Raw genomic sequence first — 112392 nt, forward strand, 5'->3', positions numbered from 1 at the left:
GCCAAAGGAAAATCATTGTCGGAAGTCATACAAAAAAACAGTTAGGGAAACGAGGTTATTCTAAAGGAGACATAGTAGCAGCTATTTTTAGCGGTTCAATCGTTGAACGCCAAGGGACTAACAAAGTGGTAATAGCCGGCAGGGATAAAGACGACAACCCTATAGTAATAGTTATTGCTAAACTATCCACACAGGATTATAAGATGGTCACTGTGATGCCTCCTATTGACCATAATCGGTTCCAGGAATGTGTTTAACAATCAACAAATTTTGAATTTACATTAAGAGGGTTAATGGGGTAAAAAAGATTTTAAGAAGGGCTGATGAATGAATGAAACTTATGAGGCAAACGAGAATTAAAGGCTGGTTTGAGTATTATAGGACTCCTTGTGTAATATGCGGCAGCACCGGCGGTTGTATGACTCATGAAGATGGTTCAGTCGTCGCATGTATCCGAGTAGAAAGTGATAAGTTTTTCTCAAAAAACTCCGCTTTGCCGAGCTATCTGCATTACCTAAAGGAAGACGAAAGAAAAAAAATCGGTAAACATGAGGTTGAAGCTTTACATCCAGGAAACCCCAAAAAAGATTCTTCATCTTTGAGTAGCGTTTATACAGCTTTACTCGATTGTCTGGAGCTTGATGAAGAGCATTACAGTCACCTAATCTCAAGTTCTAGACAGCTTATGGATGAGCAGGTGATGATTAGACAGTATAAGAGTTTTCCGGATAAACCCTGGGAAACTGTAAGACTATTAGAAGATGAATTAGGTATTGAGGACTTTACTGGTATCCCTGGTTTTTATTTGAAAGATAATAAATATTGGACGATAGCCGGTTCTAAAGGAATATTATTACCTTTTAGGAATCACTTTAATGAAATTGTGGGCTTTCAATATAGGATTGATAACCCGCCTAATATCGTTGAAGTAAAGGTAAATAGACCTGGTTTAAAAGCTAGGGTTAAAGAGCAACCCAACTTAGTTCAAGTAACCTTTGAGGGAGAAATAATCCTTGAGCAAGAAATGGTATTGGGCAAGAAATGGACAACTATCGTTCATGAAGGAGACATTAAAGGGTGGGTTCGTGTTGTAAAAGGTAACCGTTATTTTTGGTTAAGTTCAGCAAATAAACCCCAAGGTACTGGCTCGGGTGATCCTGCCCCGATTCATATAGCTGTACCTTCTTCCCAACTAAAATCCTGGAAGCCTGGGAACCTACTCAAAGCCAGAACTGTTTGGCTGTCTGAAGGTCCTTTAAAATGTGATATTGCAGCTGATTCAATAGAAAAGCTTTATGATCCGCTTGAAATAGACGATATCGGTAAAACCTTTTTGGCCCTTCCAGGAGTAGGAGCGTGGCGCTTAGCTATTCCAATAATGAAAGAAATGGGAGTGGAAAAAGTAAATATTTGCTTTGATGCAGATGCTGTTTCCAATCCTCACGTTAAGAAGCATTTAATGGAATGTGCAAAGGAATTAAAGCAGCAAGGCTTCAATGCAAACCTTATTATTTGGAATGAGGATGAAGGGAAGGGAATAGACGACTTATTTCTCGGAAAGCGAATTCCTCATATCAAAAAACTATTTTAATAATTTTTGTTGTATGAAAAAAAGTCCTTTACCAAATAAAAAAGTCCTTTACTGAACAAAAATTTATAAATAATTTTAATTAACTGTTATTGATTCCCCTGAGAATATTTCTTGGGGGAATTTTACTTTCTCTCAATATTCTTCCTCATTAATACTTGATTACCCTTGATTTAAATAGCAGCTTTAATCTTTGATCTTATAATTAGCAAATTTTAGATAAAACTATTGACCGTAAAACCTTATTCATTTAAGATATATACATACATATTAATAGCTAACGGGACAGCCCCGAAGAATTAATAAGACAGTACTCTTTAAGAGTATTTGTTCTTATTAGTCTCTTCGGGGCTTTTTTTGTTGCTCTGAAGGAGGTGAGTTCATGAAAAAGTTCTCAGTCAAAAACATTCTTCCCTTTCTTGTTATGACCGCGGTTTTCGCTTTTGTCTTTGTCGTTTTTTCTCCAGAAGAAGCAGCGGCAGCCTGGAAGAAAGCAGGAATCACACCTCAAGGTGATTTGAAGAACAGTAAAATTTACACCGACTTGGCGAACATTGTTTACATGGTAACAGCAGTAGGTGGTTTCTGGGTAATACTTTGCTTAATCTTTGCCGGTATGAAACTTTCCGCTGCACAAGGTGGAAACCCACAAGCCCGTACACAAGGTTTCGTAGGTATTCTAATGGCCGGACTTGGAGTATTTATTATCGTAAAAGCACAGACCATCGCGGGATGGTTTGCAGGATTTGGTGCTTAATTAGCTCAAATACAGTAAAATTTCAGCCCCTCTAAATTAATTTGTTAGAGGGGTGAATTTATAAAGAGGGTGTTTTTTTGAGAAGAGAGACAGTTCCTATTGATATGGCATCTGAGCAAAAAACGATTCTCGGTTTTATATCGAGACGACAGCTGATCTACATCATTGTAGGTGGTGCTATCATCTATGCTTTGGTTCCAATCGTTTTCGGTTTGTTTCCTAATTTTATTGCTGGTGCAATTGCTGGTATTATTACCGCTTTACCTATTGCGTTTTTAGTATTTATGTTTGGTTTTTGGCGAAAAAACAAGCTTCACTTAAATTATGATTATTACTTTTTGATTAAACTCGGATATAAAAATCAGATTGGAATTTGGCGAAAGGGCAGTAAACCTAAAGACTGGATGGTGAATAAGTAAAATGAAAGATCTCCTATTGATGGGCGTTTTTTCCCTCGTTATGTGGGTTTTTTATAGATTGATGTTAAAAGAACCGATACTCCCCTGGAAAGAGAAAACCTCCACTGATTTTGCAGTATCTAATGTGAAAAGGAAGTCCAAAAAGAAGAAACACGAAGTGGGCATTGAGCAAGAGCCCCAACTCTTTGAAGAACTTTTTGAAGAGGTTAAAGACATTTCCAACCACATGATTCGATTCAATGACAATTCTTTTACTCTTATTGGTGAAGTTGAGCCAGTCAACTATTTTTTAAAAAGTCAGGATGAACAAGAAGCAATAGATACGGTTTTTGAAAGCTGGCTGGCATCAATCAATTACCAGGTACAGTATTATTTCCAAAATAGGTTTATTGATATATCAGAACCAATTGAAAATATGAGGAAAAGCATGAGGGATTCAGAAGATTTAAATGAAGCTGCTTTAAGCTTTGGGGAATCCATGATTAGAGACCTTGTAAACTGGCAAACTCAAGCTCCCCGATATGAAACAAAAAGATACTTAGTATTCACACATAAAATCAATGCCCATGATATCTCAGCTGATTCACCAGAGGAATTGGATGAAAAGGTTATAGAGAAAGCCTTTGCTGAATTAATGAGACGTTTAAACGCTGCTAAATCGCAATTCCGAAAAGCGGAAATGAACGTCACTCTGCTACCAACAGAAGGTATATATGAATTGCTTTATCACACATTTAATCGTAGGAAAGCTGTAAAGCATAGATTTAAAGACATTATCGAACAAGAAAAGAATGCCTTGTATGCAACAGCAGACCAATCTGATGAACGAATAGAAGCAGTAAAGGAGGCAATTGAGGAAAATGAAAGCATTGAAGAAGCTCAAAAAGAAAGAGCAAGTTAAGAAAGAATCTTCTAAAAATAAAAAGAGCCCGGCTGTTGAAGAAGATCCTGAATACCAAATGGATACCAAAGCTAGAATGTGGGATATCATAGCCCCCGAGGGAATAAAAATCAATAGCGAGGATTTCGGTATTATAAAACAATCGCTTGGGACAAAAACCTATTTTCGTCCTATCTATATCCCTCGGGATGGTTACCCCAGGAAAATGCAGACAAATTGGATCTATAATATGACCTCTAGCGGGGAAATAGATGTTCTAGTCGATGTACATAAAGTTGGCAAATCAGATGCAATCCGCACACTGCAAAGACAAATAACTATGCTTCAGTCCAACCTTTCGTTCCAGACAAAACGAGGCAATATTGACCAAGTTAATGATTTGGAATCAAAAATTCGTGATACGGACCAACTTATGTCTGAAATCCAATTTAGTGAAAATGATATGTACAATGTTAGCACACTTGCAACTTTGTATGCCCAAAGCGAAAAGGAACTGGACCGGTATAGTGAGCAGCTGGAAGATGAAATGAGCAGTTCTTTCTTCTCTCTTGTGTCTACATGGGGAAGGGTGAAAAAAGGTTTTAAAAGTGTCCTTCCTTTTGGTAAAAACGTGATTCATGATTCTCTAAGGAACATTGATCGTAGAGCCCTTTCTACTTTTTCTCCATTTATTAGCGGCAGTGGAAGATACATGGGGGGAGTGCCGCTAGGATTGAATAAGATTACGGGTCAATTGGAATTCATTAATAGTTTTGGAAATTCTGATTACCGCCCTGAAAATTATAACATGTTTGTAGTAGGTACTTCGGGAAGCGGAAAGTCAGTTACTTTAAAACTATTAATTGCTCGTGAACTTACAGGGGCAAATATCTATTCAAGATTAATCGATCCAGAGGGGGAATTTGTAAGAATTACAAAACGACTTGGCGGTATAAATCTAAATATCAGTGAGGAAGAGGACATTTGCATTAACCCTCTAGCCATTAACTTTACAGATATACCGCTCGATGAACACGATGAAGAATTAGAACTGTTGGAAGATACCGATGAGCGGGAGATAGTCGATAAGGAAGGAAAAAAATTCATTCGTTTTGTCCCATTAAGAGAGAAAATGAATGACATATTGGATTTCTTCGATATTATCTGTCGGGGGAAAAATGCTGAAGATCGTGGCCTTGATGTATTTGAACGGAATTATCTTGAGGATGCTATTCAGTTTATTTTCAAAGAAAAGCTAGGCTTAACATCACATCCTGATTCATTATTCAGCAATGAAGTTGTTAAAGTCGATAACCAGCTAATTCAATCTAGGGTTAGAAAGCCAGAGCCTACTATATCAGACGTATATGAGTATCTAATTACAAACTTTGAAACTGAACACAAGGCTTTAAGGCTTATTGCGGCCATTCGCCCTTTCTTAAAAGATGGTTCAAAACCAATCTTTGACGGTCAAACAAATTTGGGCAAAGGAGTAACTCAATCACTCCATAATGCTAGGTTAGTAAATTTTAATATTAGTCAAATGGAAGAAGGTTTCCTTCGTCCTATTGCCTACCATGTAATTCTAAATTACTTGTGGGAGCATTTTGTTAAAAATCTTGATAACGCTACTAAAAAGAAATTTGTTTATGCAGATGAGGCGTGGACATTAATCGACTCCGATCAAACTGTTAGTTTCCTAGAAAAAATGGCTCGCCGTTCCCGAAAGAGGAATGCGGGATTAAGACTAGCTTCTCAGGATTTTGTGCGTTTTGTTACTAATGACAAAGCTCGCGGTATTCTTCAAAATACACATTCCTATTTATTCCTAAAGCAAAGTAAGCTGGATCTTAAAGCTATTCAAGAGAATTTTGATTTAAGCGCAGGAGAAATAGATGTTCTATTTGGTAACCCGGATAGAGGAGAAGGTATTTTACGAATTGGAAAAAGTTCAGTTTGGCTCCAGACGAATCCAAGTGAAGAAGAATTCTTCTTTATCGAATCCAACCAGGCGGTTTATGAAGAAAAATTAAAACGTAAACAGCTTCTCCATCAAAGATGAGAACAAGGGGGTGTAGTTAATTGAATGACAAAATTGTTTCTGTATTTGAAGCTTTAATAGCCAAGGTACTCGGTTGGTTCATTGGACCATTTAAAGACTTAGATACATTCGTAGATTTAATTTACGGGAACATTAAGGATGCTAAATATTACGGTATTTTCACCGAAGCTCAGTTTGGTGTGATTGCACAGGGAATGGCTGTAATGCAATCCCTTTCAGTTGGAATTATTCTTATTTCCATCGTTATGGCAGGGATGAGAATAGCTTCGTCAGGGATAAACCCTTCTAACCGGACGTATTCTTTGGAATATTTCAAAGACTTTATAATTGTCGCACTCCTGTTTTTCAATCTAAGTACCATTTTCGAATTAATTTTTACGGTTAACTCAATGTTCGTATCATCGTTTTCCAGTGCCAAGAACATTATAGATGCAGACATAGCTAAGCAAGCAGAGGCTTTCAGTGCACAAGGAGTACTTGGCGGATTAGTAATTGGCTTATGTTTACTTGGTCTTTGGATTTGGGCTAACTTCTATTACATGATGCGAACACTTACGCTGATGATTTTAACAATTATGAGTCCATTAGCAGTTGCTCTGTATCTAATTCCACAAACCAAAGGCATTACAGCTGGATTATTCAAAGAATATACCGGAACTGTTTTTGTACAATCGGTTCACGCTGCACTCTATTGGGTGATCTCATCATTGGCCGGGGCAGAAAATGCTAGTATCGGAAGTATCATAATGTACATGATTTTTATTCCTGTTTCAGAGTCCGTCCGTTCATTGTTAGGGCTCGGGGGACAAATGAATGACCGTTTATCCAAGACGGCCGCAATGTTTGGTGGAGCGGCTTTAATGGGCGTATATGGCTCTATGAAAGGCGCATTAAGCGGACAGTCAGTAGCACAATCATTAAGAGGTGCTGCTGGTCAAGCGACGAAGGGGCTTAAAGGAGGACAAGGTGGAGAAGAAGGCGAAGCAAAAGGACTTCTTTCTGCTGCCGGGACTGATATTGGCTCAACATCTAGAGCTGAAAGAATGCTTAAAGCAGGAGAAATCACCTCGAAAATGGGCAAAGCTGTTTTTGGTGCCGCAGGTGCTTTTGTAGGTTCGCCTATGGGTCCTATGGGTGCTATTGCCGGTTCAACAGCAGGATTTGCAACCGGTGGGGTAGTCGGCGGGGTAGCGGGTCGTGCAGGAATGGCGGGTGCAGAGGCAGTTGGCAACAGACTAAAAGCAGCCGGACTAGCGGGCTCTAAAAAGGCAAAAGGTATTTGGAATGCGGAATCTCAGGCTGATGACAAATTAGCAAATACCCTGGCTGATGAAGAAACCACAAAATGGGCAAGTGCAAATAAAGATGAATTTATGAAGGATGTCAAAGAACGGTTCCCTGACATTACAGAAGCAGCTAAAAACCAGATGTGGGATAAAGAAGTTGCTTCTAAGCATGGGGAGTTTCTAAAGAAAGCTAAAGGTACGGTTGGTCAAATAAAATCTACTAGCGGTCAACATGCCCGGGCCTCAGAATTGGTTGATTCGACAGTAAACAACCTTACAAACGACTGGGCAAATAAAAATAAAGACTCTTTTATGAAAGAGTATGATGCTAACAATCCACTACCGGCTAATCCGTCTGAAGGGGATATTCTAAAACATAATCAAAACAAGCAGGCTGCGTGGAATCAAACAGTTGCTAATAAGAAGGATGCCATAAGTTCTATTGCGTCCGGAGCCGCTTCGAAATTAGGTTTAAATACTCCTTCCGATTTGTCATTTATAAACAAAGATGACTTTGCAAAGGAAGTAGGCAGTCAGGTTGGTTCAGTTGTTGGTATGGGTGCAAGAGAAGGTCAAATGGCTGTTAAAGGGGCAACTAGCGGTGTTAAGACCGCTTCATTATATTCCGGAAAATCAGTGAATACGGATCTTCTTACTCACCAATTGGCTTCTGCTAAAACAAACAGTGCTAAAGATGGTTTTATCAAGGATAGAACGGCCAACCATAATTTATCAGAGCAGCAAGCGGAACAAGAATGGAAGGAAACGAAAGCACCAGAATTATTTAAGAAGAATTATAGCGAATTAGCGGCATCTCCATCGGATGGTGGTATTCCTAAACATATTCCTCTGGATCATAAGATTGCCGGCAATTCTGTAGTAAAAGGAGTTCGTGCAGCTGTAGGAGCTGGAGCTCATGGTCTATATGCTGCTTCAGGAGTAGGTGAAGTAAACAAATTTGTCAGTGATACAAAGCTTGGTCATGGCTTAAAATCTTTTGTAGTTGGTAGAAGAGAGGCTTGGAATAATCGAGATATGAACCAAAGCATAGTAACAGCGGGAGTTGAATCTTTAGGGGCCGGATTTAGTGCCGGTGTAGAAGGATTTAAGGGTCACGTTGCTGATAACGTCATAGGAAAGCAAGCAGGGTTTAAAAATGCCGTTGCTTACACTGCGGGTATTGCCGGTGGAGTTAGAGGATATCAAGCGGGAGCTACTTATGCTGCCGGTAATACTCAAAATACTAAAGCCTTTGGTTTAAAAGGTTTAAATCCATACAACAATGCGGTGAATAACCAAATTGCTGAGATTTCAGAGATTCAGCAAATGGTAGAAACCGTACCAGGACCGGATGGAAAACCAATGATTTCTTCTGGTGCCATCCGTATGGTTACTTCTGCTCAACAAACAGTTTTGCAGGTGAGGGACAAGTCAGGACAAATCCAGACGGTTTCTCGAATTGGTTCCGGAGATTCTAGTTTAAAGAAGGGAGAAACACTGTTCCAAGACGTTTCAATTCAAGATGGACAATTCGCCCCAGTCTCCAATGTTTATTCTGAAGATAGTGGTGGGGGCCGTATTCAGTCCAATCGAACTATCAATGTTAACCCTAATAAGATTGTAGCTAATCGAAATTCAACAAAAAATCCAAGAAGGGTTCAAGAAGTTCAAAGCTATAACCAATTGGTGGATAGTGGACAATATTATTTAAACGATGCCATGAATGAAATGTCTGATATTCAAATGGTAGTAGATCGAAACAGAAGTTACTTGGTTGGTTCAAAGGAAGGTAAACAATATCGGATTTCACCTTATGGGCCGGGTGATGCAAGGCTTCCACAAGGGGATGAAAAGGTAAGAGTATGCGAAGTCAGAAATCGCCAATTGGTAGTTTCCCCTACTGATGATTACACTAGCTCCTTACAACCTAAAGACTTGGTTCCAATGGTACAGCCAAATAAGCGTAGTATTCAGAGAAGGCAGAATGAACAAGCTCGGAATAATTCATTGACTGAATCGTTGAGGTGATATAGACATGTTACCTCTCCAACAACAGAATAATGACAATGACAAATCTGCACTTAGGAAAATAGCTGAACAAAAGGCAAAAAAGCAAGGTGGAAAGCTAGCCAGAAAGCTAGTGAAAAAAGGAGCCAAGCTAGCAGCCAGATTATCTAAAATCCTAGCAAAAAAATTCATTATGGCATTAACCAAGCTTTTAGTTTGGCTTGTCGGTACTGTAGGGCTTCCCGTTATAGGGATTGCCCTCGGTATTCTAGTAGCTATCATCTTAATATCTTTAGCCTGGGCATTCCTTTTTGGGACAGGTGAGGGGCTAACCGGTGAGGATAAAAAAACCCATGAGTACATCGTTCAACAAGCTAATAGTACGGTAAATATGAACAGTTCGATAGAAAGGCCATATCGTGTACCGGAAAAATTAATAGCGGCTACCATCCAGCTTGAAGTATTTTCAAAGAATGATGACATAAAAAAAGTTATCAGTACTATGGCAAACAAATTAAAGCCTTCATTTGATTATGGGAGTTATGATGAGTGGAAAGAAAAACAGGTAACAGTTTGTGAGGATGGTAAATGTAAGGCAGGAAATGTTGTTCGAACAAAAAACATGGTTTCTAAATTAGATTTTGTTGAGTACTGGAATGGTTCAACTATTTTTACCTATACTCCACATGTATCTGATTGGGTTACCAAAACTGTAATTACTTATAAAACGATTCAGGTACCCGTACAAAAAATAGTCGTTATAGATGAAGAAGTTACAACTAAAAGGGAAATTTGCGAGCAAGTTCTTGTTCCAGGAGAACCCCGAATTATATGGATAAATGAAGATATTTTTCGTGTAATTCCAGGGATAGATACTTATAAGGAAGTATGTCGAACTGTTACTGAAAAATCAACCGTACCAAAAAAAGTGCCCACAACTGTTTGGGAAGAACAAAAAATTGAGATCAAGACGATTACAAAAACTCGTCATCAATATTTTACTTCTCAAAAAACACAAAACACTGACTACTCCAAACTGGATGCGATTCTAAATTCGTATTCATTAAGCATCAACGATAAAAAGTTGGTGGAAGCTAATTATTTATTCCTTGGTGGAACTATTAACTATACTGAATGGCTTCAGACAACAGGGGGAGGTTTTGTAGTTGGTGGTGGATTTTTTGACGGAAACATTATCCCTGGCGGGGGGGTTCCTCCACAATTTATGCCTTATTATCGCTCTGCAGAAAAGAAATACGGAGTAGATTGGTATGTCTTAGCGGCTATCCATTTTGTAGAGACCGGCTTTTCTACCCATCCTACAATGATTTCTTCAGCTGGAGCTGTAGGACACGTGCAATTTATGCCTGCAACGTGGGTAGGATGGAAATATAACATCGGGGGAGGGCTTGTATCTCCAAGTACTGACATAACAAGCATTCCGGTAATTGCAGCCGGTAGAGGTTATGGAAGGGATGCTAACGGTGATGGAAAAGCTGATCCATGGGATATAGAAGATGCAATTCATACCGCAGCATACTATTTGGCCAGTAATAAATATTCAAGTGATCCCCGCGGTGCAATTTGGCATTATAACCATGCTGAATGGTATGTAAATAAGGTTCTTTCTAATGCAGATAGATTCAAGAACGCGGCTGTTTACGAAGGTGGAGGGGATATCCCTCAATTAAAGCCAGGAAGCTTTATGAGGCCAGCTGTAGGGCCCGTTTCTTCCCCTTACGGATATAGGTGGGGCAGTATGCACTATGGTATTGATATTGCTTCAGGCGGTAAATCAAACGTACCAATTGTGGCAGCTGCTGATGGAGTTGTTCATCGCTCCTATTATTCTACCAGTTATGGAAACGTAGTTTATATTAAGCATAAAATTGGCGGAAAAGACTATGAAACTATATACGCTCATATGACAAACAGAGCTGTAGCAGCAGGAGCACAGGTTAAACAGGGGCAATTCCTCGGTTATATGGGAACAACCGGTAAATCAACAGGAGTCCATTTGCATTTTGAGATCCATTCCCCAAGTTGGAATGCCGCAAAATCAGCCGCTATTAATCCCGCGTTATTAGTACAGTTTTAACTAAAAAAATTAAGCGTAAAGTGAAAGATTGGGCGTAATAGTCAAAAAAACATCCGTACTAATTGAATAAAAACAGAGGGGGATGTCCCCCTCTAAATTATAGGAGGGTACAATGAAAAAATATATATTTCTATCCTTACTCCTTTGTTTTACACTCGTAATGACAGGTTGCTCATCTAAAGGAAAAACCGCTTCCGGAAAACTAAAGGTGACTGAGGAAAATAAGTCTTATCTTGATATTTATGAAAAGTCGCTTCAAGGGTACGTACTGGAAATGAATGCAATCCTAAAGACATTCAATAACTCTGTGGATGGACTATATACCCAACAATACAGCAGGGAGCAATTCAAAACCGCAATTAAAGGAACCATTGAAAAGTCGAATGCCTTAGTTACAGAAATAGAATCTGTGGACGTAAAGCCTGAGCTTTTTGAGGCTAATCAAAGTCTTATCGCTATGGTAAACCGTTCTCACCAGTTGTTGTTAAATGCCATTGATATGGCTAATAAAGAAGATACTGATATAGATAAAGACTATCTGCGTAGCGAATATATGGATATAAAAATTCAACAGGCTGAAATCGCTAACCAATGGAAGATACTTAGAGAGGAATTAGAGATTGCCGAGCAAGGAGCAAATCAATAATGAGCACTCGAATGTTTTTAGCCGGGGCTGTCATCATAGTATTGGTGATGGTTGGCTATATAGTATTCGGTCCGGAATTGGGAAAGCAGGAACTGGCAATAGCGGAAACCAAACAAGAAGTGTTAAATGAAATAAAGAGTTCCAAAGATTATGCTGAAAAGACTGCCGGCTGGATGGGCATTGAAGGTGCGGAGACGGATATAGGTTACTTCAATCCTCCAGAGGAAAAGGAATCAAAGGATGCTAGACTCGATGTTCTCAAGTACTTTATAACCGGTTTACTTGCTAATGATATGGATATTTTTTTATCTAGCTTCAATCCTGAAACAATATCAAAAGATTTATTTCAAAGTGAAATTAGCGATAAAACAGAAGTAGCTAAGGAAATGATGAACCGGATCTCCAGAAATGGCCAAATTACAGATGTAAATTATAGAGTGGAAAAAGGTTCATTAAAAACAAATGAAAGGAATAAGCTTTCCGTTACATTCACATATTCAGACAAGAAAAAAGCCAAAATAAAACTCGATATCATTCCTTTTAGTGATGCTCACCATGATGATAAAGAAAGTATCTTTGTAATCACAACATCAACCTGGGATTTGATAAAAGATATTGAAAAAAGCACCAACTAAAAGTTGAGTGCTTTTTTACTATATATTGAGCCGATTTGCGAATTAGCTTTCCTCGTATTCTCTTTTTATTTGTTTTTCCATTCTCAACATTTCCGCTTCTTTCGCTTCTTCAATGAGCCAATTAATTCGTTCTTTCCAATCACCAAATTTCTCGTTATTACTTGCGTTAGCAATGTCTTTAATAATTGCATCAAGTTTGTGCATTCAGGCAATCTCCTTTGATCCTATAATTTTGTAATTCCGCAAACCAAGAATACTGTTAAATGCTTAATAGCTTACATATTTAGACGGACATATTGCTTAGCCTTTCTCCAGGAACCAAAGCAATTAAAAAATGTTGAGCTTGTTGGTAATTTGTTTTCGGAGGCATACTTATCCCAAGAAGACATACTTGATGATAAAAATATTTCTTCATGTTTTAAGGCGATCTGTAATAAATCTTTTTGAGTAAATTTAATTTTCTTCCTCTTTCCAACTATCTTTAATATTTCGTCATAACTAAAGTGTTTCTTTATTGTTTTATAGGTAGGAAGCTGATTTTCCTTAGCGTAAATATCCCACTGCTGTCTATTTATATACTGAGCTGCATGTTCTTTTAATATTTTTTTAATTTGTTCCTCGCTATATAAATCTCTTTTTCTTTTTTCATTTCCAATGCCTATATAATTCTTTACATCAGTCCACTTACCGAAAGCCTTTATAAAAGTCGCAGAAGCTGGCAGACCATTTTCTTTAGAATACTTATCCCAGGTTCTTTTATTTACCATGTGCTTTTTATGAGTAGTTGCAATTTCTTTTAGTTCATCTAAAGAATAAGAAGATTTCTGTCCTGATAATCCAAAAGCTTTTTTAGTGTCATTCCAGGAACCAAAAATATAAATTAGATTAGAAGAAGAGGGGAGGTTATGCTGACTAGCATAAGCATCCCACTCCCTTACTGTTGTAAGTTTATCCTTATGTTGTTGGATAAGTCCTTTCATTTCGTACAATTCATTTAACTCCCTCTAATTAACATGATAGGTTTTAGAATCCCACATCATTTTCACAATATCTTCATTGGAGGCATCCATTGTCTTTATTGCACTTACCCCTTTATCAAATTCCTCTTTTTCAATAGAGTTGGAAATAGTTCTTGATATTTTTTCCTTCCTCTTAAAATAAGAATCGATTTCCTGATTCATATAGACTTTATAGGCTTTAGATTGAGCAATCCACTTAAACATTGCATTTATTTCTTCGCTTTTTGGCTTTAGAAAATAAGCAATCCGATCACTAGAAATATCAATCTTAGTCCTTTCAGAAGCCAAAAAGTCAGTTTCAAGTTTCTCATTAAATCCTTGGTGCTCATAGTAAACATTAATTAGAGGTGATTTATCAATACTGTGATTTTTTTTACTATTGCTGTCTATTTTCAACTTAATGGCAGGATGGGTTATCCAGTAGCGGGGTCTTGGAAGAATTGCAAATACTTCCTGTTCTTTAGTTACCGCTACTAAAAAGTGATAATCACCTAAAGTAGGAAGTCGATTTAGCCAGTTCTTTGCCTCATCGTAGGTTAGCAATTCGCTAGATTCCTTAACTATTTCTAATACAGGCCTTTTACTCTCTAGCGCTAATCTTTTTCTCTCTTCCCTTACAGCCTTCGGAGTCCTGAAATGGTCAAAGAAGAAATAAATCATAAAGAATGGAGCGGTAATAACTGTTAAGATTGTTAATGCAATTTTAAATATAATTTCGTTAGAAAAAATCATGGCACATACTATGACAACTACAAGTAAGACAAAAATAATGACAGCTAAAAGAATACTAGCCTTAAAAGCTATCATAAAAAGGGCATATCCGGTTAAATAACCTTCTCCCTCATAAATAAGCCCATGTTTGTCTAAAAAACCTACTAGTCCAATTGCTTCTAAAACCGGCAAAATATTATGCCATTGAAAAACGATCCCCAGAGCAATTACTATTCCTAACAATCCGGCAAGCCCAGTTTGTCTACCTCTATGATATTGCAACACTCCATTAGCAATGCTTAGAATTGTATTCATTAATTTCACCGCCGTTTTTATAATGTTAATACCAAATACTACACTAATCTATAGTATCATTATATTACCTTCTGTTGGTAAAGTCAACAGATTTTGGATAATAAAACCTAGCTAAAACCCTCTTATTTCAAGGTTTTGGGCGCTTTTCCACTAACCCTCTAAGGCTGTACTCTAGGGATTTTGGTAGCATGATATAGAGGTGGTATTATGTTCGTTTCTCCTATGCTTCTACACAAATTCACCCCGCCATTTAGCGATTTCCCATGGGAAGAGGATCAATATATTTCAGAACTGAAATTGGATGGAATACGGATATTGGTTTCCAAATTTGATGACAAGATAAAAGTCTATACTCGACACCATAACGAGGTCACTTCTATTTTTCCAGAATTACAGTCATTAAAAATTCCAAATGGAACTATTGTGGATGGGGAAATTGTGGTAACGGATGATTCAGGGAAACCAGTATTCGAGGAAGTTATGAGTCGCTTCCTAGCAGGCAAGAACGGCCATCAGAGGGTGCAATACTGTATATTCGATATAATCTACTATAAAGGTCAGAAAATCACTTCTAAGCCGCTTGTTGAGAGGAAAGAGATATTAGAGTCCATCATCATTCCAAATGACACTGTAACCCTTGTCCAGTGGTCGTATGGTAGCGGAGAGGTTCTCTATAACTTAACGAAGGAACAGGGTCTAGAGGGAGTAGTATTTAAACGGGTTAACTCAATATACAAGATTAACAAGAGAAGTCATGACTGGTTGAAGGCTGTCCATTATTCATTTGCAGTGGTCCATGTTATGGGCTTGCGTAAGGATAAATTCGGCTTGTTATTGGGATTAAAGGACAATGGTAAACTTCGCCCAGCTGGGGTTATGGAATTTATGACACCGTCTGCCAGGAAACAGTTTTATCTCATGCAAAAGGATCTAGTCGTAAATGAAAACAATAAATTCATTTATCTTGAACCGAAAATAAAACTATTCGTTAAATTTCGCAATTTCACAAAGGATGGAAAATTACGCATTCCTTCATTTGTAGAATTTGTCTCTTAGGCTTATCTATCATGGGATAAGCCTTTTTCAATATCAACTATATTTTTCACATCCAATCAATAGGGTATACTTTAATGGAATATCTTTAGAAAGGTAGCTGCTAAGATGGTGGATTTATTACCCGAGGAAGATAAAGACATAGCCTTTAACTATATAATCATGAATTTGCTTATTTTAGCACTCGATAGAGATATTGAGGCTATTAGAAACTCAAAACTTAAACTTAAAGAGCAGCATGTTCTTTTAATGGAGAGGGTAAGGGATCTGGCTATTAAAGATTCCTCAAAAATAAAAAAAGAAACATTTAGAAGGGGAATTAAGGTTTTTGATAAAGAAATTGTAAATGAGGATTTTGTGAGATATCCATATACCATCCGGGGATATGAATCGGAATTCAGGTGTTTGGTATATGCTTTAAAAACACATACGTTAAAAAAACTAAATTACTATTATAATTTAGTTGTGCCTAACCAGGATAGGACATAGCCCCCTATCCTTTCTTTTTGTTAAAATAAGTGTACGGTACACTTTTAGGAGGGGTGATGGTGGCGATTAACGGTACGGATAGTAAAAGTATTATTATAATGGATGCCCTTAATACAGGCGTAAAGGTGAAGGAAGTTCCTAAGCTGTATGGAATATCCCTTGATCAAGCTAAAAGGTTATCGCGTCTTTTAAACCTGTTTAATCAGTCATTGGGGAAGATTAGCCTGGAAGCCCATGAAAAGCTAAAACAATTAGGCACCAAAGCTTTAGTCCTTTACCCACTAACGAAACAAAAAGACTGGGATGGACTTAATGATATTCTCTATTCCATTTCTCCCAACATCACGAGAGATGAACTCACACTCCTTGTACCCGCTTTAATGCAAAAAAGAGAAACCATTCAATCATTTGAAAAAGAAGTTGACCGTAATTTAGCTTACTTAGAAAAAAAGAATGAAATGCTATTACAGCAGCAGGAAGAATTAGACTTTCTCCAATCAAAAATTCAGAAACAGGTACAATTCCTTCAAAAATACGACAAACTAGTTAGGCTCTTCTTGTTAGAACATTTGGGGCTAACAAAAGATGGTCAGTTGTGTTTATCAAAAAGACTCGATTATAGATGGCAAAAAAACCTACAACGAAAGGAAATCATCGTATTTAATAAACCCCCTCATGATTACTACCCACATAATTTTGATTGGATGGAAAAACATCAAGATTCCGCTTATACCTATTTAGTTAAGAATTTAGATGCCATGGCAGAGGAACTTCCTTATAGATGGAAAAGAGGATGGGATTGCGCCTGGAATTATGAAAAAGAAAGGAAGAGAGCTCAAAATACCGATTTTGTTTATTGGGATATTCCCGAAGATCCTTCATATAAAAATGTACAGGAATTAGCAAAAGATTTAAAAGGAGAAATTAATCAAGTCATAGAATCAATAATGGAGATAGAATCAGAAAAACAGGCAATTAAATTAGAAATTGAGGCACTCCGAAAAGAAACACCGAAAACGTTTTTAGACAAAGTTGCAGTTTCGAATAAATTATCCGAACGAGAATTAAAACGTCATGGCCAATTACAAGATATAGCTCTTAAATGGCTTTATAATAAGGGGTTTGCTGCCGTTCCGGAATTTACTTTAGATAATGGGAAACGAATAGATGTGCTCGGTTATAATGAAGATGGCCATGTAATTGCGATTGAAGTAAAAGCTTCCAGGAATGATTATATTTCCGATCACAAGTGGGCTGACTACCTAAAATATTGTGATGAATTCTATTTTCTTTTAGATAATCCTATATGGTTTAGAAATAGTGGGGCCGGCTTACTTAAATTAAAAGGAAAAGGCTTGGTTATAGAAAATCCATGTACACTCGATTGTAAAGCAGAACAAAAAGAGAAACTAATTTATGAAGCAGCGCGACGCTTATCCAGAACGCTTATATTCGGTTAATAGTAAAATTCTCTAAACTAGGGGGAAAATAATATGTTGGATGGATACAGCTTTCATAAGGGCAGAATAGTCAGTGATGGTAAAGACGTATCAATTTTTCAACTAAATAAGCAAGAAGTGACAAGTCTACAATTTGATAGGCTGTTAAAGGAAATTAAAAGTGTTGAAAATAATTCGACTAAAGGCTTTTCTTCAATTGCTTTAACTATAGATGGATACAATGATGTGGTAGAAGAATTATATGAGCTTCCTCATGTAAGAAGATACTTTAATCGGTTAATAAAAAAATTACCCCATTTCCTTTACTATGTGAACCCTTTTACCCGAATGCCTCCGCAAATAATAGGCGCTTTATCAGATTATACGAAAGTCGCATTCGGGGTCCTAGAAACTCCAGCTGCCGTCTTGAAAAGGGATGGGAATTTAGACAACGTAGGAAAACATTCTGTTAGTTTCAGTTTACCTCCAGATATTGGCTATAAAATGATTGATGCTATAGTTGCTCATGCAGATAAGGTTGAATTTAAGGATAAAGATAATGAATTGCCAATTTTATTAAGATTAATTGAACAATCAATTCCTAAGAAGGATCACCGTTGAACACCTAATTTAGTGCATAAAAAACAGCCGGACTTAACGGCTATTTTTTATGATGTAGTTTTTATCCTTTTTGGTTGATTTGGTTGATTCATCCAGGATTTCATCTTATTTAGATTCGCTTGTGTAGGATTTAGTATTTTCCCATTTTCATATCTCGAAAGGGTAGTATGAGCAATACCGATTTCCTTAGCGGCAGCCGCTAATTTCAGATTCCGACTTACTCTCACCTTTCTTATATTTTCAGGGGTTACTTCTAATATTGTCTCTGAAGTGGAGGCTACTTCGCTCTCAGTCATATTTTTAAGAAGTGCGGCAAAGTTCATTTCGTCATATTGCTGAGATTCCATTTCAAGAACCAATTGGTTTTCTCGTGCCGATTCCGTAATATCGTCGGGAGGAATAATTTGCACCTTATTTAATAACCACACTTCTTCAAACCAACGTTTGTTTTTTTCAATGATGCTTTCATCAAATCCTAAATAAAGCCATTCCCTTATTACACCATCCTGCTGAAGTGTATCCAGGATATTTTCAAATTGATCTCTTACTCTGGAACCATAGCGGGTATTTTCTTCAATCCCCATAACATTAAGAAGCCCTTTATCTCCACCAATGCTATAAGGCCTTAAATAGTCCGCTCCTTTTTGTCGTATCCTCCATTGCCATGAAAGATACCTTGCCAACCGTTTATGAAACTTTTGTTTAACTGGATTATATTGAAGAGTTTTTAGAGCCAATAATCCGCTACTCTTCTTAGATCCGTATAAAAAGTTAGCTAGCAGTTCACCAGGCTTTATTTTACACTCATATATCCCTACTGGCTTTGAATCCCTATAGGCTACTGTGATGCTATCAAGAATGAAGAGGGGGTTAAATTGAACCTGCTCCAATTCATCAATTTCATTGTTCTCTACATCAACAAATTTTAGATTATCTCGCTCAATCCGAATCCAAATGGTCGTTAGGGCAGCTAGCCGCTTCATAATATCATCACGTTCTTTTTTTCGGTAGCTAGTCTGATAACCGGATAATTCTTTTCGTCCCTGGACCTGCCTTAAATTCAGGGCATCATCAGTGTGGAAGTTAATCATTTGATCTTTGTGACTTGCCTGTTTCATCCAAAGGATTGAAATAATATCGAATATGTCCGCGGTTAAATCATCCATTGAGGTAATGGCCTGTGCCGTAAGGTTTTTCCACTGCTGAATTTCCTCTGAAGATAATAAGTGAGGGGTATTCCCATCATCCCGAACTTGAGCAGTAGCTTGAACTGTTTTCTCTTGAATTTTGGCCGTAGGATATTCGGTTTGAACCACAAAGTCATTCTTACTGATTGTTTCCCTTAATTTATGGTACAGAAGGGCAGAACCTGACTCTATAAAGCTCTGATTAAGCAACTCTGTAACAAGTTCTTGATTATGGCTAATAGGTGCAGATTGATTACGCTCAAATTGTATGTAAGGTATCACAAAATCCCGGATTTCATTTTTATAAGAGTAGATCCAACTATCAATATCCTGCCAGTTTAAATTTTGCTCATTTGAAATTTTATCCAATATAACAAGAAATGCCTTTAATGATTGTGAAGGTTGAAATGTATTTTCGCTTTTCTCTTGTTTGAGTTTTTTTATATCTGCTTTCCATGCTGCAGAAAGGCCAGGATAATCAGGGAAAGTATTGGTTGCATATTCTTGAAACTTTTTATGTATCTCATTCAATTCAGACAACGCTAATTACCCTCCTTTTATATCTATCAATATAGTTAAGATTAAACAAATAACCGGTAAAGTCAATCTATCTAAAATGCACAAATTAAGCTCTTTCCTACAGTTTTTGACGCTTCGTTTCACAACAAAAGATTAGAAACCCGCTATAAAAGCAACTCTTTAATGCACAAAATTAGAAAGCATGACGTTTGCTCTCACAATGATGCACAAAAATTATTTTTGTGCATTTATTCATAGCTTTATGACGCTTGCTTTCACAATCATGCACAAATATTACTGGTGTTGTGCACAACTTTATAAGTTTTTAGTCCGGTTGTTCTACAGTAAAATGCTAAAAGTTTGTGCACAAAATAAAGATTATGACGTTAGCACTCACAGCAATGCACAAAAAGAGAAATTATGGAAAATATTTGCACGTTTTCAACTAAACTTTGACGTTTGCTTTCACAAGTATGCACAAAAGAGAACCGTTTCGACAAGAAACTTGTATTTTTGACGTTTCCTCTCACAGTAAGATGCACAGCTTTTTGTGCATTTTTTTTCAATCACTCTATATTCATATTTAAATTCCAGTAATATCAAGGTTTTTGAGATGCACAAAGAATTGGCCTTTGACGTTACCCCTCACGATGCCTTATTTTTTTGACGGTTGCTGTCACATTAAAAAGAAAAAGGTTTTTCTAAACCCTTATGGGACAAGGGATTGAGGGGATGCACAAGAGGGGAGAACTCTTTAATTAAGAAACTGATTTCACCAAAAACAAATTTGCTATAATCCAATTTAATATTACTAGGTGGGAAAGGGGGGTGCTCTATGTCTAAAGTTAAAATTGATGGTTTTCGTATGCATCAGGGTATTCTAAAAGAGTTTCACTTCATGCGGGATCAAAGCTTTGAGCGCCCGCCTGCTTCCGCGTACGTTGTTTATCTAACAATGCTTAAACAGATTGATGAGGAAAAGAACCCTAGAGGAATGTTAAAGGAATACAACCTTGCTTATTGGAGCAAAATTTTAAACATACCTTATTCTTCTTTATATTCCGGTAAACGCTATTTGGAAAAGCATAAGTTTGTGTCTGAAGAAATACATAACGATCTACCTGTACTTGTTTTAAAAGATGTGGAGAAATATAACAACCCGGGGTCTGTTGAGTCTGGAAAACTCAACTACCTGTTAATTCCCCATGCCCTTTTTAACACCAATATCCTTGCTGAAATGGTCCGGACTTCTAACCCAGAGGGGATAGAGCTTATTTTATCGTTACTTAACCAATTTCGCACCTCTATGTCTAAAAAGGATTCTTTCGAGTTGCACAAATTAAGACAAGCCAGGAATATGGCCACTCTAAAAAAACAACTCAATAAGAATGCAAAAAAGACTCGAGAGATTTTAAGCCTTCTTGGACCATTATTTAATATTGAATATGAAGGGGTAGAATTGCGCGGCAAACAAATTTGGGTAAGAAAAGTCTGGATCACGTTAAGGGAAGAATGTGTGAAGGAACAAAATGCAGAGGAATTTGAAATAGCTCATCTTACAGCTTCACTTTCTCATGAACTTAGTTACTTCCTTGATGGGCAAAAACTTAATTACAAACCAAGAGATTTAATAGATATCATGTTTTCCTTTAAGCAGGAAGTATATAACATTTTAAGCCCATTAAAAAACAAAGAGGAATTTAAAGTTAACAGTTTTATAAAAGACTATTTTATTTATTGTATAGATGAAATAGGTACATACATACACAAACAGAGGAAAGAACAAAAAACTTTTAGAATACATTCGCTGGGCGGTTTATTCAGGATGGTATTTAGAAACAATCTTTCCTCCCAGCTGCACAAACTCCCTTATGAATTAATACATGAGATTAAGGTAGATCATTTCCTAAGGACCGGCGATTTACCTAAATTCGCAAAATTTCATATTTAATTGCCCTGCTTTAAAAATACCGTTTCGGCAGGGCTCTTTCCCGTTCCATAAAATTCTGTAAATAACATTTTCAAGTGACAAAAGGACATAGGCAGCCCCTGTGTCCTCTTTTGTCGCATTTTAATTTTCGAATGTATTCCTGTGAATATGTGATTATTTCTATTGGGTATTAGTTAATATTAGGATTGTCTAATTATCTCCTTGTGTGTAATTGAATAAATCATTTGATTACTTCTTAATTTGTTATTGGTATGAAAAGCTAGCTGTAGTGGGGAAGGTCAAAGTCAACGGGGAGTAAGGGAGAAACCCAATTAAAAAATTCAGCTTATTTATTTTGTTTTTTTATTTTCCCTGGCTTTCTTTTAATTGTATATGGATGTTTTATATATTTATGTATTTATATCTTAAAAAAAGGACCTTCAAATTATGAAGGTTCGAAAAAAAATTATTTTACTTTTACACTAACGACTTTAAAGCCGGCTTTTTTTGCTTTCTTCGCAGCTGCTTTAATTAGTTTCAAATCTGCTGATTTATCTTTCTTGCTGTTCCTCAATTACCTCACCCTCACTCTAAATGAATTGTATCTTCAGTATTCTCAGTTTAGCTTAGAAATATACCAAAATAGGTTCTAAAACCCCTCTCCTTACTCTATACATCTATTAAGAATGGAAAAGTGGAAAAGTGGCCCTGTGATAAAAGCAAAAAAGAAGGGATGGGGGAGAGAGTGGGGTATATCAATCCGCTATTTAATGATTCAAGAATAGAAAAATCAAAACTGGCTGAAACACCAAAACCTAAAATAAAATCAAACAATAATAAGCGGGTTACACGAAAGGATAAAACTCATAATATTAAATTCCCGGTTTCCGATCTAACTCAAATGAAATTAAAATCACTCTGCAAACAGGCTGCTCGTATTTATCGAATCGAGGGGAAGCAACCTCTGAGCCAAACAAAGTTCAATACATTGCTTCTCCGATATGGGCTCTTAAATAATGATATATTGACCTGGAATCGTCCGTATCAGGATTCTAAAGTCTATATGCATACAAACCTCCTAGAAACGGAATACGCTGAAATAGGAGGCCCACATGGGCTTACAGTTAGGAAGAATATCTCTGACAGGAAAGTTGTTTATCATATCATGAATTCTGTCCTAAATTGGCTGGAAAGGGGAGGGAACCTTGAAAAAATCATATAGCAAATGGAACCTTCTTCAAGAGCAATTGGCGGGTTTTGTCGATAACAGAGGTTTACTTAAATTTTTAATGACTAATCGGAAATATGTAACTGTAAAAATCCCATATTATGATTATATTAGGGGGAAAGTTTTCATTGAGGATCTTCGCGATAACTTTAAAGATGAAGTGCCGATACAATTTGATTTTAGCCTTTTGTTGTACATGCTATATGATGACTTCTTAAATCAAATCAAGCGGGGGGCAAAAAACCAACAGATTGCCGATTATTTAATTGCCGGCACAAAATCTTATTTTCAAAAGAAGAAAAAAAAGAAACGAGTAATGAAACCAATTTCTAAAACCCTAATTGAATTCGAGACTATCGAGGAAGAGGAATATGATGAAGAAGAAGGCCAGACGGCCTTCCTGGATCTCCGTATGAAGGAATCAGAGATATTAAGAGCGGAAGTATTGATCCATGATTTACAGCCCTATTTTAAGGGGCAAATAGAAGTTTCAATTGAAGATGTGATAACGATTGTTTACCTGGACTTCATACAGAATATTAAAAAGGAAGGAAATTCGATAAAAGTTCAGCAGTCCATAATTGCTCACTTAAAACGCTTTTAACCAACTATTCATGATATAAGCATCCGCGTGATGCTTTTTTATTGGATATCAATTATGTAACCAAGTTTAATTTCCATCCACTCGTGAAACTTGTCAACGATTTTGATACTTTTTTTATATGGGTCCATGTAATGGATATGGCCAACAATTAATTCGTATCGCTGATTATTGTAGTGTGTAATAGATACTTCGGCATTTAACTCCATAGCTTCACATATTTTATTATCCAAAAATTCTAGGTGCTGCTCATCCAGTTCTGGATTAGGAATAAACTCTTGTTCATCTATAATTTTTTTAATGTTGTTGTTTAACTCTGGTAAAAAGGAAGCAGGCAGAAATTTTATAATACCCCGATCCTTAATTGTCATGATTCACTCACTCCTATTTATAGAACATTCGTTCTTATATTAACCCTTAATAATCTAAATTAACAAGGAAAAATATGAGAATATTAAGAGCTATTCCTTTACTTGCCTGGAAATTGGCTTTAACAATATTTTTCTCGAAAATTCAATAAATATTATGGTTAACCCTGGTTAACTTGGTTAACCTATTGGTATAATAACAATAAATGGTTAACCGAAAAGGAGGGGTTATATGTCAAATAAAACGTTTGGTGTCAAAGTTACCGAGGATTTATATAATAAAGTCCAAGCGAAGATTGATAACTCTGGAGTTACAGCAAAAGAATGGTTTGAAAAAGCGGTTGCTTTAATGGAAGTCCAAGAATTAAAAGAAGGTTCGCCTGATTATAAGCAGGATTTGTCCGAATTAGAAATTCACACCACACGAATATATGAATTGGTAGCTAATATGATTCAACGTGCCAATTACCTAAAGGATGATGCTGTACGGGCATTGACTGAAAAACTGGAAAGCCAGGAATCGACCATATTAAATCTTCAAACCATTGAGAAGGAGGTACGGCAGAAATTATCTGATTTCGAGTCAGTATCGGAACAAAAGGAAAAGGAAAAGAATGAGCTAATCGAGCAGATGCAAGGATTGCGTTCAATTAATTCTAATAATCAGGATTTAATAGGGGAATATAAAGAAAAAATTGATACTTTATCTACCTTAGTCAATCAATATAAAGGATATGCCACTGAAAATGCCGAAATAAAAGAACGCTTTGCCGCTGAAAAGGAATCTATGAGCGTTGAATTTCAGCAGAAAGAACGACGACTGGTGTCTTCTGTAGACGAATTAAAAGCGACTGTACGGGATCAACAGGAACAAATTGAAAAACTGGAACAAAATAATGAATCTTTGAAGGTAGAGCTTGAAAACCGAATAGCTCAATTAACCAATCAAAAAGATTTGGAAAAAGAGCGGGCTATACTTGAAGTAGAACGTAAATATCAAGATAAGTTGCAAGAGATTCATGAACAATACAATGAAAAGCTTGCCCGCCTATATGAAAAATTTGAAACTAAAGAAACTGGGAACAAGTTCAATAAGCCAAATAGCAAAAAAGGTGAAGCGTAATGCTCACCTTTTTTATGTCTTTAAACTGAATCTTCAAGGCAAGGGAAAAGGCTCGCTTAACCTCTGTATTATTAGAGAAAAAGAGAGAGCATCAAGACTAATATATTTACTGTAAAGGGCGTTTAATTATGAGCCAATTAACATTGATGTTCTATTTCTCCTAAAACTCATCCATAAGTTGTTTCACTGTTCTCCTGCCGGCCTCTTAATCTTCAACTTCTCTGCTCATTCCCCAAAAAAAGGATACTAAACAAACGCCTAAGCGCTGTTCAGTGCCCTTCGGTTCTTGGTTAGGCTCTAATTCCTTTTAAAATTGGTATCTCATTTTAATCTTATCTTCTAATTGTTTTTCTAAATGTTCTTTATTGTAAGTAGATATAATTTCTCTGATTTTTACTGGGAAAAGATTATTAATATCACTATTAAACTTTTCTCCATCTCTAGGAGATTTATTACCTTTTACTATTATTTCTCCATTTTCTTCTTCTACCTTTATAACTAATGGTTGGGATAATCCCGTTGTTCGCTTAACTTGTCCCCCTTCAATATAAACTTCTTCTATTAATATCCAAACATAAATTTCATTTTGATTTTTATTACTTCCTAAGACATCGAATACACTGATGATTTTCCCATTTTTAAGCCTAGGATTAAAAAAGTTTAATTCTAAATATGAGTTAATATTTTCTCTGTCTTTATCTGATAAAGAATAAGGTTCACCTTGGTTTTTACTACATCCAGTAAATAATAACAATATGATTAAAAATGGAATGTATTTATTCATAATTCTCCTTCCTGTTTTTCCAATTTTAGTACATTTTATCATAAATTTCTGCCTTGGTAATTACATTTTTTGTCGAATGAAAAACCTACTTTTTCTCTCAAATATAGTATATATTGGAAATTAAAGGAGGGTTATGGGGTTTTTTGGTATTAATCACAAAATTATGGTTGTGATATTAAGATATTAAAAGGGGAATGATGTCGATGCGAAATTTTACCATTTATTTTTTATCTATTATTTTGTTATTAACTTCTTTTACATTAATGCCTTCTAAAGAAGTGAAAGCGGAGATAAATATTAAAAAAAATCCATATATTCAAGCTTATTATACAGAAAATGCAATTTCAGAAACCAAAAATTCCACTTCATATTCTTTATTTAGCGAATCTGAAGAACTCGTTGATCCTGTTATAGAAGAAAAAATTATCTTAGAAACCTTGGAATATTACTATCAAGAAGATATTAAAGTAGCTGATTTGCTTTATAACATTACATCCGACGAAAACATTAGGGATAAAGTTTTATCTACAGAAAGACAAGACAAAATAGAGATAATGAATTTGATAAAAGATATTTATCCAACAATCGAAGGAGACAGCGAAAAAGAGTTACTTTACGGATACTTAGACAGATATGTTATAGGACCTGAAAATACAGAAGAAAATATACAGGAATTCATAGACCAAATTACAGAAAGAGATAATGATGGAGAGTTTAGTATTGCTTCAACATCTACTTATAATGGTACCGGAGCAGGTAACTGGGCATATAACAATTATAATAAATACAGTACTAACTATCCAAGATTCACAGGAAGTTTTGGAACCGATTGTACAAACTTTGTATCCCAAGCAATGCATGTAGGTGGAGGTAAACCTAAAGCAGGAAATTGGACAATATCTAAGAAAAACTCTACTTATTGGGTAATTAATAGTGCTGCTGAATTAAACTATAGTTGGAAATTAACTGATCCAAGCCCGTGGATTAGTGTAAAAACATTTCGTTCTTATTGGAACCCAAAATCTAAAGTACACTCTTTTAGTACTGATTATTATAGAGCAAATCACAAATCTATTTATTCTAGGAATATATTAAAAGGTGATGTAGTTATCTTGCACAAGGGGGTTGCGGGTTTTGTAACTACACCTACTCATCTAATGATTATTTCTGCGTACGATTCCTACAATAAAGACTTTCTTTTAGCAGGCCATTCTAGGGAAAGGCAAGCTTACCAGTTGTTAAATGCAATAAGTGCATATTCATATGTTGAAATTCTTGAAATACCATAATAATATTTAAACTAATTACTGCTATTCAATTAGCTCTTTACCTTTGATTTCTTTACCAAACATAATATCTTAATTAATCCTTACTCAACTACTTTTTAAATGCAGAAGGATTGGCTTTATAGTGAAGTCAAGGGAAGAAGCGGTTGAATTCCGGAACCGCAAGACACGGGGAAGGTCAGATTGAATTGCTACAAGTATTTTAGGTACCGTAAAAAAAGCCTGTCCCTTCCCGAACTTAGTCGAATATTCTCGACCAAATTCGCGTAGACAGGCTTTTTTATATGACGGCCGACTGTTCCTTCTTGAATCAAGCAGTTCAGATGCCAGGTTTGCCTTTTCCCGGCTTGTGTTTATATATAGTAATGAGACTTCTGGTGAAGTATGGCCGAGGAATTAAGCTTATGATCTTCAACAATTGCGCCCGTTAATGAAACTCTTGTGGGAAAAAGAATTATCTAGCGTTTAAAGAATTAATGCAAACAATATAACAGGCAAAATCGCCAAACCGTTTTCGATCCTTCTCTACAATCCCTAGTTCATCTATCCAATCGGAGTCCCACCCCTGATTTTTCATATACCTTGCTAGTATTTTCAAGGTTGCCATGAAGTCATTATGTTGAATAGTCCTCGATGAATCAACATCTCTTCTTTCTTCAGTTGTTTGAACGCTCCAGTTAGCACGTGTACTTGCATAACTATTAGCTGACTTAACAACGTCTTCTAAGAGATCTTGAAAAACATCATCTTTTTGTTTTACATATTGTACAACTCTCAAGTGTAAGGCGGCAGCTTCTTGGAAGGTCAATCTATCTTTCACTTCTAAATAGTTTGTATAAGTTAACATATTGCTACCTCGCTTGACTTCATTCAGTCACTCCATTTTTTTATTAAAGTCATTCATCATATTTTCCCCACGTTTTTCGATACAAAAATTAACATGTTCCAAAAATCGAATTATATCAAATTCATCTTTGGGCAAAAGATGTATATTAGAAGCTAAATGATTTTCCCAATATGGAATGATTTCGTACTCTGTATCTACATAACAGCTGAGATAATATGTGTTAACAAAATCCCTCCATTCCCCGATAGGCTCTAAAGAACCACCTTGAAGTAACTTCAACCCCCAATCCCAGTAATCATAGTGTTTACGTCCAGCATTAAATCCTTTCGGCACAGTAACAATGTTTCCAATTGTATGAGTTAATACTGCAAACCTTTGTAATTCTTCTAAATTATGAACTTTAGAAAAGAACTCAAAGTTTATAGTTAGGAACTCTACCCATTTCATTCCCTTATGAACTTTTAGGAAAGGAAAATGATTTTTATAATACGTTAAATATTTTTCATGAATTACCTCATACTCTTCAGAGACAAATGGAGCATATCTGATATTTGGAGTTGGATTTTCTTCTTCATAGATTGGAATTGTTAACGGAGATACATCTCCCTTTTTAACTGTTCCATTAGGCATAAATATTTTAGGATACATTATTTGTAAATAACATTTATAAGTTATGAAAAAAGAATTAGCTATGTCTTTATAATCTGAATTTAAATTAGGAAACAATGTTCTAAATACGTTCTCAATTAATTGATAATTTTCAATATGTCCTCGTTTGAAATTTTTGTAATTAAAATAGTCATCGCTTTTATCACGATAATTTTTATCATCCCTTGCCAATAAAAAATTCTTAATTGGATTTCCATCATCGATGTAATTACTTCCGAGTAGTATCTTTTTTAAATCATAGTTTGCTGTTAAATTTTCCATTTTAATTCCGCCTTTTCGTTATTTTCCGACTATAAATTCGGTCCTTTTTTTCTATATCTTCAACGAAAATAAGTTCCCCGTCATTCACAAGACCTTCCAACGCAAAGCAAACTTTCACATATTCCTTGGGTTTATTGGTAGAAAATCTTTCTTTAGATATTTTCCCGCTTTTAATTAATTTTTCGCAAATATCCATTACGCTGATTTGTTCTTCATTTATTAATTCCAGTATGTCTAGCTGAATAGAGGAAAGGGGAGAGGGGGAAGCAGCAACTATTTGTTTTTCATCAGCAAATAAATCATCGAATGTTAATTGGCTCATTGTTCAACTCCATATAATTTTTCAAGTAATTCAGTAAATCTTCTTCCATAATTAACAGAAAAGGAAGCTATTGGTCTTGACGCTCTCTCCGTTTATCTAATAACTCGGAGGCTAATCTAGCTTTCTCCCGACTCGTATTGATGTAAAGCAACGCGACTTCCGGTGAACTGTGGCCAAGCTGCGACATGATCAATGGCAGATCTCCATTTGTTTGCTCAGCTAAGTTAGTTGCATACGTGTGTCTTAACTTATGCGGGGACATTCGCTTGTCAAAAGCTTTTGTAAGGTTATATATAATGTCCGTTATGGCACGATTGGTAAGCGGCTGCGCCTTGCCTTTATAGAGCTTAACAAAAACAAATTCATTTACTCCATCACCAGCTTTATATCTTTCCTGTCTGACTTCCAGGTAAGCTTTGAGATCTTCAAGACTTGAAGGAGTTACTGAAACAGTATCCTTTTTATTTCCTTTCCGAATAACGCTGATTTCTTGTCCTGTAAAATCGATATCCTTTAAACGTAAGTTGGATAGTTCGTTGACCCGGATACCGGAGCCCAAAAATAGGGATGCTATACTAATATTTCTCTCCATATCTCTTACGAAATATGTTTTTGCCTTAGGGGAAAGGGAGTGAATATGTTCAGTTTTTATATAATCTATAAAATCCAGGTCTCTATCATTTACAAAGATATTTCCAGTGATTTTTTTTGAACGTTCATTTAAAGTTTCAGTCACTTTGGTAACTTCAATTTTCCCCATAACATTTCGGTGGAAATAGGGTTCATTATTCTTTAATTCAGCTTCTACAGTCAAATATTTAAACAAAGAGCGGAGGGAGGATTTATGACGGTTTACAGTCTTAGGATCAATCTGTTTGGTTATGTCCTCATTAGTGGAAACTTTATATTTTTTCCGGCCGATAAATTTAAAATAATTCCTAGCATGTTCTAAAGATAAGTTTTCTAGAGTTTGAGTTGAAACATTCTTAATATGATCAACATCAGCAATACCTTCAGAAATAAGCCAGTTTAAAAATTCGCGATAGTCTCGTACATAGTTAAAAAGGGTGAGCGGGGAGCGGATATCTTGTTTAGCATCTACATAGCTTACTATGTAGTCAGGCATTTCCTTTAATAACCGCTCTAATCTCTTTTCGTAGTATTCATGCTGTTTTGATAGAGCCATATTGCACCTCGCAATTCAAAAAATACAAAGCGAATCATGTTGGGTGGGTTTCTATGATAATACCAGAACAATTGTTCGTATAATTCAATTTTTACGAATTATAGATGATTTTCATTTCGTTTTGCCTTTCGTTGAAGGAAATCAGAGTAGTAAACCAATGTAAGACTTGCCAAGATTAAGGACATACACAAAATAAATTGATCCAAACTTGATGTTTCATTAACAAGGAATAATTTGTACTTAATGGTTTCTACTTTATCCTTGTTTTCAATTGAATAATTACTTAAAGCGGTATTTATCAATTCTATCTCATCTTGATTGATAGTCTTATTATTGTTAAACTCAACACTATTTGATGCACTTGAAAATGTTACAAATGCAATTAGAACGAGTAGTCCTCCGTAAAGACTCCTGAGAAACCAATGTTTATTCTTATCCAATGCCAAAGGGACCATAGTTCCGGCTGCTGCAATGATAAATCCTATAATAACTAGATATTTATATATATTTAGTTTTTCTATCCAATGGAAAAGAAAAACATATATTAAAGTCGCAAGAGCTCCAATGGCTAGTAAAAATATAAAGATCAGGAACCCTTTTACTAATTTCGGGTTTTTTTCAACAGTAATCTCTTTTAAAGTGGTAAAACAAAGATAAAAAAATACTATTATTGCACCTACCATTAATGCTATTCCTTCATTTGAAAAAATAAAATAACCTAATGCTGTACAGGCAATAAACAATCCTAAAATTCCTAAAATAAATGGAAAAAAAGAAAATTGTAGTTTGATTTTCATAATAATTCTCCCCAGATCATTAAGGCATAAATTTATTAATAGAGTTAAACAAAATTCTATTTAAACACCGCTTTTTAAAATAAGACGTCCTATTTCAAATATTGCCGCAAACTCAACAGAAGTTACTTTATCTAAAATTTTCTTATCTTGTATTCTCCTGAAATATTTACCATCAGTATAAATTTCATCATATACAAGTGATAGGTCTAGCTCATCTGTAATATTCATAGGTGCTTCATTATTAATAATATTCATTACTGTTGAATGGTTACCATTCGTTACGTATCCAATATTCAAAGGGTAAATATGGACAACCCTATGATTTAATGGGTCAACTTCCCACTTAGATCCAACCTTTTCTCCTACATTTTCAAACGCGTCACACAGACGATTTAAATGCCAAGGGAAAGAGAATATTAACGAATTAGATGGATTAATAGTTGTCCTGGTTAGTCTATTAGAATAGTTAATGAGTCTTCCGGTACTGTCATCTTTCATAAATCGGTAGTTCTCATTACTATTTTTTAAAAAAAGGTGTTCAAAAGCAAAAGCACTGTCGCGTGACAAGGGTGTACCTTTAATGCATTTATTAATTACATCGAATTGATAGGGCTTTCCTAAAGCATATACTAAATCATATATCCTTGAAGGTGAGTCACTCTTCAATAGACTATTTGCAACAAACATTATAGACTGGAAGTTTTCAAAATTATTATTATTTAAATTTTTGCCCTTTTTCCTTAGAAAGTTAATCATTTCTATACTTCTCCTCCAAGATCACTTATAAAATTTAATAATCTTTGTTATTCTCCATGTGAATTCTCTTCAAAAAGTGCATTTTAAATGTAAAACCAATATATCTACATATCAATCAAATATGGTAGGAAACCAAATACACCGTACAAACAAAGAAATGTTATGGCTGAATACAATGCTGGTTTGGCGTAATGAGGCTTGTTGTCTTTCCATAGAAAATAAATCATAAAACCAATAGGAAACAGTAGAAAAGAGATAATAATTATATTTCTTTTATTTCTCCTTGTCTTCCTAATTCGTCTCACATTAGACTCAGCACAATTTCCACATATCGGTGTCCTGTGAGAGTTCATATAAGGTCTACCACAACTCATACATCGGCGATGTCCATCCCTTACAAATTCACTCATTCAATGGCCCTCCTTAAATTTTTGTCCAGTAGATAAGTACTTAAAAGTGGTAACCTTTTTTGTTTAATAATTGATTATTAAATGAAATCTAACAGTCCAATAACATAAAATACTAGACCAACGAGTACAATTTCTATAAGTCGAATTCCCTCGTTTTTTCTTCTAAAGTGTTCATGGACAAAATAATAAATAAAGGAAAACCAAATATAAATAACATTTTTATCATCAACGTATTTTCTCCTTTTAAATAATTCCTTTATATGAATATTATACCAAATGGTAGTTTCATTAACAATTCGTAAAATAAGTATTATACGAATAGTTATCCGTTTTTTATCTTATACTTTCCACTGATTAAAATCCTGTTTTCATGCCCTAAAGACAGTCTTGAATGAAGTTAGGGTTTGATATATTTCCAAATGCTCTCCAACCTATAAAAATTTTAAAAAGGCATTACAAAAAGGCCTCCCATGAAAATGGGAAGCCACTATTACGAATAACATACTTGAATTCATGGACTTTGCTACGTAATTTAATTAAAAGGGGAAATGGGACTGTCAAAAGAATAGCGGGAATGATAGTCACCCTCCCCTAAAGAGGAATATAATCTATTTTACATGAAAATTTTTTTCTAAATCTTCAAGTGCCTCTTGAAAGGATGTTTTTGCTGCAACTGTACTTTCTTTGATTAAAGCTTTTTTTATCTCTTCTTGAATTGCTATTACATTTCCTTCATCAGCAATATCAACTAAACTATTAGCTGCTGCACAACGTACTCGATAAGATTTACATTTTAATAACCCAATAATTTTGGATAAGTAATCGGTTTCTGATAAATTATATAGACCTATATAAATAGCAAGGCGACTTAAGTTTCTTTTTTCTGTTTTTAGCTTTTCTTTAAGTACAGGGATTAATTTTTTTGTCTCCTATTTTTCCTAAAGCTTCTGCGACATAGGCTCGCACAACTTCATCTTTATCAGATAAGGAATCAATATGATAAGGGATAGATTTTTTGAATTTTATTCTCCCCAAAACCTCTGCTGCAGTTATTCTTACTAAACTATCTGTATCATTTAACTTTTCAATTACAGTAGTACCCACATCTTCTCCATCAAAATACGCTAGCTGTTCAACAGCCTCCATTCTTACTTCGCTATTTTATTATAAGTTAACTTCATTAACGTGTTTTTAGCTTTGTTTTCTGAAGGATACAAAGATAACAATTTTATTGCCTCTAATTCTACAAATAAATCTTGTTCCTTAGTATTACATAAAACTTTTTCTAATTTATCGATTTCTTGAGTTTTACCTATTTTTTCCTCAGAGTTCATATAATCATCCCCTAGGGAGTAGGTATCTCTAAGGCAGAGACACCATACTCTGTATCTTAATTAAATGACGCTCACTTTTCCAATATAATTATTGATTTCTTTTCTGTATATTTCTAGCTTTCCTTTGCTTTTCTTCTTTAATATAACGTTTCCCCTCTTTAGCAGACAAACTTTTATCTTTTGCTCGTTTACTTATTTCTGCCGGAGACAAATGGGATAGTCCTATATCCCTATGATTTTGTTTGCCTCCCTTAGAAAATAAGCTCTTACCCTTTGGATAATTGTAGAAACTGTTCTAAATCCACCTACCCCAGCTACAGCTACATACTGGAGTTCCCATCTTTTTACTGTCAATTTTGATTTTGTTTTATACATAATAGGACGGTACTTTTTACGTCCACATTCACATATGGCTCTTTCACCGTCAGGGCCAAAATAATTTGAAAGATTATTATTAGCATATGAATCCCATTTTGGATCTGGATATCATCACTATCCCAGGGATTCGGATCTAGTGTCAGGAACACCCCATGCTTCGGCTGGTAGTAACGGGCAATCAGATAATAAAGCCCTGTCTCATGGTCATACTGATAACCCGCATACCGGTAATGGTTGTCTCTCACCCCTTCCACCTCTTAGCATTACCCCAGCTGTCGTATTCATAGCTGGCAACTTTCTGTCCGGACTGGTTGGTTAGTGCGATAACATCCCCGTGTGAATTGGTATGGAAATAATACTTTCCAGTGCCATTATTCACTGGAAGGAGCTGACCGCTTTCAGAATAGGTGTAAGAACGGACCATATTCCTATTGGTATCAGTTTCGTACAATACGTTCAGGCTGTCGCCGTCATAATGGCAATTGGTGATCTTCCCGTTGACATTCTTTTGAATCCACCTGCCATCCTCATCATACTTGTAGGTCGCAAAAGGGCTCGATTGGCCTTTCTTCGTTATTGATACAAGTTGATCGGCTGCGTTCCATCCATAGGCATATTCTCCATCAGAAACACGGATTCCGTTCAGGTCATAGTCAATGGATTCATTTCCGAATTTCTTTAGTTGGTTGGCTAAATTGTATTCAGCATTGCCTGTAGACTTCTGCCTGCTCCCGTAATTGTGACAGTTTCTCTGTTCCGATGGCTAAGTAAACAGATGTAAAAGCTACGACACCCTTGCCTTTAGTTTTTACCCTATTTCAATAAGTTCCTCTCGCTCTATTATTTTCACTTTATTGCTTTCTGCTAGTTTCTTTGCATTCTTAGTTAGAAAACTATTTGTAACACCCACCCTTCAATTGCTTTATAGTGATTATGCTTTAATCCCAACATTAGAATTGTATCTTTTTGCTTGAATTACTATTTTCTTACTATCCTTTTGTAGAATAAGATCTGCACCATAGTCTGCTGTTTTACTGGTCATCTGCACAGAATATCACATCGATTTATAAACTTGCGAAAGGTACCTTTCGAATTGTTCCCCAGTCATTTTATCAACTGCTAGGATTCCAGAATCTTTTAGTCGTTCATTCCTTTTACAATTAATTGCTCTTAAAATGAGTAAATATGTACATAGTATAAGTGCCCCTACAAATATGGATACACCTACTGCTATATAGCCAGAACCAGTAGATTGATAAATAGGATTCCAAACAAAGTAAAGAATACCTACTATTAATAATCCTTCCCAACTTACTTGCTCTTTCTTTTTTCGTCTTTTTGCCAATGTATTTTACCTCTATAATTATCATATTATTATTTTATTATTGCATTTTCCTAACATAAATAGTAATTTAGACATAATGTCCCTTTTAAAATAAAAAAGGCACATTAATCCTTCTGAATCAATGCACCAGTTTTAATTTTATTTGGAGAGTAATATCCGATTTTCTAGTTTCAGGGTACCTATTTAAAATATTTGCTACTCTAGTTGTTAAATGCTTATCGTCTCCCATCTGAACTGCTTTCCAAAGAGCATCTGCTTTTTTCTTTTTCTCTGCTTCCTTTTCTGGTCTTCCGGATTACTTTCTTCCTCCATTAATTCCTTTTCAATTTGTTCAAGAACATTCAATTCATCTTCTGACAATTAAATCCCCTCCTCAATGAGTCAATTTACAATATTCACCAAGTACTCACATTATTCCTTCTTAATGTCATAAAATGCTCCGAAATTTGCAAAAAAATTAATTCCTGTTCTTTTTCCCATTTCCAATAAATTTTTGCCCGATACTCCGATGATACACTTTAATCTTCTCTCTTAATCCCCTTAGTGGTTTCTATCAAATTTTTTAAAAAAGAGCTGCTTAATGCGGCTAAAGGGTTCTGTTTTGGAGGAGAAAACTATAAATAACACTGTGATTTACATATTAAATCTCAGCAAAAAAGGCAGCTATTTCGCTGCCTTGGTGCTTACCCCCATAAGTTAGAGTTTAAACGCAGTTGATTGGCTGGACTGAATTCTGTATTCGAAGGGACTCAATCCGGCCAGTTTTGCTTTTGAACGTTCATTGTTATACCAGTAAATATATTCTTCAATCCCTCATACGTTGAACCTTTTAGCTTGGATAAAAGTTCCTGCCAAAGGCCTATACTATAATAAAATTCTCATATTTCCCATTTAATCGAATAGCAACAGCCTCATGTAAGATATTATTCCTATTGAAATCTGGTACCTAACAATATAATAATGTCTAATTTGATGCAAATCTAATGATAAAAATTTTAAAATACTCATTTACTATTTTGAAATTTTCCGATTAAAAATATTTTGACCAGTAACCCATGCTAAAGCAGAAGCAAAAGAAATAACTAATGCTCGAATAATCCCACTAGAATTTATATCATTAGGTTTAAAAACTAATCCAAAAATAATTATTAGTATAAATATACTAAAAAAATTAATTAGAACTCTTCTTATATTTTGTTTCAAAGTTACTTCATCCCTTTACATATGGTTCCACTTTATTCTTAACCGTAATTTCTAAGTAATTGTTCTAAAACTTCCTATTCATGCCTGATAAAATCAGGATAACAGCTGTTTTGACTATTTACATTATATCACCAGGCGGGTATTCCAAATAGTAATAGGATTACTGCTTTTAAAACAAATTCCACAAACGTTTTTCATCTTTGAAAGTACCAAATTAAATCAGCACCTGATCTTGCCAATGGAGATGTAACCACCTCCTATGTCAGGTTATTGTGCCACAATGGGCAAAAGTGAGTACATGCCGGATCGGGGTTTGAAAAATCCAAAATTTAGGGCCACAATAAAATTGACTATATAGGAACAAAAGGTTACATTTCTGCAGGCATCTACTTTTTGGGGAAAGGGTTTGGGTAATATTTTCATTCCACAAATGGTCATTCCTGTTTTACAGGAACATACAACCAACCCCCTATTTCAACAATAACTCACAAGTCTTTACATTACGATATTTGGAAGGCTCAAGTTATATAATTCGTTTTCAACGTAAGTAGTGGAAACAAAATTTGTTTGATAAATTATGAGAATAAAGGTTTTATTTAGTGTGACCAAGCAATGCAAATGAAAGTTGGCTGGTAAAAATGAATATAAAATAACCCGCCTTTATCACGTATTCAGGGTTAGTATACTTAAGTTGACATTACTCAAAATCATCATATACTTAACAGTAATTAAAGAGTATAAATATAAGTACCCATCGCCTTACTATACATTCTTTCCTTTGAACTGGTGGGTTAGCACGTTCTAGTGTATTTGTACGGCAATGGGTATAAATGAAAATTTAGCACTAATAGTCTATTCTTTAGTAAGATTTAATAGCCATTATTGTACACTTAATAGTTAAGGTATCCGTTATTTCTACGTTTATCTCTTGAGTCCAATTGGTCAAAAAGTTTACCACCCGGATCCGCAGCCCACATTAACACATTAAATAAAACATTTGTAGCACCTGCTACATAACTAGCAATTGTGGCAGATACACCTTTAGCTAAAAGCTGTCTTTTCAGGCTATTCGAAAAAATAATCCTTGCTCTTGCAGCTGTATATTTTTTTGCTAAACTTCTTAAATAGAGAGATAGTCCCCCAAGTCCCCCGCCTATAATTGCAATTATTCCCCAGTTAATACCGTTAGCTACAAACCATTTAGCATTCCACCAGTGGTTTCCCCAAACTTGTTTTGAGTGAAGTCCATCAGGGTCAATGTTCATTAGGGGATTATTATTCGCATAGACATATGCATTCTGAGTTATAGGTTCATCTAATCTTCCTTTAAAAGGATCTCGTGATAAAAACCTTGCCGTCCCAGGGTCATAGTAACGTGCCTGCAAATAGTAAAGATTGGTCTCCCTATCATAATAGTAACCTGCATATCCAATAGATTGATTTTCAACCACAGCTTGCTCCGTTATTTGGAGGACATTCCCCCATGGGTCGTAGCTATAGCTCGCAACCTCGAGCCCCGCTTCATCAATGACTCTAACGACATCGCCCCTATAGTTAGTGATATAGAAAAACGTTTGGCCCTGTGAATTAGTGACAGTTTTCGGCTTCCCGTCAATCCATGTGAACGCCCAGACGGTATTATTGCCCTTATCGGTAATCCTAATCAGGTCACTGCCGTCATAATGGTAGGAATAGGTGACACCCCCTACCATCTTGGTCTTCCTCAGTCCGTCCGGGTGATAGGTGTAGCTGGCGATTGTGCCGCCGGCAAGGTCCTTCACCGAAACTAGCCGGCCTTCCTTGTCCCACTCGTATTGGTACTTGTCATCCTTCTTTATGTTTCCGGTGTAATCGTAGTCAAAGCCCTCGATTTCGTTTGCCGCATTGAAGGTCAGTGACTTTCCGTTCGGGTTAAGCAGGTTCCCTGCCGGGTCGTATTGATAGCTTACCGTCTTGCCGCTGCTTGTCCACGATTCCAGCCGGTTCGCGAAGTCGTAGGTGAACGACTTTATCTGGTTGCCTTCTGTATAAGCAGAAAGGTTTCCGTCTATATCATAAGCGTACTTCATATTTAATTCCGAAGTACCCAGAAGCTGTTGGGAGTCAAGCCGGCCCAGTTCGTCAAATGACTGATAAAGCCCTGTTGAAAGCTGGACCCCAGTTTTCATGAATCGTTCCTGGACAGACAGCCCTTTTTCACTGTAGTTCATCTGTATCCCGGCACCGGTTGAAGTGGTGAGGGAGGACAGACGCTGCTGGGTGTCATAGGTGAAGGAAGTAGTCATCGCCTTCCCGCTCCATGTTTCCGTAATCGCAGTCCTTAGCCCCTGCGCCGGTTTCGTCGTGTCATTTTCGTAGGTCGATCCGACTTCATAGCCACCCGGTTCAGCCGTAGAAGTCATCCGGTTGTTGTCATCGTACCCGAATTGATACTTTTGCCCATTGGATACGATGGAAGTCATGTTCCCTGCGCCGTCGTATCCATATGAATTGACAGGCCGTCCGTCCATCTTCATTTCCTCAAGCTGGTTCTTTGAGTTGTAAAAGAATTCCTGTCTGGAATGGACGGAGTCCGATTTTCCTTTTTCCACCGCTTTCAAATTGCCGTTGTTATGGTACTCATAGCGGATGAATTTTCCGAGTGGATCCGTTTCCCTTTCCAACTGATTGATAGCATTATAGGTAAAGGAAGTAACATTCCCCCTTGCGTCGGTCCTCTTCTCAAGGTTGCCCTGCCTGTCATACAGATATCTTGTTGTGATGTCGCTTTTCCCGGCTGGGGCGACTTGCGTGACTGAAGTAAGTCTGTTCAGGAAATCATATCCGAATGAGGTGCGGTTTCCTTTAGGGCTGCCGATTGCAGTCTGGTTGCCATTCGCATCATTGTCGAAGCTGGCAGTTTGGTTCAGGGCATTGGTTTCCGTCTTCACGAAATTGCCATCCGGTGTATAGCCTGTGGAAGAGCTAGAGGCTCTTTCCTCCAGTTTAATGTTATCAAAGAACACTGTTCCTGACTGGTTGTTGAAGTTCGCATAAAGCTTTACCTGCGAGAAATCCTTGGCCGCACGGAAGGTCTTCTTTGCGAACTGCCATTCGCCAGGCATGTTTCTGTCGAATGGGACTGTGAATTTGCCTTCTGTCCCGTCACTGTAAACAAAGGTTGCCTGAAGCGAGAAGTCTCCTGTCTGGTTTGGCGCAATTGCTTTTGCCCACCCAGAAATCGTTATAGGGTTGCCGCCTTTACCATTGGCCTGCACAAGCTGGCCGATATAGCGGCTTGTAGTTGCGGATCCAGTCAGCCTAGCCGATGCCGTTCCAGCCAATTTGTCCACCGTAGACTTTCCATCTCCTGTACCAAGTGCGTTAAGTGTCCACTTATCAAGCGTCGTTCCGCTTCCTGTCTCCATCCCTTCATTCTCGTTCGAGACATATTCCCCTGCATCCGCACTTCGGTAGAGCTGTATGCCATCGTAATAGGCTGAACCTGCCCCGTTGAAACTGAGAAGCACTTGGACATATGCAGTATTCTTCGGTGCTGTAAATGTATTGGTCACGGCGCTCCAGTCCTTCGTCCCCTTTAAGGCGTGTGTGGCGTAGGAAATGGCGTTCCCTGAAGCGTCCTTGATGAACTGGTCTGCGGAGTCCTTGAAATAAACGACGATTTGTGCCCCGATACCAGTCAGGTTCTCAGTCTTGATAAAGCCGGAAACTGTGAATGGCTCTTCAGACTGGATTACCGGTATCGCGATGTTCTGGAAATAGTAGCGATAGGATTCTGTTCCTGTCACCGTGATTTTCCCAGACCGGCTGCCGTATTTGTAAATTGTCGCCGCCGTGTATCCACCCCCTGCCCTCATGCCCCAATTTAGCGGAAGGGCGTTCGCATCATAGGCTTCGAAACTCCTGTTCGGAACCAAGTTCACTGCCGGTGATGTTGAAGTGGTTGATGAAAGAGTATTCCCATACTTGTCGTAGGTGAAAAAGTCCGTATTCCCCGCCTGGTCGGTCGAGAATATGAGGTTACTCTTGCCATCGAAATGGTTTTCAGTTATTTTGGTGCCATTGATAGCCGTATCCATTAAATTCGATTTGTCATCAAATTCATGATCCACCGTCGACTGGTCAGGATACGTCTGGTGGTCGACATTCCCTTTCGCATCATAGTTGGTGGTTGTTGTTGGGCCTGTGGCACTACCATCCTTTGATGGCTCAATTACTTTAACGATTTCGTTGTTCTTCCACTCATATTTGGTCGTGGAAGGATTGCCTCCTTCATAATCCTCGATGATCTCCACGACATTAGCTGTCCCGAGCTCGAGATTTCCATCGTTCCTGTAATAGGTCTTATGGCCATTGGCATCCTTGAATACCGTCTCATATGGGCCTGGGTATTGAAGTTCCGAATAGATATTCTCTGAGCGGGGATCAGTGATTTTTGTAACCCTGACCTCGCTGTCATAAGCAATCTGCCCTTTGTTGCCTCTTCCGTCCGTGACGGAAATTATCTGATGTCCTGTATCATATGCAAACGAAATCTTCTTTTGTTCAGTTCGGTTTGCCGCATAGGTGATGGAAGTCAGCCTGTGTACAGGGTTACTATATTCATAGTTTAGCCTGGTTTCTGTTCCTTTGAAGTCTGTAATTTTTTCAAGGAGCATTGTGCCAGAATTATAGGAAAGGTTAAGGTCCCTGCCAGTAGTCTCTGTGCCGTATCGCTCGCTTATTTTTGTGATCCGGCCAGACGTCCCGTCAAAAGTGTAAAGGACGGTATTGCCTTTTTCATCGACGATCTTTGTATTCCTGCCCAGGGAATCGAAATGATAGACGGTCTCATCCGGGTGCTTGATCGTGTAACCGCCGTTTGCAGTGCTGTTAAGTTCGAAATAGGTGCCTTCTGGTGCAGAATAGGCTGTCCCGGTGTCATGCTGTTGCTTGTTGAAATGGAAGCGGGTTCCATTGTCATCAATATATTCAATGATGGATTTGTCGACATTCGGGATGAGCTTTCTTGACGCATTGAGTATCCAGCGATATCCGAACGCATCGTCGTAGCCGCTCCTGCTGTTGTACACGAGTTTTAGGTTGAAGGCATCGGTCCTTCCCGGCAGGTTTAGGACAGGTATATCATAGACCATGTTTCCGTTCATGACATTCACGACCGCAGAACCTTCCCCATTGAACAAGTCCGGAGTATATTGCCAGTAATCGGTAATACCTAAAAGGATTCTAGGCCGGTATGTGATGACGAGTTTCGGCTTTCCGTAAGGCGACGAGTCGGTGCTGCTCCATTCTGCCGATCGGAACTTTTTCACGCCATTCGTTTCCTGTGTGTTCGCATACTTCAGAACGACTCCGTAATTTGGGAACGTGTTGTCATACCAGCCCTTGACGAGATCACTGACCGGGAAGTATTTATAACCTTTCCCCGTTCCCATTGTAATGGTTGCCGAGGCTGGCGAATGAAAGGACGGCTGGGTGGACCATTTGACTGCAAACACGTCCCATGGGCTTGTGACGCGGTAGAGGGATACCGGTGTGTCCTCACTGGATGAGTACTGATAAACGCCTAGGCTCGCCTGTGCAATCCTTGCATTCGGGATGTTCGGCAATTCCCACTTTGCATATGTCCTGGTTTTGCCCATTGCCCCGTCTGTCCCGACGGAAAGGTAATCAAGGATAGAATAATTCGTATTGCTGTTGGTGCTGGATACAAGGGTGTCCTGTGCCTGGAAGACATCAATCCACGGATCAATGACGACTGGATAAACGCGCTCCTTGCTTGTCAGATACGCTTCATCGGCCGAAACCGTCAACAGGAAACCATCATTGACAGGTTCGATCTCCTGAGAAACTGCCAGAGAGATTTCGGCTGCCTCTGTTGAATCATACATATACGGACGTTGGATAAGGAACAGGAATTCACCCGTCTTTTCATCCCTGAACTCGATGGAGCCCATTTCCGTCTTGAAAGCCTTCATCCCAGCTGCCTTCAAATGGAACTTGAAAACGTTCTTCCCCCGATAGGAATCAAGAATGATATTCTCCTTGACTTTTGACCCCTCAACCGAATAGTCGAAGGTCACTCCAGGGTAAATTCCCTTGTACTTGACTTTTTTTTCCTTTTCAATTACCGGGGCGATATCCTCGCCTTCTGTATGGACTTTTGGTGTTATCGGTTCATTGTCGATAGCTTCAACCTGTACCGAATGCCCGCCAATCTCGTAGTTAAATAGGGTTATATTCTATTTGTTCTTGGGTATCTTTGGAAACTTCACCTTGAAATTGTTTGCCCTGTTTTCATACTCACCCTGAAAATTTTCTTCAAGCGTGTTATTAATATCCTCCCATTTACCATTTTCCTTGTAATGAATGGGATCCAGGAAGACCTCGGATACATAGGATCCATCCTTGTTTTGAAAGACCTTTGCTTTCTCAGTGCGGAGCGAAGGAATTTCCTTTATATCAGTGGATTGAGTCTCATCATTAACCTTAGACTGAACATTAGGAGCTGAACCGGTCTCTTCTGCTGATACATGTATAGTCTGCCAAGGAATTGAAGTGAAAATAAGCAGGAAGGATAGAAAAACACTAATAAGTTTATAAATTCTAATCTTTGTTTGCATAAATGCTCTCCTCTTTAGTTTTTTCTTTTTCATAGAAGTCAAACTATCTTATTTTTGCGAGTCACCTCAAATCAGAACTTTGGTTTTTTTTCCATTCCAGTAGATTATAGTATCAATACATATAAATGGAAATGCGGAAAGAATTTCCATTTATAATACAGGGAATGAAAACTCTGTTTATCCTAGGTTTCACAAGCGTTTCAAATATTTGACAGTTTTGTTACACTGTTCATTAACAGTTATAATGCTTGCACCCTTTGGTTAAGCCACCGAGCTCTGGGACAATTTTTGAGGACTCATTTAAAACAAATTGCATTTATGATCTTTCATGAATGTTTAAGCTTTCGCCGAGAATATCTACAAGTACTTCTAATAGATTTTTATCACCAGTTCTTGCCTATTCTTTTTTCCGACATTAGCAATGCATACTGCATACCAGGTTCTTTCATTGAGTCAATTGCTTCGGGTGCTTTTTGTTAAAGCTTATTAAAAATGTGGCTACTACACGTTCTAACTGATGCAATAGAACATAATCATAAGACTATAACAATAAGAGGTTCTGAAGAAAACGAGGTTAAGTACTTCAAAAAAATTAACTCTTGCTGACGAAGTATTAAATGGAGAGTTAGACTTCGTGGACAATGAAGAAAGCTACCAAAAAATAAAATATTTGCCTGGAACGAATAAAGATAAAGGATCGAAGAAAACGGAAAAGTAATGGAATTAGAAACCAGGTATTCGGATACCTTCTCGTGATGGTCATAGTGTAACTTCCAAAAGTTCTTTTGCCTTTTGAGGTTTTAGGCGTTAATCCTTCTTAAACATAATTATGAAATAATAAAAAAACGTCCAATCCCCTATGTACCAAGGGTTAGACGTTTTTACAACCAATTTATTAAAAGTATTATACGAATAGTTAAACCCTCTTTTAACCTCCCCCATCCACTTCGCTCTATTTCTCTGCAAGCTTATTTCTCTTTTAAGGATTCTACCCTAATTTCCCCTCCCTTATTTTATTTGAAATTATCCATACTTTTTGTTTTAGACTGCAATCAACTAGACAAGGCAAACTTTATATATACTGCTTACATCATGTCCAAGTCCTTTCTATTCTACAAAGAAAAGTTAACATCGTTCTTGTCTTTGTTGTCCGGTTTTTAATTTTATATCATTTAACATAAATACCTGCAATAAGGCTTGCATTTTTAAAAACAGGTTTCATAAAAAAAGACATAGGTGTGGCAACCCATGTCTAATTATTGTTGAAAAAAATTTTAATTAACTACTTACCGTAAATGAAGTAGTATATTTTTCAATAAACTTTTGTGGGGTAAAGTCAAAATAATTAATCAATCGGTTAACTTGATTAAGATCTTGGATTGTATTCCCATTGGTTAATGCTTTTGCAAACTCAAAAATATGAGCTTTTAACAAGTTTAGTTTTTCCGTTGTAATTATTCTTATCATTTGATGCGGCGAGGATGCATGTTCAAAAATGTTACTTGGATGAACCAATATTGGAATTTGAATACATGAATTATCATATTCATTTGTAAACCAATTTATAGATCCGTTTAATTGATTACAGTCCTTTTTATTTATTTTTTCGGTAATTGCGCCATTTTTACATTCAATAACAAAGAAATTTAAATTTCCTACAGCCCAAAGGACATCAGGTCCTTTATTAAAATCAAATTCAGGTCTCTGAGCATTAAAACCAAGATAAAAAGCAAGGTCTTTCATTGCTTTCTCAAAAGCTGGGGCTGTTTCGGGTTGAAAAACCAGCTTTTCAACTATACTCTTTAAGCTTAGAATAAATTTATTTGGGTTATTAAAAACATCGTTATAAAAACCTTTTAAATTTTGTGCTTGACTATGAAATAGATTTGTAATTTTTTCATATTGAATTCCTTCTATTGGGCTAAGAATTTGGCGATTTAATTCTCTAGCCGAGGTTAAAATCTGTTGTGACTGTACTTTATCAAAGAAATAATAATATTCAGCCAAGTGTTGTTTTAATAAACCCTTTACTTTATTGTCACCCGTTGTATTTATTGCTTCTTGTATTAAGCTCGCTGATTTTTGGAATTGCCGGTTTAAAGCTTGGTTAAATGCTGCTCTTTCTTTTACAACTATTTCTGAAATACTATTATCAGGATTATATTTTACTTGTGCAAGAGCTCCTTTACTGGCTTTAACCCAATCTTTATCCCTTGTTAATGAATAATGGATTAAATCCGTAAGGTTGTCTAATTCAAAACCGTGAGCAATCACCTGTTTTGATAACTGTTGTGAGATGTGAAGTTGAGTATTTGTTGCCGGAGTAAATTTTCTAATGGCATCTTTTACATATAATTCATTAACTAATGAGTTGCCCATTAAGAAAACTACACAATAATCATCTCTAGACCTTACCCCCCTACCCATTCCTTGTTCAATCTTTTGAATTTTATTTTGTAAAACCATTTGACTTCCTTGTAATGCGCCCTCTTCAAATTTTTCAATTTTTCTTCGTACATCGGGTAATCCATCAATAATTAAAATTCTACATGCATTACCTGGTAAGTCTATTCCATCATATTTATTTACCAGGACCACTAGTCCAACGTGCTTGCTCTTAAGTTCTTCTACCCCTTCGTACAGTGAGTCTGAGCGTAGGATTCGATCAGCTATATCTTCCCAGTATTTTGCTCTATAATTTGAAGGAACAATGACTACAGTATTATATTGTGTAGAAATTTCCTTTATATAGTTTTTAAAGCTATCATTATCAATAGTGGAATTTAATTCTTGTGGGACTAATATCATTCTGTCTCCAATATCGTTAGAACTGTCGGGCGTAATGGAACTTTTTATTGCATCAGACGGAACATCAAAGTGAGATACTAAAATACTATCATCAGAGAGCGTAGCACTCATAAATACCCTTCTATTCGCTTCCATAAAACTCGGGAAAGCATCAATAATATTATATTTAGGTGAAATTTCTATAAAATCCGAACCAAAGACACAATTACATAATTCAAGATGTTCTTTGATTAATGGCCATACGAAAAAAAGTGATTCATAATCGCGATCCTTTTCCTTTTGTGTCAGAAAATGCTTATAATATTCAAATAGTAAACCACGTATTGCTGGTATATTGTCATTCCAGTGCCAATATGGAACAAGCATATTGGCATTTGGATCTCCATTTTCTAATTCTAATAGCTTAGTACTTGATTGACTATCCAATCCTTGCTTTAAAATATTTAACATTTTCGAAAATAGATCAGAAGTAACTGGAATTTTAAGAGTAAATTGTTCTTCTGTTGTATCTAAACATGCATGAACATCATCTATTACAATACTTCCAATCTCAATTTGTATTTCGCCTACTCCAAACTTTGAATGACCGTTGATAAGTTTATAAATACTAGTTATCAGGATGCAATTACCTCTTCTGAAATTTGGATCTTGGGGATTATCGGTCGTTTCAATTCCTAATTCGCGTGCTTCCCTTAATGCTTGTCTTACTAAATACGGATCTGGAAGTACATAAACTGCTGGACCTTTATTCTCGTTTAGACAGCTTTTTAATATAAGTAAAGCTACTACAGTTTTACCACTTCCGGTATTCATTTTAATTACTAAATTTTTATCGTCCTTATTTTTAAACCATTTATTCCAAACTTCAGTCTGTACATCTCTTGGATAAGCAAACTTTTCATCATTTTTTTCGGGCAGCGCAGAAAATATTTCTCTAGGATGTAATAAGGTATCAACAGAGTTATTACCTGAAAGTTTTTCAAAATCTATCTTCATTTGAATACCTCCTTTTTGGTATATTTTAGCACGATTCTTCAATATATTCTCTTTTTTGTAAAATATTGAATATATTTCATGAATAATGTTAATAATATATATTATTTTTTAGATGGTGATTATTTAGCATTTTCTCTAACTTTTAAGCTGGCAGGCATACAATTGTAAAAAAATATGTAATATGGTTGATTGAAGAAAAATAACCATTTTTTTAAAAGGCCATTCAACAGAAATATATAAGAATCTAAAGGAAAAACCCACTAGTAAAATTCTTAACTAGTGGGTAAGACTATTATTCGTATTTCTTTTCCGGGTTTCTATAGATTTTCGATGTAACTAATGAAATGTTAGTAACTTTCCCTCGTTTTTTAAAGGTACTACCTTCTTTGATTATTAACTCCTTATATTTTCTGGTTTCTTTTTGAAGAGGTAATGTTACAGGGTTGCTCATTAAGCTTTTAAAATTTCCAAGTTCTTTATTGGAAGGATTGTCTTGAGCATATAGGGATTTAAATATTTCTATATGGCCTTCGGGAGTATCAATAAGATGTATTTTTCCTCTTTCGGTTAATAATTCTAAAGTAACTCTTTTGAACCTGTTTGCAACTCTTACTGTCGGCAATGGGTAGACTAAAACTTGTTTATAATTTACTCTAAGTTCAAGTTCCTTTTTAATTTCTTTTTCTTTTATATCAAAATATGCATTACTTTCATTTTGACTCTTTGTTCCGGCTAATTGAACAAACCTTCTAATGCAATCAGACCCAACCTTAAGTTTTCTTTCTGTGTTTTGATTTTTAATTTGCCAATTTTCAACATAGTTTCTGTGATTGCAGAGTTCACAATTATCTACAAAATCTTCTGATTCTTTTGGAATGTAACTTTCTAACTCCCACTCTAGTTTAGCTTCCTCAAAAGTTTCATTTAAACTATTTGCTATTAAGGTTTTTTTAACTAAAGGGCCAGGAATTGTTGTTAATTCTAGTTGAGGCTTCTCTTGTAGAACAGACTTTTGATCAATCTGCCTCAAATAAAATACCTCCGTGTGTTTTTTTACTAACAACTTCATTTTACCAATTCATTGGTATACTAGCAATTAATTACGAACAAACGTTTTGAATATTCCTCAATAAGTTATTACCTACGTACCTAAATATAGAGGTATTCCAGTGTTAGGTTTGGATAAAAGAAGTCATTTATATTCTTATATGGTAGTTCACTAAGGAAATTAAATGATACTATCCTTTCTAGTCCTATAATTAAACAAAAAAGAAGAGCGATGCTAAAGCTCCCCTAGATTAATTCTTTTGCTTATTTAATTTTTCTAAGAGATCTTTCCAGTTAGAAGGAAAACCGATATGGGCAAAATCAATATCTTCCTCATATTCAGATATAAGGGCGTCTAAATCGGTAATAAATCTGATTCCTTCCGTTTTAGTTAACAAACGTTCTGTTAAGTAGATAGCAGCGTAAATATGTCGGTTGCTAAATTGTCTGGCATCCTCTTTAAATAGTCGCGGTTTAAAAGTGAGATGCTTATTATATAGGCGGCCATAGTGAGCACAAACATTACGGACATTCGATAAGGTTTGTAGCCAACTTTCCATATAAAGATAAGGGACGTTGTAATAAATTTTTGCTATGTGTTTTTTTAAATCCTCGTTTAAATTCCGATAAAACTTAGATAGAAATCCAAATGAAGTTACCTCGATGGCAGCCCATATAGGAAACACTCCGTCATACTTTTTAAAGTGGTGCTCTACAAATAACTCACCTTTACGGCTTTTTGATATTAATGAATCAAGTTCTATTAAAGAATCTTGATGAAATTTTTCGTTAAGAAAATTTTCTTTATCCCGGTACCCAATAGGACCTAGTTTATGGGCTAATTCATAGGATATATGTGTTCTAAACGCTATTTCAATAGTTTCCAAAGCTCCTAACAGCAATAACCGAAGTCTCCTGTCAAACTCATATAGGGACACCATTTTATTAAAAGAAGCTCCAGCTACATATTCATCCTTAATAAGACGATCTTTAAAAGAGAGGCCATAAGCAGATAAACGATAATAATTAACCCGCTGTAATATTTTTTCTGCGTAGTCTGAATCTTCGATATGGAGCTTTCTACTTTCAAACAACTTTACTTGTTCTTTAAACGTAGTAGGTGGTTTGATTTTAGGTTTATCTTTATCCAGAGCCAATTTTCATTATCTCCTTGAATAAAAAAATGACCCACCTTGGTCCGCATTGTTAAGAGGCGTGGTGGGTTCTGTTACTATAATATTATTTGAAATAACCACAAAAGTCAACGAAATGGCTATTATTGTGATTATTTGATTTTCCCAAGTTTTATATATACTTTTTCCTTCCTGCCTCTAAATGCTTGCTAATGGATTTAACAATAGGATAGGTCTAATTTCTACAATCATCCTAAAGTATAGTAAATGCTTATAATTTTAACCAATCCCTATTTCCTTTTAATCCCTATTGGTTTTTGTTACTTAGCTATTTTTCTCTAATTATTCCTGACCATCTTTTTGTTAAAAATGTAGTGCCTTCGAATAACCAGGATCAACCGGCACAACTACATTCGTAAGAGATGATACAGGAAAAGAGATGGATATTTCTTCAGCCGCTGGAAAGCTTTATCCTGTTTGATTTTAGATTTATCTTCATCGATAGCCAATTTTCATTATCCTTGAATAAAACAAAATGCCCCAACTTGGTACGCATTGTCAAGAGGCGTGGTGGGTTCTGTTACAATTATTTTAGTTTAATTAACCAATAAGAGTCAATGGAATGGCTTTATGCATCATTTCGTTTTCCCCAATCTTCCTAAGTAAGGTATTTGAACAATTTGTCTTACGAGATAAAAAAATTACTTTGAATAGTAAATTTAATTTCCAAGGAGAGATTACAGTGGCTTCAGAACATGGAGGAGACAAATTAAGAAAGTTACGGAAAGAATTGAAGCTAACCCAAGTCCAGGTGGCTAGGATAATTGGAATAAGTTCGATTAGAATCCGTAGGCTTGAGAAAGGCTTCCGTGGAAATCTTGATCGGATAGCAATACACCGGCTAGCCAATTTTTATGATATTGATGAAGTGGAATTATTAATTGAACTACTATCAAAACATGATGAGCCAGATTAAGAACCACGAACGCCGCTAAATCTATGGGAAAATTTTGCTTTTCCGATTAATCTCGGTTTTGCCTGGTTCATACAACAAATAAAAAACGCATAATACTTGCATCTATTACATGATTATAGTGTAACTACCAAAAGGACTTTTGCCTTTTTAGGTATTTAAATCTTATAATAAGTGTTAATCCTTCTTAAACTTAATTATGAAATAATAAAAAAACGTCCAATCCCATATGTACCAATGGTTTAGACGTTTTTACAACCAATTTATTAAAGCGTTAATTAGTATTATACGAATAATACAGGGGAAACTCTTCAGCTATTCCTATCTGTAATTCAGATTAATTTTTGATTTGCCGGGGTTTATAGAGAATAAACGAATAATTAAAATTAGACTCTCTTTAGAATCACCAACTTTAATAAAAATACAAAAAACAGCTTTAAGGGTATCAAATAAGATACAAAAAATGTATCTGTATCATCAACTCAAAAAGCTGCTTTATTATTCAATATGTTAATAATTATGGTAAAGTAAAATTGACAGAAGCAAAAAGATTGTAGATTAATATTAACTATTTTCTTTTTGAGAAATAATACCTTCCTCTAACTCACCAATAAACCAAATCTCATTTTCAAAGTATCCATCTTCATCATCAATAATTTCTTTAACTCCTCTTATTTTAATGTCTTTTGGAATATCTACTCCCAATTCTCTAATCAGATTTCTATTATTAGATAAAGGGGTCCAATTATAATATTTATTATCTCTTTGAAAAAACTCCTTGTAATAAGATTCTCCCTTAAATATAATAATTTGGGAGTTCCATAAACTCGGTAGTTGTATTGCCGCAATAACTCTTAAAAAATCATTAGAATGCGGTTTTTTTTCAATTAAATGAATTGTACGATCTATTAATGTTTGAACACAAAGTCTTTTTATTCCTAAAGGTAGTTTACTTGAATTAATAAAAGCTTGGCTAACTGGTAAATGTAAACACCAGTGATTATTATTATAAAATTCAGTTGGAAACTCTTCGGTTAAATGAATGATTTGGTCAATCATATTTTTTGTCTTTCTTTTTTGTCCTCTAATTTTTTTTTTCATACTTTCTCCTTTATATTGTAAATTTCTCCGTTATATTTAGATAACAAAAATTAAACTTTTTGGGTTCCATAGTAACTCTTTTTTTGCATTGAAAATTATTTATTTTTGTATTTAAGGACTCTTCCTCTAGAATGTAAAATATTCACTTATAGTTCCAGGAGGCAACAATTAAGTGTATTATTATTAATCCTGAAGAGTACGACTTTTCACGGGTGGTTTATACATTTTTCCTGTTTTTGGATCCATTGAACCCAAATGAACTCTATTTTTATTAAAAACCTCAATATCATTATGCCTATTATCCCAAGAGTAGTATTTTTTATTTTTCCCTTTGCCGCTCGTTTTATAATTTCGTCCTTTTACAGGCGTTAATTTCCTCCAGATAGGACTTTGCTGTTTCGTCACGTTTGTGACTCTACCAGAACCACCTCTTCCACCACTACTGTTACTCCCTCCAATATCTATTCTTGTACTAGGTCTGTTTGGAGCTTTCCCAGTAGTATCAACTAATGTTATAGGGTTACTTTCAGCATAACTATAACCATTCTGTGAAAGGGAATTATTCTTATCGCCAGGGTAAGGATCCTTTGAAAGGAAGTTTCCATTTAGCGGGTCATAGTATCGCGCTTTCAGGTAGTACTGTTTAGTCTCCTGGTCGTAATAGTAACTTGCATAACGGATAGGATTTTCCTTTGCAATTGTTCCAGTTTCACTCAATATATTCCCGTAAGCATCGTACGAATATGATCCTATTTCAGAACCCATAGTATTAACGATGGATGTCACATCCCCACGGAGGTTCGTCCAGAAGTAATAAGTTTTGGTCTGCCAGTTCCCTGCCTGGTCCTTATCCTTTATCACCATTCCGACAGCTTTTCCGCTCTCATCCCAGTGGTAATGCCGGTATCTTTGAACCTGGCCATTTTCTTTCGTGACCTCGAGTGACAGGTTGGCATCCTCTCCCTCGTAATAGTATTCATACGTTTTGGTACCGACAATTTTCTTCGTCCGGAGCCCTTCCTCATCGTACTCGTATTTGGCGACCTCGGTATTATTCAGAGAAGTGGTCCTCTTTTGGACACCCACATCATTGTACTCGTATTTGAATCTGTCATCCTGCTTAAGATTCCCATCCAAATCATAGGAGAAGTTTGTTCCGTTTTTTGTGATTATTTGGTTGCCATCATTGTACGTTAAGGTAGTTGCTTCTCCATTATGAACAGTTTTCAGCCTATTACCAACCTTATCATATTGGTATTCGTTCAAGGTGCCATCCGGCAGGGTTTCCGTCCGCAATTGGTTGTTGGCATCATAGGTGTAGATGCTCTTCCCACTCCTGTCCGTAACCTTCAGGATATTTCCGGACTTGTCATATTCATAAGAAATGGAAAGCGATGGTGTCGTATCCATTCCTCTCAGGTACTGGATGGAGGTTAGATTGTTGCTTGGATCATAGGTATATGCGCTCCTGAACAGACCGTTATGGAAACTGACATCTGCTTTGTTTTGCTTCAAGTCATACGAATTATGCATGCGGATAAACGGATTCGAAGTCGGGCCTACAGTAACCCCTTCCACTTTTCCTTCGGGGGTGTAGGTCCTGCTTTGGTACAGCATGAAAGCCTGTACTGTATCATTGTAGGTAAGTGTTCCATTTTTCAACCGATCCATCTCGTCATAACCGTAGGTGGTGGAGTAATTCGGTCCTTGTGTATATTTCTCTACCAGGTTGTTTGTTGTATAACTATAAGTCTTTTGTACTAATATGGTATTGGTTAATAGATCTTTAAAGCTCCTGTTCAACAGCTGTCCAGCGTTGTCATAGGTATTCACCCAATGAAGCGTGGCTTGCCCTGCGCTGTTTTTGACCGTGACATTGGCTACCTGGTCTACTTCATCATACACAACATTTTTACTGATTCCCGACTGAAGCTGGGTCTTTTGTAGGTTCCCGTTTATATCATAGACTTTCAATGTTTTTATTGATTGGGTGCTGCTTATCGGGAATAAGGATTCCACCAACTGGTCGTTTCCATCGTATTTATAAGACTTCACCTTTCCATTGGGATTTGTAAGGGAGGTCATGTTCCCGTTGGCATCATAGACGTATGAGGTCTTGTTGCCATTCCCGTCTGTCACAGAGGTTTTTAAATCAGGATTCAATAAATCGAACGTATAGCTGGTCGTCCGACCTTCCCCATCCGATTCGCTGATCACCTGTCCGTAATCGTTGTAAACAGTTCTTGTCGTGACCCCTTTTGTGTCCGTTTTGGTGATCATTTTATTTGCCTCGTCATAGCTGGTCATTGTATAGGTGTTATTTGGATAGGTGACCTTCGTTTCGCGTCCATATGAGTCAGATTCATATTTTGTGATTTCCTGTCCAGTCTGGCTGCTAATCAGCTTGTAGTCATTATAGACATTAACCGTCTTGACTCCATTAGGGTCCATCCTTTCGATGACCTGGTTTTTGTCGTCATATGCATACGAGGTGATTTTCCCCTCTTTATCAGTAGCTTTAATCAAATTGCCATTCTGGTCAAATTGATTGGTTTCCGTCTTACCGTTTTCATCCGTAACTGTCAGGACGTTGTAGTTAGCATCATAGGTTGTCTTGCTTGTGGTTCCATCCTGGTTAATCACATCGGTCACCGCAAAGGTGTTTTTGGCTGAATCCCTTTTATAGGTAGTCGTTTTCCCCTGGGTGTCGCTAACTTTATAGGAGTTCGCCGATATATCGAACGTATAGGTAGTTTCAATTGAATCCTTCCCGTCCGCCTGCGGTGTCAGGATGGACAGCCGGTTATTTTCATAACTGAATGTATTGGTATTGCCCTTCCCATCTGTAAAGGCAGTCATGTATCCGTACACACTATCATAGTCGTAGGAATTTGTTATGGTCTTGGCCGTTCCACTTGCTTTGACAATAGTAGCAATCAGCTGTTTCTTTTTATTATATTCATACTCCACCCAGCGGTCCTTGAAGATGGTTTTGGTTAACATACCTTCCAAATTATACGTTAAGGTTATGCTATTTCTTATGGTTCCTGAAGAATCCACTTCAGAAATTTCTCTTAGTCTGGTGCTTAAATTTGTATAACGAAATAGGATTAAATTATTATAAGGATCCTGATATGAATATAAACGGTACCTAGTAGAACTCAATGGAACTTCTTCAAAAAACTTAATATTACCGTGCCCATCAGTTAGTGAAAAGCCTTTAGTTCCATTTACCGTTTCTTTTTTTAAGATAAAGTATTTTCCCTTAGGAGAAATAAAGCTGGCTGTTGTCGGATTAAATAAAAACTCATGCGCTGTGCCATCTTCGTCTAAGTAATAAATGTCCTGCAACTCTGTCGATTTTTTATGAAGAGATTCGTTCCCTTGAAACGTCCAACCCTTACCTAATGCAGATGATTGAGTGGATTTTGAATTGTAAAATCTAGTTAAACTAAAACCCTGCTTTCCTCTAGTAAATAAAGAATGATCAGTTACTTGAAGATTCATATTACCTGTAGTCACATTTACAGATCCTGTTAAATTCCCCATGGAATGAGTGTGGTATGTGAAGTAATCCTCGATACCCGAAATTAAATCGTCTGAAGAAACACTCGGATTGACATGTTCGCCAGTTCCCGGTGGAAGAGTGCATCCGCCGGGATCAGGATCTATTGGATCTGTTTTATTAATGGTTTGCGTACAAGTAAGAGCAGCTGTATAACCTGGTTCTAGTAATGGGATCAATAAGGTTATAGCACAAAACACAATAAAGCTTTTAAAGACTAGACTATTAGTAACCCTTTTTTTGAACTTTGACATTAAATAAATTCCCATGAAACATTCACCCACCTTTTTAAAATAAATGCAAAAATAAGTGTTGTGCGTTTACCATTTACCTCCTTGATTGGTTTATAATAGTACTTCTTCCTGTTGTCCATAAATCCTTTTTGATCTAAAAAAATTGTGCGAAATATACAGAGGAATCTAGCAGTATAAGGAATTAACATAGAGGAAGATGCCAAAACGCATATATGAGATTAAGTTTATTCCTCATTCCCGTTTTTGACGATTTATTTTGCCGGGGAGTTCGGGAAAAAAAGGCGAGGCTGCTGCTTCTCGCAGGTTTTTTCAGTAGCCGCCAACTTGCTGGGCGGTTATTGTGCGGACCGGTTTGGACGGAAACGGATGATGGTCTTATCTGCAGCCGGACAAGGACTGTCGTTTTTCATCCTCGGAATCGCTCAGTAACCTTGGCTCGACTCGCCTGTGCTTGGTTTTGCCTGTTTCACGCTTGCGGGCGTATTCGGTTCATTTATTTGGCCTGCAAGCCAGGCGATGGTTGCCGACCTCGTGCCTGAAAAAGACCGAAGCGATGTTTTCGCCGTCTTTTATACATCGATTAATATTTCCGTTATTGTCGGACCGATTCTTGGGGCTATTATCCGTTCGAGGTTTGGATTGTATCAGGGTTTATCGGCCTGCTGCTCTCTTTCATTCTCGCAAAATGGACACGGGAGACGCTCCCGGTACAAATGTCAATATCGACAGGCTCGGGCAGCAAATGGTATCATGCCTTGAAAAGTCACTTCAACGATTATGGCGTCATTATAATTCCTAAGCCAAAGCCTAAAAAGCCCACACATTAAAGGAACTTTTAAAATTTCCCATAAATTCATTAACATATTATCCCTCACCTCCTAAAATAGATTCTTTTTTTGCGGTTAGACAACAAAAAAAGCGCCCTGGGGTGAACTTTGTTTATACTAAGCATTCTCTAATACAAAATTAGTAGAAACCTAGTATGAAAAGTTCGCCCAAAGGCGCCAATGTTTATTGAATAACCCGCTAACCTTAGTTAAGGTTGCATAGAAAAAAGAAATTAAGAAAAAATATACTTTAATTATAATATACATTTCCTTAATTTTAATTATATTCCATGCTATTTATAGCAATTACTCTCTTTACTCGGTTATTAAACTTTTCCTTCCAGTAGCCCTTTGTCATATCTGCAATAGCGACACCGGTTGAACTCTGAGATCCTATGAATTTACCATCTCCAATATAAATTCCTACATGGCCATCCTTTTTATAGGTATCAAAAAATACTAGATCACCCGGCTGCAGGTCATTTACATTGGTCGTCTCCCCTAGATTCTTTAGAGTTTCGGTACTGACAGAAGTGAGTTCACCTAATTTTACTCCTACTTCCGAATAGGCCCAATGAACAAAGCTAGAGCAATCAAACCTTCCAAGGTTAATGTCTGTATGGTTCCTACCGCCGCCAAATACATATACTGAATTATTAATCCAACGATTTCCTACAGTAACCACATTTTTTGCAGAGCCGGCAAACATTTCAATAGGTCCATCTGAGCCTGTGCCATTTTTATAGGTCTCCGCATAAGCAATCACTTTATTTACATACCAATCAGCATGGTTATAATGCCAAATTGCCTTTCTATGATCCTTGGAGAACCCATGAGCAGAAAGGTACTTAGCCGCGGCCGCAATGCTGTCAGCAAGGCTCCAGGGGTCTGCTATGCCGTCCAGGTCTGCGTCTACTCCATATCCTTTCCCAGCCTTAATTACATGCAAGTCAGTAATATCTAAATCGAAGGCTACTAAGCCGCCTACCGTTTCATATTTGCTCCCAACCCAGGTACTTGGCATAAACTGCATATGACCGACAGCTCCAACGGAAGAAACCATTTTTGAATGAGTGGAAAAGTTAGTCTCGATCTTATGAATTGCGGCTAAATAATACCAAGGGACTCCATACTCCATTTCGGCTTTAATATAATGTTTCATAAACTGATCCGGAACCTTACCAGGTACAATCGTTTCCACCATATCATTAAAATAATGAGGAATTGTATCTGGTTTTAATTTTAGTGTCCCCTCTTTACTAGCTTTTTCATATTCGATGGCTTTTTCAATTGCAGACTTTTGGTTAGTGAGCATTTCGGTTTCCTCAATTAAGGAGTCTTTCTGTTCGGCTGCCTCCGCTTCCTTATTTTCCAACTCTTTTAGTAGAGAAGATTTTTGGCTGAGTTGGTCCGATAAGTGTTCTTCCATACCTACTAAATCTAACTGAACCGTTTTTGCTTGCTTTTGGAGGTCAATTAACCGCTCTTCTTCGGCTAATAGTGTTCCTAACTCCTGTGCCTGGGCTAATAAGTTAAATGACAGCTTGTATGAGCTTTCCGGTTCTTTTGGTAACACACGAAGATCCGCAAATTCAATTAGGCTATTTGTTTTTATTCCTAATTTTTCTTTTTGATGATTAATGGACTGGCTAAGTACTTGTATTTCTTCCATTAAAATTTTGAATGAAGCTTCGGTTTCACGCAAAACGACCTCGTTATCTTGAATAGCATTTTTTAATTTTTCTATGTGTCCTTTCAGTATCAACTTTTCATTTTGCAGCTGATTAATTTTGTTATCCATTTTATTGATTTGAAGTTCAATGTGCTTTTTTTGTTGTTCTATTTTCTCGGTTGCTTTGTTTGTTTCAGCTTCAGCTGGTGTAGCACTAGTAATTCCTGTGCCAACTAACGAAACGGCTAATGTTAATTTAGCTATCTTCATTTGCAATCCCCCTAACTTTTCAAGTGACACTATAAGTCTCCTTTCTCTAAGGCAAATAAATAATCAGACCTAATACAAAAAAACAGGAAATGATAAAAAAGAAAATCGTAATTAATGTATGAAGGTATTTATTTTCCATATTAGTAACCCTGCTACTATGCAATCACATAGTTTTTATGGCCAACGACAGTCCTGTTTGTTTCATAATCTAAAAGATTCTTTGTTTCCTCTGGAATTTGTACCAGGACGCTGTTTTCATTCACTTTAAAAACTACTCCCTTATGAATCTCTCCTTTTCTCATAAACTGTATGGTTTCTCCCATCTTAGCTTTTCGATTTCTAGCCAATTTTTTGCCTCCGTTTCAAAAATAAAAAGAGCCCCACAAATACAGAGTGATGATTTCACTCTACACTGTGGGGCTCTCCCATTCCGGTAAATTTGATTATATATATTCTAACATATTATAGAAAAAAGTAGAGGAAATAAAAATAAAACTCTGTAATTTAAATGGTTAGATTAACTTAACAAAAAAAAAAGGCTAACCACAAAGTGATTAGCTTAAGAAACGCTAGATTACTGGGTTAATACTATATGCCGTTTTAACTAAGGAGTCAATTACTTCATCAGGTATATCATATACAATTAAATATTTCCCATTTCTATCAAGTGGTTTTTCAAAATTTGAATTTGAGATATATTTTTCTATATATTTGCTACTCAGTAATAAGACTATTCTACTATCGAGTTCTTGGTGTTCTATTTTAAGAAATTCCTTCCAGCTATAGCTCTTAAGATTCAATATCCTTTTGTTCGAATACGTTTTATGGGGATCTCTTATAAATCCAACTATTTTACTTATATCTGTAAAAGCATCACAACATTTATTGTTATCCCCTAAAGTCAAAATATAAGGTGGTTCAATAAAAACTAGCCGATGAGATATTAAATATCCTCGCATATCTTTAATAACCACTATGTCATTTTCTTTATAGTCTTTTTTAGCCTCTATAAATACTGTATCTCCATGGTAGAAGGTATCTTCCATTGAGATTCCTTGAATAGTGAACTTGACTTTACGATTAGAGTTCACTGCCTTACTTATAAAATTAATATCCATTTATCACATCACTACTCTCGAAATTCTCCTCAACAATATCTTGTTCAATCATTTGATTAATAAAATCTTCTATGTCATTTTCTATTTTATAATCATGATCCAAAGAAAAAACTTCTCTTACCTTATCAATTATTCTTTTAGTATCAACATTTGATTTATCAGTTAAAAATCTAAATATACACATGGAGACGTTATCATTCAGTAGAAATGTTTCTCCAGATTTACTTAAAATATATATGGCATTTCCGCGGTCATCTACAAAACTTTCTTTTTTAATAGATATATTCATTCTTTTTCAACTCCTTATCTCTATTAAAAAATAACCACATAGATTCTAAAAGCAATTCCTTATTAATGTCGCATTCTGTATGATCTACTCCGTCTAAATTTGATGTGAGTTCATATTGTAATCCTCTGCATCCACCTGCACATAGATATTTAAATGTGCAATCTTTACACTTTTTCAGATTATCAACTCTACTATTTCTCGCCTTATTAAAAGCTGCCGAATTTGTAATAATATCCTTAATGGGTTGTTCCCTTACATTCCCAGCTTTAAGTTTAGGGGTGTGCAATAACTTACAAAGATATACATCACCGACCAAATCTATAGAAAATTCACCGATTCCAAAACCGCAATGTTGATTAATAATAAATGGTTGAATTTGAGTTTCATTTCTAGACATTCTGTTCCTCGTTGAGTCTAATTCTATTTGTAGCCGGTCACTAACTTGAAGTGCAAAGTCTTGTTTTTCCTTGCCTCTTCCCATCTCACCAAAAGGAACGACATTAAGTCTAATGTTATTTTCATCCGTAAAAACTCTGAGTTTATCAATAGCGTCTTTATTATTTAATGTCACCGTCTGATTTATTTTTATACTTGCCCCTGCCTCCAATAATAAATCTATAGCCGTTTTTGCATTGTTCCAGGAATTTTTACCTCTGTTTTTATCATGTTCTTCTTCATCTAATGAATCAAGACTAATCGTTATTAAATTGCAAAGGTTAGCAAGCTTTTCCGCTATTTCCCTTGTTCTGATAAAAGAGCCATTAGAAATAATGTTAGCCTTTAATCCAATATTTTTAGCATGGGTTAGAAGTGTAAATAAGTCTTTCCGTAAAGAAACCTCCCCACCAGTAAATACTATTGTTTCAATACCTATATCTTTCAATTCCGAAATTGTCTTTAATGTTTCATCAGTTTTCATTTCATTTGGAAGCTTTCTAGCTGGACCAGCTTCTGCATAGCAATATATACAGTTGATATTACAATTGTATGTAGCAACAAAGTAAACAACTTTGGGAATATTAACCTGAGACATGGAAGGGATTTCATTTTCTGTTTGTGCTAACTTATATAATTTTATTAGGTTTTCAATTTTTTTAGTTTCTGGGCTAAAGCCTGGAAGTCCATTAATAATATTTTCTTTAACAAATTCAATTTGATCCTCATCTACAACTATCCAACTATTAAGTATAAAATTATGTACAATAAACTGATTTTTTCTAGTGTAAGCTACTACAGAATCACTAATTCTTTCCAACTTTGCACCCCTTTTCATTGAATAATTGATTCCATAAAAGGGAAATAAGCTAGATATCTTGCTTATTTCCCTTTATTCTTTAAACTATAAAACGTTTACCACCCGCCACCAATTAAAACCCCGCATCCACAGGCAGTTCTTATATAGCTACTTACTTTTTTCATGACTGGTTTTTGATAGATCATTTTTATGTCCCCCATCCAACAAGGATGCCGCAAGCACATGCAGATAATGCTTTATTGTTAATAATTTTAAGAACTGGTTTTTGATATAACATATAATTACCTCCCGGTTTTAAGAAATTAAGGCTTAGGTGCCCCAACTTCATTAGCATTAACCCAGGGAAAACCAAACTTATCCATGCACTATAAACTTGTTGGCTAGCTTTACCAAGTAAGGTAATCCCAAAGTTCATGGAATCGAAATACTTTACTATTTGGAGCTCCTTAGGTCTAAAGGGACCTTGTAATTAGGGGGGGACCAACCTGTTTGCACTTATTCAAAAGATGCTATAGATATGTATAAGACTAAATGAACAAATTGGTCCTTTCCGGTAGGGCACAAGTAAAACCGCCCCACAAAGTGCATTTTAAAACTAGTTCTCCCACCTAATTAACTATTAACCTGCTCCTCCACCTACCAAGAAACCACAAGCGCAGTCTGACAATACTACTTGCTGTACAATCTTTAGTTCAGGTTTTTTATATTCCCGCATCTTTACACCTCCTTAAATATTACTTTGCTAATTCCATTACCAGATCCTGAACCAACTAACCAACCGCATAGACAAGCTGACATTACAGATTGTTTTACATTTACCAATTGGGGTTTTTTGTATTTCATGGTTTCCAACACCTCCCTTCTTTAACTAAATAATACAATATTTAGATTTTTTCACCTTATTCCAATTGTTACAATTTTAGGAACTTTACCTTTTTTTGAAATATAATTATTTTTCTCGATTACTAACTAATCTTTTCCTTTACATATGAAATTGTATGAAATAAAATGAAAATAGATGAAAGTTGTGGAGAGAAATATATTGGAGGTATTATTTATGAATAATTTATATACAGTAGACGAAGTGGCTATAATGACAGGTCTTACCAGGAGAACAATACAAAATTATTTAAAGGATGGGAAGTTGAAAGGAAGAAAAATCGGTGTTCAATGGAGATTTACTGAAGAAAATATCCAAGCGTTATTCAACAATCAAGATTTTCAAGCTGAAGTAACAAATTCTAATAATAAAATGGTTCTAGAATTTCTAAATTCAAAAGAGCGTCTGGAAACCGAAATTTGCTCTGTCATTGATTATCCTTGCTTAGACAAAAACCAGATTGATAAGTTAACTCAACAGATAATTAAATTTGTAAATACACATCAGTTAAAGGGAAATATAAAGTTTTCCTATCAGTATATAAAAGAGCATAATATTGCTCGCTTTATTATCACTGGAAAAATCCAGTACATAAATCAAGTTTTGCAAATGGTTAATTAGAGAGGGATGTCAGAAATATCTGAAGGACAAGGGCACGTTTTAGACAAACAATCATAAGGGGGCTTATACGATGAATAGGAATATATCATTAATTACACTCAATCAATTTTTAACGAATACTGCTGACAGTATTTTTCAAATTGTTCTTTTTTGGTACGTATATCACCAAACAGGTTCAGCTCTTTCAGCGTCCCTCGTTACTGCGATTAGTTTTACCATACAAATCTTCTTATCCCCTCTTATTGGTGTTCTTTCAGATAGATACAACCCTCTTACAACTATGCAAGTGTCTTTTGGTATATTGGGATTAGTTGGAGTTATTTTTGCACCTGTGTATTTCTATTTAAAGTCTTTAATCGTTATCTATATTTACTTTGCAGTAATTATCCATACTTGCTGCATGATGCTTGAAGGATCGTCTAAAAATCGGCTCATACCATTATTCGTGGGTGAAGAAAATGTTGTAAAGACTAATGGATATATTTCTTCATCTGGAAATCTTGCTTCATTAATTGGAAATAGTCTAGGCGGAGGCATTCTAGCAGTAATATCTTTTGCAGGGGTAATGTTAATCCATTCTGGCTTATATTTCTTGGCAGCAGTAATATTGTTGTTTTTGATAAAGGTTAAATCATCACAGGAAAAAAGCGAAATATTAGTAACAGAACTAAAAGCAGAAACTAAAAAGTCAGATGTAAAGCTAAAAAAACCAAAATTTTTTCAAGAAATGTTAGACGGCTTCAAATTATTAAAAAGCAATCGGCCATTACTAAAATTAGTTATTTTATCGACTGTTTTAAACATCGCTATGCTTAACGCCTCACTATTAGTTGTATTAGTTAGTGATCAATATCATGGTACATCAACAATATATGGTTTATTTAACATGTTTGGCATAATAAGCTCCATAGTTATTGGTTTAATTATTGGTAAATTAACAACTAAATTCAAAACTCCCACTTTGTTTGCAGTGGGTTTGGCAATCAGCGGGGTTGCAACGGTTTTAATGGGAGTAACAAATATTATTGCAATAGGGATCTTACTAAATATGCTAGTGCTTGCTTCAGGGGCGATACTCCGAATTACCTTTAATTCATTTATGATGATTTGTGTAGAGGATAAATTTCGAGGGAGGATGATGTCTCTTGCAATTGCAATTTCTGCAATTATTGTACCTGCAGTATCTCTCTTAGGAGGGTATTTGAGTGATAAATTTGGCGTGGGAATTGTTTACATCTTGTCCGGAAGTTGGATATTTATCTGGACTTTATTTCCTCTAATTGATAAAGATATTCGAGAAATTAATCTTGGAATAAAACAAAAACGTGGTGAATTTGCTAAGTCTATATAAATTTCATCAGTAAAAGAAAGAAGTTATCTGATGCTTCAGTATCAAAGGAAGATAAGTCTTTTAAAACGGTTTTTAGTAGTTTTTTTGAGGGGTTAAAATAAAAAGCTAACCACTAAAAAAGTGATTAGCTTTTTATACAATTAAAACAAACTTAATTGTTCTTCACTATTATTTTGAATAGAGGATTCCAACTTTTTATTTACTTCTTTATTGGTAATATTTATTTTAGAATGATTAATTTGGTAGCATCTACAGCGTTCCTTCTTACCAGGTTCTGTTTCAATAAATACACACTCTAACTTTCCGTAATTGCATTCTTTAAATGCGCTGCAGCAAGAGAATTCATGTGCCATCTTCAAGCTCTCCTTTCATTAAAATGATGTAAATGATAGTTGTTTTTCCTCTGTGGAACTTTCTAGTCCAAGAAGGAATTTTACGTTTTGAATGATAATGTCGGTCACTGACATATCATCAGGCGCCTTGGTCCTTCTGCCATCCTCGTATTTTCGGGCATTTAAATACGCTGTAGAATCAGTTGAAAAAAACGGATATTCTTTCAGTAATTCATCAGCCATACCCAAGCTGTGAAAGTTTTGTTCCGGATGCTTACCGAACACTTTATCCAATATTGAACGGATAAACGGTTTTCGGCTGCTCAGATAGGGAACAAGCCCTCCTATAGCGATAAGTTCATGTTCTTCCATAACAAGCCTGTCCAATTCATCTAATGAATCAGTGAATTGCCATACCGGATATATCGTTGCTCCAGGAGTTAACTCTTTTAATTTGAGGTAATTTTCTTTTGTTTTCTTTGGATCACCCACTACATCTAACGGAAGAAAGCCTAAAATGCGATTATTTTCTTTGTTTTCGTTAATAAACCGGGCATATCCCTCAAGAGTAAACTCCTCCATTAACTTTGCAGAAAATAAGCATTGTTGCTGTACAACATTAGATTTCTTTTGCTTTATCTTCTCATTGAAAAAACTAAATGCCCCGCTATCAATAATGGCATATAAATCATGCCTGTTTAGCATGTTCAATGCTTTTGACGATTCCAATATTGATTTGTAATTTAAAAGCACACGTTTAAGCCCTAATGGTTTAAGTACTTTTGCGACTAGTTCAGGCGATCTTTCCAGGCCGGAGGCAAAAAACAAAGTGCCAAGCAAGGAAATACGAAACTCACCAAATTTTAGAGTCTGCAATTTGGATAAATGCCTGAATATATAGTTCAAAATTCCGAATAATGCGGAACTGAACTCGGTATAGGCTTCCATTTCTTTTCTTACAGCTGTACGTTTAAAGTACATGTAACTAATCGCCTTTCTGATAGCAGTCCTTGCTAATCTAAAGGGTTTCTCTCCTTTGTAGGATTTCAGATAAAGACAATCCTTATCGTAGGAAACAAGGGTATTTACCGCCCCTTTTGCTGTACGGAAAAAGCCTTTCTTACTTAATTCCCGCCTGAATTTTCGCTCTATAACCCTTGCATCAAGGTCATACTGTTTGTACATAAGATTACCTCCGTTTATTAAAGAGAGCCCATTCGCAAGTGAATGAGCCCCATTAATCGAATTTGTTAAAGTTTATCCTGCAGAAACAGGAATACCCTGTAGAAACCTAAAACCGTAAAGGCTAGGCTTACTACCGCACCAATTACTGAACGAATTACTTTGATAACAAAAATCAAAGCAATAACACCAATCACGATCAACCACAAAGAAGGTAGTTGAAGCAAATTTGTCAGCAACTCCATGTTAATCCCCCTAATCAATTTAGCTAATTTGTTTAACCCATCGTTTTTTAGGACCGGTAGGCGCTTTATCAACCCGTTTTCTTGATTGGCTTGACCATGAACCACCGTCACTAATACCGCTTAAATAGAAGCCACTAGCTCTCAATGAAACTCCTGTTTCTTCTTCAAGTGTGTAAGAAATGATTTTGGTATATCCCATTGCCTTGGCTGCCTGGTAAACAGCTGAAACTAGTTTAGAAACCCCGTTTTTATAGATGCTAGATTTTATACAGCAGCGCGTTATTTCTAAGGTGAATCCATCATCTAAATGTCTGTTTACTGGATTGCCGGCCATGATAACTCCGACAAGGGTATCTCCATCACTTAAAGCTACGGAAAATCGATGTCCCTGCGGAGCAACGTGGTGACGATGATGCTCATTAATAAATTGGCAAGCCTCTCTAAAGGTAATGGGCACCGGCATCAGCTTTAAGGGTTTAGGCTGTTCTATGAACAACGTATCCAAAGGAGTATCCCTTTGATACCAATCCAGAAAAGAGTCAATTTGAACCAATGCATGTTGTTTGGCAATTTCTTTTGTCAATGCACTGTCCCAAACGATTTCATACCCATCATCCAGTAATTCTCCTAAAGCTCCATTACCTAATTCTTCGTCGCTTAAGATGACAAATCTATTAGTAGAAACCTTATAGAAAATCCAATAAAATGGTTTTGTTTTATACAAGCCCAATTCCTCCTAAACAACAGGGGAAAGCCATAAAAAGCTTTCCCTTTGATGTAGTCTATTGTTTGCTATAACCCCATACATGGGCATAGGAAATGGTGAATTCCATAATACCTTCGTCTATATCAAAAGTATTCTTGGCAATTGCAGTTACCTTTCCACAATACTCATGTTCTCGAGTGTTTACGCTGATTTCATCCCCAACAGAAATTTCTTGTTTAAAAGCCACAATACCTAGTTCGTTCATTTCATCCAACTCCTTTTATTTATTAAATGGACTCAAAACTGGCTAGATTATAAAGGCCAGCTGATTGTTAGCATTTTCCTCGACTGGAACAGCGGTACGTCTATCGACTAATTTCCTTACTTGCTGTTTCATTAATGTATAAGCCACCTCAATACCAATTGCCTTAACCACGTTACAATCGACGGACTGCCCAATTAATCGCGTCCGTTGATTCTCAGAAATAGATTCCGGAAAGGAAAAGGTCTCTGGTACATCAAGGAATTTGGCCAATTCATCTGAGCGGAATAATCTCCAACGATGACACATAGATCGAACGATAAGGACCTCTTAATAACAATTACTGACTCGCCCACAAGGATATCGATTTTCTCTTTGGCTCGAAACAACATTGCTAAATCGCCATTAGAGTAGTCTATTAAAGGTCGATATTTATTCCAGGATGGCCGTTTCCGTTTTGCTACTTTATAATCCGAGTCATCCGCTTTCTTAATGACTAAGGCTTGCTGTGTCCTGGTATAGCTGATTGGTTCCCCTACGATAAATCCCCCTACTTCCAAAACTGCCGGTTCAAGGAAGATTCTTGGATTTCCATTCCGTTCAGAAGTCCTTAAATTGCGGATTAATTTTACATTCTCCACTTTTATTCCTCCGATTAAATAGAAAGGCAGAATCAAATAAGTACGATTCTGCCTTCTTAAAGTTTTTTAGTTTTACATTATTCGATAGAAAACAATCCCTAAAGAGCTAAGGCAAATTGGTTGTTCTCCTGTTCGATAATGTTTTCCTCTGAAATCTCTGTAGGGCCGTAATCAACAAAGCAGCCACAACCGCCTTCATCGTGCTTCAAGTCGAATTGGTCGTCTTTGTCATAGTTGAACCCTTTCCATCCACTCAAATCTCTACCGAATTTAGCCAAAGGATAAGCGGCTCCCTTTCGCTTCATAAAGGAATACTGGTTAATCACCAGGTCAGTAGGTATATGCACCTTTGGTTTGCTGGAACGCCCATAGAAATAGTCCCTGTAGGAATTATCCAACTGCTTATGCCATAAGGCCTTAACCTCATTGTCAAGCCCATCTACTTCTAAGTTCTTAATGTAGTGGTATTCTGACACATAGAGTTTAATATAATGCTCTTGCTCGACTAGCTTATTAAAGACTGCCGGCATTTCCTTCCTCAGTCGCTTAAAATGAGCCATTCCCGCTTTCACACAACATCCATTACAATTGTTATGGCTAAATCCCATATCGTATAGAACGGGCTGCCTGATTGAGTATTTATCGAGGACAAGGTTGTTATCAATGAATAGGTCAATAAGCGGAAATTCCACTTTAAAACCCTTTTTGCCCCTCTTGCTCCAATTGTGTTGGATCGGCCCAGCTCTATGCGATTCCATAAAACCTATGCCAAAGTATAATGTCGCATTTGTTATGAAATCATTATCCCGTAAGTATTCTTTATTTCTCCAAACTTCGATGTTTGGCCGCTTACCCTTTTTAAGATAATCTTCAGCAACCTTAATCTTAAGGTATTTAGAGCAATTACCAATCCGGCTATTAAAGACAACCTTTTGCTCAAACATAAGCTCTATAGGGTTTAATCCCATGCTATGAGTTAAGAGCGGCAGCTGTAACTTATCGGAAGCTTCATGGATAAATCGGTAAAGGTCCTCATTCTCCCACCGAGTATCTGTAAAGTAGAGTAAGATATTGTCCTCTGGATATTTTGTTTTTACATAATCAGCAACGGAAAAGCTAGATAGCCCTCCGCTGAAGAAAATAATATGGTTTCTCATCTATAAAGTACCCCTCTATTTTGTTATGAAATATACTCCCGTTTACAAACAACGTTTTTCAAGGGAGCTTTCGGCTCTATCCACTGAAGTCCAGTAATTATCTTCTGAGCGTTCTCTCTGGTGAGATTTTCATAATCTCCAGTTGGAAATTTAGAGAAAAAGTAATCCTTTATGAATTGCTCTCCCCTTAATTCCTTCATTCGTTTTATCCTGGCCAATTGTTTTTTAGTGGGCTTACTTTGCAAATTATGGATGGCTAGAAGGATGGATTTTAACTCGTTATAATCCTCTTCTATAAGACCTGGTTCATAAATACAATCGGAGAACCAAATTGAACCGTCCAACCTAACACAACCTACTTCAAAGGGGCGAATCCCTTCTCCACTTTTTCCTTTAAAATCAGCAAGGGAGGCAAAATCAAAGGGATTCATGCAACCAAGGCTAGGAGTTAGATTATTCTTCCCAAACACAAGAACGCCATCTAAACCAACTCGGACAGCTACTTTAAAGCCTTCAATACATTGAAGGTCTTTGAAAGCAACTGTTATTCCCTCTTTGTTAAGAATTCTCCACCCAGGAAACTTTTCTTTAAGCACCATTATTTCCCCCATTCGTGAAAGACTCGCGAACATACGCATATTTCCCGGAACAGACAACCTCATCTGATGTTGTTAAAGTCTTTTTTGTCTCCGCTTCAGTAAATAAAGTCGTATAGTAGGGGTTATAAATAACCTTCTTAAAACCGGAAGGAACCTGAACGTTATATGCTGCTAGCGTTCCTCTTACAAAAGCATGAACCCGCTTGCGTTTCTCACTTACGGTTTTCTGCCTTCCGCTTTCTGATACATGGAACCTAGCATTAGTAAGCTGAACGGTGCTACAATGCGCTAACACAAGGCCCGTTTTGGCATCCCGAATACTATATCCGTTATTGGTGTGAAGATTACGGTAGACATCAACTTTCTGGCCAATTTCAAATGCTCTCCCCTTGTAAGGAGTAAAGAACATATCACTTACCATGACCGGCCTTTCCATTGGCTTCACATCTAAAATGTCACCATCGTAATACTCATCCGCACTGGAATCACCGACTTCCCACAGAAGTACAGTAGTTAATCCGCGATTATCGTCATATACCCATCCTCTTAATTCCCCGCATATCACCTTTTTTACTTCTTCTCCATCACTTTTAATATCCTCAAGGACGGTCACTTCATAGAAGTTTCCAACAGTGTCGAGAAGGTCAGCAGGCCGCTTTTTTTTAGCGAACATATTAATTCCTCCTAAATAAAAAAGGCAAAGAAACAGTTGTCTCTTTGCCTCATCAACGTTTTTAATTAGCCCTAACAGCAAACTCTCTTAAAGTTTTCTAATTAACTCGTAGCATCCTCTCTATTGATCCTTAGAAGAGATTCCCGGGCACAAATTGTTTCCTGTTACCCTGGCGCTTAACCTTTCCAATTAATTCACCTTGGTTGTTAAAGCGATGTACATTGCTTTGGGAGAGAAAAACTTTTACTTTGCCTAAGTCCAAACCTTTAATCCCCAGGGAAGCATCTGCTGCTTTTGCAAACGCTTGAGCGGCCCGTGTTTTTCCCCTTTCATTTAGTTGAGTAAATTTCAACATATTAATACCTCCATTCGTTTTAGTTAGTACATACCCCCAGCAGAAAATACAGTTCTCTCTCCGTAATAACGGGCGATTCCAACCACAACTCCATTGGAATCGTATCTGTGTGTCTCTAACTTTGAGGCAAGTAACTCAGCCACATTATCCTCATCCATTCCATCCCAGCCAAAATCAAATGCCTTGGCATCTTCAATGAAGCCTTCAACTGCTGTCTTTTTGGCTTCTGGAGTCAACTCAGTAAATTTAAGCATTACTGTGTTCCTCCTTCGCCCTGAATTTCAAAAGAAAAACTAAATTCTTCAGCAAATGCCTCCAGCTTTTTTGTTGGAAAGTTTCTAGTTTTAAAAGCAACGTAAAGGTACGTGAAAAAGTGATTTGCAGTCATGATCCATACCCCACAGTCCTCATAAATCCAGTTATCAGACCATTCAAAGATGTTGTCGATAACGATATTTTTTATGCCGATTCCCTTAGTATGAATATTGAGAATTTGACCAAGCATTTCCCCATAAGTAATAAGGTTTTCTTTATAAAAAACCTTATGTTCACTTATTCTGCGGAAAGATTTTACAATCGTCTCATCCTCTGCCCAAATGGTACAATGAGTACCTTTAAAGAGCGGGAGAGTGATACCGGAAACAAATTCCTCAAGCCTTGCAGCTTCATCCAAACTTTTTGCTTTCAGGGCTGATAATCCCTTTCCTTCCAATGAAATCATTGAAAAACCTCCTAAAAGTTTTTGTTTTGTAACCCATCCTTCTTCGGAAAGCACAAAAAAACAGCCATTGGGGTATCTGATTTGGACACAAGAAAGTGCCTGTTAAATCATCAACCGCAAAGGCTGCTATGTTTGTTAGTTTCGCAACTTAGTAGTCGCTCAGAAAATCAAAAAAAGAAAAAAGGTTTCATGTAAATTATAGCAATTTTACCGCATAATGTACACTTCATATTAAATAATCCTCTTTAAATCGTCATCAATGGTTTCATTGATCTTTGTCAGAATCTGATGTTTTGTACCATTTAATAAAGTCTTATAAGGATAGCTCAGAGTATCGCTTGTTACCCTGTTCAATGATAAATCGTAATCTAGAGTTCCATATATAGCTATTGGGTTAACCGCTGGAATGTCTACATACCGCTGCTCAACATCGATAGCGAAGCGGTAGACTTTTTCACTTGGCTTCTCTATTAAAGAAATAGTACCTTTTAGCACCGTTTTAAGATGGCGTTGCATTTTTCATCCCTCCTTTTCTCTTTACTCTATGTATTACGCAAGTTTCTTTGAAATTTCTCATTCCTCGGGTCGTAATAGAATCCAAATCCCAAGAATTTGGATTAGCGGGCAACCAACAAACTTTCAGTCGGACCGGCTACAATAACAACTGCTAAAGCGGCTGCCTTAAGAGTGGAGATCCCAAAGGATAATGGCAAGGTGCTGAGTACAAGTTCAAGCGCTTTAAGGGCGGAAAGGGCTAAGGCGTATACATTCCATGGAATCGCTTCATAAAGATAATCCAATACATCCGATGTCAAATGGAACATGGAATTTGTCAACAAGCTCCGGGGAGCTCTACGGGATGAGCACTGGAAAAACCTTCTTTACCAAGCCGATTCAGCGCTGGTGACAAAATAAAACCTGGATCAAGTCAATGGTCATGAACTTGATTTCCTACCCCGTCTGCCTGATACCTTCGCCTTATCAGGTAAGCTGAAAGAGGAGGCTTGGGAGGCCCAAAACTGGCAGTCCGCAGGAAAGTTGGCGGATAAAAAAGATTCCGCAACCTATTGTTACAAGATTTTTGAACGGAAACTAGACGTTGAAACCTACCATTTCCTTGTCGTCCACTCAGATGAACTGGAAAAACAAAAGAAAAAGAGCCTCGCTGCTAAAGTCCAAAAGGAAAACGAAAAGCTGACGGGTGCCCTTACCAAACTCTGTGAGCCCGCCTTCCACTGTGAAGAAGGACGACCTTGATGCCATCAAAGGCTTCAAAAAAAAAGAATAAAGCACGCCAACACGAGTACGAAACGGAAGTTGTATGCCGGGAGGAACCCCTCAAACGTGATTATCGTGGCCGACCACGGAAGGACGAAGAGGCCCCGACAGCCACCATCTACCGAGTCAGACTGGTTTCCTTTCTAGAAAATCTGGAAGAGATTGAACACCAACTGAAGCTGGCCAGTACCTTCATCCTCATCACCAACTGGCTGGATTAAAAAAGGCTTTCAAATATTGATATGCTTAAGACCTACAAAGGACAATCATCTGCCGAAACCCGGTTCCGGTTCCGGCTCCTAAAGGAGCCTCAGATGATTGACGTGGTATTTTTGAAAACCCCTGAAAGGATAGAGGCACTCGGCATTGTGTATGTCATGGCACTTCTTGTATATGGGATGCTTGAATACTTGATAAGGGCAAAAATGAAGTATGAAAAGAATCCGCTAATTTTGGCGGTAAAACCATGCGATACTTGCCTGATAATATTGGGGAAGAAACCAAAAGGATTGTCGAACTGGCAGGCTATGACATGAACATCTACCTGTCAAAACAGCCCGAAGAAATGAATGCCTAACAATAAACTCTGCAGAACTGTTGGTTTTCTGTCGAATGAAGCAGACAATTATAGAAATAAGAAAAAGATTGTCGGCTTAATAATCTTTTAAAAATGATGATTTGGAAAACTGTTAGACTGCGTCTTTGACCCGCGAAATGTGAGAGTTAACACTCCTGGGAGTCCTGTCTATATATCTATAAATAAAAAAACTCTCCTTTTCAGGAGAGCACAGACTGTCGACAAGCCCGAAATTACTCGACTAAGTTGACAGTCCGTTACTACGTAAGTAGTAATATATTAATCATTAAATAAGCCCTCAATAAAATTTTGTATTTCGGAAGACCAAACATTAATGTACATCATTTTATCAAAAAACACCATAAGTCCGATTACAATCATTAATATTCCACCAATTTTCATAAATAGGGAGGAATATTTTAATATTATTTTAGTTTTACTTATAAAAAACGCCATTATAATAAAGGGAATACAGAAACCTAATGAGTATGCCGTTATATTAAATAATGTTTGTGTTGGGTACATAATATTTGCGTAGATGATGGCCCCAAAGATTGGCCCAATACATGGTGTCCAACCAGCACCAAAGACCATCCCTACAATAATAGAATTAATAAATCCTATTCTCCCTTTTGTTAATTGAAAGCGATGATCTCTCATTAAAAAAGTTGGTTGGAAAATCTCTAATAAAAATAATCCCATTGTTACTAAAAAAATCCCACCAAGCATCCTTATTAAATCATGATATTCCGTAAATAGTTTTCCAACAAAACTTGCGGAAAATCCTATTACGAAATATATTATTGTAAATCCCATTGAAAAATATACTGAATGCAAAAGAACAGTTTTTCTTATATATGGAGAACTTTGTTGGTTTTTTAGCTCTCCAACTGTAACGCCTGAAATATAAGATATAAATGACGGATATAACGGTAGACAACAAGGAGAAAAAAATGCTAATAACCCTCCTCCAAAAGCAAGCCATATTGAGACATCTTCCAAGGTACCTCCTCCTTCCACTCTCATTATATACTGAATTAATTTGGATATCATACCAATAATAATGAGTAAATAAGATTAATATATTTGCAGCCTTGTTTTAATTAAGATTTGCAAAGATTTCTTCGTAACGGTGTTATTAATAGAATTGCAGCATTTGCTACTATAGTTTTTAAAAAGTCCATAAATCCGATGTCAGTTTGGGCTACACGCTGCGCTTGCTGTCCGGGTAATTTAATCGAGAGAAAAATGGGGATTTTTTGATTACATCAATGCTTCGGTTTGCCACTCTAGCCGTATTGGATTAAGGGCTACTAGCCTTGCTTTGTCTTACTTCTTGGAGTAACGCAAAACCCTTGGTGGGGAGTCCGTTCGATGTTTGAGTGTCCTAAGCATGGCTCTTGAGTAAATTATCAATTACTCAGAAGTGGTCTCTAAAGGAACTTTGAATGCCCAATTTCTCTAATAAACTTAGGAATATCTCGGCTTTTATAGGGCGGCCATTATCTTAATGCAACACGTGTGGCCCCCCTTGTATTCACTAAAACGATTGCTCTTGTTACGAGCGTTTCAGCATGTTTTGCTTCTTCTGTTTCCAAACTTCCAAGCCACCTACATTTCTAATAATCAAATTGACAATTAAATAGAGTCGATAACACAAACCTTCTATAAGTCCATAAAGCCATGTAGTATGCCATGTCCACACCTGGTTTGGCGATGTAGCCAAATGGCTCTCGGAATCTACTCTCAGGTTTTTTACTACAACCGCGGTAATGTAACATTTTTTCTCACGTAACACACGATAAAATGTGGATTATGACTCAATGGTAATGTTTTCCCTTATTCAGATTCTTTGGTACGTTCTGTTCCTCGGTAAATCAACTTATTCTTTTTGTTTGACAACTGTGGAATTTCCTCTTTTCCTCCTCAGACAAACTTTTTTTCACTGGTCTTTTCGCAAATTGGCTTTGATTGACCTTCACTTCACCCTTTGCACCCAACACTCATACGTTCGAACAACTGATATGGAGTTCTTTGCAAGAGTTCGCTAATCTCGCATGCTTTGATTGTCTTTTTGTGGAAATTTAACAGCTTGCGCGGTAATTTGACGAGCTATTTATTCTATACTAGTCGCCCCTCAAAATTTGCTGAGGCCTTTTTTCACAAAATTAATAAGGCCGGAGCTTCGACTTATGCCTTTTCTTTCTTCTGCAGCTTCTTTTCTAATTGTAGCACGTTGCCACCCCCGTATATGCTTTTTAGGTCACTTGTACAAAAGCCTTCTTCTATTACGATATGTAGCACCGATTCATTATATCGGGGTATCAAGCGTTGAATAATGGCTATGTTCTCGTAAATATCGCATATTATTTTTTCCTGTATATTGCTTAACCTCTGTGTATTTACTTAATTATTGTACTAAAGTAACTTATAAAATCTATCCAACAGAGGGGGAAAAAATTGTATTACTCTTACTTTAAATCATTTGAACTCATTAAACTTTTTATAGGTAGCTTTATGCTTTTTATTTTTTCAATACTAAAGTCCATAAAAAGCCTTTATTAATCACTTAGTCAATAGTAGATTTATAAACAAGACCGCTTATGGGATTTATCTACAAAAAAGTAAAAATTTTTAAAATCATTGAAAAGTTTATTTATATGAATTATACTAATATTTGTAATAAGAGTAAAATATAACTAAATGAGGTGTAAAAATTGAAAAAAAGGTATTTGTTGGTTTGTTTGGCGCTTATTATAAGTATTACAGGGTTTGATATGGTAGCCCCTAAGTCTTCTGCTCAGGCAAAAGGGCTAAGTGTTACATACCTAAACCTTACTGACACTACTAGATCGACATCTAGAGTGACTCTAAATTCTGGTGAAAAATTAAGGTATTATGTAAATGTATATCGTGGGGATATACAATTTGCTATTTTTAAAAATGGCGTTATGTATTCTACTGGTAGAGTAGGACCCGGGGTGTATCAGGATATTGTTTCAGGGGCTGGTCCGGGTGAATACTCTTTAAGGCTATATTGCGGTACTCGTGATGCTATGAAAACGGGTTGTAGTGTACCATCGGCTTCTATAGAAGCCTACTAAAAACTAATTATTTTGATTGTTTTTTTACAGGAATAAAGACAAGGTTGATATTAAACATTTAGAATTCTCGGATAAAATAAAAAAGGTATAATTCTCTCAAAACAAGAGGAATTATACCTTTTCATCATTAATTTTCATTGCCCTAAAAACCGCCTAGTATCATTTCTTATTCTACTAACTAGGGGGCATTTCTTTATGAGGTTCATTTGAATTATATTAGTTTTTAGGTAATATTTCTTTAATCCATTGATCTAATTGGTCCCTAGACATCTGACCTTCATAAGTTCTTTTTATAGTACCCTCAGAATCAATAAAAACAGAAGTGGGAACAAAACGAACAGAATAAGCATTAATAACTTCTCCACTTTTATCTATAACAACAGGAAATGATAAATGATAATTTTGTATAAAATTATTTATACTTATTTCCGATTCTTGAAAACCCACACCAATAATTTCGAAGTTTTGATCCTTATATTGGTTATAAGCTTCTTGGATATCAGGCATCTCTTTTTTACATGGTTCACACCAAGTAGCCCAAAAATTAATTAGAACAGCCTTGCCTCGTAATTTTTTTAACTCTAGTACATTACCATCAAGCGTTTTTAGATTAAAATTTGGAGCTTGAAAATTTACACTTGCTTTTTGACTTTCATTTTTATCAATAGTATTTTTATAAATAGCAAAAATCACTGAAATTAATAAAATTATAACTATTATTACGTTAGTTTTTTTCATATAAAATGTATCTCTCCTTCTAACTTATCCTTGACAAATAATAAAAGTTTTTAAAAAATACAGTAAAATGAATTCATTATTAATTTTTATTATAACAAAGATTTATACTATCTACACTATCTGTAAACTCAAAGAATACATAATAATTTCCATATATTCAAAAATTATATGTATCATGTTTAGCAGAATAAATTTGTTTATAATTTAATACTTGGAAAAGTAAATTTTATTTTTCAAATGTAGTGAACCCAAAAGTGCATTAATTAATTTCACTTTCCAAAAGATCAGCCCCTTGGTACCGGCATATACCAATTTAATTAACTGTCGAAAATAAACTATTTGTAAAGTCCATAAAATATATAACAAACGTCATCGTTGGACTCTGAATAACGATGTCACTGATTACGGCCCTTAGAATTCGCGGATGGTTACATGCTTATATAAGATGCTAGTGTAAGCAGAAGTGGTTATGTGTAGAGAAGAGAATAAAAGCGAGACAGAAGGAAAAGCCCCTTCCTTAATCAATTGAATAGTGAAATTATATTCTCTGTGGTGAGGGGCTGATTTGAAGATGGATATAGTTTATCAACTGTACCAATTCTTTAAGGCAGAGTTGATTTTTATATACTTTTTTTAAATAAGCAGCAAGTTTTATCCACATCCCTTCCATAAAGTATTTTCCCAAATTTATTCTTTGCTAAAATCTTTTTCACAGTTTTCTTTATGTAATAAGGCGAGCGTTTAGCCCGGACTCTCCTTCAATAGGCTTTAATGAGAAGCTGCAGGAGTGTATCAATTTCTAGTATACTTTATAATTCTAACCAATTCTCCAATATTGATTGAATATTAGAACCCCAAATATTAATATAAACCCTCTTATTAAAAAAGATAGTTAACCCTATTAAAATCATTATATATCCTCCTACTTTTATTAATAATAAAGAATATTTTAAAACAATCTTTGTCTTACTGATAAAGAATGCCATGATGATAAATGGTATACAAACCCTAAGGAATAGGCAGTTATATTAATAAAGGTCTGAGTTGGATTTATTATACTAGCATAAATAATCGCTCCAAAAATGGGACCGATACATGGTGACCATCCCGCATCAAAAATAATGCCCACTAAGATAGAATTTAAAAATCCAATATTTCTCTTTCTGTAATTAAAACGATGTTCTTTCATTAATAAAGACGGTTGAAAAATTCCTATCATAAATAAACCTATTATTACGAGGAATATACCCCCGAATATTCTAATGGTTCCATTATGCTGTATAAATAATGATCCTATTAAACTTGCTGAAAAGCCTATTGCATAATAAACAAGCGAAAAGCCGAAAGAAAAATAAAATTAATGTAACAGAACAGTCTTTCTTACTACTGGTGAGTCTTACATATTTTTCATTTCAGATACCGTAACCCCTGAAATATAAGAAATAAAAGATGGATAAAGGGGAAGGCAACAAGGAGATATAAAGGCTAATATACCTGCTCCAAAAGCAAGCCAAATCGAAACTTCTTGCATTTTCATCACTCATTTCATGGTGGGTATCCAATAATATTTTTTGGACTTATTCTTCATCTGGCTTCTTTATGATTATAACTCAATATTCTAACTATACGATTATTACTTTTGAAGAATATGGTGATTTTAATATTTAGTGGAAATCGCAAAAAAACTATCTGGGTCGTGACCCCTAGAATGAATGGATGATCGTTCTATATTTAGCCTCACCCCTTGATTGTTTCTATCGTCTGGTTTAGCGGTTATAGCACAAAGTACAATAGAAGAAGTTTTGCGGACTCCAAGGAGCTCCACGGTTTTCGGTATGCCCGATATCGAGGAAAGGAGTCTGTCCAGATACAGGCATTCATGACCGCAACTTGTCAAAATATGAAGAAAATCGCCCTTCATCTCAGCAAAATATCAGGATAAAAGGCGCTTTTTCATTGTAAATGAATATCTTCTAAAATTTTATTTAACTCCATAGATCTGGTAGTAATGCAAAAAAGGTTTCTCAACAATCTGAAAAAGACTGCCTCTTAATCTAAGAAGCAGTCTTTCTTGGTTTCTATCAAACCTTATAAGAATTATTGAGATGTTATTCTACCTGCGCCATCACAATCTGTATATCTAGTATATTCTCCACAGTAAAGCCTTACTGAATATTCCCCAGTTCCTATACTACTAGCAGACCATGTATAAGATTTAGTGCTATTAATGTTTACCAAACCTGATTGAAAAGCTGTTCCATTCTTAAAAACCGTCCACATAATATTGTGACCGCTATACCAGTAATTTGAAACGGATAAAATTAAAGATTGTCCCGATGAAAGAGTTACCCTGGATGTGGTGTCCGAAGTTTCACCTGGACTTAATGTAACGGGGGATGATGCGGCTGAAGCAGCACTTGCAACACCCATGGAACTAACCGATATAATCATTGCCATGGAAAGAATCATAAAAAGTTTTTTCAAGTTCAATCTTCCCTTCAATTGTTTTTATCGAAAGAAAATCAATCTATCGACATACAAAATATACTATAAAAGCGTGCGAATAAATAGTATTTTTTTACACAAAAGTAAATTATTTGTAATTTATGTCGATAATGTGAATACTGGAATAATCAGTTGCAAAATGGAGATAAACTATTAATCATATTTCTTGACCATTTGGTAAAGTTCATCCTTCGTCAAAGGTCCATTATAGTGTTCTCTAATTATCCCGCTTCTATCGATGATGAATGTTTCTGGCTGACCTGTTACACCATATTTTTTTGAAATTTTCATATTGTAATCAAATAAATAAGTTGAGGTCGTTTTGTATTTTTTAATAAACTTTTGAACCCTTTCAGGCGTCTCCCCTCGGTCAATGATTAATAATTTATACTCTTTTCCGAATTCCTTCTCAAACTTTTCTAATTCTGGGGCTTCTTCTTTACACGGATTACACCAGGTAGTAAAGAAGTTTAAAATCACAATTTGTTCTTTGTAATCGGACAGTCGGACATTCTTTTTATTGAGGTCTGGCAATTTGAAGTTAAACGCATCATCCCCAATAGTAGTGACAACGGTCTTATTACTAAGCTTAAATCCAAAATTGACAAACAACCCAATGACAATCAGCAAGACAACCAATCTTACTTTTCGATTCAAACCAATTCCTCCATTCATAGTGAGGGAGATCACACTTATTATTTCTGTTTTAGCGGAATTTCAGTGGCAAACATTAATCCAAGTCCACGATTGAGTTCTTTCTTTTCGTTCCCATCGAACAGAATCCAGGTAGGCGCACCATCAATTTTATATTTCTCTCTGATTTTTGCATTTTCCAGATTCGATAAATCTACCTTGTAAACGGAATAGGCATCCTTTTGGTTTTCATATTCTTTTATGACTCCAGAAAAACGCTTGCAAATCGGGCAGGAAGGAGAATAGAAATACACCAAGTAGGCTCCCTTTTCTCTATCCTCAATCTCGTTACCAAGAATGGCATTTTTTTGATAGAACAAATTTAGTTCTTGTGCTGGCAACGTTTTATCTATTTGCATCTGAGCTTTCGTTTTTTCATTCAGTACTACTTTTTTTTCGGTTTGAGGTACATCTTCTTGTTGGCAACCAACTAACAAAATATTTAAAGTCAAGAAAAGTGCCGATTTCTTCATTTACGGAACTCCCTCCTGTGTGATACCATAAATGTAAACCACTATCCATACATAGTAAATAATGTAAAGTAGTGAAAATATGAACGTTTTATTACAACCTGCTAAATTTCCAAAATAATGATGAAACGAAAGCGGTATAAGGAAAAAAATGTTGAGAAAAAGTTAAAACGTCTATATTTATACAAATTTCCATGTAATTCGGGGTGGGTTTTCAATGTATAATTCAGGTAAATAAGATAAAGAAGATAAAGAAGAAACGAGTGATACTATGCAGGAAATTTCAATTTGGTTAGCATTTGCTGGAGGATTGTTAGCCTTCATTTCTCCGTGTTGTTTACCTCTCTATCCATCGTTTATATCCTATATTTCGGGTGTCACTGTTTCAGAAATTACTAAAATAGGTGAATCTAAAACAGTTCAAAGAGCAGTGTTAGCCCATTCTTTATTTTTTTCCCTGGGATTCACCATTATCTATTTTGCGATAGGATTCTCCGCTAGTTTAATAGGTCAATTCTTTATTCAATATAACGATCTAATTCGGATGCTAGGGGGAATATTCATCCTTGCAATGGGACTTTTTATGATTGGGATTTTTCAACCACAATTTTTAATGAAAGAGCATCGGTTCAATCATTCAAGGAGAAAAATTAGTTTTATAAACTCGACTATCGTAGGAATTGTTTTCGGTGCAGGTTGGTCACCTTGTATCGGTCCTATTTTCGGGGCAATTATTTATGCAAGTTTAATAAATCCTACTCAAACCTTTTTTAACATTACTGCCTATTCTCTGGGATTTTGTATACCCTTTGTAATTATGGCTTTTTTCATTAGTAAGACAAAGTGGATCTTGAAGTATTCGTCTAAATTAATGAAAGTTGGTGGATATTTAATGATTCTCATTGGTCTCGTTATTTTCTTTGATAAAATGAATTATATAATTTACTGGTCTTCGGAAATACAATCAATGCTAGAGGGATGGTTTAACTAATTATAAAATCACTAACATCAAGTAAATGTATAATCGAGTAGGAGGGGGTGACTAACCCCCGACCTCTCACACCACCGTACGTGAGTCTGTCTAACAATTAACCGTAAATATATAAAAGTTGTAATTATTTCTGTTGATTTTCGATAAAAGCAATAAAATTTTATAAGATGCATGTAAAAAGGGGGCTATGCCCCCTCTGAATTTTCGTATTAACTCTTTAACTCCGATTATTTTTATTAGTCTTTTAAAATTATATGCAAGGCAAATAAGACTTACCTCAGTGTTTACTGATTCAAGTCCTCTTGTTAAAAAATAGGTGTATCCAAAATGTCGTTTTATGGTTCCAAAAAGGTGTTCTATTATAGAGCCCCTTTTCTTGTAAATGTTATCTTTTTTAATGGTATTTTCAGTAACCTGGTCAATGATTTCTTCATCTTTAAACCTGATAATCGATCTTCCGCCTTTTGCGGATGTACACAACTCCTTTTTCCCGCAATCATTATAGTTTACACATGTATAACGTTTGAAATCCTTACCGTTTTGCTTTCCATTCCATTTAAAATTCAAACAGTAGCCCATCGGGCAAATAAAAACATCATTTGTTTGATCATACTTGAAGTTTGATTTATCAAATCCGTTTTCAACTTTTTGTTGTTTTCCTTTTTGGGGCTTTATAAGGATTTCGGTTTGCTCATCAACCACTTCAACTATTTCAGACATATTAAAATAACCTGTATCAGCTAAAGCCATAATATTTTGGTCCTCGAATATTTCTTTGGTCTTTTTTACCATATTTGATAATTGGCCTTGATCGTTAACATCATTTACTACTTCGAAGTCTAAAATTAATTTATTTTTATTGTCTACAACTGCTTGAACATTAAAGCAAACCTCAAATTTCCCGTTGTTCTTCATCGATTTTGCATCCGAATCAGTTAAACAAATTTGTTTCTTTCCTTGTTCTTTTAGTTCTTCTTTAATGGAATTTAACTTCTTTATTCTTTCTTGATAACACTCAATTTTATCATTAATTTTTTGTTTCATATTCTCATCATCAGTTGTATTTAAAACGTCATTGATATATTCCTCAATTTTTGCTTCATAATATCCTAGTTTTTCTTTAATAATATTTTCATTATAGTGTTTATTTTTTGCACTATTTGCTTTTATCTTTGTCCCATCGATAGCGACCAGGGTGCCATCAATAAGACCAAATCCTTTTAACATAAGTGTAAATTCCTTAAACAGCTGCTTAATGGCTTTTTTGTTAGTTTTCATGAATGAAGAAATGGTACCGTGGTCAGGTTTTAGTTTGCCAATTAACCACATTAATTCAATGTTTCTTGTTGCCTCGGTCTCCATCAAACGAGATGACCTAATTTTATTCATATAACAATAAATGTATAATTTAAGGAGATCATGTCTTCTATAAGGTTTTTGACCTGCTTTGGAACCCGAATAAACAACAAAACCAAGTGCCTCCAGATTTAAGCTATCCACGTATGCATCAATTACTCTAACTGGATTATCTTCATCAACAAAATCTTCCAATGTATTTGGTAATAAATTAAACTGATTTCTATCCTCACCAGGGATATATGGCATACTATCATCTCCTTATATTATAAATTCGACAATAGTACGAGTTTTCCTATTGGAAAAATGGGAAAAGAGTGATAATTGTTAGACAAACTCACGTACCGTTCGGTATACGGCGGTTCCATTAAGATTGACGCAGTGTTTGATAGCGTTCATACAGACTTTTAAGCCCTTGGGTGCTCCAATAGGAGATTCCAAGGGTTTTGTGTAAGATTGGACTGCATGCAATTCTCCAGTATTTCTTCCTGGAGTTCCCCCATTCGTATGCTTTGTGTGCAGGAACCCCAAGACCTATTAGTTTTCTAACTCACATTCCGCATGAAAAATATTCCATTTTATAAATTTGAAAGGATAGCCTGCCTCCCTCGTAGAATTCTTTTATCACTACAGTAGTGGAGGGGTTATCATGGGTGATCAAGTCCTTACCCTGGATGTCGGGCCAACCATGCTTCTGTCCAGATTAATGGATGAAATCCGGTTCGAGGAAATCATAAACGAATCCCTGACCTGGGACCAGGAGAGGTGTTCCCTTTCCCCGGGAACCAGGATCAAAGCCCTGGTCCTGAGTATCCTTTATGAAGGCAATCCGTTATACAAGGTGAAGGAGTTCTTTGAAAGACAGGATGTCGAACTCCTATTTGGTCCGGACACGACGGCAGACCAGTTCAATGATGACGCCCTTGGCAGGGCGCTTGATTACCTGTATGAAGCCACGCCCTGGAAAGTATATACGCCTGTTGCCCTTTCCGCGCTGAACAGGCTGGGCCTTGCGCTTTCCCTGCTTCATAACGACACAAGCTCATTTTCCATTTACGGGGAATACACGCCAAAAGCTGAAACCAGTGCCGAAACCGAACCGGTCCTCTCCGTTTCCCGCGGGGACAGTAAGGAACACCGTCCCGACCTCAAGCAGATCGTGCTTGGCATGGCTGTCACACCGGAGCGGATTCCCGTACTCGCCAAGATGGAGGACGGGAACACCTCCGATGTGAAGTGGAACATGGAATTCATCAAAAAGCTCCGCGAGGTACTGGGCGATGAAGATTGGTCCAACCTCCTGTATCAGGCCGATTCAGCCCTCGTGACGAAGGAAAACCTTGATGGTCTGGCGGATCACGGGCTTGATTTCCTTTCCCGGCTCCCCGATACATTCAGCCTCTCAGATTAAAAACCCAGGCTTGGGAGGGTGGGAACTGGGTGGAAGCAGGCCGGCTGTCAGGCAAAAAGGACGGGGCCAAATACCGTTATCAAGCCCATGAACGCGAACTTGAAGGCCGCACATACCGCTTCCTTGTGGTCCACTCGGACCAGCTCGGCAAACAAAAGGCCAAACGGCTTGAAGCTGAAGTGGAAAAGGAACAGGCGAAACTCTCAAAATCAATGGAAAAGCTTTGTGCAGCCGTTTTCCATTGCCGGGAAGACGCCGATGAAGCCAGGGCCTCCTTCGAAAAAACGCATAAGGCCAAGCTTCACGAATACCGGCTTGAGGTCTTCTCTACCGAGGAGGGAGTGAAACGCAGCCGCCGGGGTAGGCCCAAAAAGGATGAACAGCCAAGACCGAGACGGTCTACCGGATTGTCCTTCAGTCATTTCAGGAAAATCACGAAGAAATGGAACGCAGGCTCCGGCTGTTGAGCACATTCATCCTGATGACCAACAGGATGGACAAATCAAGGCTTCCCGACCTTGAGATGCTTCGTTCCTACAAAGGCCAGTCGGCAGCCGAGACGAGGTTCCGCCTGTTGAAGGAGGAACAGATGATCGACGCTGTCTTTGTGAAGACACCTGAAAAAATCGAAGCGCTCGGCATCGTCTATGTGATGGCCCTCCTCATTTACGGGATGCTTGAGTACAGGATCAGGAAAGAAATGAAATCACAGGAAAAGCCATTGATCCTGAAAGGGAACCGGAAACTGTTCGAGCCGACGGGGAGGGCACTCCTTGAACAATTGCAGGATATCCGCCTCATCGTCATCCGGCAGGGAGGAAAGACACACCGCTATTTGCCGGATAACATCGGGGACCGGACGAAACGAATCGTCCACCTTGCAGGATACGACATGTCCATCTTCGGGTCGAAAATTAAGGGAAAACCGGAAAAAATGTCGGCCCGCATCATGTTCAGCACCTTTTTGAAAAACGAATCCTGAAAATTTGTCAGAGTCTAATCTTGACCTGCGAAATGTGAGTTTAAGAATTAGATAATATAGAATTGTTTGTTTTATGAAAATTGTTAGATAAGCCGGCGTTCTGATAATTATATAAAACAGCGGTTATTATTTTCTTCATTTCGTTCTCAAACCGTTCTTGGTCACCACCGCAAATATCACATAATTCTAATTGCTTTATTAGAGTTTGAATAGACTGACTAATTAAATCGATTTCATCTTCAGCCACTCCCTCTAAATTGATCGAATTATTATCGTCCTCATCATTTTCTACTGTTCTTATATTGAATCCTAACTTTTTCAGCTTAAGCACCTCCTTTTTTTCTTCTATGTATCTATTTTCTATAATCATTACAAAACTCCTTCCTTTTGCATAAAAATGTTAATTACTTAGTAGTTTTTTACTAAGTTCTTTTAGATTACTTGTAATTTTTTCTTTTGCATTATTCTTTACAGCATTCATATTAAAACCATTTTTATTATCTACATAACCTGGGATACTCCAAATATTTAATGCTGACTCTTTGGCTTTACCCTCTGCTTCTTTGAAGGAATCTATATATTTATATTCACCATATAAATAGGCTACTCTAACTAGACCGTTGGCTAGTAAAATATACTGAATGTTTTTCCCTCCTATAAAAGAATGAATGAGGTATCTACCGTATTTATCCTTTATATCCGCGTTAGGATCACTTTCTATTTGAATATCTTTATTTAAAATTAACGCTTTTAAAAACTCGGTAGATTCTTTGCCATATAATTGTTTTTCTTTCGTATATTCAGGTCCGTTTATCCCAATGAGCCTACCAATACTCTTTTTACCAGTTTGAGGATCAAAAAATTCCAAGGTATCAGAATCATATATACGTGTAACTCTTACAGTCCGCATTTCCCCGATTGTATCATCCGCAATTTTCGATGTGTGATTTGATTGAGCTATGCTAGATTTTTTTTCAGAAGAAGTGCTATGTTCCTGGTCTTCTGTTTCTAAAATATTCTTTAAGAGACCTTGCTTAGTTATTGGCTCCACCATTTGTTCCTGCACTTCATAAGTTGGCCGGTTTTTAGAGACTATCAAGTTTTCAGAACAGGACGTTAAAAATAATAAGGCAGCAATATAAATAGAAAATTTCCTTATCATAAATTGGGTGATCTCCCCTTACTATTTCAATTAACCTCAATGTCTTGCTTCGTCATTTTTGCTATAAAATATAAACACTCTTTAATTGGATATCGGACTAAACTGTGTTTTTGTGCAAATTTAACACCACCTTTTGTCTCAAGTAACAGTACTAACTCATCGAGGGATAATTCCCCCCTCTTTACCTTATTAAAATGTTTAATTACTAGAGACTTCCATACACGTCCTGGGGTAAGAATATAGACTTCACCTTGATACTGTCGATTAAAGATGGCTTCAGTAATTTTCTGTCTTTTACTCTCTTTAGACAATGTAGATTCTCCCTTCAAAAAAAAACAAACCCAAGCAGCCATATACAAGATATGAATGGCTTACTTGGGTTGTCCCATTAGAGTATGTAGTTTTATATGGTCTATTTGGAAGGTTTACTTTATTTACGTACAAACAACCATCCAATTGTAGACTTCATAAGAATATTTTACCATATAGTTCTATGTTCATCGAGATATATAAATTTATTTACTCAGTTGTAAGAGGCTAAATCCAGTTTGTAAAAATTTTAATTAATAACAATAGAGTTATGAGTGGAAATCCTCGTTTTAAAAAGGTTTTCCCAAAATCTTTCAACCATAACTTCAAGTGTCTTTTATCCATCTTTTCCACCTCTTTAAATGCACAGTTTCAGTCTTTCGTGAACAACTGGTACTCCTTATTGGGTTATTGCTTTTTTATTTCATCCAGCTATAAATAATTAATCCCCACCCAACACCTAATATCAGTCCGTGTATTTCAGCGCCAGGAATATTCCCACAGGATAATCTCCATCTAGTCGCTAAACCGATTGTACCTGCGAAAATCGCGGAAATAAATAGCCTATTTACAGCCCTCATATTAGTTACGCCCCCTACTTATGACGTTTTTCAGTCCGTCAAGCATACATCCCTAACTAGAGATCATAATAATTATTCAATATTTCAATTACTAAGTCTTCCATGCTAATTCGTCTTTCTTCTGCTTCATCTTTGATTCGTTGCTTCAATTCAGAAGGAGCTGCCACAGATATTATTTCTAAATTACTATTAATTAATATTCCGTCTAATCGCTTTATTGCTTCTCCAGAAGTGATTGATTCACTTAGAAAATTATAAATTTTTTCATCTAGTATTTCGGGGATAAAATCAGGTTTGACATCAACTAATATGTTCCCCTGTTTTTTCTTTACCTTCATATTTTTGGGCCCTAAATGTTTATAGAAAAATTCAATTACCTGGTAAAACAATTCGTCCTCTTTAAATGAGAATTTTGCAAAACCTCTCTTGGTCTTATATGGCTTATCTAAAATAGGGGTTACTGGTTTATATCCCTTTTTATGTATTTGGTTAAGAGCAATTCTTTTTCCGTCTCCGGTTGCTAAATAGGGTTGTTCATTATCATCTAAAAGTATTCTATTATTGGTGTTGCCTTTCCGGTCCTTGAAAGATTGAAACCATGCAAATCCTGTTTCTTTATCATAAAATTCTTTTCGTCTTTTCTTTCTGGATTCTATATGTTCACTCTTAAATCGTTCTAATTCTTCCGGACTGATAAAGTTTATTTCACGACCTCGGTATAGCTTTTTTTCTGCTTTTAGGTCACCCTGCTTTATATATAAAGCTATAGTTGTAAGATGAACACCCAGCAATTCAGCAGCTTCTCCGGTAGTTATACCTGGTTTGGTTAATTGTTTTTTTAGTGAGAGTATATCCTCTTTATAAAACAGCTTAGTGGTATCAATATGCCAATTTTCTTCATAGACTGGTTTTAATTTTCCTTGTTTAACATATCGATGGATAGTAGATGGCTTTACATTTAGTAATTCTGCCGCATCGTTTGTAGAAATAATTTTATCTGTCTCTTTTTCCATCTTCTTCACTTCTTTCTGAACAATAAATTTCTAAATTGAATAAACTCTAGAAACCTTCTCGACTATAGGATAAACATAATTTCCTTTTATAAGCGGATCATTGTCATAACATAAAATGATATCTGCTCCCGAAAACCCCCCATATAATGATTCGAGAAGCTCATTAAGTTTTAAATGGTCTTCTTCGTCATAATAACAGCGATACAATTGCTTTCCCTTTTGAACATACGGTGGATCAACTAATATTGTTGTATTAGGTCTCCAGTACATTTCTTCAATTATCTCATAGGCATCTAGATTATGTATTTGAATCTGTTTACTTAGAGAATGGATTTTGTATATTCTTTGTTTAAGATTTTTGGGATTCCATCGAGATAACAGTTCTTTTTCAGATCCCTTTTTACCACCTAATGGATTTGCTCTCTATATACCTGAATAAGCAAGCCGATTTACTAAAAGTGTGGACCAGGCCGCTTCAAATATTGTATTGCCCTGGTAGTCGTTCTTCACCACTTCTTGAGCTGAAAAATAATCTTTATGATTTGGTGAAATATTATTAAGTCTATCAATTAACTCATACGGTGCATTCTTTATTGTCCAAAACAATGAATAGATTCCGAAGTCTAAATCATTCAATATTAAGTTCTGAATCACACCCGCATCTAATAGCACCACCGGCAAATGGACTTACTAAAGTTTCAGAGGCATTATCTCTTAATTTAGTATATATGTAATCTGCTAGTTTACTTTTTCCTCCTGGATATCTTAAAGGAGAAAGTCTTTTATTTAACCTAATGTTCAGCTGAGGCATTAACATGTTTTGAAACGATTTATCTTCTAAAATTAGAGTAAAGCGGTGCTGCTCAGAAGTTTGAGACAAGTAATTATAGCAATCACAGTCAGAACACCAGTAACCCTTATTGTAAGCATCTATTTCAGCGCAATCGTATCCTTCTTGATATTCGCAAAACCAACAAGTTAATAACTTCAAAAAAAATCCCCCCTTAAAAGAGAGTTAGTTGCCGAAAATCTGTTTCTTCTTCATTCGTAGCTTGGGGAATAGGATTGTTAATTTCCTCGGTTAAGGATTCATTTAAACTAGTTTCTTCTATAATAAGACTTACTTCCTGGATGGGGAAACATCCTCTGAATTTTGTTAGGGCAGCATCCTCATAAAAATCACAGTGCGTTTTTAGAGGGGAGATATAATAATGCTTCAACGGTACACATGGGTAACCGTTTTTTCTTGATGTGAGCAAAGCCCTATATATTTTATCTCTTTCTAAGGTAATTTCTTCAGTAGACGGCCGAGTCACCAGCATCTATTTACCCCCCTCTCACAAACTAGATTAATTTGTTCTTACGAGCGTATTGATTATATTCTTCAATCACCTTATCGATTTCTACCTTTGTGGGGTTAACCAATACGGTTGTTTGAAACGTTTTTTTAAGAATAATTACATTGTCACCCTGGAGTAATTCGATTTCTACAGTAACCCCTCTCAAACTCAATCTCCTTACTTCAATTCGAATTCCATGGTTTTTATGTTCGGACAAATAATATGTAGTTATCCGGATCTCATACGGCCCTTTGTTAACCCTTTTATCATTAGTCAGAAAGCGTCTGTTCATTGGCAAGTCCTTTCCAAAAAGGTGATAAAGGATTTCTAGCTTTCCCAAAGTTGAATCATCTAGAACGAAATCCACTTATTCTATTTAGTTCTAGATGTCTACGAAAAACTCGATCTCACTTAACAAAACCTTCAGTTTTTCTAATTTTAACTCCTTTTGGTTTTTTCGAGATGGGATTGCTAGGTAAAAAAAATCCCCATGTGTATCAGCCCTTCTTACAATTTTTTAATTTCACCCAATCAAGGAGTTTTTTCTACCTCTTCCCTCCTTTTATGAATTTTATGTATATATATTCCTTGATACTTAAAATTTACCACACTGATAGTATATTGTCTACTTCAATATTAATTATATATAGAATAAATAATTAAATATAATATATATATATTAATTAATATAGTAGACAAATAACCTATTTTTCTACTACACTGGTATATAATATATAAAAGAAATCATTTAAATTTATACATATATTAAAAAGCTAATTATGTTTTCAATAATTAATAACTTAATAGATTTAACTGTTAGAAGAATAATAAGGATTAAGTAAGGAGGCATATAATGAATAGCAACCAATTAATCGTTATCGAAGAATTAAGAAGTAATTTTTTAAATGAAGTTAATAATAGTAATAGTATATCTACACTGACAACGATATTATTAAACGATTCTCTTTATAGGAATTTACTTGATGATATAGATTACAGTGGTGAAGATGATTATTCCTCCTTCAATGACGTGGAAATGTTCTATCTCTATATTCACAAGCAAAGAGACTTAAATGAAAAAAAGAACAGATCCGCCAGTACCAAAAAAGAATACCTCCGGGACCTTCTTTTGTTTTATAAACAGTTAATGGAGAATGCTCATCATTTTGAATTAGCAATCGAGCAAATAACCGGTTTTCAGTTGTTCAAGCATTTGAATCATCGTCACATAAGGAAATACCAGGAGTGGTTAAAAGATGCTCCCCTTGGAAAGAGCGGAAAACCATATTCAGTAGCAACGCTCAATAGGAAAACAGTAATCATTAAGAGTTTCTTAGCATTTTTATTTAACACGAAGTATATTTCAATCCCGCTTCATGAAAAGGTTCTGAGCAGCAGCGTCCGATCTAACGACCGCCCTAATAAGGAAATCAGTTCCTCAGAAGTTATAGCAATTTTAGATTATTTCCGAAACAATTCTATTGTTTATGGGATACTAGCTGTATTAGCCACAACTGGAATTCGTGTGGCAGAACTTTGTAAGGCGAGAGTAAGCGATATTGATTACTTTGAAGGGGATTATTGGTTAACAGTAATAGGAAAGGGAAATGAAGAGAGGCAAGTGTTAATTCATTCTAATGTATTGCAGGCCATTATAAATTTCCGTAAGAGAAGAAGGCTTGATTTTAAAGTAGGGCCAGGAGACGAATCTCCCCTTTTTACCTCGGCCAAAGGAAAAGCATATAACTATAAATATTTATCAAATTTCCTAATACGGAAGATTAACGCAGCCGAGCTAGACATAATTCGTTTAAGGAAAAATCCTATTACTCCCCATACGTTCAGACATGGCTTCGCCTTAATTAGTGAAGAGCAGGGAGTCGATATTCGGAAGATACAGGAAAGTTTGCACCATAAGGACATACGAACAACAATGATCTATTTGAATAGGAGACAGGCCAGAAAGAACAATGCCGCCCACGCATGGAAAAATTCAAATGTTATCCAGAATATTTAAAGTTAATTCGTTCAAAATACTTATTTGAGGTGATACTATTAATGTAGTATTCCCCCTTTGTCGCTTGTAGGGTACGCAAATCGAGTAGAGGGAAAATAATGTGATTATTTTCGCCCCTCTCACACCACCGTACGTACGGTTCCGTATACGGCGGTTCAGTTTATATTACAGTGTGGACTTTCAGATAATGTTCTAAAGCAGAGGGGAGCCCCCTCTGCTTTAGTCTTTTGTTTGAGATAGCTCTTTGAACAACTTTCGATAACGCGATATACCGATAGCCTTTTCGGCAGTAGGTTAATCCTTTCGCCTCTTCTTCAGGGATTCCTAATTGAACAAGCGATTTGATCTGTTTCTTCGCTACCTTCCATTGTTTCCAGATGATGACCCTGATTCTGGAGCGAAGCTTCATGTCTATCTCGGCAAGCGCACTTTTCATATTCGCAATTCTAAAATAGTTAACCCACCCGGTTATGACTTGTTTCAGTTTTAGGATTCGGTAATCAAGTGGAACACTCCAACTTCTTTTCGTTAATTTCCTGAGGTTCCTTTTAAACTTTTGGATAGATGTGAGATGTGGTTTTGCTTGAAATTTCTTATTCTTCGGGTCGTAATAGAATCCAAATCCCAAGAATTTCAAATCCTTCGGACGGGAGATTTTACTTTTTTCCGCATTGACTATCAACCCTAGTTTCTTTACTATAAATTTCACGATGGATTCCATCACTCTATTTGCCGCTTTTTCGCTCTTCACAAAAATCAAGGCATCGTCTGCGTATCTCACGAATTGGAGTCCTCTGCTTTCCAACTCCTTATCCAGTTCGTTCAACATAATATTACTTAACAGTGGGCTTAGGTTTCCTCCTTGCGGAGTTCCAATCGGTGTTTCTTCGTATTTCCCTTTCACCATGACTCCACTGGCAAGAAATTTTCTTATGAGGGAGATAACATCTCCATCATCTATTGTGTTGGAAATAATTCGCATAAGCTTATCGTGGTGAACTGTATCAAAAAACCTTTCAAGGTCAATGTCCACAATCCAGTCGTATCCATCGTTAAGAAATTCCAAACTTTTTATGATGGCCATCTCACAGCTTCTTTTTGGCCTGAAACCGTAACTGAATTCACTGAACTGTTTTTCAAATATCGGACTGAGCACTTGATGAATGGCTTGTTGAACTACCCTGTCCACTACTGTTGGTATTCCCAATTTGCGCACCTTGCCATTATCCTTTGGGATTTCCACTCTTAAGGCAGCTTGTGGTTGGTATTTTCTTGTTCTGATGCGCTCCCGAAGCTCATCCTTGTTCTCTTTCAGATATTGTTTCAGTTCCTTAACCGTTATTCCGTCAACCCCGCTGGCGCCTTTATTTTTATAGACACGCAGGTAGGCTTCGTTCATATTCTGGTTACTTAGAATTCGCTCTAAAAGTTCCACACTCGTTTCTCCTTTCCTCTCACGTAGTAAGTGATAGCTCCATTTTGGTTATCCTTTGAGATACGCTCATACTTTCACCATTAACACATTCGGAGTAGGTCACTTACGCATTCGTGGCGTTGAAACACTATAAACTGTTCAGCCCTTCATGAATCACTTCATTACTATGGCTTCTGCTGACTTCTTGCGGCAAACCTTTTTCGACTGTACTTCTGTACATCCGCAAGACCTCCCAGGGTAAGACAACTATCTTTCCTCTTTTACTCGCCTGATTTACCCTATAAAGATACGCACATCTATTTGGACTTTGGCTTGATTTGGAGCCTTATCCCTTTATAGAGCCTTAGTATCAGATTTCTGTACGTCGAGCCAAGATTTTATTCCACGCTTCCTCCAGCCCTTACCTCACGGTAAGTACCTTGCGCTTCCTTAGTGGTTGGTCGATGTGTACCCCCACAGTGGATTTTCACCACCTAGATAGTTGCCATGCCTGGCACACAATAAAAAGCAGCCAAATCTGGCTGCTTTCCTTTTTTGAAAATTGTTTTATTATAATTAGATATCGTAATGATATCCAATACACGTAGAAAGGTATCAAAATAATCGTAAATACATAGGAAGTTATAACTACATTCTTGACGATACGGATATTACATTATTTGATAGCGTTGCTTTTAAATAAACATTAGAGCCACCCATTCCACCTACCCACGAAACATTGGCGGCATAAGTTGCTACTTTATCTTTTTTATCAAGGGATTCATCATATAAAGTCCCCAAAATAACCCAGTGGTTTTTATTATAAATTCTTGTGAATTTAGAACCAGATGTTACACTAGGTACATATATATCTACATTAAAACTCATTCCTAAATATGGTGTTGAACCTGAAATCTTAAATCCTGTTGTTGTACCATACGGTAAATAATGAGACCATCCTGGGGTTAACATAGGTGATATAATATTTCTATCATCTTTGGATAAAGGGTCTACTCTTTGGAAAATAGGCTCTATTGTGATTGTTACTTCTTCCCCATCTTCATTAATATACGTTGCCTCTTGAACTTCATTTAAAGTTGCATCAAATGATATTACTTGTTCTTCGCTAGGTAATTCGGATGCACTTGCTTCTGAGTTATTCCCAAAAACCAAAATACCAAGAATGACAGCAAAAAATCCCAACCATTTAAACTTTTTCATTTTCCATTTCCCCTCCAAAACATTATTTGGTAATTCTTTATTAGTTTATCATTTAAAATATATAACATAATATGACATTTGTTACATATTAATGCCATTTTTAGATGATATAATATGATTATTAATTTTAATAATTTTAAAGGAGTGAGGTTATGGGTTTTGGAATTGTTCCTATTTTATTTTTTTTTGTAATACCAGGGGTTTTTATCGTATGGGTTTCATTGGAAGTTATTAAATTACAAAGGGAGAAAGTGGAATTATTAAAATTGATCTATAAAAGAATAGATGAAAAAGCGAACCATTAAGTGCTATGAGACTTATTGATTCCCCAAAAAGAAAAAACATTTGAATAGGAAATTAGCCGGAGAAAAAAATGCCGCCCACGCATGGAAAAATTCAAATGTTATCCAGAATATTTAAAGTTAATTCGTTTAAAATACTTATTTGAGGTGATACTATTAATGTAGTATTCCCCCTTTGTTGTCCCTCATGAGAGGGATTTTTTTTTGAACAAAAAAGCAAGGATTGCTCCCTGCTATAGTTCAGTCTATTTTTATAAAATCCGGGCACTTAATATTAAAGAACCTACGATGGCCATTAGGAATAAAAACCTGAGAAACTTTTTTTCTGATTTATTTAAGGTTAAATTGGAATTTTCGTCCCTTATGAATGTTCTTATCTTAAATTTAACTATTTTTAAAAAGTGAAGCGGTTCTTTCATTTCTTCCTGCTTTTTAGCCGGCAACCCCTCTCCCCCTCTTATGCCCGATTACTCATTCTACGCCTCTGGACCTCTACAATTAATTCATCTAATTCTTGGCTGATTGATAATGTGACTTTGCTGCTCAATCCATTCAGTTTAATACTTTGTAACATTTTCTTGCGTACAGCTTCCATTTTTACTTCCAATGTGTTTTCCAAAACTTTTTGTTACTCCTTTTAATGAAAATATTAAAGCGCCATATTAAATAAATAGGTCAATCCTCCGCTTAATAAGCCAACAATTGTTATAATTCCTCCAGTTAGAAGTTTCTCTTTTAGTTTCTTTTTTGCGATCATCTCTTCAGGTGTTAGGAATTGCATAAGTATCTCCCTTTATATTTTTGATGCTGGTCAAAGCATTTGTACATAGATTTCTGATACATCTGGTTTTTCTTTTACGTCCACAATCTTTTTGCTAGCAGTATAAACATCCAGGTATCTAGCTTTACCTGTAAAGGTAACCATTTTTGTCTTTTTATCAATGACTCTGATATTTTTTTGTTCCCATGAATCGAATTTAAACAAGTACTGAAGTATAGGCAAAACATTCATAATAAATTCTCCTTTAATCATTTTCCTATAAGCTCTAAATATTTGTTACTTTTAATGACCATCTCCGTCGTATTCTTATCTTTATAGACATTCTTCTTTAACAAACCTGTTGCTAACACGTTTTTACCAATCAGCTGTTCATCTGTGTATGTGAAATGTTTAAAGTACTTGTCAAAGATAACAAGGCTAAACATCACATCATTGACAGGTTTGAAATTAATATAGTAGACTTTTTCTCTCCTAATTAGTTTTTCCACTGTTCCAAATACAAAATAATTTAGTGACGGAATCGTTCTATCTTCCCACAATAGTTCATGGGCTTTGTCGTGGCTAATGATAAGCTGAGATATGGGAACTTTTTTCCCTTTCACATTAACAAGGATTGAAGCCAGAGTATCTGGCTCATAGGAAGTCAGCAGCTTAACAATCGCTTTTAAGGAACCGATACTATTTGGAGGAGTACTTTCTTGTTTAATCTTTACCTCACTAGCATCCTTCGGCTTCTTTTCACTTTCCTCGCGCTCGATCTGTTTACTTTCATAATCCGGGTCAATTTTATTCATATTCATGCGAATAACAATTTCCTTTATACCCTTGTCCATCAGGCTTTGTTGGAATTCCTCAACTTTTTTGATACTTTCTTCAAATGTCAAAGGGCGGGCAAAGCCACATTGTTCATGATGTTTAGAATCGCTGTTTTTTCCAGTTGTTTTAAAGTGAGGGACAGTGGATTCAGAACCATTAACGAATATCACAGGAGTTTGGCATGTGTTATCAATGCAATAGATACGGTTACCATGAACATCCGGATTGTATTCTACAGCTGTTACTACGTTCCCGTTATGTAATAAAGCTGAATTCATCCTAACTCTCCTCCTTTTATTTAAAACTGAACGAAATACCGTTCTTTGTTTCATCCCAAACTAAAATTGCATCAAAAGGCTTTTCTGCTCCTTTCTTTTTAAAACCTTTTATTAAATTGGTTCGGCCATTAGTTATTAATTTCTTTGCATTTTCCTTGTTAATTGATTTTCCAAGAATCGTCTTAGAAATTTTAAAACTGCAATCTTTCCCTTTGCTGCAGCCATAGAAATTTCCTTTGTCATAAACCGGTTCGCCGCAAAGCTTGCATTTCCCTATAATTTCGCCTTCCTGAATCATTGAGATATATTCTTTAAAATCCCATTCTTTAGCATCATTGAACAGTTGATGGACGATTTCATGAGTAACCTGTTTAGTCCTGTTAATAAACGCATCCATTGAACCTTGCCCTTTTTGGATCTGATTTAGATAACGTTCCATGCGGCCGGTAGTTAGAACTGAGGAAAGGTAATTATTATCTCCCAGTGCTTCAATTAGAAGTCGGCCTTCCGGAAGGATATAGACAAGGTTCTTATTAATCTCTATATAGCGAGAAGCAATGGTTTGGATGATACTTGCCCTAGTTGCTTCAGTTCCTAAAGCTAATTCACTATTTTTAAAGTCTTCTCTATCTTCAACATAATAGGCTGCATTACTCATAATCCTCACAAGGTCCCCTTGAGTAAACCGGGCCGGCGGCTTGGTCATCCCCTCTCTCAAGGTTATAGAAGTAATCGCTCCGGACACTCCTTCTTCAAGTTCAGGCAAAGCAGCTGCTTCTTCTTCCGGTTCAGAAGTTTTTTCCTTAAACAAAGCTTTCCAGCCTTCTTGTTTAACGACCTTCCCTCTGCTTATAAAAGTAAATCGATTCTGTACAGTCGTAATGATTTCACTAGAATCAAAAATATAGTCTGGATAATGAGCGGCAATGACGGATCTTGCTATAAGGTCATATATTAGTTTTTCTTTATTGGACAATGATGATAAATTAACAACTTCTTCAGTTAGGCACAAAGCATAATGGTCGGAAACTTTACTTTCATCCACAAACCGCTTATCAGAAGAAATGTCTAGGGTTGCTCCTTTAACAAGCTCCTTATATTCATTTATTTCAGATAAGTTCTTGAGAATTGTCGGCAGCCATTCAGCTTCACCTGGTGTCAAATGTTTACTATCCGTACGAGGATAAGTTATTAGGGATTTGTCATATAACGATTGAGTAATCGATAAAACATTAGCTGGTGAAAGTTCATATAACCGGTTAGCCTCCATTTGCAAAGAGGACAAGTTATAAAAATGCGGTGGCCTTTCGCGCCTCTCTTCCTTTGTCACCGAGTAAACAAGAGCTTCACTTCCTTTGCTCAGCTCAACAAGAGATTTGGCCGAATCTTGGTCTAAAATATGATCTGATTCCGTATTAAACCATTTACCGGTCAATAGTTCATCCGCGAATTGAAATTCTGCAAAACAATCCCAATAAGGAGCAGGCTTAAAGTTTTCTATCTCCATTTCACGTTTATGAATGATCCCAACTAAAGCAGTTTGGCATCTTCCAGCACTAAATACTTTATTAATTCCCTTTTCTTTTAATAATAGTGTTAATGCCCTGCTTGCTGAAATACCCAAGAGCCAATCCGCTTTCTGCCTAGCAAGCCCGGCATTATAGTATCCTTGGTAATGCTTATTGTCTTTCATTTTCTGAAATGCTTTGATAACACTCTCTTTGGTTAAACTTGTAGTCCAGAGGCGCTTTACCGGCTTTTTATTCCCCATATAATATAAAACTTCATCTATCAATAATTGCCCTTCAATTCCTGGGTCCCCCGCGTTTACAACAAGAGAAATTTGAGGTTCTTTCAGATATTTTTTAAACGCATTAAAGAAGGACTTTTTCGAAGGAGAAACTTTCAATTTAAACTCTTTGGGGATTATCGGTAATGACTCTAAAGCCCAATTTCTCAAAGACTCGTCATAATCTCCTGGAGTAAAAGCTTCTAAAATATGTCCACAAGCAGAAATAACTATAGCGCCTTCTGGAAAAACAGAGCAAGGTGCTATAGCTATATGATCCCCCTTAATTTGATGTTTAAATGGTGCTGCCAGCTTTTTTGCCTGGTCTGGCTTTTCGGCACATACTAAAACAATCCCCATCTTTCCTTATCCTCCTTTAGTTTTTTACTCTTCAAACCAGGGGATTGATACGACTGTGCTTTCTGACTGTAAGGATTTTAACTCTTTATATTGCTGTGGTCTTAGGGGTAAGATGTTCGTTTCCTCTTTTTTGTCGGGACAATCTCCTTCTTGATTTACGTACTCATCACGAATGCCTTTACGTTGAAAACTTAATTGGTCCACCTCTTTTCCTCCTTTCAATTACAGCGTCATATTTTTGTACAGCTTCTCTAACTTTTCGCATCGACCAATCCCCTGGCCATGTTTCACAAAAGGGGTTGTCTTTTACTCTCCAGGAATCTTCATCGTATTGAACTATTACTATTTTCCCCTCAACAAAAACCTTAACTTCTCTCATGTTTAGATTCTCCAAGTTCGTTTTTATTAAAAGAGCCAAACTTACGGTAGGGGGCCAAACAATATTAAAATCCAAAAAACAATACATATAGACAAAAAAGATAGATTCACAAATTTATTAACCAATTTTATTCTCCAAAATTAAATTTCTATAAATTTAACAAAAACTCAAGCTGCATTTACGCTGAGATTTTCTAACCCCATTTGAATAGCGCCTGAAGCTCCGAAGCCGTTATGAAAAAGAATTTTTACGTCATTCTTCTTGCATAGATCCTTAACGATATCCATACTTACATGACCGATGGCGCCCAGCATGACTACAACACAATCAGCATTCTTCACCAGATTCTTAAATTCTTTTTTATTTCCACCGTTTCTTGTCTTACCAGAATGGAATAAAACATTTACTCCATGTTTTTGTCCGATCTTTTTGTAAGTCCCTTCTTGTGAACCTCCAAAAATAGCAATTGTTTTTTTCATCATTCTCATCTCCTGTACTAGTATATTATTAAAACAAATATACCACATAATACACCAAATACAAGTGAATGTTCCCTAATTTTCCTTTTTATTTAACTTTTGGAGAAAAAAGTAACCTATATCTGGATGAACATACACATTGTCATTTTCGATAATATCTTTAATTACTGTAAGCATTTCCTTTGTAGGCATGTATTTTAGCAAGAAACCATTGAAAATTTCTAGTTTTAAATTGGTTTGTACAGTCTCAGGTTCTAAACTTAGCAAGACCACTTTTGATCCTTTTTCTCTCATTTCAATGAGAAACTTCTCGGTTACGGCATTACAGCCCGGTTCAACAACAATCAGTTTAGGAGGAATGCTTTGGTGTCTGGATAGTCTATTAGAATCCGTATAAATAATGTTAAATATATTTCCGAACTTTATTTCAAACAGGGTTTTTAATCCTTCTCGAAAAGGAGTCTTTTCGTTAATAATCATGATATTTTCCAAACAATTACCCGCCCCTTTCAATAAAAAAAGCCCTTGAAGTAAATGCATAGCGTTGGCTTGCATCTACAACAAGGGCTTTCCCTTTTATAATATTTACTTAGGATAATTATACCAGTAGGTAATTAGAATAATCAATCACTTTTTCCAATTGACTGGCTTTGGAGCGGATATCTGAGAAATCTTGCCATTAACCAGCATGGCATATTGTCCATATCCATCCTCATCGATTACCCAAGCCATTTTAGAAGCTATTGATAAAGGTGATTTATGGTCATGCAAAGGTATTGGGGATCTATATACTTTGTTACTCCAACCCTTTTGAGCTGCTTCTTTATCTTGGGGTATTGATAACAGGCTTTTGTAGAGATTGACAATCCAACATCCATAAGTGCCGCATGGTGAAATAAACCAGGTAGCATCTTTACGTAATGAGGAAAAATCGGGTTCAGATGGATAAGAATAATGCTCCTTTAGTACAGACTTCCCGACTAGTTGGTGAAATATTTCTTCATCGTCCAATAAATAATCTGCATCTTCCTCAATTAAGGAAAACCTCTTATGGATTGGTAGATTTTCTTCAATAGCCATGGATTCTCTATGCATAAAGAAGCCGCATCTTGCTGCTTCATACGGGCTATCTACATCTAGACCTTGGCTAATAGAGCATTGGCCGGTAATTTCATCAAACAGGTCACATGATTTTCTGCAGGTAGGTAAATTATTATTTAGTTGGCCGTTATCTACTACAAGTTTCAACATTGTTATCACCTTTTATATTAATTTAAGCAGCTCCTAACACGAAAGGCATAACGGTTGCGAGTAACGTTAGAAGTGCTGCTGTTACGCAAAGGCGTTTACTCCATCTTCCATATTCGGGATGTTCAATTAATTTATAAAAGAAAAAGAGAACGAGCCCGATTAATACCATTCCGATGGATGTAAAATAGCCAGTGGTCCTGACTAAACTTATGATATCACTTGCAAGCAGTGTAACATTATTACTATCTGTTGTAAACATAATTAGAATTAAAATCCTAATAAAGAAAAAGGTAACCGGCACCCAAATAAGAATTCCGGTTGAACCTTTCATAATTTGTCCTGTTTTTGTGACAATCGAATATCCCATTCGTACTACGCCAGCTAAAAACATTACAGTAAATATTGCAGAAAACAAAAATGAAACAGTAGGGGCCATATCATTTATACCGTCAGTCCAGATTCCAAGTTGATCATTTAAGGTAGGCCCTTTTTTACTACCCATTAGCGGACTGGCTTCAACATTTAATGGAAATAGATACATGAAACTAAAGACGAATAACGCAATATGGAAAGTTACCTTCTTCATTTTTTCCCTCCGCCTCCCGGAAACTTGAAGCATAAGGTTGATTCGAAAGAAGCCGTACTCATCCTGCCATTTACTACAGGAACTGTTGTTATGTATTTATACCGCCCTTCATTATAACTAATAACATGTTCCAGAGTGGCCAACCACTGACTTAATATTTGGTTATTAACCGGCTGTGTGGTTGTGAGAAGTGAATTTACCTTTTTTCCATCCAGTTGAATATCAAATGTCAATTTTCGTAAGGAATAATCATGGCCTTTAAAGCTGACATTTTGGATAAATGTTCTTAAAGGAAGGAGTTTTCTAAATAACGGTTGAAAGTGTGCTAATATTTTTTTCTTGTTAGTTTCCTTGAAAGGTATACCAGGAGATAACTCCAATTGTATTGAGCCATGGTCGAATTCACCATCAGGCTTAACGTTAACGGTTGCTTCAAAGCCAACGCCATATGTGTTACAAATAGTGTTCAGCCAAGTCAATTGAGTATAAATCAAGTGTTCTTTCACATTGTCATAGTATTCTTCGGTTTGGGGAATTCCTTCAACCCCAACAGCATCCACAAATAAATCTTTATTCGGAACGTTAAATTTAAAGCGGAATTTTTGAAGTCCCAGCTGGGCCTTCTGAAACGCTTCATTCATTTCTACAATCTGACTCTCATTCAACTTGGGCGCTATCATAATGATAACTCCTTTCACTCTGTTTTTTGGAATTATAAAAGACTATTTTATCTACCAAAATAGTCCCGAGCTACTTGGCAACTGGCTGGCATGGCCCCATTCGGCTTTAGCCCCTCTAGCTTTGCGTCCCCCTCTTTCGAAGGGTTTGCCTTTATCAATATATTAAAAAAGTTAGATAGTTAGATAGTTTGCAATAAATACTGCCTCATTATATTACAAACTACCTGGGTCTTATGTCGCTTAATGTCGAAAGGGTAACGATTTTTGCGAGAAAATAATTTTAACATAAGAAAATTGAACTAATTACTATCCTCCTGCTCCAAGAAAAACAAGTATTTATTTTTCTTGGAGCAGGAGGCGACTAAACAAAGTCGCGTTCCTGTTATTTTTATATAGCAATTTGGTGCTCTTGATTGTAGTAAATCTCTTCGTCAGGAATGATGTATTCCGAAGTGGCATCGGTTTCCAAAAGGAATACATTTTCTACTGTAATTTCTTTTCCGTTGCGAATAACATTCAAAGCAACCACATCACCATTGTTTAACTTGTTAGCATCCTCCCCGAGATTAACCCAAGCCCGCTTGCCATCAGAAACGTGAATATACGAATCTTCCATACCGATCACTGTGACAACCCAGCTTTGGGCACCATCCGTATAATCGGCAATTTTGGCAGAAGCGAAGGTTGTATAACCAACCGGAGCAGAAGGACAATCTTCATCATTAAAGTCGTTAATGTCGATACAATCTTCAATCTCCATTTCTTCAGGAGCTTCGTTAAAAGATAGCTCATCTTCAATGTGGCTATATATAATTTCATCTTCAAGTTCGGGCTCATAATTTTCCATTACATAAACCACTTCGTCATCGACTAGCTGGTTTTCTGTGTTCCTTAACTCTAATTGAAGTTCGGAAACTAATTCTTCTGCTTTAGAATCCAATTCAGTAAGAGTTACCTGTAGTGGCGTATCTACCTGTTGCTTTACCGGCAAAGGCACAACAACAGATTTAGTACAATCTTTATTTAATGCCGCAATCCGCTCATAGTACTCATAGTGGCTGCGTACTCTTAACTCAAGACTGTAAACAAAAACATAGTGTTCGAGTAGCCAATAAAGATATACCAACCAATCTATAGTTAACGTAAACGTCATTACTATTCCTCCTTAAAATAATTCAAAAGCTAGTTGACCACTTGCAATAGCCTTCCGCTTTTTCTTGATTTCTGGCTCTGCAACCTTAATTTCAAACAACGAAATTTGCTGTTCAACCGCTTCAACAGCAGTTCTCTCAATTTCGGTTAGATAAGCAACCAATTCCCCATCCGCAATAAAATCAAATCCAAAGGCTTCAATCAGATCAACTTCTAAAATGCCGTTCACGAAGTTAAAGCCGTTGATTGAACCTTTTTCGATGTGACTTGTAATGGTAGCGGCTTTCCTAATCAGGACGTTTTTAGAGGCATCAGTTTCAATCCGCTGGTTAACCCAAGCAACAAACTGTTCCTTGGTAGTAAGAGCCTTTTGCTTCTTTTTACCGATTCCCGCTAAAATCTCACGAGCCCGGTCAGAAGCCTTTGCTACCCATTCCTCTGTAGAACCTTTTAAGACATTTCCCTTCTTGATGGATTGGATAAGCATGGACTGTAAATCTCCATCATCCCCAAGCATTGCATTTAATCCATCAGAGCTTGCCTCACCGTTTATTGCAGCGGCTGCCTTATTTTTCTGTGCAATCAAAGTAGCCATTTGCTCCTGGAAGGTATCTTTGTATGCTAGATAATACAAACGACACTCTTCAGTTTGACCAATTCTCCATGCTCGTCGGGCTGCCTGGTTTATTGTGAATAAACTCCAGCTGAACTGATAAAAGATAAGTGTTGGTGTACATAGTAAATCAAGCCCTACCTGAACCAACTCTTGTGAAACGATACATACATCGTAATCCTCTTTTTCTATCTTCTTTCTCAGCCATTCCGAGCGTTTATTAGTTTTAGTTGAGGAAGTATCTAAAATGCAGACTGTGGCACCGAGCATTTCAAGGATATGTTTCAACCGCGGCCGGACATCTCTGCCTTCCACGCTAGAGCCAGTATCCCGGACATATACAATGCTTTTTCTGCCTTCGTCTATTTCCCCTTTAATAATCTCCTGGAGTTTTTTCTCCTTGTTTAAAATCCGCTCTTTCGAAAATTCGTCAGGGCTCCAGATTAAGTCCCGGCCTCCGTCCTCTGTCTTGATTGAGAAGGAAGGATAGGTGAATGGATTATCTGGATATGCAATCCCTGTTTGAGTTAGCGGAAGATACAGTTTATGTCCATCATCCCGAGATTGGATTTTCGTTTCAAAGGTGGATACCATATTGCGGTAGTGACCCCTTAAATCATCATCCAGTTCAACCAGGATAGTTGGAACATCAATTAACTCAACCGGATCAGGCCAAACATCTTTAAACCTAACAAGGACACTGTTTTGTACAAGGAACTTTGAAAATACAAATGGGGAAATCCCTGGAAGTACTTTTTCAGTTCGTTTTGTACCGCCTCTTGACTGTTTATTGCTGTACTCCCCTTTATCATCAAAATTATAAAGAGTAGTTTCGATGTTTCCGTATTCCTCATTCCATTTCCTTACTTCAGAGTAAGAATAGCCATTCTCTACCATTAGATGAGGGAATAACCGCCAAAGTGTATAGTAGATATCCTCGGCCTTTCCTCCAAACAAAGTTCCAGTACCGCCAACTACTTTTTTGCAAGCGGCCGCAAGACTACCCAATGAATTGCCCTGTGCGCTCATGCCAGCCTTAAGCATATGGATCTCGTCGACAATAGCTATATCAAAGAACCATTTCATTTTCCTGCGAATATATTCTACCGCTGCTACCCTTCTCGGATTGCCCTGTTGTTTAGGAATATCCGGAAGTGTGTTTTGCAAGTGCTCAACTAACTTTTGGTTATTGTCTTTTAAAGCATGAGAAATTTTTCGCTCATGTTTTAACCATTCATTAATTGAGGAAAAGCGGGTAGGAACTTTCTTAGTCCACAAGCTTTCACCGCATTCGCTGCAAAAAGCATTTGCAGGATTCTTGGAATTATGGATTCTTCGACTCAACCCGAATTCATCTTCGTTCATCGTTCGCTTATTTGCCGTTTCCTGTTCATTGCCATCTTCGTCTAACTCAGTTTCCAAAGATTCAATGACCTGGTGGGCTTCGCCGCAACTGGGACAATAATAGCCAAAACGATAAGGTAACGATTCCTCAAGATTTTGCTTTTTCGTTTTCTTATATTGAAAGTGCAGCGCTGGCACAGTAGCACAATCCCCTCGCATTGTCGTAAATGAAATAACAAAGAAAGTGGGCTTGACTGGCTTTGGCCGTCCGGCTTTAGTCCAGGCACTGTGAAACTGGATTAATTGGTCGGTCCTTTCAATTACTCGAACCTCAGCATGTGGAATAATCTCTTTAATTTCTTCTGGCCACTTTTTAGTTAAACTAGGTGGACTCATCAGACAGGCAAAGTAACCTTTCTTATTCGACATAGCCGCTATTACATCTGGTATGGCTGTCATCATGGTACTCTTGCCAGTACTCATTTCCCCTTGAATAAGAGCAACCTTTTGTCGTTTGAGAACTTTAGCTACTGCTGTGCTAACATGGGCTTGAACCGGAAACAGTTCCCGCTTATAAGTAGAAATTTGCGGGTTTACCGGGTCCGTCAAAGGATTGTGAATTGGAGTAACCCTTTTACTTACCTTTTCAACCATGTCATCCATAAACTTTGTCATGTACTCCGTCAGATCCGCAATTGACTCAACAGCTTGTCCATTTCCGGACTTAGGGAATTTCAGCAGGCCTCTTTGAATCATATTAGAGATGATATCATCAGCTTCTTGTTCCAAAGTTTCCTCTCCAAAATTTAGCTTAAAAATACTAAAGCCTTTGGAAAAAAGAGTCGGGTCAAAATAAAACTTTAACTCTTCAATGCATCCAATTTTTTTGAACTCATCCAGAATGATATCCTTCCACTCAGGTAAGATATTCAGTCCGAATTTGCCTCCGCCTAAGACTTGTCTTAAGTCTTCAGCAGGATCTCCTTCGAACGACAATATATAATCCCCATTACCGAGTAAATCTTCATGAACAATCGCTACTGCTTTTCGATTTTGATTTATGGTAATCGGGAATTTTTCGTATTTCCCTTTATCAGAATACATCCTGAATTCCTGTGCAAATTTATAGTCGGTGAGCTGCTTTTCGCCATGCCCAAACGACATACCGCCGCTTCCGATATCCACCGCAGCTTTCATAGCTTGTAAGGTAGAATCATTCCCGGCAATAATGGTCATTAAAAGTTTGGCACCTTGCCATTCTCTTTCGGGCGGCTCAACCGCTAGTGCGTAGCAAAACGCTGTCTGCCATGCCTGATCTAACAGCAATTCAAGCATTTTAGGCTTATCGCTTGTTTCTTCAACCCTATTCCAATTGATAATCATATGAACTCCCTATCAAAATAAATGAGATAGGAAGCCATACGGCAATCCCTATCTCATTAGTTTGAGTTAGGGATGCACCCCCTATTCTATTTAATCTGCATGAAGCTGAATTAACGTATCACTAGCCTTTATAAGCTGCCGACTCGTTATATTCAATATCTGCTCCAATGCTTTCCAGGTAACTAATCATTGTCTTGGCATCTTCCATCGTGTCGAACATTCCCTCTTTCTGAGCGACTAAGCATTCATTAAAGCTACTCTCAACAAAGAGTGTGATCTCAACAAAGCCTTGACCTGATTGGACCCGGTAAAAAACTCTGTAAGTTACTTTTGTTTGTGGGGAACTAACTTCCGCTTTCCTCAATCAAATTCTCTCCCGTCTAATTGTTTTTTATATGCTTGAATAACCTCATTGCGGGCGCGTTCTATAGTGTCAACGCCTTCAATCGTTATGTTAAGAACCAGCCCATGGGAGGTATGGATTTTAAACCAGCTTCCAGAAGGAATTGGTTCAACAAATTCCACTAAAAACTTCTGGCCTCTATATTCCTCTAGTTTTATTAATTCTAGTAACTCCATGACAGGACTCCTTATATCAATCTCTATGCTGTTTGAAGGACTTGCTCATTCTTCACTTCCATAAGCTGCTTAAACTCATTTATGATTCTCCCTGAGATGTCACAAATTTGAGCACCATATTTCAAAAGTGAATTTTCGTCTTCTTTACTCCAAGACTTCACATACCTAAATGAATAGTCCGAAGTATCAAGGCCGAAGAATGAACACACAACAAATGCTGTTCCCTCTGCAACTACTTCCTTTTCAGATCGTGAGGAAGTTTTATCATAGCGATGAACTTTGGAGTGAACCAATTCATGAACCAACGTTTTACAACGGTGATTTATGCTCAAAGTATCGCTAACAGTAATAGAATGGTAGGCCGGCACATAATAGCCGTTTGCTCCATCCGCATTTCCATAAGTGATTGGACAATTATCCTTGGCAGCAATCTGTTCAGCGTACTCAATAATTTCTCGCGCCTCATCAGAATCTCCCTCAAGGGTAATTTTCACTCTGTCAATCGGAAGCGGTTCGCCTTCGGTTTGTTCATACGCGAATACTGGAACCGTTAAAAAGCCAACGAGCTTAGAATCGACTTCTCCATTTTCATCCTCCACCTTTTTAAAATTCGGTTTAAAGATTCTAATGGACTTTTCTCCTTTTCTCACTTGGCGTCCTAACTCATTCCAACGTTTAAATGAAGCTATAAAACTAGCGTTTGGATACTGAGCTTTGGCTACAATGATGTTTCGAAAGGAGTAGTTTGGCATAAGTGCCTTCATCTCTAAAAGAGCTTTAAACTCTTCCGGAGAATAATTAAAATTTAGTACTCCCTCTTCCAGGACCGATACAAGTTCTTCTACTTTTTCTTGTACCGTAGGTCCATCTTTTTTCCACTTCTTTCTTTTGGTTTGGCGATCAGCCATGTACAACAGCCCCTTACTTAAAGTTTTTTATATATAAAAACGAGAATAGGTAATCCCATTCCCGTTGTTAACCGCCGCAATAAAGTTTTTTAAACGCAAAAAAGCCCTTATGGTATTTGATAGTAAATAGCAAACAGTTGCTACTTAAAAATCAACCACAAAGGCCGTTAAATTTAATGTATCCCCGCTAATCCTAAATGGATTGCAAAAAACCAAAATAAAAAATGAATATATTGGTATTATATCCTTTCTTTTCTGATTTGACAAGGAGTTAATTAATTGTTGTAAAAGATGCGGCAGCATCTTATATATAATAAAGAAAAAGATATTATTCCCCTTTGTATTTATTCTAGGGTTAAAAATTCTTTTATGAGGGGTTAAAAATTTTTTAACCTATCTTTATACCTTAAAAAATTTTTAACCTCCCCCCTAAGTTAAAACCCAATCTTTGATACCTTAAAAAATTCTTAACCTATACCTTAAAGTTTTTTTAACCTATACCTTAAATTTTTTTTATGGTACTAATAAGAACTTTAATGGTACATTTCAAATCTTTTATCCTGTCAGTAAAAATTTTTAACCCGGCTTACAAATGACATGAATCTATTGTCTTAATTGACAAGAATGTGTTGTCTTTAGAAGAAAAATCCATTTATATTAGGTGTGATTTTTGTCATTTGTTTTTAGCCTTCAAAACAAAGAAAAATCCTACAATATTTTTATTGTAGGACTTCAAATTTTATTGAATTAAACTGGCATTCATATTCTTTTAAAGCTGTTTCGAACATTTCGACATAACGTTCCTCTAGCCAATCTTTTGCAAACTCATTCGGAGTCAAGATAGAAATATCCTTGTTTTCCTTCTTGAGCAGGATATTGGAAAACCAGGTATCATAGGACGGCTTACTGATTTTGTTGGAAATGTACTCTTTAATAAATTCCAATAGCGCTAGTTCATCCTTATCCATTTCCTTCTCAACTAGCACCTCACTAGCCAATCGGCTCTTTTTCTTGCTGGATGCTTTAATAAGTTCACCGTATTGTTGCCATTGGAGATAAATCTTTTCAAAGTCTAAATCCTTTTCCAATTTAACTGTTTCATTATTATTAATCATTCTCTTAACATACTTCTCATGCTCTTGCTGCAGCCGCTTTGGTAAACCTTCTTTTTCTTTTTTTAAAGCCTTCCTAATATGAGCTGGTGCATCGTCAGGGATAACAATGTCCGGATCTCCATATATAAGTTTTTTAGACAGCAATGGTACTTTTTTACGGACTTTGAAAATCGGACTTTCTTCCACTCCTTCTCTTGAGCGGTTCCATACCCCAAACTTATAAGCGAATCCATAACGTTCAAGAATGTCCATATAGTTATGTACAGTAGGGCGGGATTTGTCCATTTTCAAACTGATCAATTCAAAGTTTGGGAAGCACCAATCTTTATTACCATAGGCAAAGCGCTTTAAATGTCCAAACAAGGCCAGACCTTCAGCATTTAAAAAATATCCCCAAAAATCAAATAGATAGTTATTGAAGATTGTTAATTCGCCATCAACATATGGAATACTTTCACCATAGCTGTCTAAAGAGAACTTGCGAACCTCATCCTCTGTATACTTTATTATGTCTTTTTCCGGATAATAATAGGTTAGTGTTTTCAAATTAGATTCTTCTTTTACTAGTTTTAATCGCGGTTCAAGGGTCCCAGTTTCAATACCTCTGTAATACTCCAGTTTATCTTTTCCGCCTTTTAGATTCTGCCTATCCTCTTCCATAATAAAAAACCTCCGTTCTTATTCCCTCCCTAAAAGAGTTAAAAAGACACGAAGATTTCCTACTTGATAATTGTGGTCCCTTTTTGTAAAATGGGGTTAATTGATGCAAGTAAGAAATCCCGCCTCTCTTATTTCATTTAATCTTCCAGCGGCCAAACTGAAGGGATTAAATGAAATGCCCAGGGTGGGTTTTTTTTTGCTTCCTGTAATCTCTTTTTTTACCATCATAACAAATATACTGGTCGAATTCTATAATACTATTGGCCAATTGTCTTGTAATTTGTCGAAAAAATTCGAAAAAAAGAGAAAACCCTAGCAAGAAGAAACCGATAGTATTATCGGCTTTATCCACTAGGGCTTTCCCTTTTATATATCCAGTTGTGTGTAATACCATTAAAACATGAAAATTATGTTAGTTCAATAATTAAAATGTATCATAACCGCTTGGATGACAGAAAAGAAATCAAACCAACCCTATAAATAAGTTTTCTAACTCATAAAGAAGATTAAATCTTAAAGGTATATTAGTATTTTTAAAGATCCTCAGCTATTTTTAAAATTTCCTCTTTTGATAGGTTTGCTACTAAAGCCATATATGTCCCTTTTTTCTGAAACTTAACTACATTTAAAGTAGAATTTGCTTCATTCTGGAAACTTCCTATTTCATATTCAAAGCCATTGTCGTTGATAGATAAAAAAACATTATCGTTTATATTGTTAATATTGATAGGAGAATCTTTTTGTTGGGTTAGTAGAATGAAATTATGTTCACCATTTTCAAAATGGGTCACAATAGCACTTTGGCCAAACATTTTAGATTGTTCATTATATTCTTCTCCGAGATTAGTAGCTAAATTCTCTTTGTTGTTGGAAAATTCGAGTGGAGTTGCTAGATTAGTAAACATGGTAGATGACGTTTTCCCACCTACATCAAAAACAACTTTAGCGGTATTCTCACATATTATTGCGGGATTTGGAAAACCGGATATTGTTGAAATATCATAATGAGCATTTTTGTTTTTTGGCCCTAAGGGCATATTACGATTCCAAGAATAAGTGTAGGTAGTATTTGAATATAACTGAACGCCAGAATATTTGTAATCATAACTATTAGAAGCAGTTGATTCGTAATTTCCAGTAAAGCCTACTCCACCAGTAACCTTCCCAGAAAGATTAGTTATCCGAAACGTAGAATTATTCCATTTCCAATTCGTTGAGGTCCAAGCTCCGAAACTAACAACGTGGGCAAGATTATAAGTTACTTTACCGCACGCCGAAAAATAAGGTCCTGAATTAATAGTCTGTACCGTAGACCAACTACCACCAGTAGACCCAGAAGAACCTAAAGGAAAAATGTATACATTATTTTGGCCTCCTGCAGAAACACTTGAACTAATTAATAAAGAACAAACCAAAACCCAAAATGATGAAAAAAACAACTTTTTAAACTTCTTCATAAATACATCTCCTTAAGTTAATTTTTTACATTTGAGCTACATAGTGTATCTACATAGTAACATATAATTGGTAAAATAATAGGAATATTTAGTAAATTTATAAAAGTTTTCCAAATATTTTCATTTGATTTCCTATTTAATTTATAAGTAAGTTACTAGTGTAAAAAATCATCTTAAAAAATTGTATTTTTGACTACTAATTCCTTGTTTTTTTGTCTATTAATGACCACAAAACATAGATAACAAAAGACGTAATCAACACAATAAGAGTTGCATTAAATAAATAATAAATGTCGAATTCCTTAACTTCCTTCTCTGGCAGGCCATAATAATTTTTAATAATATAATTTGAACTTTCATAATCCATAAAGGTATATGAAATTAATCCCCCAAGTATTAAACCACTTAGTAAAGATAATATTTTCTTTTTCATTTTATCAGCCCCCATTTTTTGATATTATTTGTTTATCATCAAATTACAAGTTTTCCACTACTTACCTTTTTTAATCGTTATTATGTTTATATTCTATAATAAAAGAAAATATCCTTTATTATGAAATTTCTAAGGTGGCAACCGGTACACCCGAGTTCAAATCGATTAGCTTTGGCCCTAGCCGCAATCTAGGTTGTACCCTGAATTTTGTTAGAGAACAATTCTTTAAGTGTATTTAGGGTAGTGTTAGTAACAACTAAATAGTTTACATAAAACAAACTCATTTTAAGATGTTGATTTTTTTCACAACGATTACCAATAGCAATATGTGAAAGGATAAGAATATCCACCCCACATATTCCCAGACAAAAAAAGCTCTCCTTTTCAGGAGAGCATGAGTTCAAGTTGCCCGCTGTTGCCAATATTATAGCTTTGAACCTTTTTTTGTATATGGTCTGCAGCGGCGGTCTTAACCTTCATAAATGTGAAAGCAAGTCGGTTTGCAATGGCTCTTATAACCCTTCCGTCGATACTCTGCCCTAACATTTCCCACTTTCTTATCTTTTGAATATGTTCAGGGAAGTTATAGTGCTCTGGAATGTCCAGAATGCGCTTAATTTCATCGATAGACAAGAATCGGAAGCTTTGTCCGTCCTCGCTTAAAACGTGGCTATTTGAGGCTGATTGTGCAGTGTAACGCTTAGGTATGCAAGATATCTTTTCAGCATCCTTGCCAACGAAAGTAAGTTCTAGACTTCTATCCTTCCAGGCTTCTCGGCTGTTAAAAGAATCCATGAACCTCTGTACGCTCTTCCATTCATGCTGAACATTTGAACGGTCTAAAAAGTCTTTTAGTTTTTTTCTCCGTACCTTTGGTGGGGCAGGAAACTCAAATGCTAGGAATCTTTCTTCATTCCGGAAAGCAACCGCATAAGTTCTACGTCTGGTTGCAATCGATCCGAAGTCCCAAGCTTCAATCTCTTTTTGTGCCCAAAACGGATACTCGCCATTTAAAAGGCTTTTTAAGGAATCCCATGCCTTGCTTTTATAGAATTGGGGTACGTTCTCAAAGAATAGTACCTCTGCTTTAGATGACTCAATGATTTTTGCTGTAGCAATCACTAAGTCGTTCATAATATTACCTGAATTATCGCCTAAATTTGAAAACTCATTGCATGGAAGCGAAATAAATGCCATATCTACCTCTGATACGTTTTGGCAATCACGCAAATCCCCATTGAAAATCATGGAATTTGGAAAGTTATGCAACAACACTTCCGCAGAATCTTCCTCTAATTCAATCTCCTGAATAGGAGTAAAATATTTTGTATCCTCAAGGACACTCGTTCCAATTCCCGCTCCTGCACATAGTGAAAGGAGTCTGATCCGCTGTTCCTTTGGAGTTGGAAGGGTGGAATTATCAAAAAGCCTGTATTCAAGAGGCCTGATTACCACTTTTCCTCTATTCCCTCTTTTATATACATTCACTTCGATTTTTTGATTAATGTCGAGGAATGAACAATATTTATCTCCAGCCGTATCTATTAATGGCCGCTCCTCACCGCTAACTTTGCTTTTTCTAGATGCAACATGAACGGTATGAATGTCCTGGCTGTCGGGAAAAGGATAGTTTTGCAAAGTGACTTCTTCCTTTCCCTCATTAATTTGAA

115 protein-coding genes, 5 pseudogenes and 1 riboswitch (1 of these 121 cut by a window edge) are annotated in these 112392 nt (G+C 36.4%); of the genes and pseudogenes, 32 read left to right on the forward strand and 88 right to left on the reverse strand.

Annotation, left to right across the window (positions count from 1 at the left end; genetic code table 11):
• The 10 genes from D1B31_RS18015 to D1B31_RS18060 form a co-directional block, all read left to right on the forward strand.
• Nucleotides 1–257: the 3' portion of a DUF4258 domain-containing protein gene (locus D1B31_RS18015; protein WP_118923010.1), read on the forward strand. The gene continues 37 nt to the left of window position 1, outside the view; the window shows 257 of its 294 coding nt (coding positions 38–294); the start codon falls outside the window, past its left edge; the stop codon is at nucleotides 255–257.
• A gap of 83 nt (nucleotides 258–340) precedes the next feature.
• The gene (locus D1B31_RS18020; RefSeq protein WP_158587590.1) at nucleotides 341–1591 is read left to right on the forward strand and encodes a DUF3854 domain-containing protein; all 1251 of its coding nucleotides are present in this window, start codon (nucleotides 341–343) and stop codon (nucleotides 1589–1591) included.
• A gap of 379 nt (nucleotides 1592–1970) precedes the next feature.
• Nucleotides 1971–2345 (forward strand): pilin, encoded by a 375-nt coding sequence (locus tag D1B31_RS18025; protein WP_118923014.1) that lies wholly within the window; start codon nucleotides 1971–1973, stop codon nucleotides 2343–2345.
• A 77-nt stretch (nucleotides 2346–2422) separates the two neighbouring features.
• Complete coding sequence (locus D1B31_RS18030) at nucleotides 2423–2764, forward strand: PrgI family mobile element protein (RefSeq protein ID WP_118923016.1); 342 nt, start codon at nucleotides 2423–2425, stop codon at nucleotides 2762–2764.
• A 1-nt stretch (nucleotide 2765) separates the two neighbouring features.
• The gene (locus D1B31_RS18035; protein ID WP_118923018.1) at nucleotides 2766–3665 is read left to right on the forward strand and encodes a hypothetical protein; all 900 of its coding nucleotides are present in this window, start codon (nucleotides 2766–2768) and stop codon (nucleotides 3663–3665) included.
• A complete protein-coding gene (locus D1B31_RS18040; protein WP_118923020.1) occupies nucleotides 3625–5706 on the forward strand; it encodes a VirB4 family type IV secretion system protein in 2082 nt (693 codons plus the stop codon). Before D1B31_RS18035 ends, D1B31_RS18040 begins: the two co-directional genes overlap by 41 nt.
• 20 nt (nucleotides 5707–5726) lie before the next feature.
• On the forward strand, nucleotides 5727–9020 hold the full coding sequence (locus tag D1B31_RS18045) for a hypothetical protein (protein WP_118923022.1): 3294 nt from the start codon (nucleotides 5727–5729) through the stop codon (nucleotides 9018–9020).
• Between the two features lie 7 nt (nucleotides 9021–9027).
• A complete protein-coding gene (locus D1B31_RS18050) occupies nucleotides 9028–11097 on the forward strand; it encodes a peptidoglycan DD-metalloendopeptidase family protein (RefSeq protein WP_118923024.1) in 2070 nt (689 codons plus the stop codon).
• A 112-nt stretch (nucleotides 11098–11209) separates the two neighbouring features.
• On the forward strand, nucleotides 11210–11743 hold the full coding sequence (locus tag D1B31_RS18055) for a hypothetical protein (RefSeq protein WP_118923026.1): 534 nt from the start codon (nucleotides 11210–11212) through the stop codon (nucleotides 11741–11743).
• Between the two features lie 47 nt (nucleotides 11744–11790).
• A complete protein-coding gene (locus D1B31_RS18060; protein ID WP_158587591.1) occupies nucleotides 11791–12378 on the forward strand; it encodes a hypothetical protein in 588 nt (195 codons plus the stop codon).
• A 42-nt stretch (nucleotides 12379–12420) separates the two neighbouring features.
• On the opposite strand, the gene D1B31_RS24395 is transcribed toward D1B31_RS18060, so the two are convergent.
• The 3 genes from D1B31_RS24395 to D1B31_RS18070 form a co-directional block, all read right to left on the reverse strand.
• A complete protein-coding gene (locus D1B31_RS24395) occupies nucleotides 12421–12582 on the reverse strand; it encodes a hypothetical protein (RefSeq protein ID WP_158587592.1) in 162 nt (53 codons plus the stop codon).
• 71 nt (nucleotides 12583–12653) lie between these two features.
• Nucleotides 12654–13367: a hypothetical protein gene (locus tag D1B31_RS18065; RefSeq protein WP_118923030.1), complete on the reverse strand. Its 714-nt coding sequence runs from the start codon at nucleotides 13365–13367 to the stop codon at nucleotides 12654–12656.
• A 15-nt stretch (nucleotides 13368–13382) separates the two neighbouring features.
• Nucleotides 13383–14423, reverse strand: a complete 1041-nt coding sequence (locus D1B31_RS18070; RefSeq protein WP_118923032.1) for a hypothetical protein — start codon at nucleotides 14421–14423, stop codon at nucleotides 13383–13385.
• 222 nt (nucleotides 14424–14645) lie between these two features.
• Between D1B31_RS18070 and D1B31_RS18075 the strand changes: the two genes are divergently transcribed.
• From D1B31_RS18075 to D1B31_RS18090, 4 genes are all read left to right on the forward strand, one after another.
• Nucleotides 14646–15479 carry an ATP-dependent DNA ligase gene (locus D1B31_RS18075; RefSeq protein WP_240035331.1) on the forward strand — a complete coding sequence of 278 codons (834 nt, stop codon included), beginning with the start codon at nucleotides 14646–14648 and terminating at the stop codon, nucleotides 15477–15479.
• A gap of 105 nt (nucleotides 15480–15584) precedes the next feature.
• A complete protein-coding gene (locus D1B31_RS18080) occupies nucleotides 15585–15965 on the forward strand; it encodes a YhjD family protein (RefSeq protein WP_118923036.1) in 381 nt (126 codons plus the stop codon).
• A 56-nt stretch (nucleotides 15966–16021) separates the two neighbouring features.
• Nucleotides 16022–17425: an MmcB family DNA repair protein gene (locus D1B31_RS18085; RefSeq protein WP_118923038.1), complete on the forward strand. Its 1404-nt coding sequence runs from the start codon at nucleotides 16022–16024 to the stop codon at nucleotides 17423–17425.
• Between the two features lie 33 nt (nucleotides 17426–17458).
• A complete protein-coding gene (locus D1B31_RS18090) occupies nucleotides 17459–18025 on the forward strand; it encodes a hypothetical protein (RefSeq protein WP_118923040.1) in 567 nt (188 codons plus the stop codon).
• Nucleotides 18026–18072: 47 nt separating this feature from the next.
• Here the strand turns inward: D1B31_RS18090 and D1B31_RS18095 are convergent, their stop codons facing one another.
• On the reverse strand, nucleotides 18073–19752 hold the full coding sequence (locus D1B31_RS18095) for a helix-turn-helix domain-containing protein (protein WP_118923042.1): 1680 nt from the start codon (nucleotides 19750–19752) through the stop codon (nucleotides 18073–18075).
• A gap of 814 nt (nucleotides 19753–20566) precedes the next feature.
• Here D1B31_RS18095 and D1B31_RS18100 point away from each other — a divergent pair.
• Nucleotides 20567–21682 (forward strand): hypothetical protein, encoded by a 1116-nt coding sequence (locus tag D1B31_RS18100; RefSeq protein ID WP_118923044.1) that lies wholly within the window; start codon nucleotides 20567–20569, stop codon nucleotides 21680–21682.
• A gap of 1184 nt (nucleotides 21683–22866) precedes the next feature.
• The gene (locus D1B31_RS18110; protein WP_118923048.1) at nucleotides 22867–23493 is read left to right on the forward strand and encodes a hypothetical protein; all 627 of its coding nucleotides are present in this window, start codon (nucleotides 22867–22869) and stop codon (nucleotides 23491–23493) included.
• A gap of 38 nt (nucleotides 23494–23531) precedes the next feature.
• Here D1B31_RS18110 and D1B31_RS18115 read toward each other — a convergent pair whose 3' ends face one another.
• Nucleotides 23532–23861 carry a YolD-like family protein gene (locus D1B31_RS18115; RefSeq protein ID WP_118923050.1) on the reverse strand — a complete coding sequence of 110 codons (330 nt, stop codon included), beginning with the start codon at nucleotides 23859–23861 and terminating at the stop codon, nucleotides 23532–23534.
• Nucleotides 23862–24090: 229 nt separating this feature from the next.
• On the opposite strand from D1B31_RS18115, the gene D1B31_RS18120 reads away from it, so the two are divergent.
• Nucleotides 24091–24981 (forward strand): coiled-coil domain-containing protein, encoded by an 891-nt coding sequence (locus tag D1B31_RS18120; RefSeq protein ID WP_118923052.1) that lies wholly within the window; start codon nucleotides 24091–24093, stop codon nucleotides 24979–24981.
• A 307-nt stretch (nucleotides 24982–25288) separates the two neighbouring features.
• Here the strand turns inward: D1B31_RS18120 and D1B31_RS18125 are convergent, their stop codons facing one another.
• A complete protein-coding gene (locus tag D1B31_RS18125) occupies nucleotides 25289–25765 on the reverse strand; it encodes a putative periplasmic lipoprotein (protein ID WP_118923054.1) in 477 nt (158 codons plus the stop codon).
• A 203-nt stretch (nucleotides 25766–25968) separates the two neighbouring features.
• Here D1B31_RS18125 and D1B31_RS18130 point away from each other — a divergent pair, with 203 nt between their 5' ends.
• Nucleotides 25969–27054 carry an amidase domain-containing protein gene (locus D1B31_RS18130; protein ID WP_158587593.1) on the forward strand — a complete coding sequence of 362 codons (1086 nt, stop codon included), beginning with the start codon at nucleotides 25969–25971 and terminating at the stop codon, nucleotides 27052–27054.
• A gap of 451 nt (nucleotides 27055–27505) precedes the next feature.
• Here D1B31_RS18130 and D1B31_RS18135 read toward each other — a convergent pair whose 3' ends face one another.
• The 21 genes and pseudogenes from D1B31_RS18135 to D1B31_RS18225 form a co-directional block, all read right to left on the reverse strand.
• A complete protein-coding gene (locus D1B31_RS18135) occupies nucleotides 27506–27898 on the reverse strand; it encodes a hypothetical protein (RefSeq protein ID WP_118923058.1) in 393 nt (130 codons plus the stop codon).
• A gap of 27 nt (nucleotides 27899–27925) precedes the next feature.
• Nucleotides 27926–28828, reverse strand: a complete 903-nt coding sequence (locus D1B31_RS18140; protein ID WP_118923060.1) for a hypothetical protein — start codon at nucleotides 28826–28828, stop codon at nucleotides 27926–27928.
• 1 nt (nucleotide 28829) lies between these two features.
• Complete coding sequence (locus tag D1B31_RS18145) at nucleotides 28830–29150, reverse strand: DUF3895 domain-containing protein (RefSeq protein ID WP_118923062.1); 321 nt, start codon at nucleotides 29148–29150, stop codon at nucleotides 28830–28832.
• Between the two features lie 67 nt (nucleotides 29151–29217).
• Complete coding sequence (xerS, locus tag D1B31_RS18150) at nucleotides 29218–30336, reverse strand: tyrosine recombinase XerS (RefSeq protein WP_118923064.1); 1119 nt, start codon at nucleotides 30334–30336, stop codon at nucleotides 29218–29220.
• A 98-nt stretch (nucleotides 30337–30434) separates the two neighbouring features.
• Nucleotides 30435–31133: a hypothetical protein gene (locus tag D1B31_RS18155; protein WP_118923066.1), complete on the reverse strand. Its 699-nt coding sequence runs from the start codon at nucleotides 31131–31133 to the stop codon at nucleotides 30435–30437.
• Between the two features lie 60 nt (nucleotides 31134–31193).
• A complete protein-coding gene (locus tag D1B31_RS18160; RefSeq protein WP_118923068.1) occupies nucleotides 31194–31889 on the reverse strand; it encodes a DUF6710 family protein in 696 nt (231 codons plus the stop codon).
• Nucleotides 31890–33199: 1310 nt separating this feature from the next.
• Nucleotides 33200–33445: a HEAT repeat domain-containing protein gene (locus D1B31_RS18170; protein ID WP_118923072.1), complete on the reverse strand. Its 246-nt coding sequence runs from the start codon at nucleotides 33443–33445 to the stop codon at nucleotides 33200–33202.
• Between the two features lie 2 nt (nucleotides 33446–33447).
• Entirely contained in the window at nucleotides 33448–33633 is a 186-nt protein-coding gene (locus D1B31_RS18175; RefSeq protein ID WP_118923074.1) for a hypothetical protein, read from the reverse strand.
• A gap of 88 nt (nucleotides 33634–33721) precedes the next feature.
• The gene (locus tag D1B31_RS25070) at nucleotides 33722–33844 is read right to left on the reverse strand and encodes a hypothetical protein (protein WP_275670729.1); all 123 of its coding nucleotides are present in this window, start codon (nucleotides 33842–33844) and stop codon (nucleotides 33722–33724) included.
• Between the two features lie 139 nt (nucleotides 33845–33983).
• A complete protein-coding gene (locus D1B31_RS25140) occupies nucleotides 33984–34256 on the reverse strand; it encodes an RHS repeat-associated core domain-containing protein (RefSeq protein ID WP_338036493.1) in 273 nt (90 codons plus the stop codon).
• Nucleotides 34253–34690 (reverse strand): annotated as a pseudogene (locus tag D1B31_RS25290) (hypothetical protein); the annotation flags it as partial. The pseudogene D1B31_RS25290 and the gene D1B31_RS25140, both read right to left, overlap by 4 nt.
• Before the next feature lie 129 nt (nucleotides 34691–34819).
• Nucleotides 34820–35053: pseudogene (locus tag D1B31_RS25210) on the reverse strand (restriction endonuclease).
• Between the two features lie 12 nt (nucleotides 35054–35065).
• Nucleotides 35066–35356 (reverse strand): hypothetical protein, encoded by a 291-nt coding sequence (locus D1B31_RS18195; RefSeq protein ID WP_118923080.1) that lies wholly within the window; start codon nucleotides 35354–35356, stop codon nucleotides 35066–35068.
• Between the two features lie 207 nt (nucleotides 35357–35563).
• Nucleotides 35564–35716: a hypothetical protein gene (locus D1B31_RS24400; protein ID WP_158587595.1), complete on the reverse strand. Its 153-nt coding sequence runs from the start codon at nucleotides 35714–35716 to the stop codon at nucleotides 35564–35566.
• 336 nt (nucleotides 35717–36052) lie between these two features.
• On the reverse strand, nucleotides 36053–36166 hold the full coding sequence (locus tag D1B31_RS18200; protein ID WP_118923226.1) for an IS3 family transposase: 114 nt from the start codon (nucleotides 36164–36166) through the stop codon (nucleotides 36053–36055).
• 201 nt (nucleotides 36167–36367) lie between these two features.
• Entirely contained in the window at nucleotides 36368–36559 is a 192-nt protein-coding gene (locus D1B31_RS23905; protein ID WP_142922602.1) for a hypothetical protein, read from the reverse strand.
• Nucleotides 36560–37449: 890 nt separating this feature from the next.
• Nucleotides 37450–42642 (reverse strand): DNRLRE domain-containing protein, encoded by a 5193-nt coding sequence (locus tag D1B31_RS18205; RefSeq protein WP_118923082.1) that lies wholly within the window; start codon nucleotides 42640–42642, stop codon nucleotides 37450–37452.
• Nucleotides 42643–42801: 159 nt separating this feature from the next.
• Complete coding sequence (locus D1B31_RS18210; protein WP_158587596.1) at nucleotides 42802–43215, reverse strand: hypothetical protein; 414 nt, start codon at nucleotides 43213–43215, stop codon at nucleotides 42802–42804.
• A 1245-nt stretch (nucleotides 43216–44460) separates the two neighbouring features.
• Entirely contained in the window at nucleotides 44461–46986 is a 2526-nt protein-coding gene (locus D1B31_RS18215; protein WP_118923086.1) for a DEAD/DEAH box helicase family protein, read from the reverse strand.
• A 292-nt stretch (nucleotides 46987–47278) separates the two neighbouring features.
• Nucleotides 47279–48016 (reverse strand): hypothetical protein, encoded by a 738-nt coding sequence (locus D1B31_RS18220; protein ID WP_118923088.1) that lies wholly within the window; start codon nucleotides 48014–48016, stop codon nucleotides 47279–47281.
• Between the two features lie 268 nt (nucleotides 48017–48284).
• The gene (locus D1B31_RS18225) at nucleotides 48285–49190 is read right to left on the reverse strand and encodes an Abi family protein (RefSeq protein WP_118923090.1); all 906 of its coding nucleotides are present in this window, start codon (nucleotides 49188–49190) and stop codon (nucleotides 48285–48287) included.
• Nucleotides 49191–49908: 718 nt separating this feature from the next.
• On the opposite strand from D1B31_RS18225, the gene D1B31_RS18230 reads away from it, so the two are divergent.
• Nucleotides 49909–50142 (forward strand): helix-turn-helix domain-containing protein, encoded by a 234-nt coding sequence (locus D1B31_RS18230; RefSeq protein WP_158587597.1) that lies wholly within the window; start codon nucleotides 49909–49911, stop codon nucleotides 50140–50142.
• A gap of 561 nt (nucleotides 50143–50703) precedes the next feature.
• Here D1B31_RS18230 and D1B31_RS18235 read toward each other — a convergent pair.
• The gene (locus D1B31_RS18235; RefSeq protein WP_240035332.1) at nucleotides 50704–51240 is read right to left on the reverse strand and encodes a DUF3916 domain-containing protein; all 537 of its coding nucleotides are present in this window, start codon (nucleotides 51238–51240) and stop codon (nucleotides 50704–50706) included.
• A 183-nt stretch (nucleotides 51241–51423) separates the two neighbouring features.
• Nucleotides 51424–54984 (reverse strand): RHS repeat-associated core domain-containing protein, encoded by a 3561-nt coding sequence (locus tag D1B31_RS18240; protein ID WP_158587598.1) that lies wholly within the window; start codon nucleotides 54982–54984, stop codon nucleotides 51424–51426.
• 318 nt (nucleotides 54985–55302) lie between these two features.
• On the opposite strand from D1B31_RS18240, the gene D1B31_RS25215 reads away from it, so the two are divergent.
• Both D1B31_RS25215 and D1B31_RS25220 read left to right on the forward strand, forming a co-directional pair.
• Nucleotides 55303–55488, forward strand: a complete 186-nt coding sequence (locus tag D1B31_RS25215; RefSeq protein WP_420846123.1) for a hypothetical protein — start codon at nucleotides 55303–55305, stop codon at nucleotides 55486–55488.
• An 18-nt stretch (nucleotides 55489–55506) separates the two neighbouring features.
• Nucleotides 55507–55818, forward strand: coding sequence for an MFS transporter (locus tag D1B31_RS25220; RefSeq protein WP_420846124.1), 312 nt, complete (start codon nucleotides 55507–55509; stop codon nucleotides 55816–55818).
• Nucleotides 55819–56163: 345 nt separating this feature from the next.
• Here D1B31_RS25220 and D1B31_RS18250 read toward each other — a convergent pair whose 3' ends face one another.
• The 5 genes from D1B31_RS18250 to D1B31_RS18270 form a co-directional block, all read right to left on the reverse strand.
• The gene (locus D1B31_RS18250) at nucleotides 56164–57828 is read right to left on the reverse strand and encodes an NlpC/P60 family protein (RefSeq protein ID WP_192894800.1); all 1665 of its coding nucleotides are present in this window, start codon (nucleotides 57826–57828) and stop codon (nucleotides 56164–56166) included.
• A 155-nt stretch (nucleotides 57829–57983) separates the two neighbouring features.
• Complete coding sequence (locus D1B31_RS18255; protein ID WP_118923096.1) at nucleotides 57984–58175, reverse strand: DUF2187 family protein; 192 nt, start codon at nucleotides 58173–58175, stop codon at nucleotides 57984–57986.
• A 222-nt stretch (nucleotides 58176–58397) separates the two neighbouring features.
• A complete protein-coding gene (locus D1B31_RS18260) occupies nucleotides 58398–58946 on the reverse strand; it encodes a S24/S26 family peptidase (protein WP_118923098.1) in 549 nt (182 codons plus the stop codon).
• A complete protein-coding gene (locus D1B31_RS18265) occupies nucleotides 58936–59235 on the reverse strand; it encodes a PqqD family protein (RefSeq protein ID WP_118923100.1) in 300 nt (99 codons plus the stop codon). The genes D1B31_RS18260 and D1B31_RS18265 overlap by 11 nt, the downstream gene beginning before the upstream one ends.
• On the reverse strand, nucleotides 59219–60490 hold the full coding sequence (locus tag D1B31_RS18270) for a radical SAM/SPASM domain-containing protein (RefSeq protein ID WP_158587599.1): 1272 nt from the start codon (nucleotides 60488–60490) through the stop codon (nucleotides 59219–59221). The genes D1B31_RS18265 and D1B31_RS18270 overlap by 17 nt, the downstream gene beginning before the upstream one ends.
• 1057 nt (nucleotides 60491–61547) lie before the next feature.
• Between D1B31_RS18270 and D1B31_RS18280 the strand changes: the two genes are divergently transcribed.
• Together D1B31_RS18280 and D1B31_RS18285 are read left to right on the forward strand one after the other, a co-directional pair.
• On the forward strand, nucleotides 61548–61991 hold the full coding sequence (locus tag D1B31_RS18280) for a helix-turn-helix domain-containing protein (RefSeq protein WP_158587600.1): 444 nt from the start codon (nucleotides 61548–61550) through the stop codon (nucleotides 61989–61991).
• 70 nt (nucleotides 61992–62061) lie between these two features.
• Complete coding sequence (locus tag D1B31_RS18285) at nucleotides 62062–63342, forward strand: MFS transporter (RefSeq protein WP_118923108.1); 1281 nt, start codon at nucleotides 62062–62064, stop codon at nucleotides 63340–63342.
• Nucleotides 63343–63482: 140 nt separating this feature from the next.
• On the opposite strand, the gene D1B31_RS18290 is transcribed toward D1B31_RS18285, so the two are convergent.
• From D1B31_RS18290 to D1B31_RS18350, 14 genes are all read right to left on the reverse strand, one after another.
• Nucleotides 63483–63695, reverse strand: a complete 213-nt coding sequence (locus D1B31_RS18290; RefSeq protein ID WP_118923110.1) for a hypothetical protein — start codon at nucleotides 63693–63695, stop codon at nucleotides 63483–63485.
• 18 nt (nucleotides 63696–63713) lie between these two features.
• The gene (locus tag D1B31_RS18295) at nucleotides 63714–64580 is read right to left on the reverse strand and encodes a hypothetical protein (RefSeq protein ID WP_158587601.1); all 867 of its coding nucleotides are present in this window, start codon (nucleotides 64578–64580) and stop codon (nucleotides 63714–63716) included.
• A 344-nt stretch (nucleotides 64581–64924) separates the two neighbouring features.
• The gene (locus D1B31_RS24405) at nucleotides 64925–65101 is read right to left on the reverse strand and encodes a hypothetical protein (RefSeq protein ID WP_158587602.1); all 177 of its coding nucleotides are present in this window, start codon (nucleotides 65099–65101) and stop codon (nucleotides 64925–64927) included.
• Between the two features lie 19 nt (nucleotides 65102–65120).
• A complete protein-coding gene (locus D1B31_RS18300; RefSeq protein ID WP_118923114.1) occupies nucleotides 65121–65825 on the reverse strand; it encodes an XF1762 family protein in 705 nt (234 codons plus the stop codon).
• 58 nt (nucleotides 65826–65883) lie between these two features.
• The gene (locus tag D1B31_RS18305) at nucleotides 65884–66072 is read right to left on the reverse strand and encodes a hypothetical protein (protein WP_118923116.1); all 189 of its coding nucleotides are present in this window, start codon (nucleotides 66070–66072) and stop codon (nucleotides 65884–65886) included.
• 194 nt (nucleotides 66073–66266) lie between these two features.
• Nucleotides 66267–66710 carry a hypothetical protein gene (locus tag D1B31_RS24410; protein ID WP_158587603.1) on the reverse strand — a complete coding sequence of 148 codons (444 nt, stop codon included), beginning with the start codon at nucleotides 66708–66710 and terminating at the stop codon, nucleotides 66267–66269.
• Nucleotides 66711–66808: 98 nt separating this feature from the next.
• Entirely contained in the window at nucleotides 66809–67867 is a 1059-nt protein-coding gene (locus D1B31_RS18315) for a phosphoadenosine phosphosulfate reductase domain-containing protein (RefSeq protein WP_192894801.1), read from the reverse strand.
• 23 nt (nucleotides 67868–67890) lie between these two features.
• Nucleotides 67891–68466 carry a hypothetical protein gene (locus tag D1B31_RS18320; protein ID WP_118923120.1) on the reverse strand — a complete coding sequence of 192 codons (576 nt, stop codon included), beginning with the start codon at nucleotides 68464–68466 and terminating at the stop codon, nucleotides 67891–67893.
• On the reverse strand, nucleotides 68456–69139 hold the full coding sequence (locus D1B31_RS18325; RefSeq protein WP_118923122.1) for a hypothetical protein: 684 nt from the start codon (nucleotides 69137–69139) through the stop codon (nucleotides 68456–68458). The genes D1B31_RS18320 and D1B31_RS18325 overlap by 11 nt, the downstream gene beginning before the upstream one ends.
• A gap of 130 nt (nucleotides 69140–69269) precedes the next feature.
• Nucleotides 69270–69494, reverse strand: coding sequence for a hypothetical protein (locus tag D1B31_RS18330; RefSeq protein ID WP_118923124.1), 225 nt, complete (start codon nucleotides 69492–69494; stop codon nucleotides 69270–69272).
• A gap of 23 nt (nucleotides 69495–69517) precedes the next feature.
• Entirely contained in the window at nucleotides 69518–69748 is a 231-nt protein-coding gene (locus D1B31_RS18335) for a hypothetical protein (protein ID WP_118923126.1), read from the reverse strand.
• Nucleotides 69748–70269: a hypothetical protein gene (locus D1B31_RS18340; protein WP_142922603.1), complete on the reverse strand. Its 522-nt coding sequence runs from the start codon at nucleotides 70267–70269 to the stop codon at nucleotides 69748–69750. The genes D1B31_RS18335 and D1B31_RS18340 overlap by 1 nt, the downstream gene beginning before the upstream one ends.
• 177 nt (nucleotides 70270–70446) lie before the next feature.
• Complete coding sequence (locus tag D1B31_RS18345; protein WP_118923130.1) at nucleotides 70447–70731, reverse strand: hypothetical protein; 285 nt, start codon at nucleotides 70729–70731, stop codon at nucleotides 70447–70449.
• 101 nt (nucleotides 70732–70832) lie between these two features.
• Nucleotides 70833–71039, reverse strand: a complete 207-nt coding sequence (locus tag D1B31_RS18350) for a hypothetical protein (protein WP_158587605.1) — start codon at nucleotides 71037–71039, stop codon at nucleotides 70833–70835.
• Nucleotides 71040–71253: 214 nt separating this feature from the next.
• Here D1B31_RS18350 and D1B31_RS18355 point away from each other — a divergent pair, with 214 nt between their 5' ends.
• The 3 genes from D1B31_RS18355 (at nucleotide 71254) to D1B31_RS18365 (ending at nucleotide 72029) form a co-directional block, all read left to right on the forward strand.
• A complete protein-coding gene (locus D1B31_RS18355) occupies nucleotides 71254–71472 on the forward strand; it encodes a hypothetical protein (RefSeq protein WP_118923134.1) in 219 nt (72 codons plus the stop codon).
• Nucleotides 71469–71714 (forward strand): hypothetical protein, encoded by a 246-nt coding sequence (locus D1B31_RS18360; RefSeq protein WP_142922604.1) that lies wholly within the window; start codon nucleotides 71469–71471, stop codon nucleotides 71712–71714. The genes D1B31_RS18355 and D1B31_RS18360 overlap by 4 nt, the downstream gene beginning before the upstream one ends.
• Nucleotides 71715–71807: 93 nt before the next feature.
• On the forward strand, nucleotides 71808–72029 hold the full coding sequence (locus D1B31_RS18365; RefSeq protein WP_118923138.1) for a hypothetical protein: 222 nt from the start codon (nucleotides 71808–71810) through the stop codon (nucleotides 72027–72029).
• Between the two features lie 320 nt (nucleotides 72030–72349).
• Here D1B31_RS18365 and D1B31_RS18370 read toward each other — a convergent pair whose 3' ends face one another.
• Entirely contained in the window at nucleotides 72350–73072 is a 723-nt protein-coding gene (locus tag D1B31_RS18370; RefSeq protein ID WP_240035333.1) for a cytochrome c biogenesis CcdA family protein, read from the reverse strand.
• Nucleotides 73073–74787: 1715 nt separating this feature from the next.
• Here D1B31_RS18370 and D1B31_RS18375 point away from each other — a divergent pair.
• Complete coding sequence (locus D1B31_RS18375; RefSeq protein ID WP_118923142.1) at nucleotides 74788–75174, forward strand: hypothetical protein; 387 nt, start codon at nucleotides 74788–74790, stop codon at nucleotides 75172–75174.
• Between the two features lie 216 nt (nucleotides 75175–75390).
• On the opposite strand, the gene resA is transcribed toward D1B31_RS18375, so the two are convergent.
• Together resA and D1B31_RS25295 are read right to left on the reverse strand one after the other, a co-directional pair.
• On the reverse strand, nucleotides 75391–75912 hold the full coding sequence (resA, locus tag D1B31_RS18380; protein ID WP_118923144.1) for a thiol-disulfide oxidoreductase ResA: 522 nt from the start codon (nucleotides 75910–75912) through the stop codon (nucleotides 75391–75393).
• Nucleotides 75913–76861: 949 nt separating this feature from the next.
• On the reverse strand, nucleotides 76862–77131 hold the full coding sequence (locus D1B31_RS25295) for a cytochrome c biogenesis CcdA family protein (protein ID WP_476738902.1): 270 nt from the start codon (nucleotides 77129–77131) through the stop codon (nucleotides 76862–76864).
• A 576-nt stretch (nucleotides 77132–77707) separates the two neighbouring features.
• Between D1B31_RS25295 and D1B31_RS18390 the strand changes: the two are divergent.
• A pseudogene (locus D1B31_RS18390) lies at nucleotides 77708–77854 on the forward strand (transposase); the annotation flags it as partial.
• A gap of 155 nt (nucleotides 77855–78009) precedes the next feature.
• Here the strand turns inward: D1B31_RS18390 and D1B31_RS23910 are convergent.
• From D1B31_RS23910 to D1B31_RS18405, 3 genes are all read right to left on the reverse strand, one after another.
• The gene (locus D1B31_RS23910) at nucleotides 78010–78396 is read right to left on the reverse strand and encodes a hypothetical protein (RefSeq protein WP_142922605.1); all 387 of its coding nucleotides are present in this window, start codon (nucleotides 78394–78396) and stop codon (nucleotides 78010–78012) included.
• A gap of 174 nt (nucleotides 78397–78570) precedes the next feature.
• A complete protein-coding gene (locus D1B31_RS18400; protein WP_118923148.1) occupies nucleotides 78571–79074 on the reverse strand; it encodes a TlpA family protein disulfide reductase in 504 nt (167 codons plus the stop codon).
• A gap of 38 nt (nucleotides 79075–79112) precedes the next feature.
• Nucleotides 79113–79583: a thioredoxin family protein gene (locus D1B31_RS18405; RefSeq protein WP_118923150.1), complete on the reverse strand. Its 471-nt coding sequence runs from the start codon at nucleotides 79581–79583 to the stop codon at nucleotides 79113–79115.
• Nucleotides 79584–79851: 268 nt separating this feature from the next.
• On the opposite strand from D1B31_RS18405, the gene D1B31_RS18410 reads away from it, so the two are divergent.
• Nucleotides 79852–80571 (forward strand): cytochrome c biogenesis CcdA family protein, encoded by a 720-nt coding sequence (locus D1B31_RS18410; protein WP_118923152.1) that lies wholly within the window; start codon nucleotides 79852–79854, stop codon nucleotides 80569–80571.
• Nucleotides 80572–80661: 90 nt separating this feature from the next.
• On the opposite strand, the gene D1B31_RS18415 is transcribed toward D1B31_RS18410, so the two are convergent.
• Together D1B31_RS18415 and D1B31_RS24925 are read right to left on the reverse strand one after the other, a co-directional pair.
• Nucleotides 80662–82176, reverse strand: coding sequence for an IS1182 family transposase (locus D1B31_RS18415; RefSeq protein ID WP_204563042.1), 1515 nt, complete (start codon nucleotides 82174–82176; stop codon nucleotides 80662–80664).
• Between the two features lie 118 nt (nucleotides 82177–82294).
• Nucleotides 82295–82477: pseudogene (locus D1B31_RS24925) on the reverse strand (group II intron reverse transcriptase/maturase); the annotation flags it as partial.
• 99 nt (nucleotides 82478–82576) lie between these two features.
• Here D1B31_RS24925 and D1B31_RS25225 point away from each other — a divergent pair.
• Nucleotides 82577–84320 (forward strand): annotated as a pseudogene (locus D1B31_RS25225) (IS1634 family transposase).
• A 40-nt stretch (nucleotides 84321–84360) separates the two neighbouring features.
• Here D1B31_RS25225 and D1B31_RS18430 read toward each other — a convergent pair.
• The 8 genes from D1B31_RS18430 to D1B31_RS23915 all read right to left on the reverse strand — a co-directional run bounded on the left by D1B31_RS18430 (nucleotide 84361) and on the right by D1B31_RS23915 (nucleotide 89017).
• A complete protein-coding gene (locus tag D1B31_RS18430; protein ID WP_118923154.1) occupies nucleotides 84361–84690 on the reverse strand; it encodes a hypothetical protein in 330 nt (109 codons plus the stop codon).
• 30 nt (nucleotides 84691–84720) lie between these two features.
• The gene (locus D1B31_RS18435; RefSeq protein WP_118923156.1) at nucleotides 84721–85482 is read right to left on the reverse strand and encodes a thermonuclease family protein; all 762 of its coding nucleotides are present in this window, start codon (nucleotides 85480–85482) and stop codon (nucleotides 84721–84723) included.
• 26 nt (nucleotides 85483–85508) lie between these two features.
• Entirely contained in the window at nucleotides 85509–85793 is a 285-nt protein-coding gene (locus tag D1B31_RS18440) for a hypothetical protein (RefSeq protein WP_118923158.1), read from the reverse strand.
• A gap of 417 nt (nucleotides 85794–86210) precedes the next feature.
• On the reverse strand, nucleotides 86211–86372 hold the full coding sequence (locus D1B31_RS24415) for a hypothetical protein (protein ID WP_158587606.1): 162 nt from the start codon (nucleotides 86370–86372) through the stop codon (nucleotides 86211–86213).
• A gap of 56 nt (nucleotides 86373–86428) precedes the next feature.
• Nucleotides 86429–87385, reverse strand: a complete 957-nt coding sequence (locus D1B31_RS18445; protein ID WP_118923160.1) for a helix-turn-helix domain-containing protein — start codon at nucleotides 87383–87385, stop codon at nucleotides 86429–86431.
• Between the two features lie 628 nt (nucleotides 87386–88013).
• Nucleotides 88014–88376 carry a DNA adenine methylase gene (locus D1B31_RS24945; RefSeq protein ID WP_240035337.1) on the reverse strand — a complete coding sequence of 121 codons (363 nt, stop codon included), beginning with the start codon at nucleotides 88374–88376 and terminating at the stop codon, nucleotides 88014–88016.
• Nucleotides 88377–88389: 13 nt separating this feature from the next.
• Nucleotides 88390–88707, reverse strand: a complete 318-nt coding sequence (locus D1B31_RS18455; RefSeq protein ID WP_118923162.1) for a hypothetical protein — start codon at nucleotides 88705–88707, stop codon at nucleotides 88390–88392.
• A gap of 22 nt (nucleotides 88708–88729) precedes the next feature.
• Nucleotides 88730–89017 (reverse strand): hypothetical protein, encoded by a 288-nt coding sequence (locus D1B31_RS23915; protein ID WP_142922606.1) that lies wholly within the window; start codon nucleotides 89015–89017, stop codon nucleotides 88730–88732.
• Nucleotides 89018–89578: 561 nt separating this feature from the next.
• Here D1B31_RS23915 and D1B31_RS18460 point away from each other — a divergent pair.
• Complete coding sequence (locus D1B31_RS18460) at nucleotides 89579–90742, forward strand: tyrosine-type recombinase/integrase (RefSeq protein WP_118923164.1); 1164 nt, start codon at nucleotides 89579–89581, stop codon at nucleotides 90740–90742.
• Nucleotides 90743–90902: 160 nt separating this feature from the next.
• Here D1B31_RS18460 and ltrA read toward each other — a convergent pair whose 3' ends face one another.
• Together ltrA and D1B31_RS18470 are read right to left on the reverse strand one after the other, a co-directional pair.
• Nucleotides 90903–92177, reverse strand: a complete 1275-nt coding sequence (ltrA, locus tag D1B31_RS18465) for a group II intron reverse transcriptase/maturase (protein WP_118923166.1) — start codon at nucleotides 92175–92177, stop codon at nucleotides 90903–90905.
• Between the two features lie 627 nt (nucleotides 92178–92804).
• A complete protein-coding gene (locus D1B31_RS18470) occupies nucleotides 92805–93377 on the reverse strand; it encodes a DUF5626 family protein (RefSeq protein ID WP_118923168.1) in 573 nt (190 codons plus the stop codon).
• Between the two features lie 152 nt (nucleotides 93378–93529).
• Between D1B31_RS18470 and D1B31_RS24420 the strand changes: the two genes are divergently transcribed.
• Nucleotides 93530–93682 (forward strand): hypothetical protein, encoded by a 153-nt coding sequence (locus D1B31_RS24420; RefSeq protein ID WP_158587607.1) that lies wholly within the window; start codon nucleotides 93530–93532, stop codon nucleotides 93680–93682.
• A 248-nt stretch (nucleotides 93683–93930) separates the two neighbouring features.
• Here the strand turns inward: D1B31_RS24420 and D1B31_RS18475 are convergent, their stop codons facing one another.
• From D1B31_RS18475 to D1B31_RS18580, 22 genes are all read right to left on the reverse strand, one after another.
• A complete protein-coding gene (locus D1B31_RS18475; protein WP_118923170.1) occupies nucleotides 93931–94122 on the reverse strand; it encodes a hypothetical protein in 192 nt (63 codons plus the stop codon).
• A gap of 14 nt (nucleotides 94123–94136) precedes the next feature.
• The gene (locus D1B31_RS25230; protein WP_420846125.1) at nucleotides 94137–94274 is read right to left on the reverse strand and encodes an aspartyl-phosphate phosphatase Spo0E family protein; all 138 of its coding nucleotides are present in this window, start codon (nucleotides 94272–94274) and stop codon (nucleotides 94137–94139) included.
• A 54-nt stretch (nucleotides 94275–94328) separates the two neighbouring features.
• The gene (locus tag D1B31_RS25075) at nucleotides 94329–94460 is read right to left on the reverse strand and encodes a hypothetical protein (protein ID WP_275670730.1); all 132 of its coding nucleotides are present in this window, start codon (nucleotides 94458–94460) and stop codon (nucleotides 94329–94331) included.
• A 30-nt stretch (nucleotides 94461–94490) separates the two neighbouring features.
• Nucleotides 94491–94691 carry a hypothetical protein gene (locus D1B31_RS18485; protein ID WP_118923174.1) on the reverse strand — a complete coding sequence of 67 codons (201 nt, stop codon included), beginning with the start codon at nucleotides 94689–94691 and terminating at the stop codon, nucleotides 94491–94493.
• Between the two features lie 17 nt (nucleotides 94692–94708).
• Nucleotides 94709–95554: a hypothetical protein gene (locus D1B31_RS18490; protein WP_118923176.1), complete on the reverse strand. Its 846-nt coding sequence runs from the start codon at nucleotides 95552–95554 to the stop codon at nucleotides 94709–94711.
• A gap of 16 nt (nucleotides 95555–95570) precedes the next feature.
• The gene (locus tag D1B31_RS18495; RefSeq protein WP_118923178.1) at nucleotides 95571–97703 is read right to left on the reverse strand and encodes a type IA DNA topoisomerase; all 2133 of its coding nucleotides are present in this window, start codon (nucleotides 97701–97703) and stop codon (nucleotides 95571–95573) included.
• Between the two features lie 24 nt (nucleotides 97704–97727).
• Nucleotides 97728–97907, reverse strand: coding sequence for a hypothetical protein (locus D1B31_RS18500; protein ID WP_118923180.1), 180 nt, complete (start codon nucleotides 97905–97907; stop codon nucleotides 97728–97730).
• On the reverse strand, nucleotides 97882–98082 hold the full coding sequence (locus D1B31_RS18505) for a hypothetical protein (RefSeq protein WP_118923182.1): 201 nt from the start codon (nucleotides 98080–98082) through the stop codon (nucleotides 97882–97884). The genes D1B31_RS18500 and D1B31_RS18505 overlap by 26 nt, the downstream gene beginning before the upstream one ends.
• 167 nt (nucleotides 98083–98249) lie before the next feature.
• Nucleotides 98250–98564, reverse strand: a complete 315-nt coding sequence (locus tag D1B31_RS18510) for a DUF2325 domain-containing protein (RefSeq protein ID WP_240035338.1) — start codon at nucleotides 98562–98564, stop codon at nucleotides 98250–98252.
• 72 nt (nucleotides 98565–98636) lie between these two features.
• Entirely contained in the window at nucleotides 98637–99116 is a 480-nt protein-coding gene (locus tag D1B31_RS18515) for a response regulator (protein ID WP_158587608.1), read from the reverse strand.
• A gap of 72 nt (nucleotides 99117–99188) precedes the next feature.
• Nucleotides 99189–99812: a hypothetical protein gene (locus D1B31_RS18520; protein WP_118923188.1), complete on the reverse strand. Its 624-nt coding sequence runs from the start codon at nucleotides 99810–99812 to the stop codon at nucleotides 99189–99191.
• Nucleotides 99813–99834: 22 nt separating this feature from the next.
• A complete protein-coding gene (locus D1B31_RS18525; RefSeq protein ID WP_118923190.1) occupies nucleotides 99835–100398 on the reverse strand; it encodes a hypothetical protein in 564 nt (187 codons plus the stop codon).
• On the reverse strand, nucleotides 100395–101078 hold the full coding sequence (locus tag D1B31_RS18530; protein ID WP_118923192.1) for a hypothetical protein: 684 nt from the start codon (nucleotides 101076–101078) through the stop codon (nucleotides 100395–100397). The genes D1B31_RS18525 and D1B31_RS18530 overlap by 4 nt, the downstream gene beginning before the upstream one ends.
• A gap of 73 nt (nucleotides 101079–101151) precedes the next feature.
• Nucleotides 101152–101238: riboswitch (cyclic di-GMP riboswitch) on the reverse strand.
• Nucleotides 101239–101466: 228 nt separating this feature from the next.
• Nucleotides 101467–102231, reverse strand: coding sequence for a hypothetical protein (locus tag D1B31_RS18535; protein WP_118923194.1), 765 nt, complete (start codon nucleotides 102229–102231; stop codon nucleotides 101467–101469).
• 12 nt (nucleotides 102232–102243) lie between these two features.
• Nucleotides 102244–105570, reverse strand: coding sequence for a helicase-related protein (locus D1B31_RS18540; protein ID WP_118923196.1), 3327 nt, complete (start codon nucleotides 105568–105570; stop codon nucleotides 102244–102246).
• A 121-nt stretch (nucleotides 105571–105691) separates the two neighbouring features.
• A complete protein-coding gene (locus D1B31_RS18545) occupies nucleotides 105692–105934 on the reverse strand; it encodes a hypothetical protein (protein WP_118923198.1) in 243 nt (80 codons plus the stop codon).
• Entirely contained in the window at nucleotides 105931–106149 is a 219-nt protein-coding gene (locus D1B31_RS18550) for a hypothetical protein (RefSeq protein WP_118923200.1), read from the reverse strand. The genes D1B31_RS18545 and D1B31_RS18550 overlap by 4 nt, the downstream gene beginning before the upstream one ends.
• A 23-nt stretch (nucleotides 106150–106172) precedes the next feature.
• Nucleotides 106173–107057 carry an ArdC-like ssDNA-binding domain-containing protein gene (locus D1B31_RS18555; RefSeq protein ID WP_118923202.1) on the reverse strand — a complete coding sequence of 295 codons (885 nt, stop codon included), beginning with the start codon at nucleotides 107055–107057 and terminating at the stop codon, nucleotides 106173–106175.
• 719 nt (nucleotides 107058–107776) lie between these two features.
• Entirely contained in the window at nucleotides 107777–108832 is a 1056-nt protein-coding gene (locus D1B31_RS18560) for a DnaA N-terminal domain-containing protein (RefSeq protein ID WP_118923204.1), read from the reverse strand.
• A gap of 533 nt (nucleotides 108833–109365) precedes the next feature.
• Nucleotides 109366–110289 (reverse strand): DUF4367 domain-containing protein, encoded by a 924-nt coding sequence (locus tag D1B31_RS18570; RefSeq protein ID WP_118923208.1) that lies wholly within the window; start codon nucleotides 110287–110289, stop codon nucleotides 109366–109368.
• Between the two features lie 196 nt (nucleotides 110290–110485).
• The gene (locus D1B31_RS18575) at nucleotides 110486–110722 is read right to left on the reverse strand and encodes a hypothetical protein (protein WP_118923210.1); all 237 of its coding nucleotides are present in this window, start codon (nucleotides 110720–110722) and stop codon (nucleotides 110486–110488) included.
• A 384-nt stretch (nucleotides 110723–111106) separates the two neighbouring features.
• Nucleotides 111107–112392, reverse strand: a 1286-nt coding sequence (locus tag D1B31_RS18580) for a DNA cytosine methyltransferase (protein ID WP_118923212.1), incomplete at its 5' end; no start/stop codon positions are given.

It is taken from the genome of Neobacillus notoginsengisoli, from assembly GCF_003515685.1.
GTDB classification, from domain to species: domain Bacteria; phylum Bacillota; class Bacilli; order Bacillales; family Cytobacillaceae; genus Bacillus_D; species Bacillus_D notoginsengisoli.

Excerpts from the sequence above, each read along its gene's own strand:
- D1B31_RS18020 (WP_158587590.1), top strand. The coding sequence starts at position 341 with ATGAGGCAAACGAGAATTAAAGGCTGGTTTGAGTATTATAGGACTCCT.
- D1B31_RS18025 (WP_118923014.1), top strand. The coding sequence starts at position 1,971 with ATGAAAAAGTTCTCAGTCAAAAACATTCTTCCCTTTCTTGTTATGACC.
- D1B31_RS18035 (WP_118923018.1), top strand. The coding sequence starts at position 2,766 with ATGAAAGATCTCCTATTGATGGGCGTTTTTTCCCTCGTTATGTGGGTT.
- D1B31_RS18040 (WP_118923020.1), top strand. The coding sequence starts at position 3,625 with ATGAAAGCATTGAAGAAGCTCAAAAAGAAAGAGCAAGTTAAGAAAGAA.
- D1B31_RS18050 (WP_118923024.1), top strand. The coding sequence starts at position 9,028 with ATGTTACCTCTCCAACAACAGAATAATGACAATGACAAATCTGCACTT.
- D1B31_RS18055 (WP_118923026.1), top strand. The coding sequence starts at position 11,210 with ATGAAAAAATATATATTTCTATCCTTACTCCTTTGTTTTACACTCGTA.
- D1B31_RS18060 (WP_158587591.1), top strand. The coding sequence starts at position 11,791 with ATGGTTGGCTATATAGTATTCGGTCCGGAATTGGGAAAGCAGGAACTG.
- D1B31_RS24395 (WP_158587592.1), bottom strand. The coding sequence starts at position 12,582 with ATGCACAAACTTGATGCAATTATTAAAGACATTGCTAACGCAAGTAAT.
- D1B31_RS18070 (WP_118923032.1), bottom strand. The coding sequence starts at position 14,423 with ATGAATACAATTCTAAGCATTGCTAATGGAGTGTTGCAATATCATAGA.
- D1B31_RS18075 (WP_240035331.1), top strand. The coding sequence starts at position 14,646 with ATGCTTCTACACAAATTCACCCCGCCATTTAGCGATTTCCCATGGGAA.
- D1B31_RS18080 (WP_118923036.1), top strand. The coding sequence starts at position 15,585 with ATGGTGGATTTATTACCCGAGGAAGATAAAGACATAGCCTTTAACTAT.
- D1B31_RS18085 (WP_118923038.1), top strand. The coding sequence starts at position 16,022 with ATGGTGGCGATTAACGGTACGGATAGTAAAAGTATTATTATAATGGAT.
- D1B31_RS18090 (WP_118923040.1), top strand. The coding sequence starts at position 17,459 with ATGTTGGATGGATACAGCTTTCATAAGGGCAGAATAGTCAGTGATGGT.
- D1B31_RS18100 (WP_118923044.1), top strand. The coding sequence starts at position 20,567 with ATGTCTAAAGTTAAAATTGATGGTTTTCGTATGCATCAGGGTATTCTA.
- D1B31_RS18115 (WP_118923050.1), bottom strand. The coding sequence starts at position 23,861 with ATGACAATTAAGGATCGGGGTATTATAAAATTTCTGCCTGCTTCCTTT.
- D1B31_RS18120 (WP_118923052.1), top strand. The coding sequence starts at position 24,091 with ATGTCAAATAAAACGTTTGGTGTCAAAGTTACCGAGGATTTATATAAT.
- D1B31_RS18125 (WP_118923054.1), bottom strand. The coding sequence starts at position 25,765 with ATGAATAAATACATTCCATTTTTAATCATATTGTTATTATTTACTGGA.
- D1B31_RS18130 (WP_158587593.1), top strand. The coding sequence starts at position 25,969 with ATGCGAAATTTTACCATTTATTTTTTATCTATTATTTTGTTATTAACT.
- D1B31_RS18135 (WP_118923058.1), bottom strand. The coding sequence starts at position 27,898 with ATGTTAACTTATACAAACTATTTAGAAGTGAAAGATAGATTGACCTTC.
- D1B31_RS18140 (WP_118923060.1), bottom strand. The coding sequence starts at position 28,828 with ATGGAAAATTTAACAGCAAACTATGATTTAAAAAAGATACTACTCGGA.
- D1B31_RS18145 (WP_118923062.1), bottom strand. The coding sequence starts at position 29,150 with ATGAGCCAATTAACATTCGATGATTTATTTGCTGATGAAAAACAAATA.
- xerS (WP_118923064.1), bottom strand. The coding sequence starts at position 30,336 with ATGGCTCTATCAAAACAGCATGAATACTACGAAAAGAGATTAGAGCGG.
- D1B31_RS18155 (WP_118923066.1), bottom strand. The coding sequence starts at position 31,133 with ATGAAAATCAAACTACAATTTTCTTTTTTTCCATTTATTTTAGGAATT.
- D1B31_RS18160 (WP_118923068.1), bottom strand. The coding sequence starts at position 31,889 with ATGATTAACTTTCTAAGGAAAAAGGGCAAAAATTTAAATAATAATAAT.
- D1B31_RS18170 (WP_118923072.1), bottom strand. The coding sequence starts at position 33,445 with ATGGAGGCTGTTGAACAGCTAGCGTATTTTGATGGAGAAGATGTGGGT.
- D1B31_RS18175 (WP_118923074.1), bottom strand. The coding sequence starts at position 33,633 with ATGAACTCTGAGGAAAAAATAGGTAAAACTCAAGAAATCGATAAATTA.
- D1B31_RS18210 (WP_158587596.1), bottom strand. The coding sequence starts at position 43,215 with ATGAAAAAGAAAAAACTAAAGAGGAGAGCATTTATGCAAACAAAGATT.
- D1B31_RS18215 (WP_118923086.1), bottom strand. The coding sequence starts at position 46,986 with ATGAAGATAGATTTTGAAAAACTTTCAGGTAATAACTCTGTTGATACC.
- D1B31_RS18235 (WP_240035332.1), bottom strand. The coding sequence starts at position 51,240 with ATGAAAAAAAAAATTAGAGGACAAAAAAGAAAGACAAAAAATATGATT.
- D1B31_RS18250 (WP_192894800.1), bottom strand. The coding sequence starts at position 57,828 with ATGAAGATAGCTAAATTAACATTAGCCGTTTCGTTAGTTGGCACAGGA.
- D1B31_RS18260 (WP_118923098.1), bottom strand. The coding sequence starts at position 58,946 with ATGGATATTAATTTTATAAGTAAGGCAGTGAACTCTAATCGTAAAGTC.
- D1B31_RS18265 (WP_118923100.1), bottom strand. The coding sequence starts at position 59,235 with ATGAATATATCTATTAAAAAAGAAAGTTTTGTAGATGACCGCGGAAAT.
- D1B31_RS18280 (WP_158587600.1), top strand. The coding sequence starts at position 61,548 with ATGAATAATTTATATACAGTAGACGAAGTGGCTATAATGACAGGTCTT.
- D1B31_RS18285 (WP_118923108.1), top strand. The coding sequence starts at position 62,062 with ATGAATAGGAATATATCATTAATTACACTCAATCAATTTTTAACGAAT.
- D1B31_RS18290 (WP_118923110.1), bottom strand. The coding sequence starts at position 63,695 with ATGGCACATGAATTCTCTTGCTGCAGCGCATTTAAAGAATGCAATTAC.
- D1B31_RS24405 (WP_158587602.1), bottom strand. The coding sequence starts at position 65,101 with ATGGAGTTGCTGACAAATTTGCTTCAACTACCTTCTTTGTGGTTGATC.
- D1B31_RS18305 (WP_118923116.1), bottom strand. The coding sequence starts at position 66,072 with ATGAACGAACTAGGTATTGTGGCTTTTAAACAAGAAATTTCTGTTGGG.
- D1B31_RS18315 (WP_192894801.1), bottom strand. The coding sequence starts at position 67,867 with ATGAGAAACCATATTATTTTCTTCAGCGGAGGGCTATCTAGCTTTTCC.
- D1B31_RS18320 (WP_118923120.1), bottom strand. The coding sequence starts at position 68,466 with ATGGTGCTTAAAGAAAAGTTTCCTGGGTGGAGAATTCTTAACAAAGAG.
- D1B31_RS18325 (WP_118923122.1), bottom strand. The coding sequence starts at position 69,139 with ATGTTCGCTAAAAAAAAGCGGCCTGCTGACCTTCTCGACACTGTTGGA.
- D1B31_RS18330 (WP_118923124.1), bottom strand. The coding sequence starts at position 69,494 with ATGTTGAAATTTACTCAACTAAATGAAAGGGGAAAAACACGGGCCGCT.
- D1B31_RS18335 (WP_118923126.1), bottom strand. The coding sequence starts at position 69,748 with ATGCTTAAATTTACTGAGTTGACTCCAGAAGCCAAAAAGACAGCAGTT.
- D1B31_RS18345 (WP_118923130.1), bottom strand. The coding sequence starts at position 70,731 with ATGCAACGCCATCTTAAAACGGTGCTAAAAGGTACTATTTCTTTAATA.
- D1B31_RS18350 (WP_158587605.1), bottom strand. The coding sequence starts at position 71,039 with ATGTTCCATTTGACATCGGATGTATTGGATTATCTTTATGAAGCGATT.
- D1B31_RS18365 (WP_118923138.1), top strand. The coding sequence starts at position 71,808 with ATGATTGACGTGGTATTTTTGAAAACCCCTGAAAGGATAGAGGCACTC.
- resA (WP_118923144.1), bottom strand. The coding sequence starts at position 75,912 with ATGAAAAAAACTAACGTAATAATAGTTATAATTTTATTAATTTCAGTG.
- D1B31_RS25295 (WP_476738902.1), bottom strand. The coding sequence starts at position 77,131 with ATGATAGGAATTTTTCAACCGTCTTTATTAATGAAAGAACATCGTTTT.
- D1B31_RS18405 (WP_118923150.1), bottom strand. The coding sequence starts at position 79,583 with ATGAAGAAATCGGCACTTTTCTTGACTTTAAATATTTTGTTAGTTGGT.
- D1B31_RS18410 (WP_118923152.1), top strand. The coding sequence starts at position 79,852 with ATGCAGGAAATTTCAATTTGGTTAGCATTTGCTGGAGGATTGTTAGCC.
- D1B31_RS18415 (WP_204563042.1), bottom strand. The coding sequence starts at position 82,176 with ATGCCATATATCCCTGGTGAGGATAGAAATCAGTTTAATTTATTACCA.
- D1B31_RS18430 (WP_118923154.1), bottom strand. The coding sequence starts at position 84,690 with ATGATTATAGAAAATAGATACATAGAAGAAAAAAAGGAGGTGCTTAAG.
- D1B31_RS18435 (WP_118923156.1), bottom strand. The coding sequence starts at position 85,482 with ATGATAAGGAAATTTTCTATTTATATTGCTGCCTTATTATTTTTAACG.
- D1B31_RS24415 (WP_158587606.1), bottom strand. The coding sequence starts at position 86,372 with ATGAGGGCTGTAAATAGGCTATTTATTTCCGCGATTTTCGCAGGTACA.
- D1B31_RS18445 (WP_118923160.1), bottom strand. The coding sequence starts at position 87,385 with ATGGAAAAAGAGACAGATAAAATTATTTCTACAAACGATGCGGCAGAA.
- D1B31_RS18455 (WP_118923162.1), bottom strand. The coding sequence starts at position 88,707 with ATGCTGGTGACTCGGCCGTCTACTGAAGAAATTACCTTAGAAAGAGAT.
- D1B31_RS23915 (WP_142922606.1), bottom strand. The coding sequence starts at position 89,017 with ATGAACAGACGCTTTCTGACTAATGATAAAAGGGTTAACAAAGGGCCG.
- D1B31_RS18460 (WP_118923164.1), top strand. The coding sequence starts at position 89,579 with ATGAATAGCAACCAATTAATCGTTATCGAAGAATTAAGAAGTAATTTT.
- D1B31_RS18470 (WP_118923168.1), bottom strand. The coding sequence starts at position 93,377 with ATGAAAAAGTTTAAATGGTTGGGATTTTTTGCTGTCATTCTTGGTATT.
- D1B31_RS24420 (WP_158587607.1), top strand. The coding sequence starts at position 93,530 with ATGGGTTTTGGAATTGTTCCTATTTTATTTTTTTTTGTAATACCAGGG.
- D1B31_RS25230 (WP_420846125.1), bottom strand. The coding sequence starts at position 94,274 with ATGGAAGCTGTACGCAAGAAAATGTTACAAAGTATTAAACTGAATGGA.
- D1B31_RS25075 (WP_275670730.1), bottom strand. The coding sequence starts at position 94,460 with ATGCAATTCCTAACACCTGAAGAGATGATCGCAAAAAAGAAACTAAAA.
- D1B31_RS18485 (WP_118923174.1), bottom strand. The coding sequence starts at position 94,691 with ATGAATGTTTTGCCTATACTTCAGTACTTGTTTAAATTCGATTCATGG.
- D1B31_RS18490 (WP_118923176.1), bottom strand. The coding sequence starts at position 95,554 with ATGAATTCAGCTTTATTACATAACGGGAACGTAGTAACAGCTGTAGAA.
- D1B31_RS18495 (WP_118923178.1), bottom strand. The coding sequence starts at position 97,703 with ATGGGGATTGTTTTAGTATGTGCCGAAAAGCCAGACCAGGCAAAAAAG.
- D1B31_RS18505 (WP_118923182.1), bottom strand. The coding sequence starts at position 98,082 with ATGAGAGAAGTTAAGGTTTTTGTTGAGGGGAAAATAGTAATAGTTCAA.
- D1B31_RS18510 (WP_240035338.1), bottom strand. The coding sequence starts at position 98,564 with ATGATGAAAAAAACAATTGCTATTTTTGGAGGTTCACAAGAAGGGACT.
- D1B31_RS18515 (WP_158587608.1), bottom strand. The coding sequence starts at position 99,116 with ATGCAAGCCAACGCTATGCATTTACTTCAAGGGCTTTTTTTATTGAAA.
- D1B31_RS18520 (WP_118923188.1), bottom strand. The coding sequence starts at position 99,812 with ATGTTGAAACTTGTAGTAGATAACGGCCAACTAAATAATAATTTACCT.
- D1B31_RS18525 (WP_118923190.1), bottom strand. The coding sequence starts at position 100,398 with ATGAAGAAGGTAACTTTCCATATTGCGTTATTCGTCTTTAGTTTCATG.
- D1B31_RS18530 (WP_118923192.1), bottom strand. The coding sequence starts at position 101,078 with ATGATAGCGCCCAAGTTGAATGAGAGTCAGATTGTAGAAATGAATGAA.
- D1B31_RS18535 (WP_118923194.1), bottom strand. The coding sequence starts at position 102,231 with ATGACGTTTACGTTAACTATAGATTGGTTGGTATATCTTTATTGGCTA.
- D1B31_RS18540 (WP_118923196.1), bottom strand. The coding sequence starts at position 105,570 with ATGATTATCAATTGGAATAGGGTTGAAGAAACAAGCGATAAGCCTAAA.
- D1B31_RS18550 (WP_118923200.1), bottom strand. The coding sequence starts at position 106,149 with ATGGAGTTACTAGAATTAATAAAACTAGAGGAATATAGAGGCCAGAAG.
- D1B31_RS18555 (WP_118923202.1), bottom strand. The coding sequence starts at position 107,057 with ATGGCTGATCGCCAAACCAAAAGAAAGAAGTGGAAAAAAGATGGACCT.
- D1B31_RS18560 (WP_118923204.1), bottom strand. The coding sequence starts at position 108,832 with ATGGAAGAGGATAGGCAGAATCTAAAAGGCGGAAAAGATAAACTGGAG.
- D1B31_RS18570 (WP_118923208.1), bottom strand. The coding sequence starts at position 110,289 with ATGAAGAAGTTTAAAAAGTTGTTTTTTTCATCATTTTGGGTTTTGGTT.
- D1B31_RS18575 (WP_118923210.1), bottom strand. The coding sequence starts at position 110,722 with ATGAAAAAGAAAATATTATCTTTACTAAGTGGTTTAATACTTGGGGGA.